The sequence below is a fragment of the Streptomyces sp. IMTB 2501 genome, assembly GCF_001953885.1.
Lineage (GTDB): Bacteria > Actinomycetota > Actinomycetes > Streptomycetales > Streptomycetaceae > Streptomyces.
Genome location: NZ_MQUS01000001.1, coordinates 279,399 through 394,741 on the forward strand (window position 1 = coordinate 279,399; position 115,343 = coordinate 394,741).

93 protein-coding genes and 13 pseudogenes (1 of these 106 only partly in view) are annotated in these 115,343 nt (G+C 69.9%); 59 read left to right on the plus strand and 47 right to left on the minus strand.

Annotation, left to right across the window (positions count from 1 at the left end):
* Window positions 1-183 precede the first annotated feature (183 nt).
* The gene (locus AV521_RS01400; protein WP_076083404.1) at window positions 184-723 is read left to right on the plus strand and encodes a phosphoribosyltransferase family protein; all 540 of its coding nucleotides are present in this window, start codon (window positions 184-186) and stop codon (window positions 721-723) included.
* A 361-nt stretch (window positions 724-1,084) separates the two neighbouring features.
* On the opposite strand, the gene AV521_RS01405 is transcribed toward AV521_RS01400, so the two are convergent.
* A complete protein-coding gene (locus AV521_RS01405) occupies window positions 1,085-2,053 on the minus strand; it encodes a YafY family protein (protein ID WP_076082373.1) in 969 nt (322 codons plus the stop codon).
* Between the two features lie 63 nt (window positions 2,054-2,116).
* On the opposite strand from AV521_RS01405, the gene AV521_RS01410 reads away from it, so the two are divergent.
* The 5 genes from AV521_RS01410 (at window position 2,117) to AV521_RS01430 (ending at window position 6,464) form a co-directional block, all read left to right on the plus strand.
* Window positions 2,117-3,262 (plus strand): epoxide hydrolase family protein, encoded by a 1,146-nt coding sequence (locus AV521_RS01410; RefSeq protein ID WP_076082375.1) that lies wholly within the window; start codon window positions 2,117-2,119, stop codon window positions 3,260-3,262.
* A 429-nt stretch (window positions 3,263-3,691) separates the two neighbouring features.
* A complete protein-coding gene (locus AV521_RS49015; protein WP_179022766.1) occupies window positions 3,692-3,859 on the plus strand; it encodes a hypothetical protein in 168 nt (55 codons plus the stop codon).
* A 66-nt stretch (window positions 3,860-3,925) separates the two neighbouring features.
* Complete coding sequence (locus AV521_RS01420; protein ID WP_076082376.1) at window positions 3,926-4,414, plus strand: GNAT family N-acetyltransferase; 489 nt, start codon at window positions 3,926-3,928, stop codon at window positions 4,412-4,414.
* 355 nt (window positions 4,415-4,769) lie between these two features.
* The gene (locus AV521_RS01425; protein WP_371916988.1) at window positions 4,770-5,975 is read left to right on the plus strand and encodes an MFS transporter; all 1,206 of its coding nucleotides are present in this window, start codon (window positions 4,770-4,772) and stop codon (window positions 5,973-5,975) included.
* A gap of 165 nt (window positions 5,976-6,140) precedes the next feature.
* The gene (locus AV521_RS01430) at window positions 6,141-6,464 is read left to right on the plus strand and encodes a TetR-like C-terminal domain-containing protein (protein WP_256725383.1); all 324 of its coding nucleotides are present in this window, start codon (window positions 6,141-6,143) and stop codon (window positions 6,462-6,464) included.
* Between the two features lie 312 nt (window positions 6,465-6,776).
* On the opposite strand, the gene ggt is transcribed toward AV521_RS01430, so the two are convergent.
* The 3 genes from ggt to AV521_RS01445 all read right to left on the minus strand — a co-directional run bounded on the left by ggt (window position 6,777) and on the right by AV521_RS01445 (window position 10,832).
* Complete coding sequence (gene ggt, locus AV521_RS01435; RefSeq protein WP_076082382.1) at window positions 6,777-8,630, minus strand: gamma-glutamyltransferase; 1,854 nt, start codon at window positions 8,628-8,630, stop codon at window positions 6,777-6,779.
* 680 nt (window positions 8,631-9,310) lie between these two features.
* Entirely contained in the window at window positions 9,311-10,222 is a 912-nt protein-coding gene (locus tag AV521_RS01440) for a GlxA family transcriptional regulator (RefSeq protein WP_076082384.1), read from the minus strand.
* A 10-nt stretch (window positions 10,223-10,232) separates the two neighbouring features.
* Window positions 10,233-10,832: an isochorismatase family protein gene (locus AV521_RS01445; protein ID WP_076082386.1), complete on the minus strand. Its 600-nt coding sequence runs from the start codon at window positions 10,830-10,832 to the stop codon at window positions 10,233-10,235.
* Window positions 10,833-11,237: 405 nt separating this feature from the next.
* On the opposite strand from AV521_RS01445, the gene AV521_RS52505 reads away from it, so the two are divergent.
* Window positions 11,238-11,540 (plus strand): inositol monophosphatase, encoded by a 303-nt coding sequence (locus tag AV521_RS52505; protein WP_371916993.1) that lies wholly within the window; start codon window positions 11,238-11,240, stop codon window positions 11,538-11,540.
* A 503-nt stretch (window positions 11,541-12,043) separates the two neighbouring features.
* Here AV521_RS52505 and AV521_RS01455 read toward each other — a convergent pair.
* Together AV521_RS01455 and AV521_RS01460 are read right to left on the minus strand one after the other, a co-directional pair.
* Window positions 12,044-12,703 carry an MSMEG_1061 family FMN-dependent PPOX-type flavoprotein gene (locus AV521_RS01455; RefSeq protein WP_076082388.1) on the minus strand — a complete coding sequence of 220 codons (660 nt, stop codon included), beginning with the start codon at window positions 12,701-12,703 and terminating at the stop codon, window positions 12,044-12,046.
* Window positions 12,704-13,228: 525 nt separating this feature from the next.
* Window positions 13,229-14,221 (minus strand): 4,5-dihydroxyphthalate decarboxylase, encoded by a 993-nt coding sequence (locus tag AV521_RS01460; protein WP_076082390.1) that lies wholly within the window; start codon window positions 14,219-14,221, stop codon window positions 13,229-13,231.
* Between the two features lie 111 nt (window positions 14,222-14,332).
* Between AV521_RS01460 and AV521_RS01465 the strand changes: the two genes are divergently transcribed.
* Window positions 14,333-14,965 (plus strand): TetR/AcrR family transcriptional regulator, encoded by a 633-nt coding sequence (locus tag AV521_RS01465; RefSeq protein ID WP_218639323.1) that lies wholly within the window; start codon window positions 14,333-14,335, stop codon window positions 14,963-14,965.
* A 117-nt stretch (window positions 14,966-15,082) separates the two neighbouring features.
* Here AV521_RS01465 and AV521_RS50315 read toward each other — a convergent pair.
* Window positions 15,083-15,562, minus strand: a pseudogene (locus tag AV521_RS50315) (IS5 family transposase); the annotation flags it as partial.
* A 286-nt stretch (window positions 15,563-15,848) separates the two neighbouring features.
* A pseudogene (locus AV521_RS50320) lies at window positions 15,849-15,947 on the minus strand (pirin family protein); the annotation flags it as partial.
* A gap of 204 nt (window positions 15,948-16,151) precedes the next feature.
* Here AV521_RS50320 and AV521_RS49025 point away from each other — a divergent pair.
* A complete protein-coding gene (locus AV521_RS49025; RefSeq protein WP_076082392.1) occupies window positions 16,152-16,577 on the plus strand; it encodes a hypothetical protein in 426 nt (141 codons plus the stop codon).
* 471 nt (window positions 16,578-17,048) lie between these two features.
* Here AV521_RS49025 and AV521_RS01485 read toward each other — a convergent pair whose 3' ends face one another.
* The 3 genes and pseudogenes from AV521_RS01485 to AV521_RS01490 all read right to left on the minus strand — a co-directional run bounded on the left by AV521_RS01485 (window position 17,049) and on the right by AV521_RS01490 (window position 18,982).
* Window positions 17,049-17,432 (minus strand): PPOX class F420-dependent oxidoreductase, encoded by a 384-nt coding sequence (locus AV521_RS01485; RefSeq protein ID WP_076083410.1) that lies wholly within the window; start codon window positions 17,430-17,432, stop codon window positions 17,049-17,051.
* 327 nt (window positions 17,433-17,759) lie between these two features.
* Window positions 17,760-17,933 (minus strand): annotated as a pseudogene (locus tag AV521_RS50040) (aldehyde dehydrogenase family protein); the annotation flags it as partial.
* 287 nt (window positions 17,934-18,220) lie between these two features.
* Entirely contained in the window at window positions 18,221-18,982 is a 762-nt protein-coding gene (locus AV521_RS01490) for an SDR family NAD(P)-dependent oxidoreductase (protein WP_076082394.1), read from the minus strand.
* A 121-nt stretch (window positions 18,983-19,103) separates the two neighbouring features.
* Here AV521_RS01490 and AV521_RS01495 point away from each other — a divergent pair, with 121 nt between their 5' ends.
* Entirely contained in the window at window positions 19,104-19,712 is a 609-nt protein-coding gene (locus tag AV521_RS01495; RefSeq protein ID WP_256725384.1) for a TetR/AcrR family transcriptional regulator, read from the plus strand.
* A 423-nt stretch (window positions 19,713-20,135) separates the two neighbouring features.
* The gene (locus AV521_RS50325; protein ID WP_256725385.1) at window positions 20,136-20,273 is read left to right on the plus strand and encodes a hypothetical protein; all 138 of its coding nucleotides are present in this window, start codon (window positions 20,136-20,138) and stop codon (window positions 20,271-20,273) included.
* Between the two features lie 219 nt (window positions 20,274-20,492).
* On the opposite strand, the gene AV521_RS01500 is transcribed toward AV521_RS50325, so the two are convergent.
* A complete protein-coding gene (locus tag AV521_RS01500; RefSeq protein ID WP_076082395.1) occupies window positions 20,493-23,336 on the minus strand; it encodes a glycoside hydrolase family 3 C-terminal domain-containing protein in 2,844 nt (947 codons plus the stop codon).
* Between the two features lie 323 nt (window positions 23,337-23,659).
* Between AV521_RS01500 and AV521_RS01505 the strand changes: the two genes are divergently transcribed.
* From AV521_RS01505 to AV521_RS46305, 5 genes and pseudogenes are all read left to right on the plus strand, one after another.
* Window positions 23,660-25,333: an extracellular solute-binding protein gene (locus AV521_RS01505; protein WP_076082397.1), complete on the plus strand. Its 1,674-nt coding sequence runs from the start codon at window positions 23,660-23,662 to the stop codon at window positions 25,331-25,333.
* Entirely contained in the window at window positions 25,333-26,394 is a 1,062-nt protein-coding gene (locus tag AV521_RS01510) for a sugar ABC transporter permease (RefSeq protein WP_076082399.1), read from the plus strand. Before AV521_RS01505 ends, AV521_RS01510 begins: the two co-directional genes overlap by 1 nt.
* A complete protein-coding gene (locus tag AV521_RS01515) occupies window positions 26,391-27,317 on the plus strand; it encodes a carbohydrate ABC transporter permease (protein WP_076082401.1) in 927 nt (308 codons plus the stop codon). The genes AV521_RS01510 and AV521_RS01515 overlap by 4 nt, the downstream gene beginning before the upstream one ends.
* A 164-nt stretch (window positions 27,318-27,481) precedes the next feature.
* Window positions 27,482-28,198: a hypothetical protein gene (locus AV521_RS01520; RefSeq protein ID WP_076082403.1), complete on the plus strand. Its 717-nt coding sequence runs from the start codon at window positions 27,482-27,484 to the stop codon at window positions 28,196-28,198.
* Window positions 28,199-28,391: 193 nt separating this feature from the next.
* Window positions 28,392-28,598: pseudogene (locus AV521_RS46305) on the plus strand (transposase family protein); the annotation flags it as partial.
* Between the two features lie 515 nt (window positions 28,599-29,113).
* Here AV521_RS46305 and AV521_RS01530 read toward each other — a convergent pair.
* On the minus strand, window positions 29,114-31,345 hold the full coding sequence (locus tag AV521_RS01530) for an alpha-L-fucosidase (RefSeq protein ID WP_076082407.1): 2,232 nt from the start codon (window positions 31,343-31,345) through the stop codon (window positions 29,114-29,116).
* A gap of 432 nt (window positions 31,346-31,777) precedes the next feature.
* Here AV521_RS01530 and AV521_RS01535 point away from each other — a divergent pair, with 432 nt between their 5' ends.
* The 16 genes and pseudogenes from AV521_RS01535 (at window position 31,778) to AV521_RS01615 (ending at window position 46,819) form a co-directional block, all read left to right on the plus strand.
* Complete coding sequence (locus AV521_RS01535; RefSeq protein WP_076082409.1) at window positions 31,778-32,836, plus strand: sugar ABC transporter substrate-binding protein; 1,059 nt, start codon at window positions 31,778-31,780, stop codon at window positions 32,834-32,836.
* A gap of 77 nt (window positions 32,837-32,913) precedes the next feature.
* Window positions 32,914-34,476: a sugar ABC transporter ATP-binding protein gene (locus AV521_RS01540; RefSeq protein WP_076082411.1), complete on the plus strand. Its 1,563-nt coding sequence runs from the start codon at window positions 32,914-32,916 to the stop codon at window positions 34,474-34,476.
* Window positions 34,477-34,480: 4 nt separating this feature from the next.
* Window positions 34,481-35,521: an ABC transporter permease gene (locus AV521_RS01545; protein ID WP_076083415.1), complete on the plus strand. Its 1,041-nt coding sequence runs from the start codon at window positions 34,481-34,483 to the stop codon at window positions 35,519-35,521.
* Between the two features lie 96 nt (window positions 35,522-35,617).
* Window positions 35,618-36,952, plus strand: a complete 1,335-nt coding sequence (locus tag AV521_RS01550; protein ID WP_076082413.1) for an L-fuconate dehydratase — start codon at window positions 35,618-35,620, stop codon at window positions 36,950-36,952.
* Window positions 36,945-37,847 (plus strand): amidohydrolase, encoded by a 903-nt coding sequence (locus AV521_RS01555; RefSeq protein ID WP_076082414.1) that lies wholly within the window; start codon window positions 36,945-36,947, stop codon window positions 37,845-37,847. Before AV521_RS01550 ends, AV521_RS01555 begins: the two co-directional genes overlap by 8 nt.
* Window positions 37,838-38,275, plus strand: a complete 438-nt coding sequence (locus AV521_RS01560) for an RbsD/FucU domain-containing protein (protein WP_076082416.1) — start codon at window positions 37,838-37,840, stop codon at window positions 38,273-38,275. The genes AV521_RS01555 and AV521_RS01560 overlap by 10 nt, the downstream gene beginning before the upstream one ends.
* Entirely contained in the window at window positions 38,272-39,315 is a 1,044-nt protein-coding gene (locus AV521_RS01565) for a zinc-binding dehydrogenase (protein WP_076082418.1), read from the plus strand. The genes AV521_RS01560 and AV521_RS01565 overlap by 4 nt, the downstream gene beginning before the upstream one ends.
* Window positions 39,312-40,073 carry an SDR family NAD(P)-dependent oxidoreductase gene (locus tag AV521_RS01570; RefSeq protein ID WP_076082420.1) on the plus strand — a complete coding sequence of 254 codons (762 nt, stop codon included), beginning with the start codon at window positions 39,312-39,314 and terminating at the stop codon, window positions 40,071-40,073. Before AV521_RS01565 ends, AV521_RS01570 begins: the two co-directional genes overlap by 4 nt.
* A pseudogene (locus AV521_RS01575) lies at window positions 40,058-40,607 on the plus strand (bifunctional 4-hydroxy-2-oxoglutarate aldolase/2-dehydro-3-deoxy-phosphogluconate aldolase); the annotation flags it as partial. The gene AV521_RS01570 and the pseudogene AV521_RS01575, both read left to right, overlap by 16 nt.
* An 89-nt stretch (window positions 40,608-40,696) precedes the next feature.
* The gene (locus AV521_RS01580) at window positions 40,697-41,734 is read left to right on the plus strand and encodes a sugar kinase (RefSeq protein ID WP_076082421.1); all 1,038 of its coding nucleotides are present in this window, start codon (window positions 40,697-40,699) and stop codon (window positions 41,732-41,734) included.
* A 37-nt stretch (window positions 41,735-41,771) separates the two neighbouring features.
* Entirely contained in the window at window positions 41,772-42,812 is a 1,041-nt protein-coding gene (locus tag AV521_RS01585; RefSeq protein WP_076082423.1) for an aldo/keto reductase, read from the plus strand.
* A pseudogene (locus AV521_RS01590) lies at window positions 42,775-43,012 on the plus strand (FadR/GntR family transcriptional regulator); the annotation flags it as partial. The gene AV521_RS01585 and the pseudogene AV521_RS01590, both read left to right, overlap by 38 nt.
* 19 nt (window positions 43,013-43,031) lie before the next feature.
* Window positions 43,032-43,964 (plus strand): annotated as a pseudogene (locus tag AV521_RS01595) (RICIN domain-containing protein); the annotation flags it as partial.
* 169 nt (window positions 43,965-44,133) lie between these two features.
* Entirely contained in the window at window positions 44,134-45,060 is a 927-nt protein-coding gene (locus AV521_RS49030; RefSeq protein ID WP_179022768.1) for a non-reducing end alpha-L-arabinofuranosidase family hydrolase, read from the plus strand.
* Entirely contained in the window at window positions 45,057-46,313 is a 1,257-nt protein-coding gene (locus tag AV521_RS01610) for an SLC13 family permease (RefSeq protein ID WP_076083418.1), read from the plus strand. Before AV521_RS49030 ends, AV521_RS01610 begins: the two co-directional genes overlap by 4 nt.
* A gap of 5 nt (window positions 46,314-46,318) precedes the next feature.
* On the plus strand, window positions 46,319-46,819 hold the full coding sequence (locus AV521_RS01615) for a universal stress protein (protein WP_076082425.1): 501 nt from the start codon (window positions 46,319-46,321) through the stop codon (window positions 46,817-46,819).
* A 66-nt stretch (window positions 46,820-46,885) separates the two neighbouring features.
* Here AV521_RS01615 and AV521_RS01620 read toward each other — a convergent pair whose 3' ends face one another.
* Both AV521_RS01620 and AV521_RS01625 read right to left on the minus strand, forming a co-directional pair.
* A complete protein-coding gene (locus tag AV521_RS01620) occupies window positions 46,886-47,644 on the minus strand; it encodes a FadR/GntR family transcriptional regulator (RefSeq protein ID WP_076082427.1) in 759 nt (252 codons plus the stop codon).
* 716 nt (window positions 47,645-48,360) lie between these two features.
* Window positions 48,361-48,816: pseudogene (locus AV521_RS01625) on the minus strand (expansin EXLX1 family cellulose-binding protein); the annotation flags it as partial.
* On the opposite strand from AV521_RS01625, the gene AV521_RS52195 reads away from it, so the two are divergent.
* The gene (locus AV521_RS52195) at window positions 48,782-49,210 is read left to right on the plus strand and encodes a glycoside hydrolase family 68 protein (protein ID WP_305965140.1); all 429 of its coding nucleotides are present in this window, start codon (window positions 48,782-48,784) and stop codon (window positions 49,208-49,210) included. The pseudogene AV521_RS01625 and the gene AV521_RS52195 overlap by 35 nt on opposite strands.
* On the opposite strand, the gene AV521_RS01635 is transcribed toward AV521_RS52195, so the two are convergent.
* From AV521_RS01635 to AV521_RS01645, 3 genes are all read right to left on the minus strand, one after another.
* Window positions 49,140-49,433, minus strand: coding sequence for a putative quinol monooxygenase (locus tag AV521_RS01635; protein ID WP_076082429.1), 294 nt, complete (start codon window positions 49,431-49,433; stop codon window positions 49,140-49,142). The two genes, AV521_RS52195 and AV521_RS01635, sit on opposite strands and share 71 nt — an antisense overlap.
* Window positions 49,434-49,448: 15 nt before the next feature.
* Window positions 49,449-52,010 carry a glycoside hydrolase family 32 protein gene (locus AV521_RS01640; RefSeq protein ID WP_076082431.1) on the minus strand — a complete coding sequence of 854 codons (2,562 nt, stop codon included), beginning with the start codon at window positions 52,008-52,010 and terminating at the stop codon, window positions 49,449-49,451.
* 222 nt (window positions 52,011-52,232) lie between these two features.
* Window positions 52,233-53,198, minus strand: coding sequence for a carbohydrate kinase (locus tag AV521_RS01645; protein ID WP_076082433.1), 966 nt, complete (start codon window positions 53,196-53,198; stop codon window positions 52,233-52,235).
* Window positions 53,199-53,422: 224 nt separating this feature from the next.
* Here AV521_RS01645 and AV521_RS01650 point away from each other — a divergent pair, with 224 nt between their 5' ends.
* The 4 genes from AV521_RS01650 (at window position 53,423) to AV521_RS01665 (ending at window position 57,504) form a co-directional block, all read left to right on the plus strand.
* Window positions 53,423-54,439: a sugar ABC transporter substrate-binding protein gene (locus AV521_RS01650; protein WP_076083420.1), complete on the plus strand. Its 1,017-nt coding sequence runs from the start codon at window positions 53,423-53,425 to the stop codon at window positions 54,437-54,439.
* A 130-nt stretch (window positions 54,440-54,569) separates the two neighbouring features.
* Entirely contained in the window at window positions 54,570-55,565 is a 996-nt protein-coding gene (locus AV521_RS01655) for an ABC transporter permease (RefSeq protein ID WP_076082435.1), read from the plus strand.
* The gene (locus AV521_RS01660; protein ID WP_076082437.1) at window positions 55,562-56,398 is read left to right on the plus strand and encodes an ATP-binding cassette domain-containing protein; all 837 of its coding nucleotides are present in this window, start codon (window positions 55,562-55,564) and stop codon (window positions 56,396-56,398) included. The genes AV521_RS01655 and AV521_RS01660 overlap by 4 nt, the downstream gene beginning before the upstream one ends.
* A 74-nt stretch (window positions 56,399-56,472) precedes the next feature.
* Window positions 56,473-57,504 (plus strand): LacI family DNA-binding transcriptional regulator, encoded by a 1,032-nt coding sequence (locus tag AV521_RS01665; RefSeq protein ID WP_076082439.1) that lies wholly within the window; start codon window positions 56,473-56,475, stop codon window positions 57,502-57,504.
* A gap of 211 nt (window positions 57,505-57,715) precedes the next feature.
* On the opposite strand, the gene AV521_RS01670 is transcribed toward AV521_RS01665, so the two are convergent.
* The 3 genes from AV521_RS01670 to AV521_RS50340 form a co-directional block, all read right to left on the minus strand.
* On the minus strand, window positions 57,716-59,137 hold the full coding sequence (locus AV521_RS01670) for an alginate lyase family protein (protein ID WP_076082441.1): 1,422 nt from the start codon (window positions 59,135-59,137) through the stop codon (window positions 57,716-57,718).
* A 114-nt stretch (window positions 59,138-59,251) separates the two neighbouring features.
* The gene (locus AV521_RS49035; RefSeq protein WP_179022770.1) at window positions 59,252-59,446 is read right to left on the minus strand and encodes a hypothetical protein; all 195 of its coding nucleotides are present in this window, start codon (window positions 59,444-59,446) and stop codon (window positions 59,252-59,254) included.
* A 278-nt stretch (window positions 59,447-59,724) separates the two neighbouring features.
* Window positions 59,725-60,453, minus strand: a complete 729-nt coding sequence (locus AV521_RS50340; protein WP_256725386.1) for a hypothetical protein — start codon at window positions 60,451-60,453, stop codon at window positions 59,725-59,727.
* Between the two features lie 319 nt (window positions 60,454-60,772).
* Between AV521_RS50340 and AV521_RS01685 the strand changes: the two genes are divergently transcribed.
* From AV521_RS01685 to AV521_RS01710, 6 genes are all read left to right on the plus strand, one after another.
* Window positions 60,773-61,819: a LacI family DNA-binding transcriptional regulator gene (locus AV521_RS01685; protein WP_076082444.1), complete on the plus strand. Its 1,047-nt coding sequence runs from the start codon at window positions 60,773-60,775 to the stop codon at window positions 61,817-61,819.
* A 140-nt stretch (window positions 61,820-61,959) separates the two neighbouring features.
* Entirely contained in the window at window positions 61,960-63,207 is a 1,248-nt protein-coding gene (locus AV521_RS01690) for an extracellular solute-binding protein (protein WP_076082446.1), read from the plus strand.
* Window positions 63,208-63,217: 10 nt separating this feature from the next.
* A complete protein-coding gene (locus AV521_RS01695; protein WP_076082447.1) occupies window positions 63,218-64,201 on the plus strand; it encodes a carbohydrate ABC transporter permease in 984 nt (327 codons plus the stop codon).
* On the plus strand, window positions 64,198-65,022 hold the full coding sequence (locus AV521_RS01700) for a carbohydrate ABC transporter permease (protein ID WP_076082449.1): 825 nt from the start codon (window positions 64,198-64,200) through the stop codon (window positions 65,020-65,022). Before AV521_RS01695 ends, AV521_RS01700 begins: the two co-directional genes overlap by 4 nt.
* A gap of 84 nt (window positions 65,023-65,106) precedes the next feature.
* The gene (locus AV521_RS01705) at window positions 65,107-66,843 is read left to right on the plus strand and encodes an amylo-alpha-1,6-glucosidase (RefSeq protein ID WP_076082450.1); all 1,737 of its coding nucleotides are present in this window, start codon (window positions 65,107-65,109) and stop codon (window positions 66,841-66,843) included.
* A 66-nt stretch (window positions 66,844-66,909) separates the two neighbouring features.
* Window positions 66,910-68,763 (plus strand): RICIN domain-containing protein, encoded by a 1,854-nt coding sequence (locus AV521_RS01710; protein WP_079249066.1) that lies wholly within the window; start codon window positions 66,910-66,912, stop codon window positions 68,761-68,763.
* Between the two features lie 27 nt (window positions 68,764-68,790).
* Here AV521_RS01710 and AV521_RS01720 read toward each other — a convergent pair.
* Window positions 68,791-69,503, minus strand: a pseudogene (locus AV521_RS01720) (alpha/beta fold hydrolase); the annotation flags it as partial.
* Between the two features lie 58 nt (window positions 69,504-69,561).
* Between AV521_RS01720 and AV521_RS47425 the strand changes: the two are divergent.
* Window positions 69,562-70,041 (plus strand): hypothetical protein, encoded by a 480-nt coding sequence (locus AV521_RS47425; protein WP_179022734.1) that lies wholly within the window; start codon window positions 69,562-69,564, stop codon window positions 70,039-70,041.
* 65 nt (window positions 70,042-70,106) lie between these two features.
* Here AV521_RS47425 and AV521_RS01730 read toward each other — a convergent pair whose 3' ends face one another.
* The 5 genes from AV521_RS01730 to AV521_RS01750 form a co-directional block, all read right to left on the minus strand.
* Complete coding sequence (locus AV521_RS01730; RefSeq protein ID WP_076082453.1) at window positions 70,107-72,038, minus strand: alpha-L-fucosidase; 1,932 nt, start codon at window positions 72,036-72,038, stop codon at window positions 70,107-70,109.
* Window positions 72,039-72,201: 163 nt separating this feature from the next.
* Window positions 72,202-73,947: a cellulase family glycosylhydrolase gene (locus AV521_RS01735; protein WP_076083426.1), complete on the minus strand. Its 1,746-nt coding sequence runs from the start codon at window positions 73,945-73,947 to the stop codon at window positions 72,202-72,204.
* A 50-nt stretch (window positions 73,948-73,997) separates the two neighbouring features.
* Window positions 73,998-75,497 (minus strand): glycoside hydrolase family 43 protein, encoded by a 1,500-nt coding sequence (locus tag AV521_RS01740; protein WP_076082454.1) that lies wholly within the window; start codon window positions 75,495-75,497, stop codon window positions 73,998-74,000.
* Window positions 75,498-75,614: 117 nt separating this feature from the next.
* Window positions 75,615-75,974 (minus strand): hypothetical protein, encoded by a 360-nt coding sequence (locus AV521_RS52200; RefSeq protein WP_305965129.1) that lies wholly within the window; start codon window positions 75,972-75,974, stop codon window positions 75,615-75,617.
* A gap of 962 nt (window positions 75,975-76,936) precedes the next feature.
* Window positions 76,937-78,922 carry a beta-galactosidase gene (locus tag AV521_RS01750; RefSeq protein ID WP_076082455.1) on the minus strand — a complete coding sequence of 662 codons (1,986 nt, stop codon included), beginning with the start codon at window positions 78,920-78,922 and terminating at the stop codon, window positions 76,937-76,939.
* A 576-nt stretch (window positions 78,923-79,498) separates the two neighbouring features.
* On the opposite strand from AV521_RS01750, the pseudogene AV521_RS01755 reads away from it, so the two are divergent.
* Window positions 79,499-80,639: pseudogene (locus AV521_RS01755) on the plus strand (glycoside hydrolase family 3 protein); the annotation flags it as partial.
* Entirely contained in the window at window positions 80,626-80,964 is a 339-nt protein-coding gene (locus AV521_RS50345) for a hypothetical protein (protein ID WP_256725428.1), read from the plus strand. The pseudogene AV521_RS01755 and the gene AV521_RS50345, both read left to right, overlap by 14 nt.
* Window positions 80,965-80,975: 11 nt before the next feature.
* On the opposite strand, the pseudogene AV521_RS01765 reads toward AV521_RS50345, so the two are convergent.
* The 3 genes and pseudogenes from AV521_RS01765 to AV521_RS01775 all read right to left on the minus strand — a co-directional run.
* A pseudogene (locus AV521_RS01765) lies at window positions 80,976-82,058 on the minus strand (arabinofuranosidase catalytic domain-containing protein); the annotation flags it as partial.
* Window positions 82,059-82,112: 54 nt separating this feature from the next.
* Window positions 82,113-83,042, minus strand: a complete 930-nt coding sequence (locus AV521_RS01770) for a PHB depolymerase family esterase (protein WP_107480781.1) — start codon at window positions 83,040-83,042, stop codon at window positions 82,113-82,115.
* A gap of 462 nt (window positions 83,043-83,504) precedes the next feature.
* Complete coding sequence (locus AV521_RS01775) at window positions 83,505-84,320, minus strand: AraC family transcriptional regulator (protein WP_076082456.1); 816 nt, start codon at window positions 84,318-84,320, stop codon at window positions 83,505-83,507.
* 71 nt (window positions 84,321-84,391) lie between these two features.
* Between AV521_RS01775 and AV521_RS01780 the strand changes: the two genes are divergently transcribed.
* Complete coding sequence (locus AV521_RS01780) at window positions 84,392-85,210, plus strand: phytanoyl-CoA dioxygenase family protein (protein ID WP_179022772.1); 819 nt, start codon at window positions 84,392-84,394, stop codon at window positions 85,208-85,210.
* On the plus strand, window positions 85,207-85,524 hold the full coding sequence (locus AV521_RS01785; protein ID WP_076082457.1) for a hypothetical protein: 318 nt from the start codon (window positions 85,207-85,209) through the stop codon (window positions 85,522-85,524). Before AV521_RS01780 ends, AV521_RS01785 begins: the two co-directional genes overlap by 4 nt.
* A 123-nt stretch (window positions 85,525-85,647) precedes the next feature.
* Here AV521_RS01785 and AV521_RS50350 read toward each other — a convergent pair.
* Both AV521_RS50350 and AV521_RS01795 read right to left on the minus strand, forming a co-directional pair.
* Window positions 85,648-85,953 (minus strand): annotated as a pseudogene (locus AV521_RS50350) (hypothetical protein); the annotation flags it as partial.
* 171 nt (window positions 85,954-86,124) lie between these two features.
* The gene (locus AV521_RS01795; RefSeq protein ID WP_076082458.1) at window positions 86,125-87,090 is read right to left on the minus strand and encodes a pirin family protein; all 966 of its coding nucleotides are present in this window, start codon (window positions 87,088-87,090) and stop codon (window positions 86,125-86,127) included.
* A 113-nt stretch (window positions 87,091-87,203) separates the two neighbouring features.
* Here AV521_RS01795 and AV521_RS01800 point away from each other — a divergent pair, with 113 nt between their 5' ends.
* Window positions 87,204-87,635, plus strand: a complete 432-nt coding sequence (locus AV521_RS01800) for a hypothetical protein (RefSeq protein ID WP_143658563.1) — start codon at window positions 87,204-87,206, stop codon at window positions 87,633-87,635.
* A 29-nt stretch (window positions 87,636-87,664) separates the two neighbouring features.
* On the opposite strand, the gene AV521_RS01805 is transcribed toward AV521_RS01800, so the two are convergent.
* From AV521_RS01805 to AV521_RS01820, 3 genes are all read right to left on the minus strand, one after another.
* Window positions 87,665-88,006, minus strand: coding sequence for a hypothetical protein (locus AV521_RS01805; RefSeq protein ID WP_076082461.1), 342 nt, complete (start codon window positions 88,004-88,006; stop codon window positions 87,665-87,667).
* Entirely contained in the window at window positions 88,003-88,704 is a 702-nt protein-coding gene (locus AV521_RS01810; RefSeq protein ID WP_076082462.1) for an RNA polymerase sigma factor, read from the minus strand. Before AV521_RS01810 ends, AV521_RS01805 begins: the two co-directional genes overlap by 4 nt.
* A gap of 1,989 nt (window positions 88,705-90,693) precedes the next feature.
* Window positions 90,694-92,034, minus strand: coding sequence for a glycoside hydrolase family 43 protein (locus AV521_RS01820; RefSeq protein ID WP_079249069.1), 1,341 nt, complete (start codon window positions 92,032-92,034; stop codon window positions 90,694-90,696).
* 260 nt (window positions 92,035-92,294) lie between these two features.
* Here AV521_RS01820 and AV521_RS01825 point away from each other — a divergent pair, with 260 nt between their 5' ends.
* Window positions 92,295-94,049 carry an ATP-binding protein gene (locus tag AV521_RS01825; protein WP_076082468.1) on the plus strand — a complete coding sequence of 585 codons (1,755 nt, stop codon included), beginning with the start codon at window positions 92,295-92,297 and terminating at the stop codon, window positions 94,047-94,049.
* A 270-nt stretch (window positions 94,050-94,319) separates the two neighbouring features.
* Here the strand turns inward: AV521_RS01825 and AV521_RS01830 are convergent, their stop codons facing one another.
* Together AV521_RS01830 and AV521_RS01840 are read right to left on the minus strand one after the other, a co-directional pair.
* Complete coding sequence (locus AV521_RS01830) at window positions 94,320-94,676, minus strand: hypothetical protein (protein WP_076082469.1); 357 nt, start codon at window positions 94,674-94,676, stop codon at window positions 94,320-94,322.
* A gap of 772 nt (window positions 94,677-95,448) precedes the next feature.
* Window positions 95,449-96,015 carry a GNAT family N-acetyltransferase gene (locus AV521_RS01840; RefSeq protein ID WP_076082471.1) on the minus strand — a complete coding sequence of 189 codons (567 nt, stop codon included), beginning with the start codon at window positions 96,013-96,015 and terminating at the stop codon, window positions 95,449-95,451.
* Window positions 96,016-96,229: 214 nt separating this feature from the next.
* Here AV521_RS01840 and AV521_RS01845 point away from each other — a divergent pair, with 214 nt between their 5' ends.
* A complete protein-coding gene (locus AV521_RS01845; RefSeq protein WP_076082472.1) occupies window positions 96,230-96,586 on the plus strand; it encodes a cupin domain-containing protein in 357 nt (118 codons plus the stop codon).
* A 76-nt stretch (window positions 96,587-96,662) separates the two neighbouring features.
* On the opposite strand, the gene AV521_RS01850 is transcribed toward AV521_RS01845, so the two are convergent.
* The 3 genes from AV521_RS01850 to AV521_RS01860 all read right to left on the minus strand — a co-directional run bounded on the left by AV521_RS01850 (window position 96,663) and on the right by AV521_RS01860 (window position 99,914).
* Window positions 96,663-97,637 (minus strand): D-cysteine desulfhydrase family protein, encoded by a 975-nt coding sequence (locus AV521_RS01850; protein ID WP_076082474.1) that lies wholly within the window; start codon window positions 97,635-97,637, stop codon window positions 96,663-96,665.
* Between the two features lie 67 nt (window positions 97,638-97,704).
* Complete coding sequence (locus AV521_RS01855) at window positions 97,705-99,060, minus strand: VWA domain-containing protein (RefSeq protein ID WP_076082475.1); 1,356 nt, start codon at window positions 99,058-99,060, stop codon at window positions 97,705-97,707.
* Window positions 99,057-99,914, minus strand: coding sequence for a MoxR family ATPase (locus tag AV521_RS01860; protein ID WP_076082477.1), 858 nt, complete (start codon window positions 99,912-99,914; stop codon window positions 99,057-99,059). Before AV521_RS01860 ends, AV521_RS01855 begins: the two co-directional genes overlap by 4 nt.
* A 157-nt stretch (window positions 99,915-100,071) precedes the next feature.
* Between AV521_RS01860 and AV521_RS01865 the strand changes: the two genes are divergently transcribed.
* From AV521_RS01865 to AV521_RS01880, 4 genes are all read left to right on the plus strand, one after another.
* Entirely contained in the window at window positions 100,072-100,644 is a 573-nt protein-coding gene (locus tag AV521_RS01865) for a TetR/AcrR family transcriptional regulator (protein WP_076082479.1), read from the plus strand.
* Window positions 100,645-100,713: 69 nt separating this feature from the next.
* Window positions 100,714-101,457 (plus strand): ABC transporter permease, encoded by a 744-nt coding sequence (locus tag AV521_RS01870; protein WP_079249070.1) that lies wholly within the window; start codon window positions 100,714-100,716, stop codon window positions 101,455-101,457.
* A complete protein-coding gene (locus AV521_RS01875) occupies window positions 101,454-102,125 on the plus strand; it encodes an ABC transporter permease (RefSeq protein ID WP_076082481.1) in 672 nt (223 codons plus the stop codon). Before AV521_RS01870 ends, AV521_RS01875 begins: the two co-directional genes overlap by 4 nt.
* Window positions 102,122-103,195, plus strand: coding sequence for an ABC transporter substrate-binding protein (locus AV521_RS01880; RefSeq protein WP_079249109.1), 1,074 nt, complete (start codon window positions 102,122-102,124; stop codon window positions 103,193-103,195). Before AV521_RS01875 ends, AV521_RS01880 begins: the two co-directional genes overlap by 4 nt.
* Before the next feature lie 24 nt (window positions 103,196-103,219).
* Here the strand turns inward: AV521_RS01880 and AV521_RS01885 are convergent, their stop codons facing one another.
* Complete coding sequence (locus AV521_RS01885; RefSeq protein ID WP_076082482.1) at window positions 103,220-104,374, minus strand: betaine/proline/choline family ABC transporter ATP-binding protein; 1,155 nt, start codon at window positions 104,372-104,374, stop codon at window positions 103,220-103,222.
* A 171-nt stretch (window positions 104,375-104,545) separates the two neighbouring features.
* Between AV521_RS01885 and AV521_RS01890 the strand changes: the two genes are divergently transcribed.
* Window positions 104,546-105,601 carry an esterase family protein gene (locus AV521_RS01890; RefSeq protein ID WP_076082484.1) on the plus strand — a complete coding sequence of 352 codons (1,056 nt, stop codon included), beginning with the start codon at window positions 104,546-104,548 and terminating at the stop codon, window positions 105,599-105,601.
* A 70-nt stretch (window positions 105,602-105,671) separates the two neighbouring features.
* On the opposite strand, the gene AV521_RS01895 is transcribed toward AV521_RS01890, so the two are convergent.
* The 6 genes from AV521_RS01895 to rhaI all read right to left on the minus strand — a co-directional run bounded on the left by AV521_RS01895 (window position 105,672) and on the right by rhaI (window position 113,365).
* Window positions 105,672-106,313, minus strand: a complete 642-nt coding sequence (locus AV521_RS01895; RefSeq protein WP_076082486.1) for a lactate utilization protein C — start codon at window positions 106,311-106,313, stop codon at window positions 105,672-105,674.
* Window positions 106,310-107,788: a LutB/LldF family L-lactate oxidation iron-sulfur protein gene (locus tag AV521_RS01900; RefSeq protein ID WP_076082487.1), complete on the minus strand. Its 1,479-nt coding sequence runs from the start codon at window positions 107,786-107,788 to the stop codon at window positions 106,310-106,312. Before AV521_RS01900 ends, AV521_RS01895 begins: the two co-directional genes overlap by 4 nt.
* Entirely contained in the window at window positions 107,785-108,540 is a 756-nt protein-coding gene (locus tag AV521_RS01905) for a (Fe-S)-binding protein (protein ID WP_076082489.1), read from the minus strand. Before AV521_RS01905 ends, AV521_RS01900 begins: the two co-directional genes overlap by 4 nt.
* 71 nt (window positions 108,541-108,611) lie before the next feature.
* A complete protein-coding gene (locus tag AV521_RS01910) occupies window positions 108,612-110,060 on the minus strand; it encodes a rhamnulokinase family protein (RefSeq protein WP_079249071.1) in 1,449 nt (482 codons plus the stop codon).
* The gene (locus tag AV521_RS01915) at window positions 110,057-112,096 is read right to left on the minus strand and encodes a bifunctional rhamnulose-1-phosphate aldolase/short-chain dehydrogenase (RefSeq protein WP_076082492.1); all 2,040 of its coding nucleotides are present in this window, start codon (window positions 112,094-112,096) and stop codon (window positions 110,057-110,059) included. Before AV521_RS01915 ends, AV521_RS01910 begins: the two co-directional genes overlap by 4 nt.
* Before the next feature lie 108 nt (window positions 112,097-112,204).
* The gene (rhaI, locus tag AV521_RS01920; RefSeq protein ID WP_076082494.1) at window positions 112,205-113,365 is read right to left on the minus strand and encodes an L-rhamnose isomerase; all 1,161 of its coding nucleotides are present in this window, start codon (window positions 113,363-113,365) and stop codon (window positions 112,205-112,207) included.
* 268 nt (window positions 113,366-113,633) lie between these two features.
* Between rhaI and AV521_RS01925 the strand changes: the two are divergent.
* The 3 genes and pseudogenes from AV521_RS01925 to AV521_RS01935 form a co-directional block, all read left to right on the plus strand.
* Window positions 113,634-114,302 (plus strand): annotated as a pseudogene (locus tag AV521_RS01925) (substrate-binding domain-containing protein); the annotation flags it as partial.
* Between the two features lie 17 nt (window positions 114,303-114,319).
* A complete protein-coding gene (locus AV521_RS01930; RefSeq protein ID WP_076083438.1) occupies window positions 114,320-114,640 on the plus strand; it encodes an L-rhamnose mutarotase in 321 nt (106 codons plus the stop codon).
* On the plus strand, window positions 114,637-115,343 hold the 5' portion of the coding sequence (locus AV521_RS01935; protein ID WP_076082495.1) for a BNR repeat-containing protein. 649 nt of this gene lie beyond the right edge of the window; only the first 707 of its 1,356 coding nucleotides appear in the window; the start codon lies at window positions 114,637-114,639; its stop codon lies off the right edge, out of view. The genes AV521_RS01930 and AV521_RS01935 overlap by 4 nt, the downstream gene beginning before the upstream one ends.

A 115,343-nucleotide genomic window follows, 5' to 3' on the forward strand; every position in this document is an offset into this window, starting at 1 on the left:
GGCCACGGCCCTCGCCGCGATTCCTCCCGATCACGGCGAGAAACCCGCGCTGATCCCGTTCTGCAACAGGCTTCAGGTTTAGTCTCGTTGGTCAGTCTCGGAGCCGTATCGCGTGGTCGGTCTGCGTTCCTGGAATGGAGATTCCGGTTGCTTGGACTGCTGTCCGTCCACAGACTCGCGATCATGATGTCCAAAGCACGCACCCTGGTTCTCGAACACTTCCGCTGGATCGACGGTCACGCTGACGTTTGGCGGATCTTCCGCGACTCCGCGGCGCTTGCCGCGGTGGTCCGTGGCTTGGCTGGGTCGTTCCGGGACGACGAGGTCTCGGCGGTCTGCGGCATCGAGTCGCGGGGATTCCTGCTCGGCGCGGCGGTGGCTGTGGAACTGGGCGTCGGCTTCGTTCCGGTACGCAAGCAGGAGGGGATCTTTCCCGGGGCAAAGATCACCCGGCGCAGCGACCCCGACTACCGGGGGCTGCGCCAGGAACTGCGCTTGCAGCGGACGAAGGTGGGCTCTGGAGAACGGGTGTTGCTGGTCGACGACTGGATCGAGACGGGTAGCCAGGCGGCAGCCGTGCGGTCGATGGTCGAGGAGTGCGGCGGCCACTGGGCCGGCTGCGCCGTCATCGTCGACCAGACCACCCCGGCTCTCGGCGCGGGTCTGGGCGTCCGCAGCATCGTCACCGCCGCCGAACTCCCCGCTTGGAACGGGCAGTCCTAGCACGTGTCTACCGTCCAGGACCTGTGGTTCCACCAGACCGACGACGTCGTGATCGAAACCGTCGGGAAACGAGACGAGCTGGTCGTCATACGTCGGCGGGTTGGAGATGCGGGCGGGCTTGGCCTTCGGCAACCTGGAACAAGGCTCAGGAGCTTGCGGACCAGGCAAAATCGAAACTCCCGGGCTCCGAGGACGAGGCAGCGGAGCGCGCCAGTGAGATGTTGGAACGGGCTGGGCGGCGGGAGCAGGATTCGTTGGACGACGTGCGGGATGGGTTCGACGCCCAGCCGAGGTGATCGGGTCCCGGCAGTTGCGGATCTGGTCGGTACCTGCCTTGGCGGGCCTGGCGGGTCTTTTCGCCTCAGGGGACAGGCGGTGTGGAGCGGGCATAGCGGTTCGCGAGTCGACGCAGATGGGTGACTAGTTCTGCGGGCTCGGTGACGTCGAAGTCGAAGTCGAGCATGCCCAGATGGACCGCGAGAGTCTGCACCGTGTCGGCGCCGGTGACCAGGACGCAGGTGCCTGCGTCGAGTGCTTCGACCGTGCCAACCGCGGGGTTGATCTGCTCGATCACCGCCGTCGCCGGGGCGTGGACGATCACCCGCGCGTGGTAGCGCCAGGCCGCGCCCGATACCCGTTGGGAGACGTAGGCCGCGGCGTCACCGCCGGGCAGTTCGCGCGGGGTGAAGCGCGGTCCGGTCGGGGTGCGGGGCTGGATCCGGTCGACCCGGAAGGCCCGCCAGTCCTCGCGCTCGACGTCCCATGCCACCAGGTACCAGCGACGTCCCCAGTTCACCGCCCGATACGGCTCCACGAGGCGGCGGGTGGGCGTGCCGGCGTGGTCCAGGTAGTCGAAGCGCAGCCGCTCCCGGTCGCGGCAAGCGGATACCAGAGTGGTCAGCACGTCCGCGGAGACGGTTGGGACCGGCCCGTCCGCCGGCACGGCCACGGTGTACGCCTGGAGTGTCCGCACCCGTCGGCGCAGCCGCGAGGGCAGTACTTGCTCCAGCTTGGCCAGCGCCTGCAGCGAGGTCTCCGTGGTGCCGGGGACGGCGCCCTGCGCAGCGGTGCGCAGGGCGACCGTCACCGCGACGGCTTCCTCGTCGTCGAGAAGCAGCGGGGGCATCGCTGCCCCGGCGCCCAGCCGGTAGCCGCCGGTGGCTCCGCGCGTGGCGTCCACTGGATAGCCGAGCTCGCGCAGTCGGTCGATGTCCTTGCGGATGGTACGGCCGCTCACCCCGAGGCGCTCGGCCAGTTCGGATCCCGGCCAGGCCCTCGGGGTCTGCAACAAGGAGAGCAGGCGCAGCAACCGTGCGGAGGTATCGAGCATGGGACCCAGCCTGTTGTGCCATTAGGCACGTACCGTGCCTATATTGAGAATACTGTCTTACCCATGGAGAGCAGCAGCAACACCGACGCCCGGATCCACCCGTTCCGCATCGATGTCCCGCAGGACGAACTCGATGACCTGCGGGAGCGACTGGCACGCACCCGCTGGGGCAGCGAGATCCCCGGCGCCGGCTGGAGCCGGGGTGTGCCCACCGCCTACCTCAAGGACCTGGCCGCGTACTGGGCCGACGGTTTCGACTGGCGCAAGGCGGAAGCGGAGCTCAATGAGTTCCCGCAGTTCACCACCGAGATCGACGGCCAGAACATCCACTTCCTGCACGTCCGTTCGCAGAACCCGGCGGCCGTGCCGTTGCTTCTGCTGCACGACTGGCCCTGCTCGTTCGTGCAGTTCGTCGCGGTCATCCAGCCGCTGGCGGAGGACTTCCACGTCATCGTGACCTCAACGCCCGGCACCGGCTTCTCCGGTCCGCTCGGTGAGGCTGGATGGAACACCGGCCGCATCGCAGGCGCGTTCGCCGAGCTGATGGGGCGGCTCGGCTACGGTGCCTACGGCGTCCAGGGAACGGGCGGCGGAGCCTGGATCGCCGCCGAGATGGGGCGCCAGGCACCCGACCGGGTCATCGGTGTTCACGTCAACGGCCTGGTCACCTTCCCTTCCGGGGATCCCGCCGAACTCGACGGGCTGACCGGTAGCGAGCAGGAGCGGCTGGCCCGGCTGGAGAACTTCCAGCAGGACGGCATGGGCTTCAACGTCATCCAGTCCACCCGCCCGCAGACCCTCTCCTACGGACTGCATGACTCCCCGGTCGGCCAACTCGCCTGGATCGCCGAGAAGTTCAAGGAATGGACGGACCCCGCCGCTGAGCTCCCTGAGGACGCCGTGGGCCGCGACCGCCTGCTGACCAACATCAGCGTCTACTGGTTCAGCGGCACGGCGGGCTCCTCGGCGAACCTGTACTACGAGACACGCCACGACCCGAACGCCTGGGCCCCGAAGGCGCGGGGCACCGTCCCGACCGGCGTGGCCGTCGCCCTGCACACCGACATCACCATCCGGCGCTTCGCCGAGCGGGAGCACAGCATCACCCACTGGACCGAGCTGGAACGCGGCGGCAACTTCCTCTCGCTGGAGCAGCCAGAGGCGTTCGTCACCGACGTCCGCGCCTTCTTCGGCGCGCTCCGAGGCTGACACCTGCGGTTGGCATCCCGAGAACGCCCGGGCAGCCCACGGCCTTGAAGCGCCAGGCCGCGGCTGCCCGGGCTGAACCACTCCGGGTTTTCCCCTGACCGACGGCAGCCTCGGATTCCTCAACTTCACCGCATAGCTGTGACATCGACAAGATCGCCTGAGGCGAGGGCGAATCGGGCCGGATCAGCCGAGATTCGGACCAGGCCGACTGAGATGGGGCGTCGGCGAAGTGTGGATCAGCGCCGTGCCGGGGGGCCTGTGTCATCGGACCTCATGCGCGTGCCACTGAAGTCCGTGTGATCGATTCGCGCCTGACTGGGAGCACCGGCCAGGGATGCAGACCTCCGTCCAGTGGGGCCCGGGACGGAGGCCTGCCTGCACATTCCCGTCGCCGGCAAGCCCGGACGCTCGCGCAGGCGACCAGACGCCGTGCTCGGCGACAAGGGATACGACAGCACCCCCCACCACCGCCAGCTGCGCAGACGCCGGATCCTACCGGTCATCTCCCGCAAGGGAGCCCCCAACATCAAGGACCTGGACAAGCGCTGTTATGCCGTCGAGCAGACCTTCTCACGTCTCAAGAAGACCCGGTCGTGATCGTCTTACGAACTCCGGCCCCGAAATCGATTGGTGAAGGCGGCACACCCCCGCTATAGAACTCTCATGACCTGGCATCTGGCCCCTGAAGCCTTCGACACAGCGGACGCGACCAGCCTGCGCCGCGACTACTACGACGAGGTCGCCAGCCGCTACTGGAAGCGGCCCGCGACCTTTGAGGAGATCGACCAAGGCCTGACCAACGACGGCGTGGAACTGCTCACGCCGCCCACGGGCCAGTTCGTCGTGAGCCGTTTCGACGGTGAGGCCGCCGCCTGCGGAGGGCTGCTGATGCTGGATTCCGAGCGCGCCGAGCTCACCCGCGTTTACCTGCGTCCCGCCTTCCGAGGCAAGAAGGGCGCCAGCCTCTTGCTGGAACTGCTCGAGAGCGAGGCACGCCTGCTCGGCGCCTCCCGGATGGTCCTCAACACCCGCCTCGACCTGGTCGAGGCCCGCTCACTGTACGTCCGCCACGGCTACCGCGAGATCCCCGCATACTGCACGGGTCTGTACGTCGAGATCTGCTACGGCAAGGATCTCGGCCGAACCGACTGACCAGCTCGCACCTTCCTGGACGCATCGTTTCCACTCAAAGCCAAGGCGATGGTGCCGCCCGCAGCTTGCCTGCACGGGCCCTCAGGACCGGGTTACCGGCTCTTAGGATGCGGAGAAGATCTTTCGGAATCGGTGGCCGAATCACGTCACCCTGAGAAGTCCTGTGCCGCGGCGGACTACGAGCCATAGCGACACCCGGCTTGAACACGTCGGTGAATCAGGGCACTTGAGGCCGAAATCGAATTGAGCTCCGAGTTCCCAGCTGAACGCCAACCGAGAATATTGCAGTGCCCCGAGACCCGTTCTCGTGCCAGGATGCGCCAGGTCTCGATGCCCGGACCCCGCGGAGATGCTCTTGCCCGGCGATCGCCGCCCCTTCGCCGCCGTGCTTGCCGCCAACGTCGTCTCCATCACCGGGAACGCGCTCACGGGGATGGGCGTGCCGTGGTTTGTGCTGCAGAGCACCGGGAGCGCCGCCAAGGCCGGGGTCGTTGCGTTCTGCACGATGCTGCCGGTTGTGCTGTCCGCGATGGTCGGCGGTCCGGTCATCGACCTGATCGGGCGGCGGCGGGTCGGCATCGCGTCTGACCTTCTGTGTGGAGCGACGGTCGCCGCGGTCCCGTTGCTGCAGTTTGCCGGGGTGCTGTGTTTCTGGATGCTGTGCGGGCTGATGGCTGTCACGGGGCTGTTCCATGCCCCGGGCGATTCTGCCCGCGGCGTGCTGTTGCCTACGCTCGCCGAGCGATCCGGGATGCCACTGACCCGAGCCGCAGGGTTGTACGACGGCGCCGCACGCTGTGCGGGGATGATCGGCTCGGCTGTCGGCGGTGTGCTCATCGCCTTTCTGGGTGCCGAGAACATCCTGCTCCTGGACGCCGGAACCTTCGCCGTGTCCGCCTCGCTTCTCGCGTTCGGGTTGCGTGGCCTCGCCGAGGCCCAGCCTCAGTTGCGGGCCAAGTCGGCGACGCCACACATCTACCGCCGCGAGCTGAGCGAGGGCTACCGCTGTGTACTCCGCACGCCGCTACTGCTCAGCGTCTGCCTCATGACCTTGGCCACCAGGGGCCTCGACCAGGGCTGGAGCGCCGTGCTCCTTCCGGTTCACGCACGCGACGAACTGGGCGGCCCCGCCGGCCTGGGTGTCCTGGAAGCGTTGTTCTCCGCCGGCGCGCTCACGGGGGCACTGGTCTATGGAGCGGTGGCCAGCCGCTTCCGGCGCTGGCCGGTGTTCACCATCGCGTTCCTCATAGTCGGCATGCCTCGCTTCGCGGTTGCCGCCTTCACCGACACCTTGCCCCCACTCAGTGCGACCACTGCCTCGGTCCTGACGATCACCCCGCTGGGCGGCCTCGCCGCGGGCTTCTTTGTCGACTCGGTGGGCCTGTTCACCACGATGCTCACCGTCGGCGGTGTGTACCTCCTCGTCACGCTCAGCCCGGTGATCTTCCCTGTGTGGAGGCAGATGGACGCCCCCAGCTCCTCCAGGCCCGGGGCGAAGTGCCCGACGCCGCGGGGCTCGGGGCCGGAGCTGGGGGCAGCCGGGCAGGACCAGATCACCTGAGACGACAAGCGAAGAGAAACAGAGCATCTGAGACGGCCAAACGCGGATCTGCCCCGCATCCGCACTGGCAGCACCTCTCTGGGGCCATGTCGGGGCTGACAGCACTGGAAGGCCGACCGGCCAGGTTGGCTCAGACGGACGTCGCCCTGGCCCGTGGGGGAGTCCATGAGGTCCCCGTCTTGTCTACGGCGACCCCGTGCCCGGCTACCAGGCCCCCGAGGGAGGCCCCACGCCCGGCACCTCTACCAGGACAGCGCCTTCGACTGGTCCGACTTCGACCCCGGGCTCCTCGACAAGGTGCGTCCTGCCTTCCCCGACTTGCCGCCCGCAGCCGTCGCCCTCGCCCTGCGCATCTGGGGGCACCTGCATGGACTGGTGTCACTGGAGGTCTACGGCCACATGCACACCCAGACCACCAGCCCCGAGAAGCTCTTCCAGGAGGAACTCGTCCAGCTCATACAGACGTTGGGCATCCCGCCTCGGCGTTGAGCGTCCCAAGCGCCGACACGCTCTTTGAACTGCGGAATTGGGCATGCCCGGACACGACCCCCGAGTTGGCCACTCTGAGCGCCGTGGCCGGGCCACTGTGCCGGCGCGCGTGTCAGCCCATACGTGCACCTGTCTCGACCGGCACTCAGCACTGTCAGAGCCCAGCCCGGCGGAAGTGCCGAAGGGCGGTGCACGTGCCTGTTGCCCGCCCGCGACCACAAGCGGATCAGCGGGCGCGCCGGTGTGCCTACGCCGGCCGGCGCGCCCGCCTCCGTCACCCGGGGGAGGAGGGTGACGGGTCCCGGTCCAGCTTCAGGAGGTCTCGTCGACCACCATCGCCGAGCCGCCGCCGCGACGCTTCGGTTCGGCCACCGCGGTGACCTGCCCGTGGGGTCCGAACTCCAACGCGGCGACCGCGCCGATCTCGGGTGACGGGGTGAAGGCAGGCGGGGCCAGAACGAAGTGTTCACCGAGGGCTTCGAGCGCGGGGCGCTCCGGCGAGTCGAGGAAGGCCGGTTCGGCCTCGGTCGTGGCGCGGTTGCGCTGCGAGATGCGCGGCGCCGCGACCGCTTCCGGCAGGGACATTCCGAGGTCGAGACGGTTCACGAGGGTCTGCAGCACCGTGGTGATGATGGTGGCGCCGCCCGGCGAGCCCACCGCGATCAGCGGCCTGCCGTCACGCATCACGATCGTCGGCGACATGCTGCTGCGCGGCCGCTTGCCCGGTCCCGGCAGGTTCGGGTCGGGCACGCCCGCAGTCAGCGGCGTGAAGTCGAAGTCCGTGAGCTCGTTGTTGAGCAGGAACCCGCGGCCGGGCACGGTGATCGCCGAGCCGCCGGTCTGCTCGATGGTCAGTGTGTACGAGACGACGTTGCCCCAGCGGTCGGAGGCCACCAGATGGGTGGTCGACGGCCCCTCGTACGGCTCCTGACTGCCGGTGCCCTGCGCGCAGCCCTGGCCGGGATGGCGCGGGTCGCCTGGGGCGAGTGGGCTGGTCAGTGACGTGCCGGGCTGGATCAGGCAGGCGCGCTCCTTGGCGTACTCCTTCGACAGCAGCTGATCGGTCGGCACGTCGGAGAACGCGGGGTCGCCCACCCAGCGGTTGCGGTCCGCGAACGCGATCCGGCTGGCCTCAAGGTAGTCGTGCAGCGCCTGCACCTTGTCGGAGGGCGACAGGTGGAAGTTCTCCAGGATGTTCAGCGCCTCGCCGACCGTGGTGCCACCGGACGACGACGGCGCCATGGAGTACACGTCCAGGCCGTGGTACGTCGTATGCGTCGGAGTGCGCGGCACCACCCGGTAGCCCGCGAGGTCGGCGGTCTCCATCAGCCCTGGGCGCACCTTGCGCGTGGAGCCCGCGGTCACCGGCGGGTTCTGGACGGTGCGCGCCACGTCGCGTCCGATGTCGCCGTGGTACACGGCGGCCACGCCGTCATGGGCGAGTTCCCGGTAGGTGCGGGCCAGGTCCGGGTTGCGGAAGCGAGTACCGACGACGGGCAGTTCGCCGCCTGGCAGGAACAGCTGGGCGGTCGAGGTGAAGTCCCGGAACCGCGCCTCGTTCATCTGGGTCTGGGCGCGGAACTGGTCGTTGACGACGAACCCGTCGTCCGCGATGCGGGTAGCCGGACGCAGGGCCTGGGCCAGCGGGATGGTGCCCCAGTCGTCCAGCGCCTTCTGCCAGGTCGCGGGGGTGCCCGGAACGCCCACGGACAGGCCGGAGTTGACGGCCTCATCGAATGGGATCGCCTTGCCCGTGGACGGGTCGGCGAACGAGTCGGACCGCATACGGGCCGGTCCGGTCTCCCGGCCGTCGATGGTGTGGACGGTCTTGGTGCGGGCGTCGTAGTAGACGAAGTAGCCGCCGCCCCCGATGCCTGCCGAGTACGGCTCGACGACGCCCAGCGCGGCGGCCGTGGCGACGGCCGCGTCCACGGCGTTGCCGCCGTGCTTCAGCACATTGATACCGGCCTGCGAGGCGTACGGGTTCACACTGGAAACGGCGCCCCCGCTGCCGACGGCGACGGCCTGTTTCGAGGGCGGCTGAAGCCCGGACGACGCCTCGTGATCCACTCCCGGGGGTGACGCGGCGGCAGCCTGGGGGAGGAGCAGGGGCAGGGTGAGCAGCGCGGCGGATGCGGCGGCCACCAGGACACGGCGGGCGGTCATGAAACCTCCGGTTCACCCCTCCGGAGAGGGGCGCGGACGAGGATCTTCCGGGGGGTGGTGGCCGAAATCCTCACCTCCGACGGGAAGTCCGGCAATGGTCTGAGGAAAGGTTTGCGGAAGATCTGAGGTTCCCGGCGAGTAGGTACTCGCTGGGAAGAACGCAGGTCATGCCCGGGCCGAAGCCGTGGCGAAGACCGGTCGTATCGTGAGCTGGCTGCGGGGGCTGCACGAGCCGGGCGGGGATCCGGCGTACGAGCGGTTCCCGCAACCTGGTTGGCGAGGCCGCGGTGTTGCGCGCAAAGCTGTGGCAGTACGTGCGCGGGCAGGCCGGCACCGGACAGCTGAAAGCGCGCAGAGCGGGCCCTGATGCTCGTGCAGGAGCGCAGCTTTCCCATTGCCCGGCAGATCGGCCGGCTGCTCCTGGAGCACCGCGACGGCATCGTCCTGGACAGGGGGCGACATACCGGCTCGGGCGAGATCGCCGAGACCATCGACGACGGCGACGACCGCGACGACCCGGCCCAGCGTGCACGGTTCCCCGGCTGGGCGGAGAGCTTCCTCCAAGCGGTCCACGGCCATGCCCGCCGACGACGCCGACGCGCTGGACAGCTACCTTCCCCTGCATGTCGCGGAGTTGACACGGAAGGTAGCGGCAGGGGCGCGGACTTCGCTGCTACTGGTCAGTGCTCGCGAGCTCGCAGGCGGCGCAGCATGCGGGGGTCCCCGAAGCCGACCGCGCGGGCGGCGGCATCGACCGTGGCGCCGTGGCTGATGAGGTGCTCGGCGCGTTCGAGACGGAGGGTTTGCTGATAGCGCAGGGGGGTGAGGCCGCCGGTGGCGCGGGTGAAGAGGCGGGTGAGGGTGCGCTCGCTCACGCCCACCGCCGTGGCCAGGGCGGGCAGGGGCAACGGTTGGTCGAAGCGGGCGTCGAGCAGGTCCTGGGCGTGGTGCACGGTGTCGTCGAGGTGGGATCGGTACCGGAGCATCGCGCTGGCCTGCGGTTCATGGCCGTTGCGCCGCGCGTAGACGACCATGTCCCGGGCCACCTGTGCGGCGACGGCGGGACCGTGCCGGGTGGCGACCAGGTGCAGGGCCAGGTCGATGCCGCTGGCGATGCCGGCTGAGGTGACCACTCGGTCGTCGGCGGTGTACAGGACATCGCGAACGACCATCGCCCTCGGGTAGCGGCGTGCGAGCTCGTCCTGCACATCGTGGTGGGTGGTGCAGCGGCGGCCGTCGAGCAGGCCGGCGCGGCCGAGCGCCTCGGCTCCGGCACAGACGCTGGCAATGGTCCCGCCCCTGGCGTGGTGGTCCCGGAGGGACTCCAGGGAGGCCGCGCCGATGGCGGGACCGCCGGTCAGGGTGGGCGCCCGCCAGCCGGGCACCACGATCAGGTCGTCGGGGCCGAGCTCGGGCCAGTCGAGCCGGGCCACCAGTGGCAGGCCCTGAGCGGTGGGGACCAGCGGCTGTTCGGCGATGTAGCTGAGGGTGTAGGGGTGCCCGAAGTCGGCGGCCGTGGAAAAGACCTGCGCGGGGCCTGCCAGGTCCAGCAGATGGAGTCCGGGCACCAGGAGGAAGGCGATGTGGCTCACGATCCGGTCATCATGCCCGAGGCCCGGCCGCGGCCTCCAGCTGCCCGACGGTGGTGATGGCCGCAAAGCGTCCGGCAAGGGCGTATTCGGTGCGCCTGATGATCTCCTCGGCGCTCAGGGTGCGGGGGTCCGACAGCAGTTCGGCGACGCTCTGGTCGGCGGGAGCGTCACGGTGCGGGATGGGGTTGGTCGCGGTGGCGTCGATGACGAAGGTGACCAGGTAGCCGAGGTCGCTTGCGACGCGGGTGGTGGTCTCGACGCACTGCTCGGTTCGGATACCGCAGACAGTGAGCTCGCGGATGCCGCGCTCTGTGAGGAGTTGCTGCAGGTTGGTGGTGGTGAAGGCGTTGTGCGAGGTCTTGTGGATCAGCGGTTCCGTGTCCCGGCGCTGCAACTCCTCCATCAGCCGGACGTGGCCGAGGGCGGGGTCGAAGACATCGCCGCTGCCGGGCTCGGAATGCAGCACCCACAGCACCAGGTCCCCGGCTTGGCGGGCGAGCCGGACCAGTCGGTCCACCTGGTCGGCGATCTTCGGGTTGGAGATGGTCTCCCACAGCGGGCGGGCGCGGAAGGATTCCTGTACGTCGATGACGATCAGTGCTCGGGTCATGCCCCCAAGCCTGACCGGCGGGGCCGGAGCGGCGACAGGCGTCATCGGGTCCCGGTACGGACCGATCCGGTCACAGCCGGAGCCATGCCCACTCGCCGTGGCTGTCCACCGACCGATATGGCCGGTTCATGCCACTCGGAGGGGGCACAGGCTGAGCCTGTGCCCCCTCGACTTCCTGCCAGCCTTGCGTGACGGCCTGTTCTCCTCCTACGTCGTTACCGCGCACACCCCGTCGATCGGCCCCACACCCATGACCAACGCGACGACCACCACGCCACCCCCGCGGGCGGCCGAACCGGCCACCGTGGCCGAGACCTCCTGCCGAGCCGCCGCCCGCTTCCTGCGCGAACAGGAACCCGCGCTTCGCCACCCACGCCAAAGGCCCCTTCGACTACGTCACCGCCGCTGACACCGCCGTGGACGAGCACCTGGTACGTCGTCGACCTCATCGACGGCACCGGCAACTTCGTCCGCGGGATCCCGCTCGCCCGCATCTCCGTCGGAGCCGCCCTGGATGGTGAGTTCGTCGCCGGATGCGTGTACGACCTTTTCCGCGAGGAGTCCTTCACGGGCGCCGCGGGCAGCCCCCGGAGGCACGGAGGTACGTCCGTCCCGCTGGGCACCCCCAGGCCGAACCCGCCGACCGATGACAGGCGGCAAGACCAGAGACTGCCCTCGCGGATGGGCCGGAACGGGCGGAGCCGGTGAGAACTACGCCCGCTGCTGCCTGCAGAACCTCAACGAAGGCCAGAATTTCCCGGTGCTGCCGACGCACACGGCAACCATCGACTGGACCGTCCTCCTCTCGACGAGCCTGGTCAACCGCACCCCCGACTACGCGACCGACCCCACCTACACCGTCGGCGAGCGCTTCAACATCCAGGCCCTGGTAGGCAACGACGGCTCCCAGGACCTACCGGCCCGCAGTGTCAACCTCACCTACGAGATCGTCCGCTGCGAACGGTTCAACGCCACCCCCATCAAGGCCGGACACAGCGGCGCCGGCACACCCACTGGTCACCCACCACGTCACCCTACGCCTCTGACCAGCTGGAACGCTGGCTGGCTTTGCTTGCAGTTCTGCCGTCAGCAGTGCGTTTGCCTTCCAGGCCGCAGGCTTCCTCTCCTGACGGGCTGCCCCGCGATTGATCTTGGGGCGTGCCGGCCGGGCGTTCGGCTGGCTGGTGGTTCAGCAGTCGCAGGTCGGCCCGTTACTCGTACCGGTACTTCAGCGAGTCCGCCTCCGCCTGCTCGATGTCGGCGATCGTCAGCTCCGGCATCCGCAGTTGGGCCAGCGTCACCTCGGCCGAGGCCGGCTGGGCGTCCGCCGACAGCCACTGCTCCGGCTTCCAGGCCGCGCTGCGCAGCAGGGACTTGGGGCAGTGCGGGTAGACCTCCTCGATCCCCAGCACCAGCGCACTGGCCGGCGGCTTGCCCACGGCGGTCAGCTGCGACAGCAGCTCCGGGCGGGTGGAGACGCAGGCCCGGCCGTTCACCCTGAGCGTCGTGGTGCGCCCCGGGATGACGAACAGCAGCCCGGCCCGTCCGGTGGCGACGACGTTCTGCAGGGTGTCCAGACGCTTGTTGCCGGTCGCGTCCGGTATCGCCACGGTCCGTGCGTCCAGGACGGCCACGAACCCGGCGGGGCCACCGCGCGGGGAGACGTCACAGTTGCCCTCGGCGTCCGCGCTGGCGACCAGGACCAGCGATGAGCAGCCGATCAACCGCCGGGTCTGCTCGGTGAGTTCGGTCATCTGCTTCCGCACGGCCGCGGCGCTGGGGGCTTCGTAGACCCGGCGCAGCGCCTCCTGGTCGGGCACGGCGTCGAGGCGGAGCGAGTCGAATGCACTGCCGGCAAAGGGTGTTGTCATGCCTCCGACCCTAGTCGGCCGACCTGCGATTGATCTTGGCCGGTGTGTGTGGACATGGAGACGGCCCCGCGAATTGTCTGATCCGTGAAGATCAAACAGGCCCGCACGGCAATGTCCCATCCGTCCTTCCGCGGGCTGTCGCGCCAACATTGGGGCGAGTTGGTCGCGGAATTCGCCCCGCGCCGGGTGGCGCGCTGTGAGTCCGGGCGTCATGGGTGACGTGAGGGCGACCGTCGGCGGGAGGCGGGGGCCGGGCCGAAGCACGAACTGGCCTTCACCGACCGGCTCCTGGTGGCACAGGCCCATCTGCGCATCGGTCTCTCCCGTGAGGCGTTGGGCGTGCTCTGCAAGATGGGGTCTTCCGCGAATGGCCGGGCGATCAGCTTGCACTTCGATGTGGAGTGGAGCGGGTGGTACCAGGGCCTGTTGCGAAAGTGCTGGGCATAGCCAATCGGCAGGTGGCCATGACGACGACCAGTCTCGCCTTCTCGGATCGGCAAGCCCGAAACGCCTTTGCCGCTCGACTCAGGTGTCGAGGAGTTCCGGCACGAAGATGTCCTCGCACGTCAGCCGGCGCTTCGACAGGCCCTGCTCGTGGTGGTAACGCAAGAAGGTGTCGATGGCCTTGCGGTTCGCGCCGATCCCGTAGGGCCACCAGTCGTCGCCGAGCAGCCGACGGTTCTCCTCGAACAGCGTGCTGAACCACGGCGTGATGACGCTCATGTGCTGCTTCGCGGCGTCGTCGAGGTACTTCCGCTCGGCGAGTTCCTTGGCTTCCGTGAAGGCGTCGTAGACGGCTCGCGTGAGGCTCCGCCGATGTGCCAGTTCCCTGCGGATCGCGACGATGTGCATCGGGGGGAAGATCCCGGTGCGGCGGTAGTAGTCGCGCTCCACGGCCTCGTAGTCGGGGAACAGGCGGGCGACCTTCGGGGAGCCGTCCAGCACCGCCTTCGGCACGTCGACGGAGATCAGCGCGTCGATCTCGCCGGATTCGAGCATGGCACCCAGGGTCTGGTCTTCCTCCGCGTGGCGCACGTCGACGCCGTCCGGGACGGGCTGCGAGATCCAGTCGAAGGCGGGGATGGGGTGGTTGGTGCCGCCGATCACCCAGCGGCACTGGCCGGGGGTCACGCCGTACTCGTCGGCCAGGATGCCCTTCGGCCAGATCCCGGCGTCGTGGCCGTAGAGAGCGAACTCGCCGACGGTCCTGCCGGCCAGGTCCTGCGGCTTCACGATCCCGCCGGCGGTGTTCACGAAGATCGCCGAGTGGCGGAAGTTGCGGTTCGGCAGGATCGGCAGCGCCAGGAACGGCGCGTCGTCGAGGTCGAAGGTGCGCAGGAAGTAGGTGAGACCGAGCTCGGCGAGGTCGTAGTGTCCCTCGACGGCGCGGCGGAAGATGTCCGACACGAGCGGTGCCGTCTCGAACCTCGCATCCACCCCGTCGACCGTGACCCGGCCGTCGAACAGTGCCTCGGTGTGTTCGTATGCGTAGACGCCGATGCTCAGCTTGGTGCTCATCAGTGGATCTCCTCCCCGGAAGTCCGCAGAGTGGCCCGCTTCCGTAAATGACCGTTCACTTTTAGGGTGTTCCCGGAACGGTAGAGCTGTCAAGATGAATGTTCATTCACGATGAAGGAGGCGACCATGCCGCGCATCACAGCCGGGCGCCGCGAGGCGAAGCGTGCGGAGATAGTCGCTGCGGCCCGTCGTTGCTTCGCCCGCGACGGGTTCCACCAGACCTCGATGCCGGACATCGCCGCGGAGGCAGGCGTCTCTGCCGGCGCGCCTTACCGCTACTTCACCGGCAAGGAGGACATCATCCTCGCTATCGCGGGCGACGCGTTCCGGCTGATCTTCGAGCCGGTTGAGCGGCTGGCCGAGAGCGCAGACGCCCCGTCCGTCGCGGAACTGGTGGCCGCCGCGCTCGACACGATCAGCGGCGAGACGGTGCAGGACGCGGCGGGGCACGAGGTCCCAGTGGAGGAACTGCTGCGCTGCGTCGTGCAGACGTGGGCGGAGGTGCTGCGCAACGATGAGGTTCGCGGCCCAGCCGCGGAGGGCTTCGAAAAGGTCCGCGCCACTATCGCCGACGCTCTGCGCCGCAGCCGGGCCGCGGGCACGGTGCCCGCCTCCATGGACCCAGACCGCGCAGCCCGCGCGGTGATGGGGCTGCTGCACGGATTCCTCCTCCAGCGCGTGGCCTTCGGTCTCACGGACACGGCCGACTTCGCAGACGACCTGCACGTCGGGCTGATCTTGTGATGGGCTATGACTGCGCCAAGGCGGCGCGACACCGGCATTACGGCGGACGGACACTGACGCATTGATCCCCGCGCCGCGCGCGTCGCGGTAGCTCACTGCAAAGTACAGGTGTGCTGGTCATAGCCACTCGTTGATGGCTGCGACCAGCGCGGTCGCGTAGTAGCGGGCGGCGAGTCCGTCGTACCGTGTGGCGACCGCGCGGTGGCGCTTGAGCCGGTTGCTCCCGCACTCCACGGCGTGCCGCTCCTTGTAATCGTCCTTGTCGAACTTCGGGGGGCGGCCGCCTCGGGAGCCGAGTTTCTGGCGGTTGCGGATCTGGTCAGCCTTCTCCGGGATGGTGCACTGCACGCCGCGTCGGCGCAGACAGGCGCGGTTCGCTCGGGACCCGTAGGCCCGGTCGGCGCGGACCTTGACCGGTCGGGTGCGCGGTCGGCCCGGTTTGGTCCGCGGCGCGCGGATGCCGTCCAGAACCGGCTGGAACCGGGGGCTGTCGTGCCGCTGGCCGGCAGTGATGAGCAGGGACAGGGGCTTCTGTCCCTGCTCGACCGCCAAGTGCAGATTGGTGGTCAACCCGCCGCGCGAGCGCCCGAGACCGTGGTCGTCAGGCTCGGTATCGACCCCTCCCGGAGGCTCTTTTTGGAGATCCCCCTTTTACGCGCCCCGGCGGCGTGCTGGTGGGCACGGGCGACAGTGGAGTCCACGCTCACATCCCACGTGATCAGGCCCTTTGCGTCAGCCTTGGCCCGTAGCTGCTCGAAGATCCGCTTCCAGGCGCCATCACGCTGCCACCGCCGGAACAAGTCGTAGGCCCGGTCCCACGGCCCGTACCGCTACGGAACGTCACGCCCGCGCGCCGGTTCGGGTCCGCCACCGTATGCCGTTGATCAGCCCCCTTCACTTCCCCAAATCCCGACCCGCTCATCCAGTCCTCGCAGGCCTGTTGGACATCGTCCTGCGTACGCCCGACGAAGTTCCACCACATATCACGGATTCGGCGGTTCTTCCGAGGTCAGGGGCATCGAAGACCCTCGGACGTCAGCAAAAGGTCAGCATTCGACGCCGAGGAGACAGCACCACATGGCGGCACGCGTGCTCGCCCGCGGAATGGGCACCTTTTTCAAGGACTGCGAGCATCCCGAGTCTCGTTGGTCGAAGTGCCCACACGAGTACAAGATCCGGTACCGCAATGCGGGGCAAGCAGACGGAGGAGTCCGGCTTCGGAACCCAGGGCAAGGCGATCGCGCGTTTGATGGAGGTCTACAACCAGAAGAAGGCGACGTCACGGTCCCAGTCGAAGGCGGAGCGCGTCCAGAAGTACGGGAGGATGCGCTTCGAGGAGTACGTCGAGGAGTGGAAGGCCGGCCAACGACACCTGGCCGCCTCGTCGCTACGGCACCTCGACTCGCTCCTGGAACATCATCTCTACCCGGCACTCGGCAGCCGGCGGATGAACTCCTTCGACCACAAGGTGGTCGACGGCTTCATCCGCACCATGGAACGCAACGGCGCCGGTGTGGCCCGGTCCTCCTCGACGCGCATCGGCTCGGTATCTTCTCCGACAACCCGTTGGATGGCGTCAAGCCGCCGCAGTACGACCCGGCTCGGCCGGTGATTCCGTCCCTCGAACAGCTTCGAGCGATATGAACCGCAGGGGACGACGCCTTCAGGCTGGTCGTCGACCTGATGAGTGGCTGCGGTCTGCGGAACGGCGAAGCGTTCGCGGCGAACGTGAACAACATCGTGGCTGATGACGTGTACCGGGTCACCGAGTAGGTGGTGCTGTCGACCCGTCAGTACGGGCCTCTCAAGCACAGGAAGGCGGGGGAGTACCGCGATGTGCCCCTGCCCGCTCGTATCAGGGAGATGATCGAGTGGTACGCCGAAAAGCGCGGCACGTTCGACGGCCAACTTTTGCGTCAGCCGACCGACCCTCGTGAGCCGTATCCGCATTGGGGGATGGGCAACCATTGGAAGCGAGTGGATGGGACACAAGAGCGCCGACGTACGTGACTGAAGTGCGGCACCCGACCTTCGAGCTCCTCGGCGAGCCTTACCGGGCGGGGAGCTGAGGGTACGTCACCCGCTACGAGGCGAGCCGCACACGGATGCCCAGAGTGCTGTCCCCTCCCCGGAGTCGGCTGTGGAGGATCATGAGGCGGCCGAGGATGCCGTACTTGCGGGCGATGAGGGAGCGGTAGCGGGCGCCGGTCGCCTCGTCGACGATCTCGGCGCTGGCCGGGACTTGGTCGCCCGTCGGGTTGCCGCGCAGGTCGCAGGGGCCGACGAGGATGTCGCTGCGGGCCCGGATCCGCTTGACCTTCCAGGAGTCGGCGGGGGTCCGCACGCCCAGCGTGTCACCGTCGCGCACCACCCACACCGGGGTGGCGACCGGGGTGCCGTTCTTGCGGTAGCTGGTGACCAGCATGTACTTGCCGGCGCCGAGCCGCTCCAGCAGCGTGTCGTCCATGATGCGCTTCTGCTCCTTGCTATTGCGTTCGAGGTCGTCGGCCTCTTGGGAGGCGTACGGCGATGTCAGTTCGGCGGCAGCGGTCATGATCTCGTCCTGAGAGAAGTGCGGATGCAGCTCGATTTGGTTGAGGATGGGCGTGGTGCTGCTCTCGTTGAGCAACTGGGCCCGGGTGCGGTGGGTGAAGTTGGAGACGCCGATGACCGATCGGCACCACCCACGAAGTCGCGCATGCGGGTGCGTTCTTCCGAGGGCTGCCGGACCGCGGCGCGCGCGTGAGGTCGCCAGGTGGAATGCGTGCGGCCGCCCTGAGGGGATGGTGCACCTCAGCGGGACGTCGAGGACGGCCTTGCGGTGGCTGAACGTCTCGATGGAGTAGCGGCCGTGGTAGTTGCCCCTGCCGCTTTCGCCGATGCCGCCTAAGGGAAGCGTCGGCACGGCGAGGTGGTGCATCGGCAGGCCGAAAATGAGGCCGCCCGAGGAGGTCTCGGCGGCGAGGCGGTGCGAGGAGGAAATCCAGGAGGGCGCAGGCGAGGAAGACTCCCGCTGGGCTGGGAATGCCGTACCGGAAACAGGGGAGCCCAGCCGATGTAGATGCCTGCCATGAAGCGCTGCAGGTTGTCCGTGTCCGCCGGACCTCCCTGCGCCTATTGCTGCAGGCCGTCTCCGCATGCGATGGCGGTGGCCGGCAGCAGGCAGACACGGACGATGGTGTTGGCTGCTGCGACAGGCGTGCCGACCGCCACCACGCCTCCTTGCTTGTCCCGGAGTGGACCCCGGGCTGGGGCTCAGGCCTGCTCGGTGGGGCGTACGAGCAGTTCGGCGACGGCCACGTGCCGGGGGCGGGTGACGATGTAGCCGACGGTGTCGGCGATGTCCTGGCTCTGCAGCCGTTCGATGTCGCCGAGTCCGGCGTTGAGGAGCTGCTGGACGGCGTCGGAGTTATGGGTGCGCAGTTCGGTGTCGACGCTGCCCGGTTCGACGATGGACACACGGACATGCTGCTTTGCCAGTTCCTGGCGCAGCGCCTCGCTGAAGCCGGTGACACCGAACTTGGTGGCGGTGTACACGGCCATCATGGCGTAGGCGTTGCGGCCGTTCAGCGAGCTGATGTTGACGATGTCGGCGACCCGGCGCGGCCCGTCGGCGGCGGCCTTGAGCAGGTGCGGGATGGCCGCGTGGCTGGTGTACATCAGACCCATCAGGTTGATGCCGACCATGCGCTGCCATTCGTTCAGGTCCGCGCCGGCGGTGGGGCCGAGCAGCATGAGGCCGGCGTTGTTGACCAGCGTGTCCACGCGGTCCAGGCCCTCGACAGTCCGCTCAACCGCTTCCGCGGCGGCCTCGGCGGTGGTGATGTCGGCGGGCACGACCAGGGCCTTGCCACCGGCGCTTGAGATCTCCGCAGCGAGGGCGATGAGCCGGTCCTCGCGCCGGCCGACCAGAGCCACGGACGCGCCCTCGCGGGCAAGTTCGAGGGCGGTGGCGTGGCCGATGCCGCTGGACGCGCCGGTGACCAGGGCGACGGTTCCTTCAAGACGACGAGTCATCGTTCAAACCTTTCGATGCGCGGCCAGGTTGCTCGGGCCGTACGGGATGGGGAGTGACGGCCCTGGCAGGCCGTATGGGGGTGGGAGCCACTCAGGGCCGGGCCACGGGCAGAATGGGGAAGTGAGTACTACTGGGCAGAAGACAACCGACCCCAAGCGTCAGGAGAACACGGTCGAAGGAGACCTGCCTCCTCGCGAACGCCTGGTCCGGGCCGCGTCGCGGCTGTTCTATTACGAAGGTGTACGCGCGATCGGCGTGGAGCGGCTGATCGCCGAGGCCGGGGTGACCAAGGCGACCTTCTACCGGCACTTCGCCTCCAAGGACGACCTGGTCGTGGCCTACCTGCTGACCAAGGACGCCTACTACAAGGAGGTGGCCGAACCACTGGCCGCCGCGCACCCGCCCGCGGAGGCGATCGACCTGATCTTCGAGGCGATCGCCGAGCACGCCCGCGAGCGCGGCTTCCGCGGATCGCCGTTCCTGAACGCGGCCGCCGAGTACCCGGACGCCGACCACCCGGTCCGTGGCCTGGTGACGACCCACCGGGACTGGATCCGCAACCTCTTCCAGGAACTGCTCACCCGGCTCGGCCACGCCGACCCGGAGTCGGCCGCCGGTGCGCTGCTGATGCTGTACGACGGCGCGATGGCCGCCGGCTACCTGGACGACACGACGGCCGCCCACAAGACCCTGCTGAACGCGGTCCGGCTGATCCGCTCGGGAGGCTGATCCCGTCGGAGCCGCATGAGGCAGCGGCTCTGCGCGGTGCCCCGGCTGGGCCGGGGCGCGGATTGGTTTCACGGAACCTTTCGATCTCTCTTCGACGTGCACCGGCGACCTACTGGTAGATCCCCGTCTGGAGGCAGCCCGGCCGGGAAGGCCGATATGGGCTTCCTCACGAGGGAGGAAGACCGGTCGTTCTACCAGTCGACGATAACTCCCTCGCCGTCCGCGCGCCAACCGATCGACGCGCTTGTGGGATCCCTCACGAGTTACTGCAGTCCCCAGGGTCTTTCTGGCTTGGCGGCCGAGTTGGCCGACTCCTTGATTCCTGGACCGGAAGAAAGGGGCCCCGGGTACCTGGCGCCCCCGGCTCGTGGTGGTCAACCTCGGCACCAACGACGTCTCGACCTCCGTCAACCCCGGTGAGCCGTGGACACCCGACAGCCTCGCGGAGACGACTCGGGCCTGGACTTCCTCGGCTGCGACTGGCATTACTCGGCCCAGGGCGACCGACGCATCGCCGACCGGCTCACCTCGTTCATCGCCGGTCTGTCGACAGGCTGGTGACGGCACTGATCACCCAAGAGCACCACAGGTCCGGCTACGGGACATCCGACCCCTGAAACGGTGCGGCCCGCCCCGGCGCTGGAGAAGGCCGAGTGCCGTCACGTTCGGGGCGTCGGACCATGTCGAACGCAGGCCCGAAGAAGCCGAGTCCGGCACCGAAGCCGTCCGGTGCCGGACTCCTGTGCGGCGGCTGCCGTGCACATGGGGTCGACGCGGACCTCAGACGGAGAAGGCGATGCGCGCGAGCCGCACCGGGCCACGCAGTCCGAGGCGGACGTCGTGCACACCGGCCGCCACGACGACGGGGGCGCTCACCGTGGCGTAGTCGCGGGGCCCGGCCGTACCCGGGGAGAGCGTGAGCACTGTCAGTACCGGACCGTCACCCAGCGAGAGTTCGACCGTACCCTCACCCGCGGCCTCCACCGTGATCCCGGTAGCCCCCTTTCCGAAGTCACAGTCGCAGAACAGCAGCTCGCCCCTCCGGCCGGCCACAGGGGCCACGGAGTCACCCGACGTCTTCGTGCGGTCCACGATCTCCGTGTCGCGCTGGTCGTCGAAGTCCGCCGCGTCCAGGCCGCCCGCCATGACCGGCCGGGGGAGGGACGGCTCGCCGTCGAGGTGAACGGTCCGGGTCAGGCGGATGTCCTCGCTGGACGCTCCGACGAGGATCTCGTAGCGGCCCGGTTCCACCCGCTGACGTCCCTGCGCCACGTCCCAGAACGCGAAGGCCGACATCGGCACCCGGAAAGCGACCTCCGTGACCTCGCCGGGCGCGAGCGTCACACGCTCGTGCGCGGCCAGTTCCCTGCGGGGCCGTGGCACCGACGGCTCCGTGGCCCGGGTGTAGAGCTGGGCGACCTCGTCCGCGGTGACGTCACCGGTGTTGCCGACCGTGAAGGACACGTGCAGTGTCCCGTCCTCGACGCGAGTGGTGAGGCCGTCGTAGGAGAAGGACGCGTACGACAGGCCGTGGCCGAACGGGAAGAGAGGCGTGCCCTCGAAGTAGAGGTACGTCTGGCGGCCGCCGATCACGTCGTAGTCGAGGAGGTCGGGCAGGTCGGCGTCGTCGGCGTACCAGGTCTGCGGGAGGCGGCCGGCGGGGGAGACGTCGCCGGCGAGGACGCGGGCCAGGGCGGTGCCGGCCGCCTGGCCGCCGTGGGACGTCCAGAGCATCGCCGGGAGGGACGTGTGGTCCAGGGCGTACGGATACGCCGACACCAGCGCCAGCACCGTGTTCGGGTTGGCCGTGCGGGCCGCGTGCAGGAGGCGCTCCTGCTGGGCGGGGAGGGCCAGGGTCGTACGGTCCTCGGTCTCGCGGCCGTTGATGTGCGGATCGTTACCCGCGACCACCAGGACCACGTCCGCCTGCGAGGCGATCCTCTCCACCGCGTCCTCGCCGCTTTCGACGACGACGACCTCGAAGATCTCACCGTTCCCGTCGGCAACCTTGAGGCCGTCGGGGGCGACAGAGATGTGGTGACCCGTTCCGATGTGCCGAAGAAGGTGCCCGTTCTCGTGCGGTTCCAGGCGGAACGTCTCCTGCACGACCCAGCCTCCGGGCTGGTCGGCGGAGGCGCGGACACGGCCGTCCTCGGCGACCGAGAGATAGCGGCCGTCGGGGGAGCGCAGGGTCAGCACGCCCTCGCCCCAGTCGACGAGCGCGAACTCCGTGCCGGTCGCGTCGGTGGTGAGCGGGGGCAGGTCCGTACGGCCCGCGAGCAGGGCGGGGTCGAGGGCGCCCTCGGCGCCGCGCACGTCGTCGGCTGCGTCCGCCTCGGGGACGTGCAGGAAGGTTCCGGCCGAGGTCTTCAGCAGGATCCGGTCCACGCCCTCCGCGAACTCCACACGCTCCGCGCCGAACCGCTCGTACAGGCCCTCCAACGGGGTCGAGCGGTGGATGAGCGTGCCGCTGTACCAGTCGAGCTTGCACTCGTCCGCGAGTACGCCGACCACGGCGAGCCGGGTGTCGGGTGCGAGCGGCAGCAGGCCGGCGCTGTTCTTGAGCAGGACGACCGCCTGCTCGGCGGCCTCCTGGGCGAGGGCGCGGTGGGCCGGGGTGTCGAAGTCCCTGGTGATCGCGTGCGGGTCGTACTCCGGGTCGAACTCGCCGAGCCGGAAGCGGACCGAGAGCTGGCGGCGGACCGCCGTGTCGATGTCCGACTCGGTCAGCAGGCCCTGTTCCAGGGCTCCTCGGACCCGTGCGGTGATCTTCGAGCTGTCCGTGCCGTGGTCGGTGAAGCTGTCGACGCCGGCCAGCAGCGCGGCGGCCGTCGCCTCCTCGTGGGTGTCGAAGTAGTGCTCGGAGTCGACCAGGTTGGAGGGCGCGCCCGCGTCCGAGCAGACGAGGAGGTCCTCGTCCGTCCAGGTGCGCAGGTGCTCGCGCAGGTACGGGGAGACGTGGTTGGGGCGGCCGTTGACCAGGTTGTACGCCGGCATCACGCCTGCCGTCGCGCCCGCCTCGACCGTCTCGCGGAAGGCCCGCAGGTCGTACTCGTGCAGCACGCGCGGGCGGACCGAGGAGGACGTGACGTCACGGGCCGTCTCGTTGTTGTGGGCCAGCCAGTGCTTGAGGACGGGCGCGGTGCGCCAGTACGTCGGGTGGTCGCCGCGCAGGCCACGGGTGTACGCGGTGGCGATGGCCGAGGTGAGCTTCGGGTCCTCGGAGTAGCCCTCCTCGTTTCGGCCCCACAGGGGGTGGCGCAGGAGGTTGACCGTGGGGGACCAGACGTTCAGGCCCACGCGGTCGTCGCGGGCGCGCATCGCGCGGGTCTCCTTGGAGACAGCCTCGCCGACCCGGCGTACGAGATGGGTGTTCCAGGTTGCGCCGAGACCGACGGCCTGCGGGAAGACGGTGGCCGGGCCCATCCAGGCCACGCCGTGCAGAGCCTCTTGGCCGGTGCGGAACGCGGCGATGCCGAGGCGCTCCACGGCCGGCGCGAACTGGTGCAGGAATCCCACCTTTTCGTCGAGCGTGAGCCGGGACAGAAGGTCGTCGATGCGCTTCGTGAAGGGCAGTTGCGGATCGCGGAAAGGTGGTGGCGTGTGCGGGGTGTGTACGGACACGTGGGGCTTCCTTGAGGTGACGCCGACAGATTATTCGAAGCGCTTCGATGCTCTTCAGACATCGGATGGGTGTCAAGAGATCAACGTCAATGCATCATGCAGGGCATACGTGGAGTGCCTTCCTGCACCTCGTATGAATCTTGGAACCGACCCTTGTGCGTCCATGGGAGTTCACTTAACCTCACAGCAACTTCGAAGCGCTTCGACTGTAAATCACGTCGTAGTAATGGGATGTCTGCTTTCAGCTCAGCCAGTTCCAGTCACGACACCGCAGCCGACGGCCCACCGCCGGGTGTCCAGGTGCGCCATGAAGGGTTGACGCAATGACGCCGAACGCCGACTCCTCCGGACTGAGCCGGAGAAGCTTTCTCGCCTCCACGGCGGTCGCCACCGCAGCGGTGGCCGGGGGAATGCCGCTGCTCACCGCCTGCGGTGGCTCGGACAACGGGTCGCAAGGCGGCACCACGTCGGGCAAGGCCGCCGACAAGCTGCTCCCGACTTACGTCGCCGGCACGGTCGCCAAGCCGGACCTTCCGTCGAAGAACGGTTCGTCGGCCGGCTACACCCGCAAGGTCGACCTCGCGGCCCTGGCCACCTCGGTCCCGCACAAGCTCGGCACCGGCGCTCCCTTCACGATCATGTCCCCCCTCTGGGGCACCCCGCCGAAGACCGGGTGCGCGTACTACAAGGCGGTCGACGCGGCGGCGGGTACCAAGGTCACCTGGCAGAACCAGGACGGCAACACCTACGCCCAGAAGCTCGGCGCCGTCCTCGCCTCCAGCTCCATGCCCGACATGGTGGTCTTGCCCAGCTGGTTGCTGGTCGGCCAGATCCCGAACGCGGTGGCCGCGAAGTTCATGGACCTCGGCCCCTACCTGGCGGGCGACAACGTCAAGAAGTACCCGAACCTGGCCGCGATCCCCTCCGACTCCTGGCGCATGTCCATCTTCGGCGGAGCGCTGCGCGGTATCCCGATGCCCACCGCCGCCGCGTCGTCCATCGTGCCCTACTACCGCAAGGACATCTTCGACAAGAAGGGCTACACGCTACCCAAGTCACCCGAGGAGTTCCTCAGCTGGGCCAAGGACGTCACCAGCGCCAAGGCCAAGGTGTACGCCTGCGGGGACATGACCTGGGTATCGGCGGGCATCTTCGGCGTCCGCCCCTCCGGGACGCTCGGCTGGAACATCGGGGACGACGGCAAGCTGACCTACCGCATCGAGCAGCCCGAGTACCTTGAGGCCCTGGAGTGGACTCGCAAGCTGTTCGACGCCGGCGTGGTCCATCCCGACGACAAGGCGCGCACCGGCGACGCGGGCCAGCGGTTCACCTCCGGGCAGATCCTGGTCTTCGCCAGCGACGCCTCGGCCTGGTACGTCAAAACCGCCGAACAGGCGAAGTCCAATCCGGACTTCAAGATCGAGGGCATGGACTACTTCGGCGCCGACGGCGGCAACCCGAAGCTGTGGGCGTCCTCGCCCGCCAGCATCTGGTCGCTGATCCGCAAGGGAGCCTCCAAAGAGACCGTGGAGAACGCGCTGGCCGCGGCCAACTTCGCGGCAGCGCCCTACGGCACCAAGGAGCGCATGCTCGTCGACTACGGCGTCGAGGGCACCCACTACACGGTCAAGGACGGCATCCCGGTCAAGAACGACCAGGGCAATTCCGAGGTGATCAACGCCTGGGTGATGCTGGCCGCCCCGGCTCCCTACTTCGCCCACCCGGACTTTCCCGATGTCGCCCGCAAGCAGGTCGAGTGGCAGCAGCGGATGGGTGCCTCCATGAAGAAGACGTCCACCTACGGCATGAACATCGTCGAGCCGACCCGCTACGCGAACCTGGCCAGCCAGTTCGAGCAGCTGGAGATCGACTTCGTGCGCGGCCACAAGAAGCTGTCCGATGTGCAGCAGGCCATCTCCACCTGGAGGTCCTCCGGTGGCGACAAGCTGCGCGACTGGTACAGGCAGCTCGTCGACAAGAACGGCAGCGGCAACTGATGTCCATGACGGCCGGTAGCAGGCCCGACGGGACCCGCCCCTCCGTGGCCGTCGAGGAACCGACGGCCGCGGTCGCCACCGCGGCGGCGAAGGACCGGGTGCCACGCAGGACGAGCAAGGCCGGCAAGGCGGGCAAGGTCCCGTGGCGGATCCGGCTGCGCCGCGACCGCGCGCTCCTCCTGATGACCTTGCCCGTCATCGTCCTGCTCCTCCTCTTCAACTACGTCCCCCTGCTCGGCAACGTCGTCGCCTTCCAGGACTACGACCCGTACGCCTCCAGCAACGGCATCACGGCGATCTTCCACAGCCCCTGGGCGGGCGTGGAGCAGTTCTCGCGGATGCTCGACGACCCGCTGTTCTGGAGCGCGGTGAAGAACACCATCATCCTGTTCGTGCTCCAACTGGTGCTGTTCTTCCCGGTACCGATCGTCCTCGCGCTGGTCATCAACAGCGTGATCCGGCCCCGGGTGCGGGCCGTGGCGCAGGCGATCATGTATCTGCCGCACTTCTTCTCGTGGGTCCTCGTGGTGACCGTGTTCCAGCAGATCCTCGGTGGCGCGGGCATCATCGCGCAGACCCTGGAGAAGCACGGATGGAGCGGCTTCGACCTGATGACCAACGCGGACGTCTTCAAGTATCTGGTCATCGGGCAGGCCGTGTGGAAGGACGCCGGCTGGGGGATCATCGTCTTCCTCGCGGCCCTGTCCGCCGTCAGCACCGACTTGTACGAGGCCGCCGCCATGGACGGCGCGGGGCGCTGGCGCCGTATGTGGCATGTCACGCTGCCCGCACTGCGCCCGGTGATCGCGCTGCTGCTGGTCCTGCGGGTGGGCGACGCGCTGAGCGTCGGATTCGAGCAGTTCCTGCTCCAGCGGGACGCGGTCGGTGCAAGGGCCGCCGAGGTCCTCGACACCTATGTGTGGAGCGTGGGTATCAAGTACGGCGACTTCAGCTACGCGGCCGCGGTCGGCCTCGTCAAGGGAGCCATCGGAGTGTGTCTCGTCCTGGGCGCGAACAAGGTCGCGCACCTGCTCGGCGAGCAGGGGGTGTACAAGAAATGAGCCTCAACACGCAGCTCATCCGCAGCCTCAAGGCTCCCGCCCGCCCCGTGTGGGAGGAGCCGCCGAGCAAGGCAGAACTCACCGCCAAGAGCGGCTTCCTCCTGCTCTGCTGCCTGGGGGTGCTCGGTCCGCTGTGGGTCGTGATCGTCACCAGCCTCTCTCCCAAACCCGTGATCGATCGGGTCGGCGGCCTCGTCGTGATTCCCCAGGGCATCACCTTCGTCAACTACACCGAACTGCTCGGCGGCGGCCAGGTCAGTCGGGCGATCATGGTCTCGGTCGGTGTCACGCTCTTCGGCACGCTGTTCTCGATGACGGTGTCGGTGCTGGCGGCCTACGGCCTGTCGCGGCAGGGGAGTCTGGGCCACCGGTTCTTCCTGATGACCATGATGGCGACGATGTTCTTCGGGGCCGGTCTCATTCCGACGTACCTTCTGGTGCAGACGCTGGGCCTCACCGACACGTATCCGTCGCTGGTCCTGCCGAGCGCGGTCAGTGTCTTCAACATCCTCGTCCTGCGGGCCTTCTTCATGGGGATCTCACCCGAACTCACCGAGTCCGCCCGCATCGACGGGGCCAGTGACCTGCGCATCCTGCTGACCATCATCATGCCGCTGTCGCGCGCGGTGCTGGCCGTCATCTCGCTGTTCTACGCGGTCGGTTACTGGAGTGCCTGGTTCAACGCCTCCATCTACCTCTCCGACCAGAACATGATGCCGCTGCAGAACGTGCTCATCCAACTGGTCCAGAAGAACACCGAGGCGCCGACCGGCCTCCAGCAGCAGGTCCGCACCGGACAACTCTCCTCGCTGGGGCTGCAGATGGCTGTCATGGTCCTCGCGCTGATCCCCGTCGCGGTTGCCTCCCCCTTCGTCCAGCGGCACTTCAAGAAGGGCATGCTCACCGGAGCCATCAAGGGCTGAGACCCCGGCGACCCCGTCCGGTGACCGGCGAGGTGCCCTGCACCCACCAGGACTTCTTCCGGCGACGCGGAGCTGGTCCCTCTCGTCGCCGGAGAGGACCACGTCCTCAGCAGGGGGCGTGGTGAGAACCCCCCACATCTCCCCCCACCCATGGAAGGGACACCATGGTGAAAAGCAGAACAGGCAAGATAACCATGGCGGTGCTCGCGCCGGCGATGGCGCTCGGTGCCACCGTCGGCCTCGCCTCCGCCCCCGCTTCGGCCGCAGTCTGGAACTCCTGCGACCAGTGGGCCAGCACCAGCCTGGACGGTTACAGGCTCTACAACAACATATGGGGCTCCGGTGCGGGCGGCCAGTGCATCTGGGCCAACTCCGGGACCGGCTGGGGCGTCTGGGCCGACCACCCCAACACCGGCGGCATCAAGTCCTACGCCAACTCGACGAAGTCGATCAACAAGTCGATCGACACCCTCAGCTGGCTCACCAGCAACTACGACGTCAGCGTCCCGTCGTCCGGCGCGTACAACACGTCGTACGACATCTGGGACAACGCCCACCAGTACGAGATCATGCTCTGGGTCAACCACACCGGGGCCGTTGGCCCGATAGGCAGCTGGCAGGCCAACGTCACGCTCGGCGGCCACAACTGGGACGTCTACAAGGGCACCAACGGGTCGAACCAGGTGTTCTCGTTCCTGCGGACGTCCAACTCCAACTCCGGCACCGTGGACGTCAAGCAGGTCCTCAACTGGATCGCCTACACCAAGGGCTGGATGCCCGGCAGTGAGATCATCGGCGACGTGCAGTTCGGCTATGAGATCACCTCGTCGTCCGGCGGACTCAACTTCAACACCAACAATCTGACCGTGAGCGGCGGCTGACCGGACATCAGGGCCGAGGTCGGTCCGTCTCCATCCTCAGGAGCGGTCGACCTCGGTCCTCCGACATCGAGAGCCAGCCGTGCCTTGGCGCCGCTGGTCAGGTGACGGTCCACGAAGCGCAACGAGCGAGGCCCCTGACCGGCGCTGCAAGCTCCGCCCGTCTTGCTGAAGGGCCTGCGCGAGGCCGATGTGGACGCTCGCCGAATGGGACCGGGTCGGCGACGGACGGGCCGACTACTCCCACAAGCGCCACCGGCAAGGGGTAAAACGTGCAGGTGGTCACCGATCGGGGCGGCCAGTTGCTGTGGCCCTCGCCCCGTTGCCGGGCAGCGCTCACGACCTGACCGCTGCCCGCACCCACCGGATCATCCGCATCTGCGAGCGCCAGGGCGTCCCCATTGAGACGGTCTGCCGAGAGGCGATGCTTCCGGCAGATCGCGCTGCGTTCGGGTGACGGGGGTCCGGCCCGTCGGGGGCCCGCTCGTCGGCGGAGTGAACATCGCGGGGCCCGCGATGGGATGGAGGTGCGGACCAAGGGCACGAGGCGTTCCGAATGAGCAGAGCGAGGCGCGCGCCCCGCGAGATCATCACGCACGGTGAGGTCGGCCTCGTGGCCCCGGACCACGGCCCGGTCGAGGACGAGCTCTGCCGCCAGGTCGACAGCGGCGCCGAGCGCGGGCGGACGGCAGCCCTCGGCCCGAAGAAGGTGCGCATCTCGTCGAAGACCGCGGCCGGTCCGCTGCCGGGTGGTGCCAAGAGGCTCGCTCGCCTTCGAGGTGTCCTCCGGGCAGCCGGTGCCCCGGAACTGGCAGTTGGTCCTGCACCCCCGGAGCGAGAAGATCGCCGCCACTCCGAGGATTCAGTTCGAACAGCTCGACATGGGCGGTGACCGCAGCGTACGGGCCGTCCCGAGGATCAGACGGACGTGAAGGACCACAGCAGGTTGGTGCTGCTGCCGTACGCCCACTGCTTGGTGACGGAGCCCGAGCCGACGTTGCCACCGCCGTCGAGGACCAGGCCGGTGGTGCGGTTGGCGATCGAGTAGGCGTCGCCACCCCGGGAAGTGATCTTCCACTGCTGGTTGGTACCGCCGTTCCAGGGAGCCTGTCGGGCCGGAGAGCCGTTGTCGGTGGCGCCCCAGCCGTCGGCGACCAAGCCGTTCGTCCGGTTGACCAGTCGGTAGTAGCCGCCGCCGACCGCCTCCGCCTGCCACTGCAGGTTGGAGCTGCCGTTCCACGTCCACTGCTTGAGGTCGGACCCGGACGCCACATCGCCGCCGCTGTCCAGGGCGAGTCCGTCGGTGGCGTTGGTGAGCCGGAAGTGAGCCGCCGGGTTGAACTGGACCCTCAGCGAGGCGATCTGGTCGTTGTTGCCGGTGACCCGCAGGTCGGGGTTCTCGGCGGTGAACGTCCAGGAGGTGCCGGTGAAGTCGTCCCCGGAGTAGCCGATGACCTGGTAGCCGGGAGCCGGCCGGAGGGAGGAGATGCTGCCCGCGCCCAGCCCGGCCGAGGTGAGGTCGGCCGTGGTGTAGTCACCGAGGGTGAGTACGGCCGAGTTGCCGCCGTAGTTGACGTCCGTCGAGGCGAGGGTGCCGGCGAGCGGCCGCAGGCCCGGGATCGTGCCGGAGAAGGCGAGCTTCAGGACGTAGGCGCCCGCGCTGTACGGGGCCGAGGAGGGCAGGGTGACCGTGAGGCCGGAGGAGTTCTGAACCGGCGTGGGCAGGTCGATGTAGGTGCTGGCGGTGGTGCCGAGGAGCTTCACCGAGGTCAGCGACGAGAGGTTGATCCGGTCCGGGCTGAGCGTCTTGATCGTCAGTGAGCTGCCCGGCCAGCCGAGGACGGTGGCGTACAGGACGGTGCCGGCCTTGTCGCGGGTGAAGCGGATGTCCTGCGGCGTGCCGGCGTGCGGGGTGGTGAACGCACCGCCGCCCATCTTCGTCGGGCCCTCTCCGTACGCCGTCCAGGCGCGGGTCGAATACACCGACTCGCCGAAGCGCTTCAGGTGGTCTCCGATACCGAGCAGGATGTCCTTCTGCGCCTGGGGGATGGTGCCGTCGGCCATCGGCGCGATGTTCAGCAGCATGTTGCCGTTCTTGCTGACCCGGTCGATGAACGAGTGCAGCATCTGCTGGACGGTGTAGTAGCCGATGCCCTGGGTGTAGCACCAGCTGCTGCTGGAGATGCTGTCGTCGGTCAGCCAGTACGGGGAGGCCAGGTCCCCCGGACCGCCGCGCTCGTAGTCGAAGACCTCGCCCTTGCTGTTCATGCCGTCCTTGTACGTGGCGACGACCTCTTTGCCCCAGCTGCCCGCCTGGTTGTAGTAGTACGCCAGGAAGTTCAGGCGCTGTGTCTCGTCCACGGCGTCCATCCTGAAGTCCTGCCACAGGATGTCGGGATGGGTACGGTCGATGACCTCCTTGAGCTTGTCGAACCAGAGCTGGTTCTCCGCGGCCGAGCCCAGCTGCCCGTAGAGCTTCTTGAGGCTGGGGTCCGTCTGGGCGGGGACGAACTCGTAGAAGCCGTTGAAGTGGTACGCGTGGTGCATGGCCACCAGCAGCTTGAGGCCCTTGGCGCGGATGGCCGTGGAGAAGAGCCGCAGCAGGTCGAGCCCCGGGCCCTTGTTCACCGAGTTCCACTCGTTGACCTGGCTGTCCCACATGGAGAAGCCGTCGTGGTGCTCGGCGACCGGGCCGGCGAACCTGGCGCCGGCGTCGACGAACAGCTGCACCCACTCGTCGGGGTCGAACTTCCCGCCAGCCGACTTCAGTTTCGGCGCGAACTTCACGAAGTCGCCCGCCAGGTCCTGTGCCCCGTTGATGAAGTCGTGGTACGGCCAGGCCGACGGCTGGCCGTACGTCGCGATGTGGTGTTGGTTGGCGTTGCTGCCCGCCTGGTACATGTTCCGCGGGTACCACTCGTTGTCGTAGGCGGGGACGCTGAAGACGCCCCAGTGGAAGTAGATCCCGAACTTCGCGTCCTGGAACCACTCCGGGGCCGGCGGGTGCTGGTCGACCGAGTTCCAGTCGGGCGTATACGTGCTGGGTGCGGCCTGGGCGGTGCCGGCATCGAACACGCCTCCGGCAACGGCCGCTGCGGCGACGCAGGTGGCACCGGCCAGGAAGTGGCGTCTGTTGATCGAACTCGACATGGAGACATCCCTGGTGCAGAAGGGGGAGGGGAATACAGGGCGTCGCTTGTTACGCATGAAGGTCGGCCATGTCTCCCCGGGATGTCAACCGGTGTGCAGGGATGAAAAGCGCTGAGTAGCAAGGGAGTTGGCTCTACTTGAGGCCAATCTGATGCGATTTGCGACTGTCCAGACATGGAATGTCTGTCAGGGGCTTCATGGCTCATTTGGATCAGCTAAACGCGAGGATTGATGGGATGGATCTGGCCTTCTGGGTGCCGGTCCGAAATCTCGGATGGGTCATGAGCTCGCATTATGATGCTTATTCGGCTGCGGGGTAGACAGGGCGGCAAGGGCGCACCTATAAACATCCCATCTCTTCCGGCACGGCGATACGCAGATGTCGTCGAGGCGAAACATCTCCCGCTACGGGACCGGCGCGAGGAAGCACCGATGAGAGTCAGAACCGCCCTCTGTTCAGCCGTCTCCGTCCTGTCCGCCCTGACGTTGCTCAGCGCCTGCAGCAGCGGCTCCGGCACCGGGTCCGGCGGCGCGCCGCTCGTCGGCGTCGACTACCCGCGTTCCGACACCGACTTCTGGAACTCCTACATCAAGTACACGCCCCAGTACGGCAAGCAGCTGGGCATGGACCTGAAGACGACCAACTCGCAGAACGACGTCGCCAAACTCACCGCCAACGCACAGACGTTCATCAGTCAGGGAGTCAAGGGGATCGTGATGGCCCCGCAGGACACTGCCGCCATCGCGCCCACCCTCGCGCAGCTGGAGGCGAAGAAGATCCCCGTCGTCACCGTCGACACCCGCCCCGACACCGGCAAGGTCTACATGGTCGTACGCGCCGACAACCGCGCCTATGGGGAGAAGGCCTGCCAGTACCTCGGCACAAAGCTCGGCGGCAAGGGCAAGGTCGTCATGCTTGAGGGCGACCTCTCCTCCATCAACGGCCGCGACCGCACCGAGGCGTTCAACGACTGTATGAAGAAGAACTACCCGGACATCAAGGTGTTCGGCGAGGCCACCAACTGGGACGGCGCGGTCGCCGCCCAGAAGCTGCAGACCGACCTGACGGCCAACCCGGACATCAAGGGCGTCTACATGGAGGCCAGCTTCGCGCTGTCCGGCACGCTGCAAGTTCTGAAGCAGAAAGGCCTGTTGGCGGGTCCGAAGGACAAGAAGCACGTGTTCGTCGTGTCCAACGACGGCATCCCCGAGGAGCTCCAGTCCATCGCCGAGGGCAAGATCGACGCCACGGTCTCGCAGCCGGCCGACCTCTACGCCAAGTACGCCCTGTACTACGTCAAGGCCGCGATCGACGGGAAGACGTTCAAGCCCGGCAAGACCGACCACGACAGCGCCATCATCCAGGTCCGCGACGGCGTGCTGGAGGACCAGCTCTCCGCCCCGCTCGTCACCGCCGACGGGGCCACCTACGGCGGCGTGCCCAGCGTCAAGAGCGACGACAAGGCGCTGTGGGGCAACAACCTCGGCTGATCCTCTGATTTCTCATCGGGACACAACGGTGATTCCACATCAGGAACGCAACGGCCCACGAAGACAAGGAGGTTGAGATGAGCGACGGGGAGCGAGCAGTCACCCCCGCGCCCGCCCGGGCGGACGGCCGGCGGTCCCCCTCGGGCCCGCCCGTCGTCGAGGCGGCGGGCATAGTCAAACGATTCGGTCCGACGGTGGCCCTGAACGGCGCCCGGATCACCATCCGGCCCGGGGAGACCCACGCGCTGGTCGGCCGCAACGGAGCCGGCAAGTCGACCCTGGTGTCGGTCCTCACCGGCCTTCAGGCCCCCGACGAGGGAACGGTGACCTTCGGCGGCGAGCCGGCCCCCCGGCCCAGCGACCGTGACGCCTGGCGGCAACGCGTGGCCTGCGTCTACCAGAAGTCGACCATCATCCCCGCACTGACCGTCGCCGAGAACCTCTTCCTGAACCGGCACGACCACGGACACAGCCGGCTCATCAGCTGGCAGGCCACCCGTCGCCGCGCACGGGACCTGCTGTCGGCCTGGTCGGTGGACGTCGACCCGCAGACCCCGGCCGGTGATCTGAGCGTCGAGCAGCGGCAGTTCGTCGAGATCGCCCGCGCGCTGTCCTTCGGGGCCCGGTTCATCATCCTCGACGAGCCGACCGCCCAACTCGACGGTGCGGCCATCAACCGCCTCTTCGACCGTATTCGCGACCTGCAACGCCAGGGCGTGACCTTTCTGTTCATCAGCCACCACCTCCAGGAGATCTACGAGATCTGCGACATGGTGACGGTGTTCCGAGACGCCCGGCACATCGTGACCGCACCGGTCGCGGACCTTCCCCGCGCCGACCTCGTCGCCGCCATGACCGGCGAGGCGGCGACCGACCGGCGCGAGGAACGCACGAGAGCCCTCGCCCCCGGTGCCACGGCCGCACTGAGCGTCCGTGCTCTGCGGGGCGACGCGTACGACGACGTCAGCTTCCAGATCGCGGCCGGCGAGATCGTCGGCCTCGCGGGGGCTGCCGGCAGCGGTCGTACCGAGGTCGCCGAGACCGTCGTAGGGCTTCGGGCGGCAGCGGCGGGCGAGGTGGAGATCGCCGGGAGGCGGCCCCGGCCGGGCAGCGTGCCCGCCGCGCTCGCCGCAGGTGCCGGGTTCGTCCCCCAGGACCGGCACCACCAGGGCTTCGTTCCCGACATGTCGATCGCGGACAACGCCACCCTGTCCGTTCCCCGCAGGCTCGGCCAGGGCGGGTTCCTCAGCCGCAGCCGCCGCGACCGGCTCGCCGAGGGCATGATCGAGAACCTCGCGATCAAGACTCCCGGTCCCGAACTGCCCGTCTCCGCACTGTCCGGAGGCAACCAGCAGAAGGTCGTCATGGCCCGCGCCCTCGCCGACGACCCCCGGCTGCTTGTTCTGATCAACCCGACCGCGGGCGTGGACGTGCGCTCCAAGGAGTTCCTCCTCGACAAGGTCGAGGAGACCGCGGCCACCGGAACCGGAGTGCTCATCGCCTCCGACGAACTCGACGACCTGCACATGTGCGACCGGGTCCTGGTGATGTTCCGGGGCCGTGTGACCTCAGAGATCGCCCGCGGCTGGCACGACCACGACCTCGTGGCCGCGATGGAAGGAGTGGACCTGCATGCCTGAAGTGATGCCTGAAACTACCCTCGCGGACACCGCCGCCAACGGCGCGGAGCCGGCGCCCGGGCGGACCGTGCTGCTCGGCGGCCGGATACCCCTGGCCTGGCTGCGCGACCTCGCGCTCGTCCCGGCCATCGTGGTCATCGCGATCGTCGGCCAGATCGTCAACCCGGTCTTCCTGCAGGCCGACAACCTCCTCAACGTCCTGCAGACCATGTCCGAGATGGCCCTGCTGGTCCTCGCGCAGACGATGATCCTGATCGTCAAGAAGATGGACCTGTCGCTTGAGTCCACCATGGGCCTCGCGCCCGGCGTCGCGGCCTGGCTGGTCGTGCCGGCCGGAGCGGGCCACGGACTCGGACTGCTCCCCGGCGCGTGGTCCGTTCCCGTGACCCTGGCCGTGGGCGCGGTCGTCGGCGTGATCAACGCCCTGCTGATCATCCGCTTCGGCCTCAACGGCTTCATCGTCACCCTCGGCATGCTGATCGTCCTGCGCGGTGTCCTCACCGGCATCTCCGGCGGCCAGACCTTCTTCCAGCTGCCGGAGTCGATGCTCTACCTCGGCACCGCCGAATGGTTCGGGATGCCCGCGTCCATCTGGGTCTGCCTGGTGCTGTTCGCCGTCGCGATCGTGGTGCTCGGCTGGACCAGCTTCGGCCGCTCGCTGTACGCCATCGGCGGCAACATCGACGCCGCGAAGGCGGCCGGCATCCGCACCGACCGGGTGCTGTGGATCGTCATCGTCACCGGCAGCGTCCTCGCCGCCCTCGCCGGACTGATGCTCTCCGGACGCCTCGCCTCGGTCGCCTCGGCGCAGGGCAACGGCTACATCTTCACCGTCTTCGCCGCCGCCGTCATCGGCGGGATCAGCCTGAACGGCGGCAAGGGCACCATGTTCGGGGCGTTCAGCGGCATCCTGCTGCTCTTCATGATCCAGAACGTGCTCACGCTGGCCGGTGTCCCCGCCCAGTGGATCGGTGCCCTCAACGGCCTGATCATCCTGGTCGCCCTGACCATCTCGCGGATCACCGGCGGCAAGGTCCAGGAGTGAATGCGGCGGCCGTCCAGGCCACCCGGCATCCTCCGCCGCACCCCCATCTCGCCGCAAGGGGCCGTATCGCCCCCGCACCTCACAGGAGTTGCCGCCATGTCATCCGCCCTGTCCGCTTCCGTGTCCGCTGCCCGTATCACCGCCCTGGACGTGCTGGACGTGCGGTTCCCGACGTCCGAGCACCTGGACGGGTCGGACGCGATGAACCCCGAACCCGACTACTCCGCCGCCTACGTCGTCCTGCGCACCGACGCCGGCGACGGCCTGGAGGGCCACGCCCTGGCCTTCACCACCGGCCGCGGCAACGACGTGCAGGCCGCCGCCATCACCGCCCTCGCCCCGTACGTGGTGGGCCTGTCGGTCGACGAAGTCTGCGCCGACCTCGGCACGTTCTCCCGCTCCCTCGTTCACGACCCGCAACTGCGCTGGCTGGGACCGGAGAAGGGTGCCATCCACATGGCCACCGGCGCGGTCGTGAACGCCGCCTGGGACCTGGCCGCCAAGCGGGCCGGCAAGCCCGTGTGGCGCTTCCTCGGCGAGATGCCACCCGAGGACCTGGTCGCGCAGGTCGACTTCCGCTGGCTGTCCGACGCCCTCAGCCCCGATGAGGCACTCCAGATCCTGAGCCGCGCCGAGCCCGGCCGCGAACAGCGCATCGGCCGCCTGCTCGACCAGGGCTACCCCGCCTACACCACCACCCCCGGCTGGCTCGGCTACTCCGACGAGAAGCTGGCCCGCCTGGCCCGTGAGGCCGTCGCCGACGGCTTCACCCAGATCAAGCTGAAGGTCGGCGCGTCCCTGGAGGACGACGTACGGCGCATGCGCACCGCCCGCGAGACGGTCGGCGACGGCATCCGCATCGCGGTGGACGCCAACCAGAGATGGGACGTCCAGGCCGCGATCGACTGGATGCACGCCCTGGCCCCCTACCAGCCGTACTGGATCGAGGAGCCCACCTCACCGGACGACATCCTCGGCCACGCCGCCGTGCGCAGGGCCGTCAGCCCCATCAAGGTCGCCACCGGCGAGCACATCGCCAACCGCGTCGTCTTCAAGCAGCTCCTCCAGGCCGGCGCGGTGGACATCGTGCAGATCGACTCCGCGCGGGTCGGGGGCGTCAACGAGAACATCGCGATCCTGCTGCTCGCCGCGAAGTTCGGCGTCCCGGTCTGTCCGCACGCGGGTGGCGTGGGCCTGTGCGAGATGGTGCAGCACCTGTCGATGTTCGACTACGTCGCGGTCTCCGGCACGACAGAGGACCGTGTCATCGAGTACGTCGACCACCTGCACGAGCACTTCGTCGACCCGGTGCGCATCGTCGACGGCCACTACCTGGCGCCGACACTGCCCGGGCTGAGCGCGCAGATGCACCCCGCGTCCCTCAAGGAGTACGCCTACCCCGACGGCCCCGTCTGGACCGCCCGTGTCTGAGGCCCAGGCCCTCGTCGACGCCCACCACCACGTCTGGGACCTGGACGTCCGGCCGCAGCCCTGGCTGGACGAGCCCGCGCACGAGCCGATCCGCCGCAGCTTCAGCTCGCACGCCTTGCGATCGTCCGCGACCCGGCCGATCGCCGGACGACGGCTGACGAGCACGGTGGTCGTCCAGTGCGTCGCGTCCGTGCCCGAGACGCGCGACCTCCTCGCCCTGGCCGACAGCGACCCGCTGATCGGCGCCGTGGTCGGCTGGGCGGACCTGACGTCCCCCGCGATCGGCGACGTACTCGACGACCTGCGGACCGGGCACGCGGGCCGGTACCTGCGGGCCCTGCGCCACCTCGTGCAGGGCGAGCCCGATCCGCACTGGCTCCAACGACCGGACGTGGAAAGGGGGTTGGCTGCGGTCGGGGCGCGCGGGCTCGGATACGACGTGCTGATCCGCAGCCACCAGCTCCCGCAGGCGATCCGTCTCGCGGAACGGCTCCCCGAGCTGCCGCTCGTCCTGGACCACGCCGGCAAACCACCGCTCGCCGGGCGGGACCTCACCGACTGGACCCGGCTGGTACGCGCACTGGCCAGGCATCCCCAGGTCCGCTGCAAGGTGTCGGGCCTGATCACGGAGGCCGACCACGAGAAGTGGACCATCGACGACATCCGCCCCGTGTGGGACGTCCTGCTCTCCGCCTTCGGTCCCCACCGGCTGATGTTCGGCTCCGACTGGCCGGTCTGCCTCCTCGCCGCCGGATGGAACCGGTGGGCCGCCACCGTCGAGGAACTCCTGGACGGCTGCTCCGGCACCGAGATCCACGCGATGCTCGCCGGCACCGCGACCGCCTTCTACCACCTGACCCCCGCCCCCACGAAGGAGGGGACACCGTGCTCCTGACGGAACTGCTGCACCCAGGGATCCTCGAATCGCTGGCCGGAGCCGGCCACGGATCGCGCGTCCTGCTCGCGGACGGCCACTACCCCGCGAGCACCGCCACCGGCGAGCGCGCCCGGACCGTCCACCTCAACCTGGCCCCCGGCCTGCTCGACGTCACCACCGTGCTCGACGTCCTGCTGCGCGCCCTGCCCGCCGAGGCGGCCCACGTCATGGTGCCGCCCGAGGGCGAACCGGAACCGCCCGCCAACGCCGAGTACCGCTCGATGCTGGCGCCCCTCCCGGTCGACACGCTCGGCCGCTTCGAGTTCTACGACGCCGCCCGCTCGCCCGACCTGGCGCTGACGATCGTCACCGCCGACACCCGTACCTACGCCAACCTGCTGCTGACCATCGGCGTCCGCGCTGAAGGGACCCTGACGACACGATGACCCTCGCCGTCCGCTACACATCCGCCCGCACCCTGGACACGGCTCCCGCGACCGGTGCGCCACCTGGTCCGGGAGAGGTGGAGCTGGCTCCCGCCTACGTCGGTATCTGCGGCACCGACCTGCACATCTTCCACGGCGACATGGACGCCCGGGTCCACACGCCCGCCGTTCTGGGGCACGAGATGTCCGGCCGGGTCGTGCGGGTCGGGCCGGGAGTGGAGGGCTGGCGGGCCGGCGACGCGGTCACCGTGATGCCACTGCGCTGGGACGGCACCTGCCCGGCCTGCCGCGCCGGGCATCAGCACATCTGCCAGCACCTGGACTTCATCGGCATCGACTCCCCGGGCGCGATGCAGCAGCGCTGGACGGTGCCCGCCGCCACCCTGATCCGGCTGCCGGACTCCCTCGCCCTGGACCGGGCCGCGCTCGTCGAGCCGACGGCGGTGGCCGTGCACGACGTGGGCCGGGCGAAGGTCGCCGAGGGCGAGAAGGCCGTGGTGGTCGGTGGCGGGCCGGTCGGTGTGCTGATCGCGCTGGTCGCACGGGCCGCGGGTGCCGAGGTGCGGGTGGTGGAGCCGAGCGCCCACCGTCGGCTGCTGGCCGAGCAGTTGGGGCTGACCGTCTGGGACCCGGCCGCGGACGACATCGGCGCCCTGGTCGACGCGTGGACGCGGGACGCGGGTGCGGATGTCGCCTTCGAGGTGTCCGGCGCGACGGGCGGCGTGGACACGGCCGTCGACGTGCTGGGCGTACGCGGCCGTCTCTGCCTCGTCGCCATCCACCCCCGCCCCCGCGAGGTGAACCTGCACCGGTTCTTCTGGCGCGAACTCACCCTGGTGGGCGCCCGGTTGTACGACCGTGGCGACTTCGAGAGCGCGGTGACCCTGGTCGCGGACGGCACGATCCCGGCCGAGCGCCTCATCAGCAAGGTCGTCCCCCTCACGCAGGCACCGGCCGCGTTCGAGGCCCTGGAGGGCGGCGGTGACGTGATGAAGATCCTCGTGGACTGCACCGACACCACCGAGGGAGCGGCCGCATGACCGCCTTCGACCTCACCGGGAGGCTCGCCGTCGTCACCGGGGCTCGGCGCGGTATCGGCCGGGCCATGGCCCGCGCGCTGGCCGAGGCCGGCGCGGACGTCATCGGGGTGAGCGCCGCGCTGGAGGAGTCCGGCAGCGCGGTGGAGAAGGACGTGCACGCCGCGGGCCGTTCCTTCGAGGCGATCCGGACCGACTTCGCCGACCCCGCCGCCGTACGAGCCCTGGGCGCGGACCTCGCCCGACGCGAGCGCCCGGTGGACATCCTGGTCAACAACGCGGGCACGATCCGCCGCGCTCCGGCCGCCGAACACACCGACGCAGACTGGGAGTTGGTGCTCCAGGTCAACCTCAACGCGCAGTTCGCGCTGACCCGGGCGGTCGGCGGTGCGATGGTGGCCCGCGGCGAAGGGAAGGTCATCTTCACGGCGTCGCTGCTGAGTTTCCAGGGCGGCATCACCGTGCCCGGATACACCGCAGCCAAGCACGGCATCGCCGGTCTGACCAAGGCGCTGGCCAACGAGTGGGCGCCGCACGGGGTGAACGTCAACGCCCTCGCGCCCGGCTACATCGCCACCGACAACACCCAGGCCCTGCGGGACGACCCGGTGCGCAGCAAGGCGATCCTGGACCGGATCCCGGCCGGCCGCTGGGGCGGCGGCGACGACCTGGCGGGCGCCACGGTCTTCCTCGCCTCGGACGCCGCCGCCTACGTCCACGGCGTCGTCCTGCCCGTCGACGGCGGATGGCTCGGCCGGTGAGCGTCCCCGACCCGGCCACCGCACTGGCCGGGGCCCGTCTCCTGCCCGTGCTGACCGTGCCGTCCACGGCCACCGCCGGCCCACTCGCCGACGCGCTCACCGCGGGCGGTGCCCGGTGTGCCGAGGTCACCTTCCGCACACCGGACGCCGAGCAGGTGCTCAAGACGATGGCCGCCCATGGCGGGCTCACCGTCGGCGCCGGCACGGTCCGCACGCCCGAGCAGGCGGAGCGGGCGGTGGCGGCCGGGGCCCGCTTCGTGGTGTCCCCCGGCTTCGACGGGGAGGTCGTGGCCAAGTGCCGCGAGCTGGGGGTGCCCGTGGTACCCGGCATCGCCACCGCCACCGAGCTGATGCGTGCCCTGAAGGCGGGCCTCGACACCGTCAAGCTCTTCCCCGCCGAGCCGCTCGGCGGCCCGCGGACGCTGCGGGCGCTCGCGGCCCTTCCCCGGGACGCGCTTCGTGCCGACCGGCGGGATCGACGCCTCCCGCCTGGCCGCCTACCTCGCCGACCCGGCGGTTCTCGCGGTCGGCGGCAGCTGGATGGCCACCGCCGCCCACCTGGAGCGAGGCGACTATGCGGAGATCCGCCGACTGACCGCCGAGGCGGTGGAGAGGAGCATGACGTGATCGACGTGGTGGCTCTCGGCGAGGTGATGCTGCGCTTCGACCCGGGCGAGGGACGGATCCGCACCGCCCGCTCCTTCCAGGTCTGGGAGGGCGGCGGCGAGTACAACGTGGTACGCGGACTGCGCCGCTGCTTCGGGCTGCGCACAGCCGTCGTGACCGCCCTCGCCGACAACGCGGTGGGCCGGCTCGTCGAGGACCTGATCCTCCAGGGCGGCGTCGACACCTCGCTGATCCGCTGGGTGCCCGACGACGGCATCGGCCGCACCGCCCGCAACGGCCTCAACTTCGTCGAACGCGGCTACGGCATCCGCGGCGCTCTGGGCGTCAGCGACCGCGCGCACACCGCCGTCTCCCAGCTGCGCAAGGGCGACGTGGACTGGGACGCGGTGTTCTCGTCCGGAGTGCGCTGGTTCCACACCGGCGGCATCTTCGCGGGCTTGTCCGACACCACGGTGGACGTCGCCGACGAGGCCATGGCCGCGGCCCGCCGCCACGGCGTCACCGTCTCCTACGACCCCAACCACCGCCCCAGCCTGTGGGCAGGCCGGGGCGGCGCCGACGCCGCCCGCGAGGCCGACCTGCGGCTCGCCCGGCACGCCGACGTCGTGGTGGGCACCCTGGGCCTGGCCGGGACGCACCCGGGACAGGCGCGCATCGGGGGCGACGAAGTGGCGGACGCCCTCGCCGAGTTGGCCGACCTGCTGCCCGCGGCGAAAGTACTGGCGACGACCCTGCGCGGCGTACCATCGGCCGGAGTCAACGACTGGTCCTCGGCCGCCTGGTCCGCCGAAACCGGCTTCGTCCCCGGCCCCCGGATGCCCGGCCTGCAGGTCCTGGACCGCATCGGCTCCGGCGACGCCTTCGCCGCCGGCCTGATCCACGGACTGCTCGACGACGCCGGCCTGGAGCGGGCCCTGGCCTACGGCACCGCCCACGGCGCGCTCACCATGACCACGCCCGGAGACGTCTCCATGGCCTCGCTCGCCGAGATCGAGGCGCTCATCGCGGGCGGGACGCCCCACGTCAGACGCTGACCGGCGCCCCCCATCGCCCGCATCCCAGGAGCACGTCTTGCACCAGCGGAAGATCCAGAACACGTCCGTCTCACTCACCGAGCTCGGCTTCGGGGCATCTGTGATCGGCAACCTCTACCACGTCACCCCGGCCGCCGACGCGACCGCCGCCGTCGATGCGGCATGGGAGGCCGGCCTGCGGTATTTCGACACCGCACCGCACTACGGCCTCGGCCTCTCCGAGCGCCGCCTGGGTGCCGCCCTCCAGGGGCGCCCGCGCGACGAGTACGTCATCTCCTCGAAGGTGGGCAGGCTGCTGGTGCCCAACGAGGAGCCACGTGGCGTCGACACCGAAGGCTTCGCCGTACGGGACGACCTGTGCCGGCAGTGGGACTTCAGCCGCGACGGCGTACTCCGCTCGATCGAGGACACACTGGAGCGCACCGGCCTGGACCGGCTGGACATCGTCTACCTGCACGATCCGGACGACCACTGGTGGCAGGCCGCCCGGGAGGCCATGCCCACGCTTGCCGAACTGCGGGACCAGGGTGTGATCGGAGCGATCGGCGCCGGCATGAACCAGTCGGCGATGCTCGCCCGCTTCCTGCGCGAGACGGCCGCCGACGTAGTGATGCTCGCCGGCCGCTACACGCTCCTGGACCAGTCGGCGCTGGACGACGTCCTGCCCGCCGCGCGGGAACTCGGCAAGAACGTCGTGGCGGTGGGCGTGTTCAACTCGGGACTGCTCTCCCGCGACCGGCCCGCCGAGGGCATGAAGTACGACTATCGGGACGCCCCGCCGACTCTGGTCGTCCGCGCCCGGGCGATCGCCGAGGTCTGCGAGGCGCACGGGACCAGCCTGCCCGCCGCCGCGATCGCCTTCCCGCACACCCATCCCAGTGTCATCAACGTCACCCTCGGCATGCGGACTGCGGAACAGGTCGGACGAAACGTGGAACTCCATGGTCAGCGCGTCCCGGACGGCCTCTGGGACGATCTGCGGGCGCAGGGGCTGATCAGGTCGGACGTCCTCGCGGGGCACGGTGGGGGAGGGATGTGCGATGTCTCTGACGGACAAGGCCATCGAGCAGATCCGTGAGCTGATCCGGACCGGTGCGCTGCCTCCAGGCTCGAAACTCCCACCGGAGGCGGACCTGGCCGCGCAGCTGGGCCTGTCCCGCAACCTTGCCCGCGAAGCGGTCAAGGCACTGGCCGTAGCGCGCGTCCTGGAGGTCAGGCGCGGCGACGGCACGTATGTGACCAGCCTGCAGCCGAGTCTGCTCTTGGAGGGGCTCGGCGGTGCGGTGGAGCTGCTGCACTGTTCAAGGACGACGACGGAACCGCGTACCAGGTCACCTCCGCGGCCGACAACGCCGACCTGCACATCTACAAGCTCACCGCCGACTACACCGGCTACGACAGCCTGGTCGCCAACCCCTGGCCGAACAACTACCCCGAGGCGCCCGCCCTGTTCAAGCGCGACGGCGTCTACTTCATGCTCACGTCCGGCACCAGCGGATGGAACCCCAACCAGCAGAGGTACGCCACCGCCACCAGCCTGGCCGGCCCCTGGACCGCCATGACCGAGATCGGCGACGCCACCACCTACGGCTCCCAGACGGCTTTCGTGCTGCCCGTGCAGGGAACCTCGGGCACCTCCTACCTCTACATGGGCGACCGCTGGGGCAACTCCATGGGCGGCACGGTCAACGACTCGCAGTACGTCTGGCTGCCGCTGACCTTCCCGACCAGGACCACCATGAACCTGCCGTGGTACCCGCAGGTCGCCATCGACACGGCCGCCGGCACGGTCACCGGAGTGGGCGGCGGTCCGTACTACCGCCTGGTCGCCCGGCACAGCGGCAAGTGCCTCGACATCACCGACAACTCCGCCGCAGACGGCGCGATCGCGCTGCAGTACTCCTGCAACGGTGGCCTCAACCAGCAGTGGCGGCTGCAGGACGCGGCCGACGGCTACGTCCGGGTGCTCGCCCAGCACAGCGGCAAGTGCCTGGACGTCGACGGGGGCTCCACCGCCGACGGTGCGTTCGTGAACCAGTACCACTGCACGACGGGCACCAACCAGCAGTGGCGGTTCGATGACCAGGGGGGCGGCTACTACCGCCTGGTCGCCCGGCACAGCGGCAAGTGCCTGGACGTCGCGAACGCTTCGACCGCCGATGGCGCCCGCCTCATCCAGTCGCCCTGCGGTGACGGCACCAACCAGCAGTTCCAGCGGCCCGCGGTGTGAGACGGGGCTGGACGTCGGCCAACGGTTCCAGCTGCAGCGTGCCCCGGCCCCGCCCGGGGCGCGTCCCCCCACAGCGGCGAGGCAGCCGCACGCAGTGAAGGAGACACAGATGACGGGCATGCGTACGGCATGCAGGGTCCCGTGGTGGCGACGCGGGAGGCGAACGGCCGTGCTCGCCGCGGTGACCGCCCTGATGGCAACGCTCCTGACCGGGTTGGGCGCCGCCGGGACGGCGCAGGCGGCCACGGTGGACACGAGCGCGTGGTACGTGCTGGTCAACCGGGGCAGTGGCAAGGCGCTCGACGTGGCGAACGCGAGCACGGCCGACGGGGCGAGTCTCTCGCAGTGGCCCCAGACCGGCGGTGCCAACCAGCGGTTCCAGTTCGTCGATTCGGGCGACGGCTACTACCGGCTCAAGGCGCAGCACTCGGGCAAGGTGCTGGATGTGCTCAACCACTCCACCGCCGATCATGCGGACATCGCGCGGTGGAGCGACGCGAACGGTGCCAACCAGCGGTTCCGGCTGGCGGACTCGTCGGACGGTTACGTCCGTCTGCTCAACCGCAACAGCGGCAAGGCCGTCGAGGTGGACAATGCCTCGACCGCGGACGGTGCCAAGGTCGTGCAGTTCACCGACTGGGGCGGGGCCAACCAGCAGTGGCAACTGGTCCGCGTCGGCAGCGGCAGCGGCGGCGCACTGCCGTCGACGTTCCGGTGGTCCTCCAGCGGCGTCCTGGCCGGTCCGAAGCGGGACGCACAACACAGCACCGTGGCCATCAAGGACTTCTCGGTGATCCGCAACAACGGCCAGTGGGTGGTCTACGCCTCGGCCGTGGGCCCGAACTACGGTTACGGGCTGGAGCAGTTCAGCTTCAGTGACTGGTCACAGGCGGCATCGGCACCAACCTCGTACCTGGACCAGGCGTTGCTCGCTGCGCACACAGTAGAAGGGTTCTTCCCCGGAGCCTCTCAGACAGGGGTACCGCTCAGCCCAGCTGCTCCGGGAACTCGTCCGACGCCGTCCGCTGCCCGGCAGGCGGCCCCGCCCTTGCCAGGTCGCGCGCGCGGTCGCGGGCAGGGGAAGATCGAGTGGTGAACTCATCTGTGGCGGAGGCCGTTTCCGTCGTACTGCTGCTGGGGGTGCTGGCGTGCGCCGTGGCTCGCCCGTTCGGGTGGCCGGAGGCGGTTGTCGCCGTCCCGGCTGCTGGCGTGGTGATCGCCACCGGGGCGCTCTCGCTGGGGCACGCCCGTGAGGAGGCGGAGCGGCTCGGGCCGGTGATCGGGTTCCTCGCGGCCGTCCTGGTCCTCGCCCAGCTGTGTGACGACGAGGGACTCTTCCACGCGTGCGGTGCGTGGATGGCCCGTAGCGCGGCGGGGCGCCCGCGCCGCCTGCTGGTGCAGGTGTTCGCAGCCGCTTCGGTGATCACTGCGGTCCTCAGCCTGGACGCCACGATCGTTTTGCTGACCCCGGTGGTGTTCGCCACCGCCGCCAGGCTCGGCGCCCGGCCGAAACCGCACGTCTACGCCTGCACCCACCTGTCGAACACCGCGTCGCTGCTGCTGCCGGTCTCCAACCTCACCAACCTGCTCGCGTTCGCCGCCAGCGGGCTGAGCTTCACGCGCTTCGCCGCCCTGATGGCCTTGCCCTGGCTGGTGGCCATCGCCACCGAGTACGTGGTCTTCCTCCGGTTCTTCGCCACCGACCTGGACGCGGGAGCCCAGGCCCCGCGCACCGCCGAGCAACGCGAACTGCCGGTGTTCACCCTGGTCACAGTGGCCTGCACGCTGGCCGGGTTCGTCCTCACCTCCATGGTGGACGTCAACCCCGCGTGGGCGGCCTTCGCCGGCGCACTCGTGCTCGCCGTGCGGGCTCTGGCCCAGCGCCGTACCACACCCACCGCCATCGTGCGAGCCGCCGCGGTGCCGTTCCTCGCCTTCGTCCTGGCCCTGGGACTGGTGGTCCGCGCGGTCGTCGACAACGGGCTGGCGGCGGGGCTGGGGCACCTGATTCCGGACGGTACCGGACTGGCGGCGTTGTTCGGCATCGCGGCCCTGGCCGCGGTGCTGGCCAATGTCATCAACAACCTGCCCGCCGTGCTGGTGCTGCTGCCGCTGACCGCCCCGTCCGGGCCGGGCGCGGTCCTAGCAGTCCTGCTGGGGGTGAACATCGGCCCGAACCTCACCTACGCCGGCTCCCTTGCCACGCTGCTGTGGCGGCGCATGGTGCACGAACACGACAGCGACGTCGAACTCGGCGAGTTCACCCGGCTCGGCGTGTTCACCGTGCCTGCCGCCCTGGGACTGTCGGTGGTGGCACTGTGGACCTCGCTCACCCTCATCGGAGGCTGACCGTCATGAGAGTCATCGCCTGGATCACCGAGGGCACCTGGCCCGCCGGCATCGACGCCGCCCGCGCCTACGCGCCCGACGACGCCGACATCGTGCTGCTCCACGTCACCGCGGCCGACGTCCCGGGCGCGGCGCACGGAGCCTTCGCCGGGCTGCTCGGCCGCGGCCATGGCGAACGCGACCCCGGCACGCAGGTGGAGCACCTGGCCGCCGCCTCCGCCGAGACATTCCTGGCCGAGGCCGCGCGGCGTCTGGGCCGCCCGTGCGCCCGCGTCGAGCGAACCGGCCGCGTCGAGCGGGAGGTCGTCGCCGCGGCCGAGGGCGCCGACCTGCTCATCCTCGCCCGCGACGGTGACCGCACCCATCTCGGGCCGCGCAGCCTCGGGCATGCCAGCCGTTTCATCGTCGACCACGCCCCGTGCCCCGTCCTGCTGGTGTGGCCCGAGCCCGCACCCGGCATCGACACCATCCCGGCACCGCCACCCCACCCGCCGCACCACCGATAGCGGCAGGCACCCGGCACCCACATGGCTTGGTGGTGTGTCCGCAGGGAGGCCGCCCCTGGGAGCTCCTCACCCCTCCCGGTGGCCTGCCTTCGCCGGAGCACCCCGTCGACGCCCCGCTGAACCGGTGACGGGTGACTCCGAGGAGTGCAGGTGTTCCCTCAGCCACTGCTCCGTGTTGTTGACGTGCAGGAGCGCGGCGGCCTGGCTCAGGAAGGCGTCGCGGGCGGAGAGGGCCGTGAAGATCGACTCGTGTTCGGCGAGCGTGCGGCCCGCGGCCTGGTCGTCGACCAGGCCCCGCCAGATCCGGGCACGCAGCGTGCGGCCCGATATGCCTTCGAGGAGCGTGAGCAGCGAGTCATTGCCCGTCGCGGAGATCACGGCCCGGTGGAAGGCCACGTCGTGGGCGTTGAGCTGCTCGACGTCGTCGCGGGCCTCGCGCATGGCGTCCAGATGGCGCTTGACCTCGGCCAGTTGGCCGTCGGAGATCCGGGTGGCCGCCAGCGCGGTGGCTGCCGGCTCCAGCAGCCTGCGAACCTCCATCAGGTCCAGCAGCGCGGCCGAGTCGCTCTGGAGGAGTTCCACGGCTCCGCCGAGGCCCTCGAACAGCAGGCTCGGCTCCAGACTGGTCACGTACGTTCCGTCGCCTCGCCGGACGTCCAGCACGCGTGCGACGGCCAGCGCCTTGACGGCCTCGCGGGCGAGGTTGCGGGACAGACCCAGCTGGGCTGCGAGGTCGGCCTCCGGCGGCAGCTTCGACCCCGGAGGCAACGCGCCGCTGCGGATCAGCTCACGGATGTGCTCGATGGCCTTGTCGGTCAAAGACACCGCGCACTCCTCCCGCGCCGGCCCGCGCCGGCACGTCCGCCCTGATCAGGCCCCGAGCGCGAAGGTCGGCCCACAGACCGTCGGGAACGTGCCGATGGTGAAGCTGCACGTTTCGTTCGACCTGTTCGAGGTTTCGCACGCCCAGGGTGACGTTGATGATACTGGGACGCGTGCCGGGGCAGGCCATGACCGCGGCGGGCGGCCTCGTCCCGTGTTCCCTCGGCGGGCCTGTCGTGCGAGAGCAGCCCGGAGTTCTGGAGGCCGTCGCGGAAAGGCGAGGCGCCTGGAGCCGATCAGCGGCCGCGAACCAGTCGAGGGCTTGGAACACGTGGGTCGCCGCACCGGCTGGAGGTGCCGTTCGTCCCACCCGACATGACCGCGTCCTCCCAGGCACGCATCAGTCGGCCGTGGCCTTCTCCCGTACCGCGGCAGCGGAGAGCGTTCTGTTCGGCCGCGGACGCACATCGCCGTCCGCACGGCGTGCGGGTCGCCGCCGTCGAGCAGTCCGAGTGCATCGCCCTGGTCGAAGATGACTTCCACGCCGCCCGTGTCAGCTCGCCATATGGGCGGTCGCCTGAATTCCGTAGAGGTCGGCGTAGCGCCCGCCGAGAGCGAGCAGTTCCTCGTGGGTGCCCTGTTCGGCCGGGCGGCCCCGGTCCAGTACCAGGGGCCGGGCTGTCGCCGGGATGATGGATCGGACGTGGGTGGCGGGACCAGTGGCGGGCGAACTGGACCTGGGTCGGTTGAACGACGTTCGGCCGTAGCGTGATCCCGCTGATGGCCAGCTGCTCTCCATAGATGTCCGTGAGTCTGATCGCGCTGCCGCATCCGCGGCCGTCGGCGCAAACGAAGTAGTTGTGGTCGGTACGGGGCAGCTGCCGCCAGCCGTTGCCGGTGCGGACCTCCAGCCGCGCGACCGGATCGCGGTGGCCGATCGCCTGGACAGCGCACCAGTAGGGGTTGGAGCCGGTCTTGTACCGGATGGAGATCGTGCCGGACGTGCTGGGGCTCAGCAGGCTCCAGGTGATCGGTATCCGGCCGACCTTGAGCGGAGCGAGTTCGGCGAAGGCCTGTTGACTGAGGTCGGGTTGCCCGGGAACACAGGACAAGGGGCATTCGTTGGTTATCCGCACCGTGATGGAGGCGCCGTTGGCCGCGCGGACGCGCACGTACTACACGGGCAACATCGGGCTGGCCACGGCCGACGGCCTGTCCGGCTGGGACGGCGTCTACGGCTTCGCGGGTCCGGCACTGCGCGGTGACTACCAGCCGCTCAGCGGAAGCGCGTTGGTCCTGGGCAACCCCGAGGACGCCCCGACGCAGCAGTACTCGTATTACGTGATGCCCAACGAACTGATGGAGAGCTTCATCGACACGGTCCCGACCGGCGACGGCGGGACCCGCTTCTGCCACATGAACCGTGGCCGGCCACGGCCCTCGCAGCGGTACGCGAGCGGTCGAGCCGCCTCGGTGACTCCGACGCGGGCCGATCACCTCAGGCCAGGGGGTCGAGGAAAGTCAGGACAGAGGCGTCCTCCTCGATCAGCGGAGCGAGGGCGGCGTTGAACGGGCCGCCGTACGGGGCCTTCAGATGCGCCTGGAACGCGTCCTTGTCGCGGTAGACCTCGAAGATCCAGAAGGCGCGCGGATTGGACTCCTTGGTGTACACGTCGAAGGAGAGGTTGCCGTCCTCGTCGCGTACCCTCTGCGCGTACTCCCGTATCAGACGGGCGATTTCGCCCTCCGCTCCCTCGCGGGCGGTGAACTCGGCGAGCAGGGTTTTCGTCACGGTCCTGTGTCCTTGTCAGTTGTTTGCGGAGCCGAGGTGCCAGACGACGGCCTTGTCGAGATTCACTGAGCCGTTCTCGGCGAAGACCCGCACTCCCCGGCTGTCGGGGTGGGGGAAGATCTGGTCGGTGATCACGGCCTCGCCGCTGCCGCCGAAGACCTCGACGGACGACCGGTCGACCAGGATCCGCAGCTTCACCTTGCCGTTCGTGGCCTTCAGCGGCGCGGTCTGGATGCCGGGGAAGGCGCTGCTGAAGTCGACGGTACCGGAGCGGGTGCGGTCGACGTACAGCTCCTGTGTGGTGGTGTCGTATCCGATGACGGTTTCCTCTCGCCCGGTGCCGGTGCGCACCTTCAGGCCGAAGCGTTCCGCGTCGTTCAGGGAGAACGTCGCCTCGATGTCGAGTGCCTTGCCCTCGGCCGCGGGGCCGATCAGGGGCTGTGAGGTGTTCGTGACGGTGACGCCGGCCGCCGTCGCCGCGGATCCCTCCCGCAGCGAGTTCAGGTTCGCCACCGGCTCGCTGGTCAGCCGGAGGCGGCCGTCGATGGTACGCAGGGCCATCTGGCGGGGGATGCTCTGCGCGCCACGCCAGGGCGAGGTGGGGATGGACGTCCCGTACTCCCAGTCGTTCATCCAGCCGATCATGTACCGCTTGTCGCCGGGCACGTTCTCCCAGGACACCGCCGCGTAGTAGTCCTTGCCGTAGTCGGCCCAGTCGGCGCGCTGTACGACGGACTTGGCGGGGGCGTCGGCGGTGGTGAACTGGTCGGCGAGGATGTGGCCCCAGCCGCCGGTGTTGCTGTCGACAATTTGGATCTGCGCCTTCTCGCCGGCGTAGGGACGCATGTCGAAGGAGGCCCAGTCCAGGCTCTCGCTGTTGGATCCAGTGGTGCTGCGGACGACCTTGCCGTCGACGAGCAGGTTGACGGACGTCTCCCGGGAGACCGGCTGGGCCTGGGTGTCGGACAGTGTGATCTGGTCGACGTTGATGTGGCCCCAGCTACCGGTGTTGTCGTCGACGATCCTGATCCGCGCCTTGTGGCCTGCGAGGTCGCGGACGTCCCAGGAGGCCCAGTTGAGTGCCTCGGCGTCCTGACCGGTGGCGCTGCGGACCACCTTGCCGTCGACGAGGAGTTCGACGGCGGTGGGGTTGTCGTAGCCGGCGGGGTGGTGGCCGCCGCCGACGAGGAAGTCGACGTAGTCCTTGTCGATGGTGAACTCGGGTGAGGTGAGGGTGCCGGTGGTGGAGTCGCCGTTGAGGTAGGTGTTGACCAGGCCGCTGCCGAGGAAGCCGGACACCTCCTGCTGGTCGGGGAGGGTGCCGGTGGCCGGTGCGGTGCCGAAGGCGTCGCCGGTGGTCGTCCACTCGCCGTAGGTGCCGCCCTCGAAGTCGGCGAGGACCGTGCCCGCGGGCGGCGGCCCCTGCTCCAGGACGGTTCCGGCCTCGTGCGGGTGCTTGCCGCCGCCGACCTTGAAGTTGAGGAACTTGCTGTCGACGGTGAAGGGAGGCGAGGTGAGGGTGCCGGTAGTGGCGTCGCCCGAGTGGAAGCTGTTGGCGAGGCCCTTTCCGTCGAAGCCGGTCACTGTGCTCTGGCCGTCCAGTGCCCCGGCCGCCGGACCGTCCCCGAACGCGGTGCCGGTGGTCGTCCAGGTGCCGTAGTCGGGTCCTTCGAAGCCCTGCACGACTTGGCCGGCGGGTGGGGTGTAGGTGTCGTTGTCGTCGGCGGTGAACTTCCTGCCGTCGAAGTCACCGATGAAGTACTGGGCGCCCGAACCGCCGGTGATCCCGCCGGGGTTGATGTTGACGACCAGGACCCACTTGATGTGCTTCTTGTCCCCGTCGACGGCGAGGGGGAACAGGTCCGGGCACTCCCACACACCGCCCGTCGCGCCGGCCGGCCCGAACTCGCTGAGCAGCTCCCAGTCCTTGAGATTCCTGGACGAGTAGAACCGCACCTTGTGCTCGGCGGACAGCGACACCGTCATCAGCCAGCTCCTGGTGGGGGCGTACCACTGGACCTTGGGGTCGCGGAAGTCCTTGGAGCCGATGTCGATGACGGGATTGCCCTGGTACTTGGTCCAGGTACGGCCGCGGTCGGTGCTGTAGGCGAGTGACTGGGCCTGCGTGCCGGTGGACTTGGAGTAGCTGGTGTAGATCGCCACCATGGGCGGGTTCTGCTTGCTGCCGAAGCCGGTGGTGTTGTTCCAGTCGACCACCGCGCTGCCGGAGAAGACCATTTCCCTGTCGTCGTACGACAGGGCGAGCGGCAGCTGCTTCCAGTGCACGAGGTCCGTGCTCACCGCGTGGCCCCAGGACATGTCGCCCCAGGTGTTGCCGTTGGGGTTGTACTGGTAGAAGAGGTGGTACTCGCCCTTGTAGTACACGAGGCCGTTGGGGTCGTTCATCCAGTTCCTCTCCGGGGTGAAGTGGAACTGGGGACGGTAGGTCTCGGTGTACGGCGGGGCGTCGGCCGCCAGGGCCTGGGGGGCGAACGGGGCTGCGGCCAGCGCGCAGACGGTCGCCACGGCCGTGATCGTCCGCACACGGGCATGCCGGAACACACGTCGAGAGCTCATCGGGTCTCCTGTGCCGCGGCCGTCCGCGCAGCGCAGAGCGCGACTCCGACACGGACGGACCGAAAGGTGGCGCCCCGGCCGGCGCCATCGTCCATGTCGCCGACCAAGGGTGTCATCGTTGACTTGTGTCATCGATGACATCGAGTGGCCCGATGATGAACGCAATCCGGTCAACGCGTCAACAGTTCGGGCGTGATTGCCCCCGCGCGGATCCCGGTCGCGTCAGATGCCGCCGACTGCCGTCAGCCGGTCCAGGTGGCTCTGCCAGGGCGGGTTGGGACCGGCGGCCGAGCAGGTCAGGGCCGCGACCCGAGCGGCGAACCGGCATGCCTGGGCCACCTCGCCGAGATCGAGACCGGTCAGCCGGCCGCCGAGGTGTCCGCGGGTGCCGAGGTGGTGCAGCAGGCCGGCGGTGAAGGAGTCCCCCGCCCCGACCGTGTCGACCACCTCTGTCGACACTGCCGGCACCTGCACCCGTTCACCGTCGAGGGAGACCAGTGCGCCGTCGGCCCCGCGCGTGATCACGACGAGCCGGGCTCCGGCAGCATGCCAGACGTCGCAAGCCCGCTCTGGTGAGCTTCCGGGCAGGAGCAGTTCGAGGTCGTCCTCGCTCAGCCGCAGTACGTCGGCGAGGGCGCACCAGTGCGCCAGGCGGGCGCGATAGACCTCGGGGTGCACCAGCAGCGGCCGTACGTTGGGGTCGATGCTGATGGTGGCCCGGGCAGAGGCCGCCGCCAGGAACTCCTCCACCACTGGCGCGCCGGGCTCGCGGACGAGCGCGAGGGAGCCGGTGTGCACGCAGGCGGTTCCGGACAGATCCACCCCTGCCAGTTCCTGCGCCGTCCACTGCCAGTCGGCCGTGTTCTGCGCATGGAAGGAGTACGCGGCCTGCCCCTGGGCGTCCAGCTCCGCCACGGCCAGCGTGCTGGGCTCGGCGGCTGCGACGGCGTACGACAGGTCCACCCCGGATTCCTCCAGGTGGGCCCGGAACAGCCGGCCGAACACGTCGCCGGACAGGCGTGCGAGGAAGCGGGCGGAGGTGCCGAGTCGGGCCAGGGACACGGCCGTGTTCGCAGGTCCGCCGCCGGGCAGCACCCGCAGGGCGAGTTCGTTCGAGGCGCTGACGGGTTCGGCGAAGGCGTCGGCGACGCACTCTCCCAGGACGGTTATCTGACGCGGGCTGCTCATGGGCGGCTCTTCTCTGCGAGCGTACGAACGAAAGCGGGCACGAAACAGGCAGCCGCCGGGCACGTTACGGACTTGTGTCCCGTACAGGGCATTGACGTTGCCGGGACGCGGAGTCCATCATCCTCGCCATGCAGTGTCAACGATGACATAAGTCAACGATGACATCTCCGGGACGGCATGCTCCGATGCCGACCGCGCCGCTCGTGATCCCGCAGGAGTCGTTCATGTCGCGCACCACTCGTCTGACCCCGTCCCTCCTCAGAGCCGCCGCCTGCACGGGTATCGCGGCCCTCACCCTGACGGCCTGCGGATCCGGCTCCGGATCGGGTTCCGCGGGCTCCGGCTCGGGCAGCGTCAAGGTCGGTCTGATCACCAAGACCGACACGAACCCGTTCTTCGTGAAGATGAAGGAGGGGGCGGAGAAGGCCGCCAAGGCGGACGGCGTCCAGCTGATGACCGCCGCGGGCAAGTTCGACGGGGACAACTCCGGTCAGGTCACCGCCATCGAGAACATGGTCGCCGCCGGCGTGAAGGGCATCCTGATCACGCCGAGTGACTCCAAGGCGATCGTGCCCGCGATCGCGAAGGCACGTGCCAAGGGTGTCCTGGTCATCGCCCTGGACACCCCGACCGAGCCGCAGAGCGCGGTCGACGCCCTCTTCGCCACGAACAACCTCACGGCCGGCCAGCTGATCGGGGAGTACGCCAAGGCCGCGATGAAGGGCAAGACGGCGAAGATAGCCGCCCTCGACCTCGCGCCCGGCGTCTCCGTCGGCGTCCAGCGGCACGACGGCTTCCTGAAGGGCTTCGGCGCCACCGACAAGGACGTCGTCTGCGCCCAGGACACAGGCGGCGACCAGGCCAAGGGCCAGACCGCGATGGAGAACTGCCTCCAGAAGTCGCCCGGCATCAACCTCGTCTACACCATCAACGAGCCGGCCGCCCTGGGCGCGTACACCGCGCTGAAGGCCAAGGGCCTGGAGAAGGACGTGCTGATCGTCTCCGTCGACGGCGGCTGCACCGGCACCCAGGCGGTCAAGGACGGCAAGATCGCCGCGACCTCGCAGCAGTACCCGCTGAAGATGGCCGCCGAGGGCGTCAAGGCCGTGGTGACGTACGCCAAGAACGGCAAGAAGGCGTCCGGTTACACCGACACCGGCGTCACCCTGATCACCGACAAGGCACAGACGGGCGTCACGTCCAAGGACACCGGCTACGGCCTGCAGAACTGCTGGGGCTGAGCCGCCCACGAGGACCGTACTTCCACCGCCTCTCCCCTCAGCAGGGCGGCTGTCCCGTACCTCCCCGACGAGGGACGGCCGCCCCCATGTCCTGACGACAAGGACATCTGTCTTCCGACAAGGACTTCGCATGACAGCCACGACGACGCCGTACGCCGAGCTCAAGGCACCGACCACGGCCCGCAGACTGCTCACGGCACCGACCACCGGCCCGCTGGTCGCTCTCCTTCTGGCCTGTGTCTTCTTCTCCCTGTCCACCGACCAGTTCCTCACCGGCGGGAACTTCTCCCTGATCGTGCAGCAGGTGATGGTCGTCGGCACACTCGCCATCGGCCAGACCCTGATCATCCTCACCGCCGGCATCGACCTGTCGTGCGGTGCCGTGATGGCGTTCGGCAGCATCATGATGGCCAAGATGGCGGCCGAGGGCACCCTTCCCCCGCTCCTCGCGATCGCGCTGGGTCTGGCCGTCTGCGGCGGCTTCGGCCTGCTCAACGGGCTGCTGGTGCAGAAGATCCCGCTGCCGCCGTTCATCGTGACCCTCGGCATGCTCAACGTCGCGTTCGCGCTGACCCACATCTATTCCAAGGAGCAGACGGTCACCAGCCTGCCCGGCCCGCTGACGGCACTCGGGCAGACCTTCCCGCTCGGGCACACCGACATCACCTACGGCTCGCTGGTCACCATCGCGCTGTTCCTCCTCCTCGCGTACGCGCTGAGCAGCACCGGTTGGGGCCGGCACGTCTACGCCCTGGGCAACAGCCAGGAGGCGGCGCGGCTGAACGGCATCCGCACCGCCCGCCTGACCATCGGCATCTACACCGTGGCCGGCCTGCTGTACGGCGTCGCAGCCCTGCTGCTCATCTCCCGCACCGGAGTCGGCGACCCACAGGCCGGGCAGACCGACAACCTCGACAGCATCACCGCCGTGGTCCTCGGCGGCACCAGCCTCTTCGGCGGCCGCGGCTCGGTGCTCGGCACGTTCATCGGCGTCCTCATCGTCGGCGTGTTCCGCAACGGCCTGCAGCTGATGGGCGTCGCCTCCATCTACCAGACCCTGATCACCGGCGTCCTGGTGATCCTCGCGGTGACCGTCGACCAGATCTCCCGGAAGAAGGCACGATGACCGCCACCACGCCCCCCACCCCTGTCCTGCAGGCCCGCGGCCTGGTCAAGCGCTACGGCCATGTCACCGCCATCGACGGCGCCGACTTCGACCTCCTGCCAGGCGAGGTCCTCGCCGTCATCGGCGACAACGGAGCCGGCAAGACCAGCCTCATCAAGGCCCTGACCGGCGCCTTGGTGCCGGACGCGGGCGAGATACGCCTGAACGGCGGGCCCATCACTTTCTCCGGTCCGCAGAGCGCCCGCGCCCATGGCATCGAGACGGTGTACCAGGACCTCGCGGTGGCCGCCTCCATGGACATCGCCTCGAACATGTTCCTCGGCCGGGAGCTGCGCCGCCCCGGTGTCCTCGGCAGTGTCTTCCGCATGCTCGACAAGAAGCGCATGCGCCAGGAGGCCGCCGAGCACATGGCCGACCTGAAGATCGGGCTGCGCTCGCTCACACAGGCGGTCGAGACACTCTCCGGCGGTCAACGGCAGGCCGTGGCGGTGGCCCGTTCCGTCGCCTGGGCCCGCAGCGTCGTCGTCATGGACGAGCCCACCGCCGCACTCGGCGTCAAGGAGTCCGGCCAGGTCCTCGACCTCATCCGCCGCGTCCGCGACAAGGGCATGCCCGTCGTGCTCATCAGCCACAACATGCCCCACGTCTTCGAGATCGCCGACCGCATCCACGTCCACCGGCTGGGCCGGCGCGCCGCCCTGATCAAGCCGTCCGACTACTCCATGGCCGAGGTCGTCGCCATCATGACCGGCGCACTCAGCGTCAACGAGGCCGGAGATACTGTCGTAGCGGACTCGGAGGCCGCGAAGGCCGCCGGAGTCCAGGCCACCTGACAACACGACTCAGCTCTCACATGTCCGGCCGAGGCCGCGGCCGGAACCGAGGGCTCACAGGAGACGGTTTCTCCATGGCAGCGAACCGCCGCCCCACCCTGGCCGACGTCGCCCGCGAGGTCGGCGTCAGCGCGAAGACGGTCTCCCGTGTCCTCAATGAGGACGGACCCGCCTCGGCGCAGACCAGGCAACAGGTACTCGCCGCAGTGGCCAAGCTCGGCTTCCAGCCGAACCTCATGGCACGCAACATCCGCGTCGGCGGACCCGACACCACCATCGGACTGGTCATCCCCGACCTCGCCAACCCCTTCTTCGGCGCCGTGGCGCGAGCCATCGAGGACACCGTCCGCGAACGGGGACTGACTCTGCTCATGGGCTCTTCCGCGGACGACCCCGACCGGGAACGCGCCCTGACGGACAAGTTCCTGGCCCGGCGCGTCAGCATCCTGATGATCGTGCCGTCCGTCGGCGCCGACCACTCCCACCTCAAGAACCACCGCGCAGCGGGACTGCCCGTGGTGTTCCTCGACCGTCCGGGAGTCGGCCTGTCCACGGACGGCATCGTCAGCTCCAACCGCGCGGGGGCCCATGACGGCGTCGCCCACCTGATCGCCCACGGCCACCGGCGCATCGGCTTCGTCGGCGACCTGCCCATGAAGCTGTACACCCGCCGCGAACGCCTGGCCGGATACCGTACGGCCCTGCAGGAGGCCGACCTGCCCTACGACCGTGCGCTGGTCACCAACGCCCACGATCAGCAGGGGGCAGCGGCCGCGACCTCCCAGCTACTCGGCCTGGCCGATCCGCCCACAGCCCTGTTCGCCGGAAACAACATCGTCGCGCTGGGCATTGTCGCCGAACTCGCCCGCAGCAAGCGGAAGGACATCGCCGTCGTCGCCTTCGACGACGTCCCGCTCGCCGAGGCACTCGAACCCGCCCTGACCGTCGTCGCCCAGGATCCCGAGGAAATCGGTCGGGTGGCTGCGGCCACCGCCCTGGCCCGCCTCGACGGCGACCGCTCCCGCGCGCGCCTCATCACCGTTCCCACCCGACTGATCGTCCGAGGATCGGGGGAGCACCCTGCGCCTGCACTGCAGGAGGCTTGATCCTCTAGGCGGACGCCGCCGCGGCATTGATCACCAAGGCGGCCCGGAACCGGCCCCTGGCCTGTGGTCAGAAGCCGTCCGACGAGGCACTGGCCGCGGTGCGGGTCACGGTCGAGCACGGCTCGCACGAACGAGGCGGGACCCGGGTGCCGCATGTGCGGCTGGGCCGGGTGCAGCGAGCAGCCCGGCCGGTCGCCGTCCAGCCGTCGGCTCACGCCTCGTCGCGCCTGGCGCGCTCGCGGCGGCGCAGCAGGAGCAGACCGCCCGCGACGGCGGTCACACCTGCGGCGGCGGACCACGCGGGCAGGTCGGAGGCACCGGTCGACGCCAGGTCCTTGCCCCGGCCGCGCTGCGCACTGGCGGAGGACGACGGCGCGGCGGACCCGGCACCCGAAGCGGCAGCGGGTGTGGGGGACGCCGTCGCCTTGGCCGCGCTCGTCCGGTCGCGGGTGAACACCAGTGTGCCGAAGCCGAGTTGGTCGTACCCTCCGCTGTTGGGCCCGTAGTCCCCGCCGCCACCCTCCGGAGCCGTCCTGGCCGCGATCCGTGTGACATTGGGGGCGTCCAGATCGCGGCGCCTGGTGTAGTGGTTGGCGATCACGGCCCAGATCGGGCGTGTCATGGCAGGATCCACGGCGGCGGCCTTGCTGACCGTCTCCGAGCCGGACCAGACGCCCGGCGCGCCCTTGCGCCGGGTGTTCGGCGTGTAGGGCACGGCTCCGCCCAGGCTCCACTTGGCCACGTACTCGGCGCCCTTGAGGAAGCGACTGTCGTCGTACCCGTACAGGTCGATGCCCTGGTTCCAGGCCATCTCGCAGATCGTGCCCATCAGGCCGACACCGAGCAGGGCGTGGCCCTGGTCGCGGCCCGCCTCGGCCCACTCGGCGAGCCCGTCGGAGTGCACCACGGGGATGGCGTTGCGGACCGAACCCATGCCCTCTCCGTGCTGGAAGTAGGAGACCGCCTGGTCGACGCCGGCGCGGTCGTCGCACAGGATGCCGACGGCGAGGACGCAGGCCATCGCGGCCAGGTCCCAGTTGGGCCAGTAGTTGGTGACATAGGCACCGTTGTGGTGGGTGAGGAAGTCGGAGCTGATCGGCAGGAACACGGTCCGCATCATTTTCTGGAAGCGGGCCAGCTCGAACCCGGGCCGATCGCGCACCAGTTCCGCGGCGTTGGCGAACTGGTAGCCCTGCAGGCCGGCCAGGAGGAACCGGTCCGCGGTGCCCTCCAGCCTGGTCAGGGTCGCCGACCAGGCGTTGAGGATGGCGACGGCGGTGTCCGCGTGTGCGGTGTCGCCGCTGACGTGCCAGCGCAGGGCGTTCTGGTAGGCGGCGTGGACGTCGTTGTAGAGGCCGGTGTAGTTCTGCGGCGTGCCCGATCCCCGGTACACGGTCGCGGCCGGGCGGGCTGTCCAGCTGCTCTGTGAGTGCCAGTTGGCGGTGAGCCTGGCGAACCCTGCCGTGTAGGGAGCGGCGCCCGCCTTGACCTTGGCCGCCATGCGGTCGAGGTCGGCCCGGGTGTGCAGCAGTCCCGGGTGCGCGAAGGCCGGGCCGGCCGCCTGCGCCCGGAGCGCGGGCGCGGCGGCGGTGACGGCGGCCGCGCCCGCGGCCGTACCGGCGATCTTCAGCATGCTGCGGCGGCTGATCTGCGCTCTCACGTCGGTGTCCTCAGATCTCGTCGGGTCGCCCGGTGCGGACGTTTTCGCAGAGGAGACGCTCCAGGGGGACACCGATAACAAAAAAGCTCAGGACGCGGCTGCAGCCTGATCGGTGGCCGGCTCGGAGAGAGTGCGCGGGCGGAGCTGGAGCGACTGCGGGCCGAGACCAGGGATCCTCCCGACCATCGCGTGGTCGTTGAAGCCGCGCATGCTGTCCAGCGCGGACCTGACCAGGGTCTCGGTCGTTTCACGGTCACCGCCGGCCCAGGCGTCGTGGCCCATGGCCATCAGTGCCTGAGCGCGACCCCACCGCTCCCCGCTCGCCCGGGCGGCGGCGGTGAACTGTGCGCCGGTGTGTGCCGCCTGGGGATCCCCGGGCCTTGCCCGCGCTGCTCCGCACCTGTTGACGGCCGCAAGGCGCACCCATATTGTGCGCCGAGGGTATCCGACCAGTCGACTGACGTTCGGTATTTCGACCAAAGGAAGCGCTTCGACTCCACTGGCGCCCATACCGGCGGCCGGGCACCGAGACCGCGTCAGGCGTTCGCGCTTTGCCGCACTCAGTCAAGGAGATACGGATGAAGGGCATGTGTATGACGTCCACGGCGCCGCATCGGAGGCGTAGGAGGCGAACCGAGCTCACCGCGGTGACCGCCCTGACGGCAGCGCTCCTGACCGGACGGGGCGCCGCCGGAGCGGCGCAGGCGGCGACCGCCGGTGCCAAGGTCGTGCGGTTCGGCACGCAGCCGTCGACGGGAGTGCCGGCACAGGTGCACACCGCAGGGCGGGTCAAAGACGCCGGGGACACGGTGCAGTAGCGAGAGCTGCCGGAGGGTCGGCGCGTTGCCGACCGTGCCTGCGATCTGCTCGGGGCCGAGCGCCGCGCCCAGGTCGAAGATCCGCTGCCAGGACGACTTGTCGCCGCCCCACTTCACGCGAACGGCGACCGCCAAGTCGCTTGCGGCGTCCGGGACTTCGCGGGGCAGCAGGATGTACGCACCGTCGGAGGCGGGCGCCCCGCCGGGCAGGGCCAGCGCCTTGCCGCCGTCCGCCCTCGCGACGGACCGGGCTGTGGAGGCGTTGACCAGGCTCGCCGTGAGGCCGTTGCCGGAACTGTCGGCGATCTCGCCGGAGGTGCGGTCTTCCTGGTCGAAGGTGTACCGGGCGGCGGGCTGGGGCACCTCGGGCGCCTGCGCGGGGACGGCCGGGGCGGCCGGCAGGCCCGCGCCGGGAGGCGGTGACACGGCGGCCGGTGCGCGGCACCGGGCGGATCCGTCAGCGGAATGCATGGATCGCGTCCTCAATCCTTCAGTACCGGCATACGTCGAACCGATAGATCGCCTAAGCCACCTCGTCGAACCGGTTCGGTGAAGCTAGCACCGGGCAACCCGGCCAGCAATCCCCTCGACGCGATCCACCGGCTCCGGCTCCGGCCCGGGATTGCGGGAATGCGGTCGGAGGTGTTGACAGGCCTTCGGGCGATTCCTACCTTCACTTCATGCGAACCGGTTCGACAAACCGGAGATCACTTCTTCACCGTTCCCAGCCTCAGGCGCCCGGCGCTGTGTTCCTCCCGGAGCAGCGAACCGGTTCGAGCAAGGAGTCCCCGTGAACATCGGTGAGATCGCCAAGCGGGCCGGTGTCTCGCGGAGCACCGTGTCGTACGCGCTGAGCGGCAAGCGCCCGGTGTCGGAGGAGACGCGCCGGAAGATCCAGCAGGTCGTCGACGAGCTGGGCTACCGGCCCAGCGCCAGTGCCCGCGCGCTGGCCAACGGCCGGACCAGCACGATCGGTCTGGTCTTCCCGCCGGCCGGGAACCACTACACGGGGATGCAGCTGGACTTCATCGGCAGTGTGGTGGAGGCCGCCGCGGCCTACGACTACGACGTGCTGCTGTCCCCGAGCGGAGTGGACAGCGACCGCTCCTTCCAGCGGCTGCTGGGCGAGCGACGGGTCGACGGCGCGATCCTGATGGAGATCAGGCTGGAGGACGACCGGGTCGATCACCTGGCCGCGCTGGACTTCCCCTCCGTCGCCATCGGCCGCACCGCCCATCCGGAGCGCGGCTGGTGGGTGGGCCTGGACCACACCGCGCTGGCGGCGGCGTGTGTGCACCACCTGGCGGATCTCGGCCATCGCCGGGTCGCCTTCGTCAACCGTCCCGAGCAGCTGCTGCGGGCCGGGTACGAGTCCGCGCACCGTGGCCTGGACGGCTTCACCAAGGCCGCGGCCGAGCGCGGGCTGACGGTGCGGACGTACTGCTGCGGGGACGACGCCGCGTCCGGCCAGGCATGCGTGGAGCAGATCCTGCGCGACGACCCGGCCACCACGGCCCTGGTCACGCTGAACGAAGCCGCTCTGGGCGGCCTCTACCGGGGGCTCGCCCGGGCGGGCCGCCATGTGCCGTGCGACTTCTCCGTCACCGGGGTGGTGGCCGGCCGGTGGGCGGAGACTGTGACCCCGCAGCTCACCGCGGCGGACGTACCGGCGGCGGAGATGGGCCGGCGAGCCGTCGACCTGCTGGTGGAGCGGCTCGGTCATCCCGACGCGCCGCCCCGGCACCATCTCCTCACGCCGCCGATCTCCCTGCGGGCCAGCACCGGGCCCGCGGGAGTCGCACCCACCGCGGACGCGGGGTCCGGTACGACGCCCTGACCGCACCCACTTAACCGTCTTCACCCCTCGTCACACCACCGGACGCTCGCACTGCTCAACGGTGCCGTTCGCCGTGCCCGTCTCTCCTCTTCAGCTCGCGCCCTCGGCATTGTCATGCCCAAAACAAAGGAATCCCTGCAATGAAGCACTCCTCCGGACAGCGTCGTCTGACCGCAGCAGCCCTCACAGCCCTGGCCGTGGCCGTCAGCGCCACCGCCTGTTCCTCCGGTTCGGGCACCACCGACGCCAAGGGTGCCGGCAGCGGCACGTACACCGTCTGGGACCCGTACCCGCAGTTCGACAAGGGCTCGGCCTGGGTGAAGTTGCTGGACCGGTGCGGCACCGGGGCCGGGGTGAAGATCAAGCGGACCGCCTTCGACACCAGCGACCTGGGCAACAAGACACTGCTGGCGGCGCAGCAGGGCAACTCGCCGGACGTGCTCGTCGTGGACAACCCGGTGGTGTCGACCCTGGCCGAGGCGGGCGTGCTCACCACGACCGACGACACCAAGCTGGACACCGCGAAGGCGGACCCCAACCTGCTCGCGGCCGGCCAGTCGGGCGGCAAGACGTACGGCACGCCGATCGGCGCCAACACCCTCGCCCTCTACTACAACAGGAAGGTGCTGAAGGAAGCCGGGGTGGACATTGCCTCGGTCAAGGACTGGACGTCGCTGACGGCGGCGCTGGCGAAGGTCAAGAAGGCGGGCAAGAAGGGCGTCACGTTCTCGGCGATCGGCACGGAGGAGGGAAGTTTCCAGTTCCTGCCGTGGTTCTGGGGCGCGGGTGCCAAGCTGACCGGGCTCGACTCAGCGCAGGCCGTGTCCGCCCTGTCGCTGTGGACGGACTGGCTGAAGCAGGGCTACGCCCCCAACTCGGTGCTCAACAACACCCAGACCACCAGCTGGCAGGAGTTCGCCGGCGGCGACTACGCCTTCGCGGAGAACGGCACCTGGCAGCTCGCCAACGCGAGGAAGGCCGGGCTCGACTACGGGGTGCTGCCCATCCCCGCGGCCACGGGAGGCAATGCGGCGGCCCCGACCGGCGGCGAGCTCGTCACCATCCCGGTCCAGGACGACACCGCCCGCTACACCACCTCCCGGAAGCTCACCACCTGCCTGACCAGCGCCCAGAACCTCTACGACACCGACACCACGCTGTCCTACGTGGCCCCCACCAGCGAGGTCCAGAACAAGCAGGTGGCGGCGAACGCCGAGCTGAAGCCATGGGTCGACGCGGTCAAGTCGGCCAAGGGGCGCACGAGCGACGGCCTGGGCACCAAGTACCCCAAGATCTCCGAGCAGATGTGGAAGGCCGTCCAGTCCGCCCTCAGCGGGTCCAAGTCGCCCAAGGACGCGCTCACTTCGGCGCAGGACGCGGTCAAGTGAGGTGGGACCGATGAAACAGACCACCCATCCGCCGGACCGCCGGTCCGCGCGCGTCCGGGACGGAGCGTCCATCGCCGCCCCGTCCCCGGCCCGCACCAGGACACGCCGCCGTCCGACCTCCCAGCAGTGGGCCGCCTGGGGATTCCTCGCCCCGGTGACCGTCTATCTCGCCCTCTTCTATGCCTATCCGCTGTACCGCAACCTCGATCTCAGCCTGCGCCATTACACCGTCCGCTCCTTCGTGCAGGGCAACGCACCCTTCACGGGCCTGAGGAACTATCAGACCGTCTTCGACGACCCCACCTTCACCCCGGCCCTGCTCCACACGGCCGTCTTCACCGCCGTGTGCCTGGTCTTCCAGTACGCCATCGGCCTGGCCCTCGCGGTCTTCTTCAACCAGCACTTCCGGCTGTCGGCCACCCTGCGCGCCCTGTTCCTGGTGCCCTGGCTGCTGCCGCTCATCGTGTCGGCCTCCACCTGGTCGTGGATGCTCAACAGCGACTCCGGCGTCGTCAACGCCCTGGTGAGCGCCGTCGGCATCGAGCCGGTGAACTGGCTGACCTCACCGTCCTGGTCGCTGACCTCGGTGATCATCGCGAACATCTGGATCGGTGTCCCGTTCAACCTGGTCGTCCTCTACAGCGGCCTGCAGTCCATCCCCGCGAACCTGTACGAGGCCGCCGCCCTCGACGGGGCGAACGCCTGGCAGCGTTTCTGGCGCGTCACCTTCCCGCTGCTGCGCCCGGTGTCCGCGATCACCCTGCTGCTCGGGCTGGTCTACACGCTCAAGGTCTTCGACATCATCTGGATCATGACCAAGGGCGGCCCGGCGGACTCGTCCACCACCTTCGCCACCTGGTCCTACCAGCTCGGTTTCGGCAACCTCCTGCCCGCCTTCGGCCCGGGCGCGGCCGTCGGCAACCTGCTCGTGGTCGCCGCCCTGGTCTTCGGCCTGGTCTACGTCCGGGTCCAGCGGAGGCAGGCGCTGTCATGAGCCGAAGCACCAGCCGTACGTGGTGGAAGACGACCGTCGGCGTCCTGCTGACCGCGATCATGCTCTTCCCGGTCTACTGGATGCTCAACGTGTCCTTGACCCGCGACCAGGACATGCGCAAGAGCCCGCCCGATCTGCTCCCTGTGCACGGCACCCTGGCCGGCTACCGCACCGTCCTCGACGAGCAGTTGCCCTACCTCGGCACCAGCCTCGTGATCGGCCTGGGCACCGTCGTCCTGACCGTGGTCCTGGCCGCGCCCGCCGGCTACGCCCTGGCCAAGCTGCGCCCACGCGGTGGCGGCATCCTGAGCTTCTTCCTGCTGGCCGCACAGATGATCCCCGGCATCATCATGGCGATGGGCTTCTACGCCATCTACCTCCAACTGGGTCTGCTCCAGTCCGTCCCCGGGCTGATCGTCGCCGACTCGACCCTGGCCGTCCCGTTCGCGGTCCTGATCTTCACGGCGTTCATGTCCGGCATTCCCGGTGAGCTGCTCCAGGCCGCGCAGGTGGACGGGGCGAGGGCCCTGCGCACCTTCTGGTCCGTGGTGCTGCCGATGAGCCGCAACGCCGTCGTCACGGTCTCCCTGTTCGCCTTCCTGTGGTCCTGGTCCGACTTCGTCTTCGCCAGCACCCTCGCGGGCGGCGGCGCCCACGAGCCGATCACGCTCGGCATCTACCACTACATCGGCAACAACAACCAGCAGTGGAACGCCATCATGGCGACCGCCGTCGTCGCCTCGCTGCCGACCGCCGTGATCCTCGTCCTCGCCCAGCGCCATGTCGCCGCCGGCGTGACCGCCGGCGCCGTCAAGGACTGAGAGTCCTCCCTCCCGTCACGACCGCTCCGGCCGCACGCACGCCAGTCGGCCGGTGCCCCCTGCCCGAGAAACGAGTGACGCATCATGACCGCCGCCCCGTCCGGCCCGGCCTTCTCCGTCCACGACATTCCGTTCAGCACATACGGATCCTGGTTCGACATCTCGCCCGTGGTGGCCGAGAAGACGTACGCCGAGGACCTCCACCTCGTCTCGCACCAGAACGGCATGCACGGCGTCCTGCGCCTGGTCCCGCTGGACCCGGCGACGGGCGAGCGGGCCGCGGCCCGCGTCGAGGCGACACCGGGCCTGCTCAGCTGGATCGGCGAGGGCGGCCAGGTCGACCTCGCCTACGAGTCGCCGGACACCGTACGGCTGCGGGGGAGCGGCCTGGGCATCAGCGTCTTCGCCGCCGTGCGGGCCCTGACCCCGTTCAGCGGAACGTACTTCTTCCACGACCCGGCAGCGAACGGGCACGTGTTCACCTCGTACGAGACCGGACGCCGTTACCGCGTCACCGTGCTGTCCGGCACCCTCGCCGCCCCGGCCGGTGCCCAGGCGCTGGGCAGCGGCGACCGCGGTCTCGCCATGACCACCGCGGTGGACGGGACCTGGGAGATGGCGATCGAGGAAATGGACACCTCTCGTCCGCCCTACGCGTCCTCGGCGCCTTTCGACGAGATCGTGGGGGCCGCGAAGAGAGGCTTCAGGGAATTCGTCGACGCCGTGGCCCCCTGGCGCTCGTCCGCCACCCCGGCCGCCGAGCTCGCCGTCTACGTCGTCTGGTCGGCGACCGTACGACCGACCGGCCTGGTCACCCGCCCCGCCGTGCTGATGTCCAAGCACTGGATGGACAAGGTCTGGAGCTGGGACCACTGCTTCAACGCCCTTGCCCTGGCGCCCGGTTGCCCCGAACTGGCCCTGGACCAGTTCGCCCTGCCCTTCGACCACCAGGACGACAGCGGCGCCCTGCCCGACTCGGTCACCCACTCCGAGGTGCTCTACAACTTCGTCAAGCCGCCCATCCACGGCTGGGCCTTCGGCCACCTGCGCCGCCGCCTGCCGACACCTCTCGGCCGGACCGAACTGGCAGAGGTGTACGGCAGGTTGGAGCGCTGGACCGATTTCTGGCTCACCGCACGGAGAGCCCCCGGCGCCGAACTGGCCCACTACCAGCATGGCAACGACAGCGGCTGGGACAACGCCACCACCTTCGACCCCGAGCGCGTGGTCGTCACCGCCGACCTGGCCGCCTTCCTCGTCCTCCAGCTGCGCGAACTCGCCGAGCTGGCAGCCGAGTTGGGAAGGGGGGACGAGGCGTGCCGGTGGACCCGGGCGGCCGAGGATTCCCAGACGGCACTGCTGGAGCAGCTATGGAGCGGGGACAGATTCGTCGCCCGAGGTGTCGCCGGCGGGGACACCTGGAGCAGTTCGAGCCTCCTGGACCTGATGCCCATCGTGCTGGGCGAGCACCTGCCCGGCGAGGTCGCCAGCGCCCTGGCCGACCACATCAAGGCTCATCTGACCCCGTACGGCCTCGCCACCGAACTGACCACCTCACCGCACTACCTCGCCGACGGCTACTGGCGCGGTCCGATCTGGGCCCCGGCCACCGTCCTCGTCGAGGACGGCCTGCGCCGCGCCGGCCACCACCGGCTGGCGGACGACATCAGCGCCCGCTTCCGCGCCCTGTGCGAGACCCACGGCTTCGCCGAGAACTTCGACGCCCTCACCGGCACGGGGCTGCGCGACCGCGCCTACACCTGGACCGCCAGCAGCTATCTCCTGCTGGCCGAAGCACACGCACACCGAGACGGCCGCTGACCGGCTGCCTCCCCCAATAGCCCCCGGACCGTCCGGGCCCCGCCACACCCATGCAGGAGCCGCACCATGAAATCGCCCCGGATACACCCCAGCCCCACCACCCGCGCCGGACGCCGAACGGTCCCCTCCGTCGCCGTCCTGCTGACCGCTCTGGCTGCGACCCTCGTGCCCGCAGCCCCGTCACAGGCCGCCGACACCGGCGTCACGGTGGACTTCGCGACAGCCGGAGGCGCACCCACCTACCGCGCCTCCGGCATGATCTACGGGATGACGCCGAACGGGTCACTGCCGCAGGACCACTTCTTCAAGGACATCAAGTGGCACTTCATGCGGGCCGGTGGCGCCCAGCTCAACAGCGGCGGCTACGGCACCAGCCTCGCCGACTACCAGACCCGCTGGAACGCCACGCTCGCCCAGTACAAGCGCACCGCGGCCCTCGGTGGCACCTTCGTGCTGCTCCCGCACGACCTGTGGGGCGCGGACAGCACCACCAGCCAGGGCTGGCCCGGCGACAACGGTGACTGGACGAAGTTCGACAACTTCGTCACGCAGCTGATCAACGACGTCAAAGCCAACCACATGACCGTCGAGTGGGATCTGTGGAACGAGCCCGACGGCAGGGGCTTCTGGGCTCCCTCGCAGAGCCAGTACCTGCAGATGTGGTCCCGCTTCTACGCCCGGGTGCGGGCGGCCTTCCCGGGCCAGCTCATCGTCGGCCCCAGCATGGCGGGCCAGCCGACCTCCTCCAACACCTGGTGGACCACCTACCTCACCTACGTCAAGGCCAACGACGTCGCCCCCGACATCTACAGCTGGCACGACGAACCCGCTGACCCCGTCCCGGGCGTCGCCAGTGCCAACACCACCCTCGCCGCGGCAGGCCTGACCAACACCCGCCCGTACCAGATCAACGAGTACGCGGCGCTCTCCCAGCAGAACCCCGGTGGTGGTGCTTGGTTCATCGGCCGTCTGGAGCGCGCCGGCGCCGACGGCCTGCGCGGCAACTGGGCCTCCGGCACGAACCTGCACGACTACGAGGCCAACCTGCTCACGAAGAACAGCTCCGGCCAGTACCTGCCGCTGGGCGAGTGGTTCATGTACCGCTACTACGGTTCACAGTCCGGCAACATCGTCAACCTCACTCCGGGCGCCGGCACCGACGGCCTCGCCACCAAGGACAACACCGCCAAGAACGCCAAGATCCTGCTCGGCAGCAACGGCAACACCGGTAATGTCACCGTCAACCTCACCGGCCTGAACACGACCTCGGTGGTGGAGGGCGGCAAGGTCCGCGCCGTCGTCCAGCGCGTCCCCTACAACGGCGGCGCCGCGGTGACCGGGCCGGAGACGATCTCCGACACCACCCTGACCGTCGGCAACAACGCGGCCTCGGTCAGCATCCCCTGGAGCAACGCCAAGGACGGCTACACCGTCACCCTGCTCCCGCCGTCCAACACCGCCGTCTCGACCGTCGCCGTCAGCCAGAACAGCGGCCAGTGCCTGGACGACACCAACCTGAGCACCGCCAATGGCACGCAGTACCAGCAGTACCACTGCGAGGGCGGCTACCAGCAGATGCTCGACCTCAACCCAGTGAGCGGAAAGACCAACACCTACACCGTGGTCAACGAGCTGAGCGGCAAGTGCCTGGACGTCTCCGGGGCGTCCACCGCCGACGGCGCCGTCGTCATCCAGTACACCTGCAGCGGCGCGGCCAACCAGCAGTTCACCCTCAACCCCGTCACCGCGCTCGGCAGCAACAAGGACTACCAACTCGTCGCCGTCCACAGCGGCAAGTGCGTCGACGTCAGCAACATCTCCACCGCTCCGGGAGCCCTCATCCACCAGTGGACCTGCGACCCGGCCAGCGCCCTCAGCACCAAGAAGAACCAGATCTGGCGACTCCCCGGCAAGTTCTGACGGCTGAAAACGGGTCCGCTACTGTAGTCAGTTCACGGACGCGAACGGGTCGAGGGCCTGGAGCACATGGTCGCGTGTCGTCGCGCTGCCCAGATGCCCCGCGCCTTCAACGACGACCAACTCGGAGCCAGGCCAGGCACGGTGGAGTCGGCGGTAGGCGCTGAAGGCGCCGCTCGTCTCACCGGACAGGACCCGCCCTCCCAGGCACACCAGTCGGTCGTGGCCTTCTCCCGTACAGCATCGTCGGGGTGCTCCATCAGGCGGGCGTGGGCCGCGACGACGTCTTCATCTCGTGACATGCCGTCAGCCCCCGCGAGGAAACGCTCCCACTGCTCGGGGAAGAACCGGCCGACGCCTCGGTAGAGCCAGTCGATCTCCGAAAGCCGGGCGGTGGTGACACCGGAGATGACGATCTCGCTCACCCGCTCCGGATGCCGTTCGGCCAAGGCCAGGATGAGCGTGGAGCCCCAGGAACCGCCGTGCAGCAGCCAGCGGTCGATGCCCAGGTGCTCCCTGAGCCGCTCCATGTCAGCGATCAGCTGGTGGGTGGTGTTGTGCCGCATGTCGGTCGCGGGGTCGCTCGCGTGGGGAGTGCTGCGGCCGCGGCCGCGCTGGTCGAAGAGGACGATCCGGTAGCGGTCCGGGGTGAAGTACCGGCGCACGCCCGTGCCGCACCCCGATCCCGGCTCGCCGTGGACGACGAGCCCGAGCTTGCCGTCCGGGTCGCCGCAGACCTCCCAGCGCCACGAGCAGGCTCCCGCACGCCTCGTGGCGGCGGCCGGGGTCTGGTACGACGAGGTGGGCAACCTTCCCGCTGAACTGCCTCTGCGCGCCGCGCCCGGAAGCCCGCTCGCGCTGCCTGAGGGCGGAACCGCGACACACGGGGTGGACGGACTGACGGTGGTCGACGCCGAGGTGCTCGCCGAGTACGAGCACCCGCACTTCGGCCGCTGGCCCGCGATCACCACCCGCCGCCACGGCGCGGGCCATGTCACCTGCGTCGGCACCGTACCCGGACGCGGCACCGCCCGCGCACTTGCCGAGTGGCTGTCGTCCGCACCCAGCAGCGGATGGGGCACCCTGCCCGCGTCCGTGACCGTGACGACCGGCAACTGCCCCGACGGGCGACGCGCGCACGTGGTGCACGACTGGAGCTGGCAGGAGGCCGCCGTCCGTGCACCCGGCGATCTGACCGACGTCCTCGACGGCAGCGTGATTCCCGTCGGCACATCGGTGGGCCTCGGCGCCTGGGACGTCCGGGTCTTCGTCACTTCCTGAGGCTTTCCCGGGAACCGGAGGCTTTGGTCTGTGTGGCCAAGCCCCCGGTTCCACGTGTCCAGCGCCTACGATCCCAGCTCGGCGGAGAAGGGCCGGTCGTAGACCTCGAAGTTGCGTATGGACGCCCATGCCCCGGAAGGCAACCCGGTGACCGTGACTCGCACATACCGCGCCCGGGTCCGGAACAGGGCGACCTGGACCTGACTGGTGCTGGTGGTGGCCGTGTTGTCGGCCAGCGTGCTCCACCTGCGGTTGTCGACGGAACCCTCAATTACGTAACGGTAGTTGGTCCTGTCCAGTTCCCAGGCGATGCGGGTGCCGGTCAGCGGCCGGGGCGAGCCGAGGTCGACCTTGAGCCAGTGGCCGGTGCCGCCGTCGTTCGCACACCACCGGGTCGCGGTGGAACCGTCCACCGCTCTCGCGGCGGTGTTGCCCTTCGAGGACTCCTCGCTGTCGGCCGTCGCCGTCCGGCCGACGGCGATGTCGGCCGGCTGCACGGACCGGTCCAGCGTGACGCCGATGACGCTGTCCTCGGGATGGGTGGTGCGGTCGATGCCGGTGATCGTCACCCGGCCGTCACCTTCGGCCGAGTACGCCAGGCCGGCACCGGTGCGCACATCGAAGGCCCGCACGATCCTGGCGTCACCGAGCGACGGGACGGTGAACGAGGTGCCGCTGTAGCCGGGCAGCAGGTGCACGAAGAACGTATCGTCCTTGTAGGTGAAGCCGTACTGGCCGTCGACCGGGTTCCACGGGCCGCCGCGGGTGCCGTAGACCGACCGGCCGTAGGACGTCATGAAGGTGCCGATCCGCCGCAGCAGCCCGGCCTGGGCGTCGGACACCGTGCCGTGCCGGTCCGGGCCGACGTTGACCATCACGGTCATGTTCCGCACCCAGCAGTTGACCAGGATGTCCATGGCGGAGCCGTAACTCATCACGGTGCCATCGGAGTTGTAGCCCCAGGTGCTGCCGACGCTGAACACCTTCTCGACGAGCCCGGTGCGGATCGCCCCGCTCGGGACGGAAGGGCCCTCGTCGCTGGCGTAGTCGCCTGTCCAGCCCGAGCGTGAGGTGGCGACGATCCCGGGCTGGTGCTTGCGCACCATGCCCATCAGCCCCAGCGGTCTGCCATCGTCGTCCGTCTCGCCGTAGACGGCGTCCACCGGCCACTCGTTGGCGGGGTCGCGGTACCGGCCGGGCTCCCAGAAGAACGCGCCGTCCGCGTCGCTGCCCTGCTCCGCCACCCAGCCGCCGTCCCACCACAGGTCGTCGATCGGGCCGTACCGGGTGACCAGCTCCTTGACCGACTGGTACACCTCGGTCTTCATGACTCGCGCGTTCTCCTTGTGCGCGGGATCGGTCGTGTAGTTCCAGGGGTTGGGCGCGCAGTGGGTGCCGCGGACGTCGTAGTAGCCGGGATAGCGCCAGTCGATCGGCGAGTAGTACAGGCCCACCTTCAGACCCGCCGCCCGCACCGCCGCGACGTAGTCCTTGACGAAGTCGCGGCCCAGCGGCGCCTGCCCGGAGTTCCAGCTGTTGGGGTGGTTCAGCGGCCACAGCGCGAAACCGTCGTGGTGTCGCGTGGTCAGCGTCACGTACCTCGCTCCGAAGTCCTTGGCCAGCCGCGCCCAGGCCTCCGGGTCGTAGGCGTCCGCGGTGAACTGCTCGTCGGTGGCGTCGGTGACGTATTTCCGGTAGTCCGCCGGCGTGATGGGGGCGCTGTGCATCCACCACTCGCCCTTGGCCGGGCCCGCGTACACGCCCCAGTGGATGAACATGCCCAGCTTGGCGTCCTGGAGCCACTGGATCGTGGAATCCGGCTGCTGCTCGACCCCCATGTCGGTCCTCGGGATCCGCAGGGCGGGCAGTGGCAGTGGCTGGGGTGCGGTGGGCGCTGCGTACACGGGTGCCGCCACCGTGGCGGAACCGACCGCGGTGGCCACCGTCATGGCCGCCATGGCGGCGAGTACCGATCTGCGTGAGGTGTGTTCCGGCAACGTGGACCCTCCTGTTCGATCGTTCTCCGAGACATTGGATGAATGACGAACGCCGGTGGCGTCTCTGTCGAGGCACGGCCGGCGCCCCTCAGCGCGCCGGGACGCGGGGTGTGCCCTGGTCACCCGGCACGGGAGCGGGCAACCAGGTCGGAGGGCCGGTCGGTCAGGACGCCGTGCCGGTCACCGAGCTCCCGGACTTCGTCACGTGGTACATGACGATGGCGCCGCTCCAGAAGTGGAACTTCAGCGTCACCGGCGCGTTGTCGTGCAGCGCCTTCAGGAAGTCGGACGTCAGGGTGATCCTGCCGCCCGCGTAGTCGGGCGAGAAGGACTGGTTGAACTGCTGGTACGGGGTCCAGTCGGCCGGGCCGGCGTTGCCGCCGTCGGCGTACGTGGCCTCCATGGTCGCCAGCACGTCACCGCGGTACTGCGTGGGAAGGGCGAACGAGCCGCTCGTGCCCTTGGTGCTCGACAGCACCGGGGTGTCGTAGGTGATGACGTCGATCTTCCAGGGCAGCCCGCGGGAGAACCGGGCCTGGAGCGTCGCGTTCACCCCGTACGCGCGATTGCCGGTCAGACGGGTCAGCGCGGTGGCCGTGAGGGTGAGCCGGTCGCCGGACACGGTGTAGTCCCGTCCCGCGACCAGCTTCTCGCTGCCCTGCCACAGACCCCGGAAGGTGGTGCCGTTCGGGTTCAGGGTGAGTGACTGGGCCGTGATCGGGGTCGACTTCGCCACGAAGACCTGGTCGGAGGAGGCGGTACCCGAGCGGGTGCTCCAGCTCGACTTGATCCAGGTGAACAGGGCGGGGTCACGCCACTTGAGGGTGGAGCGGTTCAGGTAGGAGAAGGGGTCCCACAGGGCGGTGGTGACCCCGGCGACCCGCGCCTGGTGTCCGAGCTGCTCCAGGTACTTCAGTCCCTCACCCCGCTCGATGGGGTCGGGGTGGTTGTAGTCGGGCCAGCTGAGCGTGCCGTACTCGCCGAGGTAGACCGGGATGCCCTTGGCGACGAACGTGTCGTGCATCCGGGTGAAGGCGTCGGTCAGGTCCTTCTGGGCGGTGGCGTCGTACCGGATGCCGCCCGCGACGTTCACGCTGAACGGGTACCAGCTGTAGTAGTGCACCGTGGCGACCAGGTTGCGGTCGTGCAGTGCCCCGATCGTGGCGGACAGGTCGTCCATGAGGTTCTGGGCGGGTGTACAGCCCTGCGTGGGCAGGACGAGCAGGCGGTTGGTGTTCCCGCCACCCGTGGAGCGGACGACCTTGTGGAAGGAGGTGTTCAGCTCGTTCAGGAACTGGGTCTTCTGCGCGGGCGTTGCGTTGTTGAACTGCGGTTCGTTGACGCTCTCGAAGAGCAGGGTGCGCGGCTCGTTCCGGAACGTGGTGGCGATCTGGGACCAGGAGGAGCCGAAGCGGGCGAGCACCTTGTCGTGGTTGGTGGCCATGTCAGCGATCCACTGCCACGAGTCGTGGTGGACATTGATCACGACGTACAGGCCGTCGGCCAGCGCCCAGTCGACCACCTGCTTGACGCGGTTCATGTACGTGGCGTCGATGGTGTAGGGCGCGGTGGCGGACTGGTGGTCGGTCCAGGTCACCGGGATGCGGACGCTGCGGAAGCCCTGAGCGCGGATGGTGTCGAACAGGGACTTGGTGACCGCGGGATTGCCCCAGGAGGTCTCGTCCGGGATGGCGTCCAGCGTGTTGCCCAGGTTCCAGCTGGGCTGCATGGCCGCCACGGCGTCCATGGCGGAGGCCGGAACCCTGACCTGGGTCCGCGCCGGGCCGTCGGCCGCCGCCATCGTGGTGCCGCTGGACAAGCCCACGATGGCGAGCAGCGTCAGCAGCAGGGCGGCCAGGCGCCCGGGGCCGCGGCTGCGGCGGTGTGCGGGGTGCCGTATGTCCTTCACCTGTCGTTCCTTTCGCTCGGGCGTCGGGTTGTTGGTGGTCGGATCGGTGGTCATGGTCTGAGGGGCTCGTATGTGAACCAGTCGAAGTGGACGGTGCCGGCCGCGGCGTACATGCCGATGACGCGGCCCGTGAAGCCGCCGGCGACCTCGGTCGACAGGTAGCGGCCGTCGAGGGCCGCGAGCGCGGTGAAGGTGCCGTCGGGCTGCTCGACGCCGAGGGAGACGACGTCGGGGCCGGTGCGGGCATCGTGCGGCGGCGGAGGGTCGGTGATCGTGAGGGCGAGGACCACCGGCCCGTCGGGTACGGGCTGTGCGGCCACGACCGTGCGCAGGGAGCCGACGCGCGCGATCACCCGCACTTCGCGGCCGGACGCCTCGATCGCGTAGTGGTGCCGCTCGTCCAGCCGCACGGCCAGGCCGCCGGTTCCGGCCGAGGGATCGAGCAGGGTCCGCGCGCGGCACGACAGGTGCTGCTGGCGCCGGCCGGTGAAGACGACGTCGGGTTCGTCGAGGTCGGCGCCCCGCGCGCGGAGCGTCAGCCATCCGGGGCGCTCCTTGGTGGTGCAGTGCTCGGCCGGGCGGTCCCGCACGGAGATCCACGACGGGCGCAGTTCGCTCAGGTCGAAGTCGTCCCTCGGCTCCTCGACGGGTCCAGGGACCAGAGGCCACGGGAGTTCCGGCAGGTCCAGGGCGACCTCGCCGACCACCGGCCAGCCGTCCACCCAGGTCACGGGCGCCAGGAAGGTCTCCCGGCCGAGCACGTGCCAGCCGGGCGTGCCGCCGCCCGGCCGTACCCCGAGCAGCACCATCCACCACGAGCCGTCGGGCGCCTGGACCAGATCGGCGTGCCCGGTGTTCTGCACGGGGTGGTCGGTGCTGCGGTGGGTGAGGATCGGGTTGGCCGGGCAGGGCTCGAACGGGCCGCTCGGTGTCGGACCGCGGGCGATCGCCACGCCGTGGCCCCGCTCGGTGCCCCCCACGGCGATGAGCAGGTACCAGTAGTCGCCTATCCGGTACAGGTGCGGCGCCTCCGGGGCTTTGTCACCTGGTGCGCCGGACCACAACTTCCGCGGTGTCCCGTACGTTTCCCCGGTGTGCGGGTCGATGCGTACCTGCGCGATCCCGGCGACGGTGCACCAGCAGGTGCCGTCCTCGTCCCAGGCCAGGTCGGGATCGATGCCGGGCACACCGGGGAGCCGGACGGGCTCCGACCACGGTCCGGCGGGGTCGGTGGCGGTGACGAGCAGGTTGCCGCCGCCTCCGCTCACGTTGGTGACGATCAGCCAGAAACGCTCGTCGTGGTGGCGCAGGGTGGGGGCGTAGATCCCGGCGGAGGACGGCACATCGGCCGCCAGACGCAGCTGACTCGGCCGGTCCAGGGCGTTGCCGATCTGCGTCCAGTGCACCAGGTCACGGCTGTGGAAGAGGGGTACGCCGGGGAAGTACTCGAAGCTGGAGCAGGCGAGGTAGTAGTCGTCGCCGACCCGGCAGATGCTGGGGTCGGGGTGGAAGCCGGGGATCACGGGGTTGGCGGGGCCGGTGTCAGACAAGCCACCAGGTCCTTTCGGTATACGGGATGTACGTGACTCAGCCGGATGTTCCGTCCGGAGGGGGCGCGTTGAGGCGGCTGAGCCGGAGCAGCACGGCGGCGGGCGCGGTGGGCAGGGTCACGGTGAGGTGGCCGGTGTCCGGGTGCCAGCTGGTGGTGACCTGGCTGGAGACCGGCAGAGCAGGTCCACGCGGACGTGTGTGCCGCGCAGGTGCGGAAGGCGGAGAGTCGCGGAGGGCTCGGTGCCGGGGCGGCGCCAGGCCGTGAGGTAGGTGGTGCCGCCGGTGCGCAGGGCCAGTGCGATCCAGGGGTCGTCCCAGGCGGGAAGGCCGAGGGGCCAGCAGGGCACGGCCTGTGCCAGGTCGGCGCGGACGGCCTTGTACACCGTCATCGCTTCGTGGACGAGGGCGCGTGCCTCGGGCCGCAGTTCGGACAGCCGGCCGGAGAGGTGGATACGGCCCAGGAGGGCGTTGGCCATCGTGAACGCGACCTCGTCGAGGGAGTCCTCCGGCTGCGGGTAGGCCCAGACGGCGCCCTGCTCGGGGGTGACGGCGGTGGGCGCCGAGGCCGCGATGGGCGCGTAGAGCCGGAGGTTCTGCTGGTCGCTGGTGGACTGCTGCGGTGCTGAAGGCCGCCCCGGGTGCCAGGGGGTGCCGCCAGCCGTGGTGGGTGTCGGTCGGCCCGGACAGTGCCGTGTACGCCGTGCCGTGGCGTTCGCCGCACTCCCAGCGCCAGTCGCCGTTGTGCTCGATCTGCCACACCCAGGCCGCCGGAGTGACGGTCCGTCAGACCGCCTATGGGCAGATGTCCGCAGCTGGACCAACTGCCCTGCCCGGTCAGGGCGAACCCTCCTCTGCCGTTGCCGAAGTGCACGCGTCCGCCCAGGACGGGCGAGGTCAGGCGCATCGGACGGCGCTGCCACCGGCATTCGGTGAGCCAGTCGTTGTCCGCCCACAGCAGGTCCGCGGCGTCGATGGCCGCCGGACTTGCCGCGGTCAGGCAGCCCACGACGTGAGAGCCGACCGACTCCAGGAACAGTGTCTCCCGTCCTTCGTCGCGCAGGGTCACCTCGCCGCGCACGACGGGCACACCGTCGGGTGAACGGTACGTCACGTCTGCGGCCAACACGGTCTCTGGATCGTGGAGTTGGACGGTCAGTGTGTGCGAGTCGCCCTCGCGCGCCGTGTGGTGGGACCGGTGGCGCAGCCGCCCACCGATCGTGGTGTCGACGAGGCGGTTGCCCGACCGGCCGCGGCCGTGCCCCGCGGCCGTCACCTCCACCAGGGGCAGGGAGGCATGGGGGTTCGCGTCACCGTCGGCGGGCGGCCCGAGGTACGTCAGGAGGGGGCTGCCGTTCTCATCGAGGGCGATCTGGAGCCGAAGGGCGTCGTGACCCCAGCGGATCGTGTGCTGTTCCTCGGTCATGGTGGCCTCTCGGAGTCAGGTCCTGCGCAGCACCGCGCAACCACCGGGGGGCAGCTCGTGGGCCGTGGCGCCGGTGAGCAGGTCGTGAGCGGGATCCGGCAGCGGCACGGTGTCCGCGCGGTGGTTGAGCAGGAACTGCCAGCGACGGCCGTCGGACGCGTGCCGGGTGACGGCTTCGACACCGTCCGGCAGCCCCGGCGACTCCGGCTCGGCACCGGCCTCTTGCAGGAGTCGGCCGACCAACGCGCCATGGTCGGCGTCGTCGAGGCGGGTGGAGACGTACCAGCCCTGTCCGGTTCCGAAGCGGTGCCGGGTCAGTGCCGGGCCGCCGGCGAGCATGCCGTGGGTGTAGGCGGCGAGCGTCTCGGCGCCCTCGGTGCGCAGGGACTCGCTCCATACCGATCCGTACGAGCCGTCCGACAGGGCGATCCGCTCATCCGTCCGCAGCGGGCGGTGCTCCTCGACACGGATGCCCAGGGCCTCGCGCAACGGCCCGGCGGGATAGCCGCCGAGCCGGGCGTGCATGCGGTCGTCGACGCATCCGTTCGCGTGCTGGACGAGGAGCGTCCCGCCGTCGGCGACGTAGCGGCGCAGGTTCTCGGCGCCCGCGTCGGACAGGAGGAACAGGGCCGGCGCGACGACGAGCGCGTAGCGGCTCAACTCGTGTTCGGGATGGGCGAAGTCGACCGTCACTCCGGTGTCCCACAACGCCCGGTGTGCCCGGCTCAGCTCCCCGTGGTAACCGAGGTCGGCGGAGGGTAGGCCGTCGACGCTCAGGGCCCACCAGGCGTCCGCGTCGTGCAGGACGGCCACGGACGCGTCGACCGTCGAACCCGCCAGCTCGCCGAGCCGGGAGACCGCCTGCCCGACCTGTGTGACCTCGCGGAAGATACGGCTGTCGGGGCCCGCGTGCGGGACCATCGCCGAGTGCCATGTCTCGGCACCGGCCCGGGACTGCCGCCACTGGAAGAAGAGGGCGCCCTCCGAACCGCGCGCGATGTGGCCGAGGGTGTGGCGCAGGATCTCCCCGGGCTCCTTGCCCAGCACCCGGTCGCTGTCGTAGACGGTGTTGGTGCCCTGTTCCATCAGCAGCCAGGGGCCACCGCCGCCCAGGGAGCGGACGCGGTCGGCATGGAAGGCGGCGTCGGCGGCGGCGTCCAGACCAGGCGACCCCGGGTAGTGATCGGAGGTGACCACGTCGAGTTCGCGGGCCAGGGCCCACAGGTCCACGTTCTGGTAGGCGGGCAGCATCAGGTTGGTCGTCACCGGCCGGTCGCTGTGCGCGCGGATCGCGTCGCGCTGCTCGCGGTAGGCGGCGACGGTCTCGTCGGACCAGAAACGGCGGAAGTCCAGGATCTGGCCCGGGTTCTTGTGCCACTGTGTCGCGCGTGGCGGCAGCACCTGTTCCCATGACGTGTAGCGCTGGCTCCAGAAGGCCGTTCCCCAGGTCTCGTTGAGGACGTCCAGTGAGCCGTGGCGGGCGCGCAGCCACCCCCGGAAGGCCGCCGCCGCGTGCTCGCAGTGGCAGAGGGTGGCGTACTCGTTGTGCACGTGCCACAGAGCGAGGGCCGGGTGGTCGCCGTACCGTTCGGCGAGGGCCGAGGCGATTTTGCGAGCCGCGTTCCGGTAGGCGGGTGCGGCCAGGCAGTAGGTGTCGCGGCTGCCGTGGGTGAGGCGGGTGCCGTCGGGTGCGACCGGCAGGGCGTCGGGGTGGGCGAGGGTGAACCAGGGAGGCGGGGAGGCCGTCGGTGTGGCGAGGTCGACGGCCACGCCGTTCGTGTGCAGGCGCTCCAGGCGGGCGTCGAGCCAGGCGAAGTCGTAGCGGCCCTCCTCCGGTTCGAGCAGGGCCCAGGAGAAGACGCCCACGGTGACCAGGTTGACCCCAGCCCGGCGCATGAGCGCGTCGTCCTCCTTCCAGACGGGCTCGTCCCACTGCTCCGGGTTGTAGTCCCCGCCGAAGGCGAGCCCTCCCAGGCGGCCGGTGATGCTGCGGGCGGTCATGGCTGTTCCTCCGGTACGGGAGTCGGGTGTGGTGTGCACTCACGGGTGGCCGGCACCAGCGCCAGGAGGCGGAGGCCGGTGGCTGTCGCGGCCGTGGTGGGGGAGCGGTCCCTGTCACGCGGTGGGGAGGGGCCAGCGGGACCGCTCCCGGTCTGAGGATGTGCCTTCGGCGCGGTACCGGTTCAGCCCTTGACGGCGCCGGTGCGCACGCCGGTGCCGCCGCGGGGGGGGGCACGTCCGTGATGCCCTTCGGGCAGGCCGGCCGCGCCACCATCAGACCCGCCTCCGTGTTCGTACGCGTGTGTCGCTGTCCGCCACCCCCGTGGGCGGACAGCGACGAAGCTTCTGCGGTTCAACGCCTGTGGCATGGTGGCGGCTCCTTCCCTGGGTATCGAAGCGCTTCACTTGACTCGCGAAGTTAACGGACATGTTTCGTGCGAAACAAGAGTGCGGACCTAGAAAGAGGTTCTCTTCGCAGGTCCATTGACAGTCCGTCATGACGAAGGAAGCGTCGATGCGCTTCGACATTCTGTCTTCAGTCTGACATCCACTCCCGCTTGTTGAGGGGTGTGCCTCGTGGGTTCTCCCTCTCTTTCCGCCACCGCCAGGCCGCCGTTCCGCGATCCCGCGCTTCCGCTCGGGAAGCGTGTCGACGACCTGCTGGACCGGCTCACCCTGGATGAGCGGCTCGCCATGCTGCACCAGTACGTCCCGGCCGTCCCACGCCTGGGCATCGCCTCGTTCCGCACCGGGACCGAGGCGTTGCACGGCGTGGCCTGGCTGGGGGTGGCGACCGTCTTTCCCCGGGCTGTGGGGCTGGGAGCCACATGGGACGAGGATCTGGTGCGCACCGTCGGCGAAGAGGTCTCGGTCGAGGCGCGCCTTTCACCGGCACCGGCCGACCGCGACGGGATCCGGCACCAACGGCCTGCAGATCTGGTCGCCCGTGGTGAACCTGCTGCGCAATCCGCGATGGGGGCGGGGCGAAGAGGGCTACCCCGAGGATCCGTTGCACACCGCGCGCCTCGGCACCGCGTACTGCCGGGGCCTGGCCGGCGACCACCCCGACTTCCTGCGCGCCGCCCCGGTGCTCAAGCACTTGCTCGCCCACAACAACGAGAACGACCGCTGTGTCGCCTCCTCCGGCCTGCGCCCCCGCGTGCTGCACGAGTACGACCTGGCCGCCTTCCGCCCGATCGTCGCCTCCGGCGCGGCCACCGGAGCGATGGCCGCCTACAACCTGGTCAACGGCCGCCCCTGCCACGTCAGTCCGCTCATCGAGGACGAACTGCGGCGCTGGGCAGGGCAGACGGGCCATGAACTGTTCGTGGTCAGCGACGAGGAAGCGCCCTGCGACCTGGTGGAGCAGGAGCACTACTTCGAGGACCACGCCTCCTCCCACGCCGCCGCGCTGAAAGCCGGCATCGCCAGCTTCACCGACCACCGCGAGGACAGCGCGACCGTGATCGGCCGGCTGCGCGAGGCGCTGGGGCGTGGACTGATCGAGGAGGAGGACGTGAACCGGGCGGTGCGCCGCCAGCTGCAACTCCGCTTCCCGCTGGGTGAGTTCGACCCCGATCTCGATCCGTACGCCGGCATCGGACCGGAGATGATCGACTGCCCCGAGCACCGCGCCCTGGCCGTGCGCGCCGCGACCGAGTCGGTGGTGCTGCTCAGGAACGACGGCCTACTGCCTCCGCTGGGTGCGCGAGCAGCACGGCTTCCACACCCTGCCGTTGCTGGCTCGCCCCGACTCCGTCATCCCCTTCGACGCCGACGACCAGCGCCCGGTCCCTGCCTGGGCGGACGATGTCGAGCTGAGGGTGCACGCCTTCGCGGACGGCGCTCGCCGCACGGTCGTGATCCCGTCCACCAACGGCCCCGGCGAGACGGCCCGCTTCGAGGTCCGCCGCGAGGGCGACCGCCTCAGCGTCACGACCGACAGCCCACACCCGTGGCGGCTGCGGACGGGTGGCCCCGACGGCACCCTGCACACCAACGCCTCGGGGCCCGCGACCACCGAGTTCCGTTACGAAGGGTGATCCTACTTTCCGTAGCCGGCGGCCGCGATGCCGGCCTGTACAGCGCCCTCGGTGGCGTCCGAGGGGTAGCCGGAGGTCATGACGCCTTCGTAGAAGGTTCCGGCTGAGCCGTGGCTGTTGTCGCCGCCGATGCCGAGGATGATGGCGCCTTCCTTCTTCATCGGGTTGTAGCCCGCGACATTGGGGCGGGTTCCGCTGTAGAAGGTCGACAGGCCGCCGGACTGGGCGTTGCCGCCGCGGATGGCCCAGTGGTTGGGCTCACCCTTGACGACAGCGGTCAGATAGCGGTGGCTGATGGAGGGATCGTTCGCGTTGTAGTGCTGGTTCACCCCGGAGAACAGGCCGTTTTCGAGGTCGGCCATGATCCAGGGACCGTTGCCCGATCCGTAGCCCCAGACCTTGATGTTCCCGAAGTAGATGGCTTCCATGGTGCCGTTGCCGTTGTCCCGGCTGTTGGTCTCGGCATTGCCGTAGTCGAAGCAGCAGCCGCCGTTGTAGTGGGTGCCGTCGAGTACGGCGTACATGCCCTCGGGCTGGTCGCCCTTGGCGACACCGTTGGTGTTGTTGTTGCGGTAGCCGGTACCCGGCGCGACGTAGACGCCGTAGGCCTTGTGGCCGCCGACTGTGGTCGGTGCGGCGGTGGCGTTGGCGAGGTTGTCGTACCCGCCCGCGGCCGGGCCGGAGAACCCGCCGGGGGGTGCCTGGGTGAGGCGGTTGCCGTGGCCGGACTGGTCGTAGATGACGGTGATGAGGCAGGTCGTGCCGGCGCAGAAGGAGTCCTGGGCGGCGGCGTTGGCGTATCCGCCGCGGCTGAGCACGCCGATGTCGCGGGTGGCGTTGTCGGAGGCGCGGCGGACCTGGTACAGGGGGCCGTTGTAGGAGCCGTACAGCGCGCGCGTCGTGCTGTGCGCCGCCACGCACGGGGTGCCGCCGGCGGCGTAGAGGTCGCACGGCAGCGAGGCGGCGGCCGGGGCGGCGGATGTCGCCGGGGCGGCGGGTGCGGTGCCGGTGAGCACGCCGACGCTGAGCACGGCGGCCGCTCCGGTGGCGAGCAATGCACGGTGCAGGGGCCGTATCCGCGGGCGGACGGTCATGAGTGAGCTCCTTCGATTGTGGGGGGTGTCTCACGTGCCGACGCTGTGCCGGATTCAGAACTGCGTGAAGAACTTCCAGATCTCGGCCGGTACCCAGGTCCGGGAGCCGCTGTCGCCGCCGGCTCCGTCCTGTGGCGCGGGGATGTGGCCCTCGTCGAAGGCGGCCCACTCGACCGGGTGTCCGGTGGAGCATCCCGAGTAGGTGGTGATGCGGTGCGTCAGGCTGCCCTGTGCGGGCTCGGGCGGGTTCTGGGGAGTGCAGCCGTTGTTCCTGACGAACCTGTCGCGCAGGGCACGTCCGCCAAAGACGCCGAGGACGTTGTCCCGGATGCCGTGTATGCCGAGGTAGGCCATGGGGCGGGTGCCGCCGTCGCAGCCGCTGAGCTGCCCGCCCGACTGGACCGCGACCGCACGGAAGACGGTTGCCCGGGCACATGCGAGCGCGTAGGACATGGCGGCTCCGTAGCTGAAGCCCACCGAGAAGACCCGCGAGGTGTCCACGCAGAGCGCGCCCTCGATCTGACCGACCATGGTGTCGACGAAGGTCAGGTCCTCGCCGCCGGTGTTGGCCCAGCCGTTGTCGAGTCCCTGCGGGGCGACGAAGATCGCGGTGTTGTTCGCCAGCCGCTGGAGGCCGTAGTAGGCCCAGGTCCCGTTCTCGACGGTGCGTCCCGTGGCCACATCGATGGCGGTGCCGCCCAGCCAGTGGAAGCCGAACACCAGCCGATAGGCGTGGTCCTGGTCGTAGTTGTCCGGCACCTTCAGGATGTAGCTGCGGCTCTTGTCGTTGATCCGGAGTGTATGGGTGCCGCTCGTCAGCGTGGGGGCCTTGCCGCACCCGGCGGCCGAGGCCGTGGCCCTGCTCGCCGCGAGGGAGGCGTCCTGTATGCCGTGGGCGCCGGTGCGCAGGGCTGTGCCGCCGCTGGCCATGACCAGGGCGAGAACCGTCGCGACCACGGCGGACCATAACGGGGGTTTGGGCATCACATCGCTCCGTCTTCTGTCGGATCCGGCTTACTACTTCTCCACGGGGAACCAGTAGTTCGGTATATCGAACCACGCTCGGAACTTCGGACTCTCCAGGATGATAGGAACCGCGCCGTAGACGTCAATGCCCGTCACTTGATTCACCGGAAGTGGGTGGTCGCCGAAGCGGTGGGCGGTCCTGACCCGAAGCCTCTCGCCCTTTGGCGTCAGGCAGGTGACTCATGCCGGAATGGCATTCCTGCTCGGGTCCATCGGGCGAGATGGCCCTCAGGCCGGTCGGGTCGTCACACCGACTCCGGCGACTCCGCGGCAGGCGGTTCGTAGACGGCGGCTGCTAGCAGCAGGGCCGCGGCCAGCGCGACCGTCCGACCATGGAACCTGCTCATGGACGAAGCGCTTCACGGCTGTGGGATGGATGGGGGCGGGGCGCGGCGATGCGCTTCGACAGATCTGGTCAGTTCACCCTACGGGCCGCTCAGATGATCGCCCGCGGGCGGACCTCGCTGTCTCGCGAACGGCTCGGGGCGACGCTCCCAGCTCCCGGCGGCAGGCCTTGTTGAAGGCCTGGAGGTCGGGGATTCCCACCGCGGCGGCGATCGCGGAGATGGAGAGGGTGGATTCGCGCAGCAGGTGACGGGCGCGTGCCAGGCGGCGCTGACGGATGTAGGCGACGACGGTCTCGCCGGTGGCCGCGCGGAAGAGCCGGGTGAGGTGGTTGTGGGAGATCCCGGCGGCGCGGGCCACCTCCGGGACGGTGAGGGGGTCGGTCAGCCGGGACTCGATGTACGAGATCGCGGCGGTGACGGCCTGGTGCGGGCCGTCCCGGGGGCCCTGCGGGGCCGGCGGGGTGAGGTGGCCGACGCGCCACAGGGCGGCCCAGACCTCGGCGGCGGCCCGGAGCGGGGCGCTCGGCCAGGCCGCGACGGCCTGGAGCATCAGGGCGGACAGCATGGGCAGCTCCGGGCCCGCGTCCTGCACGACGGGCACCGTGCGGAGCGCGCCGCCGGAGGACATGCGCAGGTGGGCGTACAGGTGCTCGGAGCGGCCCCGGTAGCGGTACCGGACGGTCGTGGCGGGCGGTATGAGGCTGACCCGGCCGGGTCGGATGACATGGGGCGTGCCGTCGACGGTGAGGTCGGCCTCGTACCGGTACAGGTGCAACTGCCACAGGTCGGGCAGGCGGAAGACGTCGGTGTGCCCGGCCGGGCCGTGGACGCCGACGCCGACGTTCGCCACGACCGGCGGCTCGTCCAGGCACACCACGGCCTCAAGCATGGTGAAAACCTACCAGTGGTGGTGAGCCGGACCCACGCGCCGGACGCCATGCCTTCCCTAGCGTGGTGCACATGACGACAACCAGCGAGCATCTGCTCAGCTCGGTGCGGATGGCGCACTTCGTCGCCCATGGGTCGCTGCGCCTGGACGCCGTGGTGCCTTCGCAGTTGAACGCCGAGGCCATGGAGGTGTTCGGCGCCGGAATCCCCCCGGTGCCGTACGGCACGCCGGTCACCGAGGCGTATCCCGAGGGGTCCTTCCTGCGCCGGCTCATCGATCTGCCGGAGGTGGCGGGCGCGTTGCACAGTCTCGTCGGCCCCGATCCGAACGTCGACCACCACTTCGTACACGTCCGGGAGCCGCACGAGGGCCGGGCGCAGCCGCTGCACGCGGACGCGATCATCGACGCACGGACCGACGCGTTCGACGTGCAGCTCATGTACTACCCGCAGGATGTGACGCTGGAGATGGGCGGCACGCTGAGCGTGCCCGGCAGTCATCTGCGGCGTACGAACGAGAGCGACACCGGCCGGTACCAGAACCTGCGCGGCCAGCACCGACTGGTCTGTCCGGCGGGCACCGTGGTGTTTCTGCACCACGGCCTCTGGCACGGTGGGCGGCGCAACGCCAGCGACACCCCACGTTACATGCTCAAGATCCGCTTCAACCCGACAGTACGGCAGCACCGGCTGTGGGACACCTCGGACCTGGCGGACCCGGGCGTGGCGTCGGAACTGAACACCGTCTTCCCCTGGTACGAGGGGGCGACCGGCCGTCTGGAGCTGTACAACCGCGTCCTGTTGTGGCGGGCGCTGACCGGCGACGCGGACTTCGACCTGGACCACTGGGTCACCCGCGTCTCGAACCGACCGCAGAAGGTGCCCGCATGACCGCGATCAACCCCGCCCCCGCCCCGGCCTCCTCGACCGTCCGCCAGCAACTTCTGGTGCTGTACCTGGGCACGTCCGCACTGGACTCCGACGTCATCGGCTGGGCACTCTACGACGGTACCGGCCGCACATGCCCTACCACGGGCGACAGCGACGAGCCTCCCTACGCGACGGGCGTGGCCGCCCTGTGCGACGGCTGGCGCCTGATCCAGGCGTCCCAGCTGATCCCGCCGTATCCGGGGCACGAGTACGACGTGTCGTTCCTGAAACACGAGTTCTTCTTCGAGAAGTTCGCGGACCTTCGCGACGTCTGACGGCCCCCGCGCGGTCGGTGTGCGGCCGAACTCGCGGGTTTCCGGCAGTGCCTCGCGACTGGTCGCCGTGCCTGCGGCAAGCGACCAGTCGAGCTGCTCGGCTACGTGACGACGGTGCGATCGGTGCCGTGAGAACTGGACCCCGGTCGGATGCACGACGTTCGGCCGCGGCGCGATCCCGGTGATGGTCAGCCGTTCACCGTAGATGTCCGTGATTCTGATCGCGCCGCTGCACCCGCTGCCGTCGGCGGAGAGGAAGTAGTCGTAGTTGGTACGCGGCAGTTGCTGCCGGCCATCCGCGGTGCGGACTTCGAGCGCGGCCACCGGATTCCGGTGTCCGATCGCCTGGATGCCGCACCAGTAGGGGCTGGAGCCGGTCTTGTACCGGATGGAGATGGTGCCGGCCGCACCGGGGCTCAGCAGGCTCCAGGCGGCTCCGCAGTGGGGTCACGCGGCAAGTCTGAGGAGATCGTGGGGGATGGGTCGGCGGGGGCGAGTGGTGCCTCCTCCTGGCATGCTGACTGTACGTCACTGAAGTCAGCAATGGGAGTGGCATTCTCTTCGTCTCGCCAGGCGCCTCGTGGCACGGAAAATGGCAGCTCAGCGCATCCGACCCCGTGGTTTCAGCGGCACCGGCGGCAGCTGCGGCGCAGGCAACGGATTCCCGTCGTACCCCTTCACCTCGCCGAATTTCGACCCGCTCATCCACTCCTCACGGGCCTGTTCGATCTCTTCTTGCGTGCGGGCCACGAAATTCCACCACATGATCAGCTCCTCCGCGAACGGCTCGCCGCCGAGCAGCATGATCCCGGCGTCCGACCCGGCGCGCAGCGGGAGTTCGGAGCGGCCGCAGCCGAGGTAGAGCATCGAGCCGGGGAGCACCGGTACGCCGTCCACGTGGACCTCGCCGGACATGGCCAGCACGCCGTACTCGAAGTCGGGCTGCAGCGGCAGCCGTACGTCGGTGCCCCGGGTGAGGGCGAGGTCGGCGCCGACGATCGGGGTGTATGTCGTACCGGGCGAAGCGGATCCGTCGAGGTCGCCGAGGATGACGGTGGCGGTGAGGCCCGGCGCGGTGACTGTGGGCAGGTCCGGGTGGTATTCGAACTTCGGCTCGGTGTGGCGGTGTTTGTCCGGCAGCGCGACCCACAGCTGGGCGCCGTGCAGGAAGCGGGCGTGCGGGCGCGGGCTCTCCTCGGAGTGGCTGATCGCGCGACCCGAGGTCATCAGGCCCAGCTGCCGGGGCCGGATGGTCTGCAGGCTGCCCGTCGAGTCCCGGTGCAGCACCTCGCCCTCGTGCAGCCAGCTGACCGTCTGCAGGCCGATGTGCGGATGCGGCGGGACCTGCATGCCGGGCTCGTCGGCGATGTCGTCGGGGCCGTAGTGGTCGACGAAGGCCCACGCGCCGATCATGCGGCGGCCGAGGTTGGGCAGCAGCCGGCGCACCTCGGTCGACTCGCCCAGCTTCACATGACGTGGGCTCAGCAGTTCGCGGACGGGCTCGGCGACGACGAATCCGCGGCCGCCGCAGACGCTGGGCACGGGCGCGCGGTCAAGGTTGCTCATACCGCCCAACTTAGCGGTGCGGAAGCCGGACCGGTGAGCACGGGAACCCGCATTTCCCTTGGGCAAGTCAATCAACTGACTTATATTCGGAGGGTGTGCCGACCGTGTCACCGGTGGAGGCCCGACCATGTCTCATGCGCATCCTCGGCCCGCCGAGGCCGGGGGTCGACGCGGCGCGTACGAACCTGGTTGTCGCGGTGCCGGCCTTCGGCGGTGGGATCGTGGTCTCGCTGATGCAGACCCTGGTCGCCGGCATCGGTGTCACCCGCGTCGAGGCCGAACTGCGGCCCGGCGCCCAGGTGCGCGGCTCCGTGCGTGGTGGGGGGCGGATCGCTCGGAGACTCCCGGGTGACCCTGCTGGACGCTGCGGGCAACGTCGTCGCCACAACCACCATCGCGACGACGGGGCGTACGCCTTCTCCGACGTGGACGGCGGCCCGTACATGCTCATCGCGGCCGGTTACCCGCCCCGGGCCCCCGGAGTGTCCGTGTACGGCACGGACGTCGAGCACCACGAGAGCGAACTCGCGTACCCGGGGGCATAGTTCGGGCCTTCTGCCCGACGAGGCCGGACTCAGGGTTGCGGCGCGCTCGGGGAGGGCTCCGCCGTGGACGGGCTCTCCGTGGTCGGTACCGGGGACGGTGTGCTGATCGTCGGGTGCGGGGGCCGAGCCGGCTCAGCCGGGCGGGACGGGCCGCCGCGTACGGCGAAGAACACCAGCGCGGCCACGGCGGCGAGTGCCAGCACGCCCACCACGGCCCGGCGCAACGCCACCCGGCGGGGCCGCACCGCATCCGTCGGCGGGCGCAGGGGCCGCAGGTCGGCCGCACCGACGGAGCGCGCCCGCGCGTCCAGCGAGGCCCGCAGCCGCTCCTCGACCAGCGTCCGGTCGACTCCCGTACCGCCTCCGCTCATCGCAACCCCTCCAGGCGTCGGCCGAGCGCGTCCAGGGCCCGGCTGGCCGTGGACTTGACGGCACCCCGCGACAGGCCGAGCGTCTCGGCGATCTCGGCCTCGCTCAGATGCGACCAGTAGCGCAGCACCAGCACCTCCCGCTGCCGCCGGGTCAGCGTGCGCAGGGCCGCCAGCACCTCCCGGTGGTCCTCATGCAGCAGCACGTCCTCCTCCGGGGCGGGCGCGTGCCCCTCGGCTGCGGGGGTGTGCGCCCGTACGGTCCGGCGCCGGCGCAGCACCGAGCGGGCCGCGTTGACCACGCTGGTCCGCAGATACGCCTCCGGGTCGTCGAGCGAGGCGAGCCGGTGACCGTGCCGACGGAACAGCGCGGTGAAGGCGTCCTGTACGACGTCCTCGGCCGTCGGCACATCGTCCACCAGCAGCACCGCCAGCCGGACCAGGGAGAGCCGGCGGTGGTGGTACAACTCCTCGATCCCGGGCGGATGTTCGGCTCCGGAGAGGGAGAGCGGGGCGGAGTCGGAGCCCGTACCGGGAGCTGCCGGATCGGAGGGTGTGTGCGTGCGGGCGAGGACGAGAACGCGGGCGCGGGCGCGGGTCCGCAGCGCACGTGTGATGCGCCGCCAGGGTGTGGGGCGCCGTGGGCTGCCGGCCGCCCGGTCCCGGGGCAGAACCGCCGCCGGTGGTGTCGCTGTCGTCATGGGTCTCCCGGAGCCGGGAGCGGGGCGCCGCCGAACGACGGCCCGCTTCCGGCCCCTGCCTCGATGGTGCTGCTCAGTGGTGCTGCGGAACCGGCGCCGGGGTGGCGGGGCCGTGGTGCGCGAGGTGCCCGGGCCGCACCGGCGCCGGCACGGGGCTCGGGGCGGCGTGTGCGGGGGACGACGGTACGGGGCTCGGGGCGGCGCACGTCGGGGCCGGGAGCGGCGCCGGAGTGGCCGGTACGGGCTGAGGTGTCGCCGTGCGGACCGGTGACGGCACCGGAGTCGGGGTTCCGGTGTGGACCGGGGAGGGGACGGGGGACGGGGTTGCGGTGTGGACCGGGGAGGGCACTGGGGTCGGGGTTGCGGTGTGGACCGGCGACGGCACGGGGGACGGGGTCGCGTGGCTGCCGCTCTGGGCCGCCTGGGCGGTCATGGTGCCGGCGACCGCCAGGGCCGCGCCCACGGCGGAGACCCCCAGGGCGGCACGGAGCCTTCGGGCACGGCTGGGGTGGGATGCACGGTGTGCGGACATGGGTTCCTTCGGTCGTTCGGGGTCGGACATCTGGTCGAAGTGGAGGCCTCCATCCCGACAGACGTCCGACCCCGCCCGAGGTTGCAGGCGACGACCGAAGAATTTTCCGCGCCTGCCGCGCCTGCCGCGCCCACCGTGCCTGCCGTGCCTGCCGCGCCGGCTGCTCCTGCCCGCGCCCGCCGCGCCTGCCGTGCCTGCCCGCGCTCGCCGCGCCTGCCCGTGCCCGACGTGCCTGCCACGCCCGCAGTGCCTGTCCCCGCCCGCTGCGCCTGCCCGCGTTCGCCGCGCCCGCCCGCGCCTGCCGTGCCTGCCGCGCCGGCTGCTCCTGCCCGCGCCCGCCGCGCCTGCCGTGCCTGCCCGCGCTCGCCGCGCCCGCCGTGCCTGTCCCCGCCGGCTGCGCCTGCCCGTGTTCGCCGCGCCTGCCCGTGCCCGACGTGCCTGCCACGCCCGCAGTGCCTGTCCCCGCCCGCTGCGCCTGCCCGCGTTCGCCACGCCCGCCCGCGCCTGCCGTGCCTGCCACGCTCGCCCGCGCCTGCCGTGCCCGCCGCGCCTGCCGTGCCTGCCCGCGCTCGCCGCGCCCGCCGTGCCTGTCCCCGCCGGCTGCGCCTGCCCGTGTTCGCCACGCCCGCCCGCGCCCACTGAGCCTGCCCCGCCCACCGTGCTTGCCCCCGCCCCGCCATACTTGCCTGCGCCGCCGTGCTTGCCCCCGCGCCGCCGTGCTTGCCCGCCCCGCCGCGCCTGCCGTGCTCGCCGTACCCCGCGCCCGCCCGCGCCCGCCGTGCCCGCGCACCCGCCGCCCCTCCCGGGCCGACTGCGTCGCCTGACGCGGGCGGCTTGCAGACGGACACCCTCCAACAGCCAACGGCGCACGGTCGAGGCGGAGACCTCGTAGGTGCCGCCCATGTCGGCAAGGCGCAGGTCATGGCGGAGCGCGGTGAGGACGACCAGAGCGATCTTCCCGGGCGGCAGTTTCCGCCGCCGTGAGCCGATCTCCTTCAGGTAGCCACGGATCAGGTCGGCGACCATGTCCAAGGATGCAGTGTGGTCAGCGGCAGGCGGCTCTGGTGGACAAGCCCGTCCGAGCCTCGACGGCAGTCCGAGTCGCTGGCTGGGAGTTCTTCGACATGGACACCCCAACACCCTGCGGGGGCCCACCGGTTACGCCATGATCTGGCCACGGTTGCCGGACCAGCCTGCAGGCGTCACGGCCTGCCGGGGTGCGGGTGTGGGTGCGGGTGCGGCCAAGGCCAAGGGAGTCGGGCCCTGTAACGCTGCGGTGATTGCGTCGCATGCGTTCCGCGAGTCCGCCGTCTTCGGCACGGTGTGTGGAACCGCAAGATCCTTCGAGCGGGCGTGCTCGCGCCGTTCGAGATCGACGTCCTGGAGTCCCGCGCCCCTCGATCTCCTCGCGGCCCGTGAGGTACTGTCCGAGTAACACGCGCTCTTCGCCCGATGCTTCAGTCGGCGTCGATGTAGGGCGTGTCGTCCGTGGTCCAGGTAAGCCGGTCCACGTACAGGGCCCTCGTCCTGAGATCGCCACCGTCACAGGTCCAGATACCGTGATAGGCGATGAAGTCGTCCTCTCCCTGGCTGAACACGGTGGCCCCGCCCGGCCCGGACAACTGGTCGGCACTCCCTGGTACACAACCGTCGCGAGGTTGCTCGGCGCCACTCGGTGCCGAGTTCTTGGGTGTGCCTTGCCCCGGGTGAGCCGGGCCGGTGCTCAGGTTCACGTCGGAGTCCAGCAGTTTGGTGCCCGACTTCTGATATCCGCCGGTGAGGCTCTTGCTTGTGGCATAGCCGGTGTAATAGCCGGGGTTGTTGTACCAGCCGGCGGAGTAGAACAACACGTAGTTCGTGCCGTGGTGTACCAGGAATGGTGCCTCCAGTTGGCCGTTCTCGGGGTCGTTGAAGGATGGATCGGCCTCCAGGATCTTGGTTGGTTCCCCGTCCCATTGCAGTCCCTGCCGTCCGAGGTCGACGAACTTGCGGAGGTAGATCTCACTCGGCACCCGCTGGTCCGGGTTGTCGCTTCGGACGGCCTCGACCTTGTACACGATGTAGCGGGAGCCGTCGGTGTCCACGAAGACGGCAGGGTCGATCACGCCTCGGCGTTGGCCGTCGGGGCCGTTCGGACCGCAGAACAGTTCGGTCGGCGCGGCATCGAAGTGAATGTCCGGGCCGACGTGGTCGGCGGTGGCCATGCCCACGCAGTGTCCCTCTCCGGCTCCGGTTCTGGGCAGCGCGGAATACAGCATCAGATACCCGCCGGCGGGGCGGGTGGAGACATCCGGCGCCCACACCTGCGGGGCCGCGCCCGCCTGACCCACCGGTGCGGTCCACGCCCCGGCATCGGGCAGCGCATCCGACCGAGCGCCGGAGTCATCGTGCAGGGGCTGCCACTCACCGGCAGGGTTCGTGGTCACCGACCTGGCCACGGGAACGCGGGTCGCGGCGGGTTCGGGCAGGTCCGTCTGTGACGAGAACGCGTACCACAGCCCATCCTCTCCCCTGACCACCCCTGGGTCGGCGAAGTCCTCCTCGATCTTCAACTTGCCGGTATCGGTCTTCGGCAGGCCCGGCGAGGCCATCGCCCCGCCGGTTCCTCCCGCTGGCACCACGAGCGTCATCGCGCCGATCAAGCCGGCGACGACTCCCCGCCGTAACGGTTTCACGTGCATGATCCCCACTCCTTCTCCCGTCCTGTGGCGGATGCCTGGAACCGGTCGCCTCACACCCTGAGGTATAGGACAGTTGGATTGTTCGGCGTCGACCACCGAACAATCGAACGACGGCATGCGTAACACCGTGTCGCACGGCGACCGCAGGGGGCGGACGCCGGCACGGAAGGGGGAGAGCTGTGCCTCGGCGCGAACGACCACTGGACCCTGGCGATGACGCGTTAACCCGCTTCGCGGCCGACCTGCGCACCCTGCGAGTGAAAGCGGGCAGCCCTCCGTACCGGGAACTGGGACGCCGAGCGCACTACTCCGCCGGAACTCTCTCCGACGCGGCGAGCGGGCGTCGCCTTCCCTCACTGCAGGTCACACTGGCGTACGTGCGCGCATGCGACGGCGAAACCGAGGAATGGGAACGGCGCTGGCACGCGCTCGCCGGCGAACTCGCCGCCCGATCGGCACCCGATCACGCACCGACCGATGACACACCTCCTCCCTACGTCGGACTGGCGGCCTTCCAACCCGAGGACGCCGAGCGGTTCTTCGGCCGGGAAACACTCACCCAGCAACTGCTGGACAAGGTGGCGGATCGGCGCTTCCTCGGCGTGTTCGGCGCCTCGGGCGTCGGTAAATCCTCACTGCTGCGGGCCGGACTCATCGCACAGCTACGCCGCAGCGCCGCCGAACCGCCGGTCATCGTGATGACCCCGGGCCCCCGTCCGATCGAGGAATGCGCCGTTCAGCTCTCCGGCCTGACCGGCCGGCCCGCAGCCTCGCTCCTCGCCGAACTCCGTGCCGACGCGGCCAACCTGCACCTTCGGGTACGCCAGGCGCTGGCCGACCGCCGCGCCACCGACCTCCTCCTCGTCATCGACCAATTCGAGGAGATCTTCACGCTCTGCCGCGACCCCCGGGAACGAGAGCTGTTCATCAACGCGCTGATCACCGCCACCCATGCACCGACCAGCCGGTCCCGGGTCGTCATCGGCATCCGGACGGACTTCTACAGCCAATGCGCCCCCTACCCGGAGCTGGCCGGCGCGCTGCAGGACGGGCAGATACTGGTCGGCCCGATGACCACGGACCAACTGCGCCGAGCCATCACCGAGCCTGCGGTACGCCTAGGTCATACCGTCGAAACATCCCTGCTGGTCACGCTCGTGGCCGACTCGGCCGGTGAAGCCTGCGTGCTGCCCCTGCTCTCGCACGCGCTGCTGGCAACCTGGCGACGCCGTCGCGGCAACACGCTCACCCTCGCCGGATACCAGGCAGCAGGCGGTATCCAGCACGCATTGGCACACACCGCCGAGACCGTCTACCAGGCTCTCACCGACGACGAACGAGACCTGGTCAAAGACCTCCTGATGCGGCTCGTCGCCCTCGCCGACGATCCCGGCGACGGCGAAGACACCAAGCGACGCATCAGCCGGGACGAACTCCCCGCCGATCCGCGTATCCGAAATGTGCTCGAACGATTTGCCGCGGCGCGACTGATCACACTCGACGGCGACAGCATCCAGATCACCCACGAAGCACTGATCCGCTGCTGGTCACGCCTGCGCGACTGGCTGACCACGAACCGGGAAAACCTGCATCTGCGTCGCCACCTCACCGAGGCCGCCGAGGACTGGGAAGCCCTCAACCGGGATCCCGGAGAGCTCTACCGGGGGAATCGGCTGGAACGCGTCCGGCAATTGGCCGTCGGCAATCCCGCCACACTCAGCCCGCGGGAGCAGGCGTTCGTCAACGCCAGCATCGCCGCCGAAACCGACCACCATGCCGAAATTCGCCGCCATACCCGCCGGAAACACCTGCTGTTCGCCATGCTGGCACTCGTTGTGGCAACGGGAACAGCCGTCATCACCATGTACCCCACGTCACAAGGAAGCGGCAATACTCCATGCTGGACGTCGTTCGACCCGGTCAATCCCGAGGGTGCGCCGATGGACCAGTATTACCGCAACTGCGAAAAAGCAGAAAGGAGGGTCGCCGCTGTGGATGAGGAAGACAAGTACCAGCACAAGACCGTCTTCGACCTGCAACCGGATGAAGTCGCCCACTGGCGCTGGAACAGCACCACCAAAGACCACCACTACACGACGGTATACGTGACGACACGCGGCAGCGGACGCTGATGTGATGTCAGGCAACCGTGGCCGAGGATCCGGTCTGCCGACGCACCGGCGCACTGGCAAGTGGCAGCCGGAGCCCCGTAGAACGGCACGAAGGTGAGCTCGGTGCCGTCGGCCGTCCAGGCCCGGATGACGCCACCTGTGCGTGCATCAGCGTTCGCCGGTGTCGTGACAGCCGGCTGCCGAACGACCTCGAACAACAACCTTGTTGACTCCGCCAAGACCCCTGTGGGTGCCGCTCCTTGCTCGGCAAGGAGCGGCACCCACACCGCGTCAGCAGTAGACGGTTGTGTAGTGGTGTCCCGGCGTGGTCCGCTCCCAGTACCACTTGCCGACCCAGCCGGCCTCGAGTGAAATGTGGTCGGGCTGCAGGTAGCCGTCCTCGACGTCCTCGGCACACACCGTTACATCACGGTTGGTGCAGTTGCGGTAGAACTGCCACATACCCGCACCCTCAGGGTTGGGCGGGTCGAACGACGTCCAGCACGGATAGTCGCTGAACGCCGCGGCTTTGGTGGGCGTCGCCGCAACAGCGGCATCCTGGGACGTGGATGCCGAGGCCGAAGCCGCGCCCATGACTCCCAGCGCCGCTATGACCGAGGCCATCACGGCCACTTTGGTCTTCAACACGTGATCCTTCCTCCTCCATCAGGCCGGCACCCGAACGCTCACGGGGCCGGATGTGATCTGGTGTAGTCGGAGAACGTTGTTCGGGGTCGACAGCGCGGGGGCGAACAACAACGTCCGAACAACCAGGCTCGGCCGGGGTCGGACAACGTCCGCCCGAGCGCGTCGATGTGATGCCACATGAACGGCCGTCGGGGAGCGGGTCGGGCGTGACGTCGTGGCGGGCCGGGATCGGCCGGGTCCGCGCGAGAAGGAAGCGAACCGGCTGGTCGGCCGGGAACGCACGGTAAAGGAACTCGGCTTCGCCGACCTGAAGAACTGGTCCTGACCCGCCGGACAGGCCCGAGCGGCCGGCGGACCGGTCAGCCGTCGAGGGGCCGGCCGCGCGGTACGAGGTCCCGCTGATCGCCTATGTTGAGGATCTGCCGATCGTTTGCTGCCACTGGCGGCACGTCTTCGGCCGGCGGCTGTTCCGCGCCGCCGTGACCGCGCCCGATCCGCGCGGTGTGCTCGTGGCGGAGGCCGCCGGCGCAGGGTTCGGCGTGCCGCCCTGCTATCTCTGCCAGGACCTGCTGGAGTCCGGCGCGCTCGTGGCTCTGCTGGAGCCGGAGGACCCGCCGATCAACACCGGCTTCCTGGACCGCTGCCTCGGCGTCCCGGACAACCGGACGTGGGGTGTGACAGCGCCTTTCTGCTCCGGGCGGAGCACACCTGGTAGTCGTGGAAGCTCGGAAACCGGTCACGCGGTGCCGACCCGCGCCCCTCCTCATCGCCCTCATGCACCTGCGGCCCGCGCGCTTCCCGTCCACTCCGGCGCCAGCACCGCCCAGATCTCCTCGTCGTGTCGCTCGCCCCGGTACGGGCAACTCTCCCGCAGGATCGCCTCCTTGCGCATGCCGAGCCGCCGGGCGACCGCGATGCTGGGCGCGTTCCCGGCCGACACCCACCACTCCACCCGGTGGATGCCCCGCTCCCGGATAGCCCAGTCGATCAGCAGGCGCGCGGCCCGCGTCACCAACCCCCGGCCCACGGCGTCCGGTTCCAGCCAGCAGCCCGCCTCCGCCGTACCCTGCGGGACATCCATCCGGCGCAGGATCACCGCCCCGACCAGCATGCCGTCGAGCCGTATCCCCCGGATGAGCCCCGCGTCGGCCGCCTCCTTCTCGGCGTACGCCGTCAGGAACGCCCGGGCGGCCGCCAGGTCGGTGACCACGTCGGGCAGCCCGTTGAACCGCCCGATGAACTCCCGGCCGCGATCCACATGGGCGAGGAACTCCTCGGACTGCCAGGGCTGGAGGGAGCACAGTTCGGCGCCGTCGGCACCGAGAGAGGTCGCGTACATGGTCACCTCGGGTGAGCGGATGGGACATCTGGTACGCCAGCCTACGATCCGCCTCTGACATCGATGTCTCCCGCCGAATGGCGGTGCACAGGCGCACGGCCGACGATGGACGCGTGGGGTACGGTCGCCGCCGCAGCGCCGGTGCCGTCCGAGGCCGCCGGGGGACGGTGGCCGGCCCCGGTCGCGGTGAGCGGCCGGAAGGGAGGACACCGTCATGCTGGAAGTGAAGACGGTCGAGAAGCCGGACGAACGGCGTGACTTCCCCCGAGGCCACCTCGAAGCCCTGCACCTGACCGGGCTGGACTTCGCCGTGGCCACCTTCGAACCCGGTTGGCGCTGGTCGGAGTCCGTCGGCCCGATCGCGGGCACCAAGAGCTGCATGGTCCACCACAACGGGTACATGGTGCGGGGACGGATGCATCTGATCATGGACGACGGTGGCGAGGCCGAGGTCGGCCCCGGCGATGTCTTCGTGTGCCCGCCCGGTCACGACGCCTGGGTGGTGGGAGACGAGCAGGCCGTGGTCTATGACTTCGCCGGGGGCATGGCGAAGGAATACGCGAAGGGCTGAAGGCGGTTTCCCCGTAACACCGGGTCGCACGGCGTGCGGCCCGGTGGCTTGTCCCGGGGCGGCACCGCGTCCTCCGTCACCCTTCGAACACGGCCGCCCCCTCCTCCGCGAACGCGACCGTGTCCGGGTGGCCGAACAGGCCGGGCAGGCCGCCGGTGTGGACGAACACCGTCTTCTCGCCCGGCCGGACCTCACCGTCGCGGACGGCCGCCTGGAGTCCGGCCAGGGCCCGGCCGGTGTAGATCGGGTCGAGTACGAGGCCCTCGGTGCGGGCGGCGAGCCGGAGCGCCTGCGTCACCGGGCCGGTCAGCGCCGCGTACCCGGCGCCCACCTGGTCCCGGCGCACCCGCAGCCCTTCGGCCGTGACCTGGTCCGTGGTGAGCGGTGCCGCGAACTCCGCCACGGCGGTCGCCGGATCGGCCAGGGCGCCCACGTCGACGCCGAGCACGGAACCGGCGCCCAGGGCGGCGACCAGCCCGGCCATGGTGCCGCCCGAGCCGAGCGCGACCACCACCGTCCGCAACTCGGGCAGCTGCTCGTCCAGTTCCTCGCCGCAGCGCACATAGCCTCGGGCGCCCAGCACGCCCGACCCGCCGAACGGGATCAGCGCGGGACGGGCGCCGCGGGCTCGCAGCCGTGCGCACACCTCGGCCGCCGCCGCGTCCAGCCCCGCCCGGTCCACGTCGCCCGCCCAGGCGAGCCGCGCCCCGAACAGCCCATCCAGCGCGAGGTTCCCGGACCGGGAGACGCCCGGCGAGCCGCGCAGCACGAGGACGGCGTCCAGGCCGACCCGGGCGGCCGCGGCGGCGGTCAGCCGGGCGTGGTTGCTCTGCGGGGCGCCCGTGGTCACGAGGGTGTCCGCGCCCTCGGCGAGGGCTGTGCCGACCGTCCACTCCAGCTTGCGGATCTTGTTGCCGCCGCCACCCAGACCGGTCAGGTCGTCCCGCTTGATCCACAGGTCCTCGGGCCCGAGCCCGAGCGCGGCGGCCAGCCGGGGCGCCGGTTCGACGGGGGTGGGGAAGGTGCCGAGCGGTACGGGGGAGTGGCTCATGACGTACGTCCTTCAGTGCCGATCAGGTGCCGATCCGGGGTGGATCGTGGTCGTTCGGACCAGTCGATCACACCGGCAGCAGGCGGGCGATCAGCGCGCTGAGCTGACGGGCCGTACGGCACTCGTGCATCTCGACCAGATCGGCGTAGGCGGGTGCGGCCGAGTCGCCGGTGCCCCACTGGGCACGCGGCTCCGGGTTCAGCCAGTACACGCGGCGGGCCCGCCGGGCGACCTCGCGTACGGCGGCCAGGTTCGGGTCGCTCATGTTCGTCCGGGCGTCCCCGAGGACGAACACCGTGGTGCGCGGTCCGACCGCATCTCCGTACCGCTCGGCGAACTCGCCCAGGGCGACGCCGTAGTCGCTGCTGCCGTGCCAGCCGGTGAGCGTGGCCTCCGCGCGGATGCGGGCGCCGAGCCCGTCGGGGTCGGCGCGCCCGTGGTCGAGCAGGCCGGTGACCTCGTCCAGCCGGTTGACGAAGGCGAACACGCGGATCTTGCTGAACTGGTCGTGCAGCGCCTGCACCAGCAGCATCGTGAAGTCCGAGAAGCCGGACACCGAGCCGGACACGTCGCAGAGCAGCACCAGTTCGGGGCGGACCGGGCGGCGTCGGCGCAGCACCGGCCGCATCGGCACCCCGCCGGTGGACAGCGAGGAGCGCAGCGTGCGGCGCAGGTCGACCGAGCCGCGCGCGGCCCGGCGCCGGCGCGCCGCCAGCCGGGTGGCCAGCTTGCGCGCGAGCGGCTGCACGGCCCGGCGCAGCTCGGCCAGTTGGTCCCGGCCCGCGAACAGGAAGTCCACCCGGTCGGCGGTCGGCCGGACACCGCGCCGGGCGATCTCGTCCCGCCCGCGCCGCTCGGCGACCCGGCGCCGCGCCTCCGCCCCGACCAGCCGCCGGAACTCCTCGATACGGCGCCGGATCTCGTCGTCCAGCAACCGGTCCGTGAACCCGGCACCGCTGCCGTCCCGGCCCCGGACATCCGCCCGCACCCGCGCCAACAGGGTCTGCGGACGCAGCCGTTCGAGCGTCTGGTACGCCGAGAAGCCGTCCGAGCCCGGTGAACTGCCGTATCCCCCCAGGCCGTCGACGGCTTCGGCAGCCAACCGGGCCATCAGGGCCTGGTCATTGCCGGCCAGAGCCTGGGCCAGCCGGTCGCGCAGCTCGTCCCGATCCTGGCCGGCGCCCTGCGGGCCGCCGACCGCCCGAGGGAGGAAGTACAGGTCGAAGACGGGGTCGAACACCGCCCGCTGTCCGGGGCCGTGCAGCAGCGTCGCGGCCAGGCCCTCGCGCAGCAGCTCCCGGTCCGCGAGCCCCAGCGCCTCCACCGCGCGGGCCGCGTCCACGCTCTCGCCGGTGCCGATCCGCAGGCCGTGTGCGCGCAGCGCCCCGACCAGCCCGGTGATCCGCTCGGCGACACCGGTCACAGCGCGTCCAGGTCGAGCTTCGCCGCCGCCTTCTGGATGTCGTCCTGATGCTTGAGGATCACCCCGAGGCTGTCCCGTACGACCGTCTCGTCCAGGGTGTCGGCGCCCAGCGCCAGCAGGGTGCGCGCCCAGTCGATGGTCTCGGCGACGGACGGCACCTTGCGCAGGTCCATCGCGCGCAGCGCCCCGACCACCCGGACCACCGACTCGGTCAGCGCGGCTCCGAGGCCCGGCACCTTCAGCCGTACGATCCGCCGTTCCAGCTCCTCCTCGGGGAAGCCGATGTGCAGGAACAGACAGCGTCGGCGCAGCGCCTCGGACAGCTCCCGGCCGGCGTTGGAGGTGAGGACGACGAACGGGCGGCGGGTCGCGATGACCGTGCCCAGCTCCGGGACCGTGATCTGGAAGTCGCTGAGCACCTCCAGCAGCAGTCCCTCCATCTCGACGTCGGCCTTGTCGGTCTCGTCGATCAGCAGCACGGTCGGCTCCGCACCGCGGATGGCGGTGAGCAGCGGGCGGGGGAGCAGGAACTCCTCGCTGAAGATGTCGGTGCGGGTCTCGTCCCAGCTCTCGTCGCGGCCGGCGCTGATCCGCAGCAGCTGCTTGGCGTGGTTCCACTCGTACAGCGCCCGGGACTCGTCCACGCCCTCATAGCACTGCAGCCGCACCAGCCGGGCCCCGGCCACCTGGGCGACGGCCTTGGCCAGCTCGGTCTTGCCGACCCCGGCGGGGCCCTCCACCAGCAGCGGCTTGCCCAGCCGGTCGGCGAGGAAGACGGTCGTGGCGACGGAGGGCGAGGCGAGGTAGCCGGTCGCGGCGAGGCGGGTGGAGACGTCGTCGACGGACGTGAACAACGGGGCCTCCGGCGGGTCGGGGACAGTGTCCGATCTCTCTCCTATCTAAGCGCTTGTTCAGCGACTCTGTCACGTGGATTCGGCGGAAGCGGCAGGGGCGCCGAGCGATATACACCGATCGGTTTCCTTTCATCCGTGCTCCGGTTAACCTCGCTCCATGGCCTCCACAGACAAGATGTCCCCGCGCGACCGGCTGCTCGACGCGGCGGCCCGGCTCTCCTACCGCGACGGCGTCTCCGTCGGCATCGAGGCGCTGTGCCGGGAGGCGGGCGTCTCCAAGCGGTCGATGTACCAGTTCTTCGACAGCAAGGACGCGATGCTGGCCGCGAGCCTGGAGCGGCGCATCCCCCGCTACGACGCCCAGCTCGCGCCCCCCGACCCGGAGGCCGCGACCCCGCGCGAGCGCATCCTGTACGTCTTCGAACGCCTGGAGCGGGCCTCCGCTGCCGCCGACTACCACGGCTGCCCCTACCTGGCCGTGCTGGTGGAGCTGAAGAACCCGGAGCACCCGGCGAGCGTGGTCGCCCGCGCGGTCAAGGACCGGCTGGCCGAGAGGTTCCGTGCCGACGCCGAGCGCGGCGGCGCCCGCGATCCCGAGCTGCTAGCCCGCCAGCTCGTGCTGGTCTTCGACGGCGCGAGCGCCCGGGCCGGTGCGAAGGTCGAGCACCTGGGCGACGGACTGGCCACGGCGACGGTGACGGCACTGCTGGACGCGGCAGGGATGCGGTAGCACCCCCACCGGCCCCATACGGGTCAGTACAACGCGCCGACCCGCTCGCCCGGCCGGTCCAATGAAACCGTGACCGCGCCCCCGGACGACTGCCTCGCGCGCAACGAATGGATCTGCGGCGCCTATCTGAGCACCCGCCGCCAGATCGTCCTCGACGCGGTCGTCCAGCACCTCCAGCTGACCGCCCTGTCGGTCCTCATCGGCCTGGTCATCGCGCTGCCGCTGGCGGTGCTGGCCCGCCGCTGGGGCTGGGCGGCCGGACCGGTCCTCGCCGTCACGACGATCCTCTACACCATCCCGTCCCTGGCGATGTTCTCCCTGCTCCTGCCGCTGTACGGCCTCTCGGCCACGCTCGTCGTCGCCGGGCTCGTGCTGTACTCGCTGACCCTGCTCGTCCGGAACATCCTCGCGGGCCTGCGCGCGGTCCCCGAGGAGACCCGGCAGGCCGCGCGCGGCCTCGGCTACGGCCCCGTCCGCCTGCTGCTCACCGTGGAACTGCCCCTCGCCCTGCCCGCCGCGATGGCCGGCCTGCGCATCGCCACGGTCTCGGCGGTCTCCCTGGTCACGGTCGGCGCGATCGTCGGCTTCGGCGGCCTCGGCAACCTCATCTACGCGGGCATGAACACCTACTTCAAGGCCCAGGTGCTCACCGCGTCCGTCCTGTGCGTGCTGATCGCCGTCGCCGCCGACCTGCTCCTGCTGGGTGTGCAGTGGCTGATCACGCCGTGGACGAGAGCGGGGCGGGCGCGTGTGTCTGCCCGGCGCACGCGGGTGCGCACGAGGGCCGCCGGGGCGAAGGCGGGCCGCGCATGAGCACGCTCACCGCGACCTGGCACTGGCTCACCGATCCCGCGCACTGGTCGGGCGCCGACGGCATCGGGCACCGGCTGCTCCAGCACCTCGCCCTCACCGCCGTCTGCCTGGTCATCAGCTGCGTGCTCGCGCTCCCGGTCGCCCTGGTCCTCGGCCACCTCGGAAAGGGCGGTGCGCTCGCCGTCAACATCTCCAACGTCGGCCGGGCCGTCCCCACCTTCGCCGTCCTCGTGCTGCTGCTCCTCACCCCGGTCGGGAAGTGGGGCGAGGGTCCCACGGTGGTGGCCCTGGTGCTGTTCGCCGTGCCCCCGCTGCTCACCAACGCCTACGTCGGCATGCGCGAGGTCGACCGCGGTGTCGTCCGGGCGGCCCGGGGCATGGGGATGACCGGGCGGCAGATGCTGCTGCGCGTGGAGCTGCCCCTCGCCCTGCCGATGGTCATGAACGGGGTGCGGATCGCCGCCGTCCAGCTCGTCGCCACCGCCACCATCGCCGCGCTCGCGGGCGGCGGCGGGCTCGGCCGGATCATCACCGCCGGCTTCAACCTCGCCAGCACGCCCCAGGTGGTCGCGGGCGCCCTGCTCGTCGCCGTGTTCGCGCTCGTCGTCGAGGCCGTCTTCGAGATCGCCGAGCGACTGGCACCAGTGTGGGCACGGAGCGGCCGATGACGGCTGGTACGGGTGGTGGCGTGGGGCGGTTGGTGACGGCTGGTACGGGTGGTGGCGTGGGGCGGTTGGTGACCGGCACCGGTGTGCGTGCGGGACGGCCGGTGACCGGCACCCGTGGCGACGTGGCGTGGGCCGTGAGAAGAGGCCTCCCGGCCCTCCTGTTCCTCGCCCTCGCGGCCTGCTCCACCGGTCCCTCCCTGGAGAACCGTGCCCAGGTCACCGCACCGCCCGGCGACAGCCATCACCTGACCATCGGCTCGGCCGGCTTCACCGAGAGCGACCTGCTCGCCCAGATGTACGCCCAGCTGCTGAACCAGGCCGGCTACAAGACCTCGATCCTCACCGTCGCCAACCGTGAGCTGTACGAACCGGCGCTGGAGTCCGGCCAGATCGACGTCGTGCCCGAGTACGCGGCCACCTTCGCCGACTGGCTGAACGCCAAGACCCACGGCGCCGACGCCAAGCCCGTCGGCTCCCCCGACCTCGAGGCGACGATGCGGGCCCTGCGCGCGCTCGCCACGCCCCGCGGGCTCACCGTCCTGCCGCCCGGCCGCGCCGTCGACCAGAACGCCTTCGCGGTCACCGCCGCCTACGCCCGCGAACACCACCTCAAGACCCTCGGCGACCTTGGCGCCGCGAAGCTGAAGGTACGGCTCGCGGCGGGCGACGAGTGCGTTCAACGACCTTACTGTGAACCGGGGTTGAAGAGGGTGTACGGCATCGACATCACCGGCATCGACCCCAAGGGCGTCGGCACCACCCAGGCCAAGCGGGCCGTGCAGAACGGGCAGGACCAGATGGTACTGACCACGACCACGGATGCCACGCTGGACCAGTTCGGACTCGTGCTCCTCGCCGACGACAGGCACCTGCAGAACGCCGACTACATCGTCCCGGTCGTCAACCGCTCCCGCGCGGGCAGCGAACGCGTGACGACGGCGCTGGGCAAGCTCAACGACAAACTGACAACGGCCGACCTGGCCACCATGAACGAGCAGGTCGACAGCTGGCGGCGGCTCGCCTCGGACGTCACCCGCGCCTATCTCAAGGACAAGGGCCTGCTGAAGTGACCAGGGCGGCCAAGGCGCCTCGTGTCAGGCGTCCGACACCGAGTCGAACGACACCTGCCCCCGCGCCACGCCCCGCGCGTCCGCGTCCACCGAGCGGCGCAGCGCCTCATGCAGCTTGGCCGGGGTGAGCACGCCGAGGAAGCGCGCGCCGTCCAGCACCGCGACCCACCCGGCGTCGTACTGGAGCATCACCCCGAACGCCTGCTTCAGCGGCGTACCCACCGGCACCCACGCGGTCATCCGGTGGGTCAGCTCCCCGACCGTGCCGCCGGCCGAAAGCTCGTCGATGCCGACCCAGCCGCGCAGATCGCCGTCCGCGTCGAGGACGACGGCCCACCGGGCGCGCTCGGCCCGCAGTCGCTCGACAGCTCGCTCGGCGGGCTCGTCCAGCCGGGCCACGGGCGGCTGTTCCAGGTCGTCCGGCTCGATCGTGGTGACCGACAGCCGCTTCAGTCCTCGGTCGGCGCCCACGAAGGAGGCGACGTACGGCGTCGCGGGCGCCCCGAGCACCGCGCCCGGTGTGTCGAACTGCTCGATGCGCCCCTGCCCGTACACGGCGATGCGGTCGCCGAGCCGGACGGCCTCCTCGATGTCGTGCGTGACCAGCAGCACCGTCTTGCGCACCGCGGCCTGCATCCGCAGGAACTCGTCCTGAAGCTGCTCGCGCACCACCGGGTCGACCGCGCCGAACGGCTCGTCCATCAGCAGCACCGGCGGGTCCGCCGCGAGCGCCCGCGCCACCCCGACCCGCTGCCGCTGCCCGCCGGACAGCTGCTCCGGATAGCGCGGCCCGTACGTCTTCGGGTCGAGCCCCACCAGATCCAGCAGCTCGGCGGCCCGCGCCCGCGCCTTCGCCCGCTTCCAGCCGAGCAGCGCGGGCACGGTCGCGGTGTTGTCCAGGACGGTGCGGTGCGGAAAGAGGCCGACCTGCTGGATGACGTACCCGATACGGCGGCGCAGCCGCACCGGGTCGACGGCGGCGATGTCCTCGTCCTCGACGAAGATCCGGCCGGAGGTAGGCTCGATCAGCCGGTTGACCATCATCATGGTCGTCGTCTTGCCGCAGCCGGACGGGCCGACGAGCGTGACCAGCTCGCCCTCGGCCACCTCGAAGGAAAGGTCGTCCACGGCCGTCGTACCGTCCGGATACCGCTTGGTGACCTGCTCGAACCGGATCATTCCCTCACGCTAGCGGGGCCCGCCGGAGCACGCTCGGCGACGAAGCGGAACGAGAGGGAACGGGGTGGCGCGAGGGGCCGTGGCCGGAACCGGCTTGGATCAACGCGCCTGACTGTGATTCCGTTGCAACCAGACATCATCACTCATCACGGACTTGCCGGAGGTTGACTCTTGAGCTTGACGGGAACGACGTTTTTCGTCCTGCTGATCGTGGCCACGGCCGTGTGCGTGATCGGGACGATGGTGCTGTGGTCGGTGGTCAGGGGACCCCGGCCGGTGCGCTGGGTGCAGCGGTTCGTGATGATCGGCCTGTGCCAGCTCAGCGCCATCTCGGTGGTCGCGACCTTGATCAACAACGACTACGGTCTCTACGCCTCCTGGGACGACCTCCTCGGCCGCAACAACGGAGCCGTGGCGATGCCCGGGCCCCCGGCGGACCGCGCCAAGTTCACCCACACCGAGACAGGGCTGCTGGACACGTACTTCCGCGGCCGGCATTCGGCCCTGTCCGGGCAGGTCATCGTCTGGACACCGCCGCAGTACAACGAGGCCCGGTACCGCCACACCCGCTTCCCGGTGGTGCTGCTCCTGCACGGAGTCCCCGGAGGCCCCGCCTCCTGGCTGGAGCACGGCGGTATGCCGGGGGACTTCGAGCAGCTGGTGAACGCGCGCACCAGCCATCCCTTCATCCTGGCCATGCCCACGGTCGACCCGGGCGGCATCGACACCGACTGCACCGACCAACGCAACCGGAAGGTGGCCACCTGGATGGCGGCCGACGTCCCGGAGCTGATCAGCAAGAAGTTCCGCACCCTGCCCGGAGCCAAGGGCTGGGGCGTGATGGGTTTCTCCACCGGGGGCTTCTGCGCGGCCCGGCTCCCGCTGGCCTATCCGAAGGTCTTCGCGGCCGGGGCGGCACTGGATCCCGATCCACTCACCGGCGATCAGGGCGTGATCGGCGACCCGGAGGTCCGCAAACTCACCAGCCCCACGTACATGGTGCGGCACACCACCGCCCCGGTCGGGCTGTTCCTGGCCACGTCCGCCCAGGACCGGCTCAGCCCGCCGCACTACATCGAGCAGTTCGCCCAGGCCGCGGCCGGCACCCCGGTCCGGACCCAGACCCTGGTGCTGCCCGCGGGCGGCCACAACTACAACACATGGACACGTCTGTACCCAGCCGCCTTCAGTTTCCTCAGCCGCGAAACATCCGCTCCCAAGGGGTGAGGTCAATTCCGCCTCCAGCAGGTGCTGGAGGCCCTCGACGCGGTGACACAGCGGCGTACGGCCCGGTTCGTCAGCCGAGCAGGATGACTTCCAGCTTCCGCGGGCCGTGCACGCCCTCGACCCGGTCCAGTTCGATGTCGCTGGTGGCCGACGGGCCCGAGATCCAGGTCAACGGACGGGCCGGGTCGAGGCGTTCGAGGGCCTGGGGGACCGAGGGGACCACCTGGTCCGGGACGCGGACGACGCAGATGTGATGGTCGGGAATGAGCGAGATCCGGCGGCGGCCCTGGCCGGGGGAGCCGTCCAGGACGATCGTGCCGGTCTCGGCGATCGCCACCGCACACCCCGTCACCACACTGTCCACCCGGTCCAGCCGGTGTGGTGTGCTCTCCGGCCGGTCGTCGATCCGCGTCACGTCCGCGGCGGACAGCCACTCGGGCGGGAGACCGGGCGGCACCAGTACCTCCCTGGAGCCGTGCCCGGCCAGCAGGCGCATGACCAGGTCCGGGACCTCCTCGGCGTTGCCGCGGTGCACGATCGCCCGGTAGTCCGCCAGGTTCTCCGCCAGCAGTTCCACCGTCTGCCCGGTCGTGCGGTGACCGTGCTCCCGCAGATAGTCGCGGTTCACGGCCTCCTCGTACGGCCGCTCGTCCGGTGTCACGTCGGCGAGCGCCCGCCGTACCCGGCCCAGGACCCTGTCCCTGCTGCTCACTTGGCGTCGTCCTTTCCACCGCGGGTGCGCTGCCACCAGTCCCGGAAGGGTTCCGCAGGTACGGGCGGCAGGTCCCGGGTGCCGCTCCACGCCTTTCCCGGGCCGGGCAGGGTACGGGGGTGGAGGCGGCGGGTGCGGGAGGCGAGGCGCTGGCCGGTGCGCAGGGCGCCGGGGTGGGTGAACGTCCAGCGTGCCGCGCGCATGGCCGCCCGTTCGGCCGCATGGCCCTTGGCCGGCTTCAGTATCACCTTGTTGCCCTGCCGTACCGCGGGACCGCCCTCCACGACCCGCTCGCGCAGATGGACCAGCACCTCGGGGATGTCGATGGCGACCGGGCACACCTCGTAGCAGGCGCCGCACAGACTCGACGCGTACGGCAGCGAGGCGTCGATCTCGCTCGCCGTGCCCCGGAGTTGGGGGCTGAGGATCGCGCCGATCGGGCCTGGGTAGACCGAGCCGTAGGCGTGCCCGCCGGCCCGTTCGTACACGGGGCAGACGTTGAGGCAGGCCGAGCAGCGGATGCAGCGCAGGGCCTGGCGGCCGACCTGGTCGGCGAGGGTGTCGGTGCGGCCGTTGTCGAGCAGCACCAGATGGAAGGTCCGCGGCCCGTCGTCGTCCGTCGTCCCGGTCCACATGCTCGTGTACGGGTTCATGCGCTCGGCGGTGGAGGAGCGGGGGAGCGTCTGGAGGAAGACCTCCAGGTCCCGCCAGGTCGGCACCACCTTCTCGATGCCCACGACCGAGATCAGCGTCTCCGGCAGGGTCAGACACATCCGGCCGTTGCCCTCGGACTCCACCACCACCAGCGTGCCGGTCTCGGCGACCATGAAGTTGGCGCCGGAGATGCCGACCCTGGCCCGCAGGAACTTCTCCCGCAGATGCAGCCGCGCGGCCTCGGCGAGTTCGGCGGGCGTGTCGGTGAGCCCCTCGGGGGCCGGCCGGCCCCACTCGCCCATCTCCGCGCGGAAGATGTCCCGGATCTCACCCCGGTTGCGATGGATCGCCGGCACCAGGATGTGCGAGGGCCGGTCCTTGCCCAACTGCACGATCAGCTCGGCGAGATCGGTCTCGTAGGCGCGGATGCCCTCGTCGAGAAGGGCCTCGTTGAGCCCGATCTCCTGCGTGGCCATCGACTTGACCTTGACGACCTCCGACTCACCGGTCTCCTGGACGAGCCGAGTGACGATTCGGTTGGCCTCGTCCGCGTCGGCGGCCCAGTGCACCGTTCCGCCCGCCGCCGTGACCGACTCCTCCAACTGCACGAGATAGCGGTCGAGATGGCACAGCGTGTGGTCCTTGATCCGGCGGCCCGCCTCACGCAGCGCCGGCCAGTCGTCCAACTCCGCCACCGCACGAGCCCGTTTGGCACGGATGGTGTGCGTGGCGTGCCGCAGATTGCCGCGCAGGACGGGATTGTGAACGGCATCGTGCGCGGCCTCGGGAAAGGCCGGCATGCCGACGAACGTTCCGCTCATGCCGCCGGTTCCTCCTCCGTGCTCGCCAGGATCTCCGCGATGTGCACCGGCCGCATGGTGGTACGCAGCCGGCTCATCGTGCCGCCGAGGTGCATCAGACACGAGTTGTCGGCCGCGCACAGCACCTGAGCACCCGTCGACTCGGCACTGCGCACCTTGTCCGCGCCCATCGCCGCCGACACCTCCGCGTTCTTCACCGCGAACGTGCCGCCGAACCCACAGCACTCCTCGGCACCCGGCAACTCGACCAGCTCCAGACCCTTGACGGCCCGGAGCAGCCGGAGCGGCCGGTCGCCGAGCCCGAGGGAGCGCAGGCCGTGGCAGGTCGGATGGTAGGTGACCTTGTGCGGGTAATGGGCGCCGACGTCCGTCACCCCGAGCACGTCCACCAGGAACTCCGTCAGCTCGTACGTCTTCGGCACCACCGGCGCCAGCGTCCGGGCCAGCGAGTCCCCGCGCCCTTCGGCGCGCGCCCGCTCACCCATCCGCGGATACAGCTCCCGCACCATCGCCCCGCAGGACCCGGACGGGGTCACGATCGCCTCGTAGCCGCCGAAGACATCGGAGAAGTGCCGGGCCAGCGGCTCGGCCTCGTGCCGGTAACCGGTGTTGTAGTGCGCCTGACCGCAGCAGCTCTGACCCAGCGGGAAGTCGACGTCGACACCCAGTCTGGTCAGCAGTTTCACCACGGCACGGCCGGTGTCCGGATAGAGCGTGTCGTTGACGCAGGTCAGGAACAGGGCGACACGCATCGCGGCTCCTCGGGATCGGTCATCGGACGAGTGCAGGGTAGTCGGCGGACATCGTCGAGGGGAGAGTGCCGCTACGGCGTGGCGATCCGCGCCGCGGCCTCCCGCCAGCGGGCGCCGTCGCCGCGGGGCGCGTACCGGGTCAAAGGCTGGGTGCGGGTGAGCAGCCGGCGCATCGCGGGCAGGTCGCCGACCAGCCCGTGGGTACGGGCCTGGACCAGGACGTTGCCGAGGGCCGCGGCCTCCGTCGCACCTGCCACCACGGGCAGCCCGCACGCGTCGGCGGTCAGCTGGCACAGCAGCGCGTTACGGGTGCCGCCCCCGACGACGTACACCACGTCCACCGGGTGGTCGGCCAGCCGTCCGGCGTCCTCGACGGCCCGCCGGTGGGCAAGGGCCAGCGAGTCCAGGATGCACCGGGTGACCTCCGCCCGTGTCACCGGCACCGGCTGCCCCGACGCCCGGCACGCCTCGGCGATCCGCTCCGGCATCCGCCCCGGCGCCAGGAACGTCACGTCCCCGGCGTCCACCACCGACCGCAGCGACGGCACGCCCCCGGCCTCGCGCAGCAGCAGCCCCAAGTCCGGCTCACCCCATGCCCGTTGGCACTCCTGGAGCAGCCACAGCCCCATGATGTTGCGCAGGTACCGGACCGTGCCGTCGAGCCCCAGCTCATTGGTGAAGTTCGCGGCCCGGCTCTCCTCGGTGAGCACCGGAGCGGTCAGCTCCAGCCCCGCCAGGGACCAGGTGCCGGTGCAGATGTAGGCGAAGCGCTCACCGGCCGCCGGGACGGCTGCCACCGCGGAAGCGGTGTCGTGCGAGCCGACCGCCGTCACCGGCACCGGACCGGTCAGCCCCGTCTCCTCCAGCACCTCCGGCCGCAGCACCCCGGCCGGATCGCCGGGCCGCCGCAGCGGCGCGAACAGCCCGAGGTCGACCCCGAGCCGCTCGGCGATCTCGTACGACCAGGTCCGTGTCCGCGGGTCGATCAGCTGGGTGGTGGAGGCGTTGGTCAGCTCGGTGCCCTGCTCGCCGGTCAGCCAGTACGACAGCAGATCCGGGATCATCAACAGCCGGTCGGCCTGGGCGAGTTGTGCGGTGGAGCGGGCGGACACGAGCTGGTACAGAGTGTTGAACGGCGCGTACTGGATGCCCGTCGCCGCATACAGCTCCCGGGCCGGCACGGTCGCCCACACCTTCTCCGCGACGCCCTCCGTGCGTGCGTCGCGATAGTGCACCGGGTTGCCCAGCAAGGCCCCGCCGGCGTCCAGCAGACCGTAGTCGACGGCCCAGCTGTCGATGCCGACGGAAGCCACCGGGCCGGCCGCCCGCAGCCCCTCCATCGCACCGCCGTACAGCGCGAGAATGTCCCAGCGCAGCCCTTCCGCGAGACGCACCGGTCGGTTCGGGAACCGGTGCGCCTCGCTCAGTTCCAGGGTGTCCGGGCCCACCCGGCCGACCATCACCCGCCCGCTGGACGCGCCCAGATCGACCGCCGCGTACGACCGCACGCCCTCGCTCATCGCAGGAACGCGGCCGCCACACCCGCGTCGACCGGGATGTGCAGCCCCGTGGTGTGCGTGAGGTCGCCGCCGGTGAGCGCGAAGACGGCGTTGGCCACATGCTCGGGCAGCACCTCCCGCTTCAGGAGCGTCCGCTGTGCGTAGAACTCACCCAGCTTCTCCTCCGGCACCCCGTACACCGCGGCCCGCTGCGCACCCCAGCCGCCCGCGAAGATTCCCGAGCCGCGCACCACACCGTCCGGATTGACCCCGTTGACCCGGATGCCGTTCTCACCCAACTCCGCTGCGAGCAGCCGTACTTGATGCGCCTGGTCCGCCTTGGCCGCGGAGTAGGCGATGTTGTCGGGCCCGGCGAACACGGCGTTCTTGGAAGCGATGTACACGACGTCGCCGCCCAGCCCCTGCGCGATCATCACCCGGGCCGCCTCCCGCGACACGAGGAAGGACCCGCGGGCCATGATGGCGTGCTGAAGGTCCCAGTCCTTCACGGATGTCTCCAGCAACGGCCTGGAGACGGAGATCCCGGCGTTGTTCACCACGAGGTCGACTCCGCCGAAGGCGAGTACGGCCGCCCGGAACGCGTCGGCGATCTGCTCCTCGTCGGTGACGTCCACGGTCACGGCGACGGCATGGTCCGGCACGCCCAGTTCCTCGGCGACGGCGGCGGCACTCTCGCCGTTCACATCGGCTACGACGACACAGGCGCCCTCGGCCACCAGCCGATGCGCGATCGCCTTCCCGATCCCGCTGCCGGCCCCCGTGACGAAGGCGACCCGCGTCGCCAGGGCCTTCGCCCTCGGCATCCGCCGCAGCTTGGCCTCCTCCAACGCCCAGTACTCGATGCGGAACTTCTCGGCCTCCTCGATCGGCGCATACGCCGAAACCGCTTCCGCGCCACGCATCACACGGATGGCGTTGGCATAGAACTCCCCGGCCACGCGCGCGGTCTGCTTGTCCTTGCCGAAGGAGAACATGCCGACCCCGGGGATCAGTACGATCGCCGGATCGGCACCGCGCATGGCGGGGGAGTCGGGCAACGCGTGCCGCGTGTAGTAGGCGGCGTACTCCTCCCGGTACGCGGCATGCAGCTCCTGGAGCCGGGCGACGGCCTCCACCAGTGGTGCGGACGGCGGCAGGTCCAGGACCAGCGGCCGTACCTTCGTACGCAGGAAGTGATCCGGACAGGAGGTGCCCAGGGCCGCCAGCCGTGGATGCCCGGCCCGGGAGACGAAGTCCAGCACCACGTCGGTGTCGTCGAAGTGCCCCACCTGGGGCTTGTCCCGGGAGGCAAGGGCCCGCACATACGGCGCGAGTGCCGCCGCCCGCTCCCTCCGCTCGGCCTCGGGCAGCGCTTCGTACCCCTCGACGACCGCCCCGAAGGGCTCCGGCCTGCCACGCCCGGCGATGAACTCCTCGGCGGTACGGATGATGTGCAGGGAGTTGCGCTCACACTCCTCGGAGCTGTCGCCCCAGGCGGTGATGCCGTGCCCGCCGAGGATGCAGCCGATGGCCTGCGGACGGGCGGCCTTGATGGCGGCGATGTCGAGCCCCAGCTGAAACCCGGGCCGCCGCCACGGCACCCACACCACACGGTCCCCGAAACACTCGGCGGTCAGCTTCTCCCCGTCGGCCGCACAGGCGAGCGCGATGCCGGAGTCGGGGTGAAGGTGGTCGACGTGGGGCGCGTCCACGAGCCCGTGCATGGCGGTGTCGATCGACGGCGCCGCCCCGCCCTTCCCATGCAGGCAGTAGTCGAACGCACCGACCATCTCGTCTTCGCGCGCGACCCCGGGATAGACCTCCACAAGCGCCCGCAGCCGGTCCAACCGCAACACCGCGAGCCCGGATTCGGCAAGGGTGCCGAGATCACCCCCGGACCCCTTGACCCACATGAGTTCGACGTCACCGCCGGTGACGGGATCGGTGCCGATGCCCTTCGCGGAGGCGTTTCCGCCGGCGTAGTTGGTGTTGCGGGGATCCGAGCCAAGGCGATGCGAACGAGCGAGTAGGGCGGCGGCTTCCGGCTGGGAGGTCATGCAGTTCAGTCCTTGTTCAGAAGAGGATGACTATCGAAGGGCCGCGGGGAACTGCGCGAGAAACCACAACGCTCCCGCACTCCGCAACGGCGCTTACCGGGCAGCTGCTTACGCCCCCCAACCCGCCTGCCTCCCCCCAACTCGCTCAGTGACGATCTTCCGAGCCCACCCGGACCGGGCATACGCACCCAACGGCTCGGGATCCAATCCCATCTCTTCTCGCACCTCACGGAGCAAGGGCCGCACGTCCGTGTCGTACGCGTCCATCAATACGGCGTTGGCGCCGAGCACATCACCGGCAGCCTGAGCCGAAGCCAACGCCCCCCTGTCAACGAGCAGCGCTTTCGCCGTGGCCTCCTGAACATTCGTCACCGACCGAATGATCGCCGGAATCTTCGCCTCGATGTTGTGACACTGATCGAGCATGAACGCGACCTCGGACGAGAAACCCCCACCCCGCACCACCTCACACATGATCCGGAACAACTGGAACGGATCAGCCGCGCCCACCATCAGGTCGTCGTCGGCGTAGAAACGGGAGTTGAAGTCGAACCCCCCGAGCCTTGCCGCCCGCAGCAACGTGGCCACGATGAACTCGATGTTGGTCCCCGGAGCGTGATGCCCGGTGTCGACGACCACCTGGGCCCGGTCACCGAGCTTGAGGCAGTGGGCGTAGGCGGTGCCCCAGTCCGGCACATCGGTCGTGTAGAACGCCGGCTCGAAGAGCTTGTACTCCAGCAGCATCCGCTGCCCCTCGCCGAGCCGCGCGTACACCTCGGCCAGTCCCTCCGCCAGCCGGTCCTGCCGTGCCCGGATGTCGTCCTGGCCGGGATAGTTCGTACCGTCGGCGAACCACAGCTTCAGATCCCGTGACCCGGTCGCGTCCATGATGTCGACGCACTCCAGCAGATGCCCGACCGCCTTGCGCCGTACCGCCGCGTCCGGATGGCAGATGCTGCCCAGTTTGTAGTCGTCGTCCTGGAAGGTGTTGGAGTTGATCGCGCCCAGCCTCAGCCCGCGCTCCTCGGCGTACTTGGCCAGCGCCGCATAGTCCTCGACCCGGTCCCAGGGGATGTGCAGCGCGACGGCCGGGGCCACGCCGGTGAACTCGTGCACCTTCGCCGCGTCCTGCAGCTTCTCCCACGGATCCCGCGGCACACCGGCCTGGGCGAACACCTTGAAGCGGGTCCCCGAGTTCCCGTAGGCCCACGACGGCGTCTCGACGGCCTGGGTCTTGAGCGCGGCCTTCACCGCGGCGAGGTCGGTCACGGCAGGACTCCTGGTGGTGTCGGCGGTAGCGACGTGTATGAAACGATTCAGAATCGCAAGCTAAGGGCGCCCGAAAGGGGTGTCAAGCGCTCCGGCCGACCCCGTTGCCCGTGACTGCGTCGCGACCTTCGTCCTTCGAGACTTTTTCGACACGGACCCATTGACGCGCCCCGGCCGTGGTGCCTACGGTCCCGGCAATTGGTTGAAACCTTTCACGGCGCGGTGGAGGCCCTAGGGCCGGTCCGCCGGTGTCGTCGAGGAGCCTGACATGACCCACCCGCCTGACACGGGGCCGGCGCCGGTGCTGGCGCTGAAGGGCGTCTCCAATGTCTCGCAGGCGTCCGTCGAGGATCTGGGCCGCACCGAAGTGCAGTTGCTCGCCAAACAGATCGGGTACAACGGCGAGATCGCGATTCTGTCGGCCGCGCAGACCGCGACCAACCAGAACACCTGGATCGGCTTCATGAAGGACGAGCTGAAGGATCCCGCATACAAGAACATCAAGCTCGTCAAGATCGCCTACGGCAACGACGACGCCCAGCAGTCCTTCCAGCAGACCCAGGGCCTGCTCCAGGAACACCCGGACCTGAAGGGGATCATCTCCCCGACCACCGTCGGCATCAAGGCCGCCGCCCAGTACCTGTCCGGCTCCAAGTGCAAGGGCAAGGTCCGGCTTACCGGTCTCGGCACGCCGAACGACATGCGCACATACGTCAAGAACGGCACCGTCGACGCCTTCGAGCTGTGGGACCCGGCGAAGCTCGGCGATCTGGCCGCCCGGACCACGGTGGCGCTGGCCTCGGGACAGATCACCGGCAAGGAGGGCGAGACCTTCACGGCCGGCGGGACGACGTACACCATCGGCAAGGGCGGTGTGATCACTCTCGGCAAGCCGACCGTATTCGACGCGAAGAACATCGGCCAGTTCAACTTCTAGCTGAGCAGGGGGTGTTGATGCAGCGCGTGTGCTTTCTGCTGAAGGTGCGGGCGGACCGCCTCGACGAGTACCGCGAGCGGCACACCGCCGTCTGGCCGGAGATGCTCGACGCCCTGAGGGCGACCGGCTGGCACAACTACTCGCTGTTCCTGCGCGAGGACGGCCTGCTCGTCGGCTGTCTGGAGACCGAGGACTTCGCCGCCGCCCGGGCCGGTAGGGAAGCCACCGAGGTCAACGCCCTTTGGCAGGCGGAGATGGCGCCGTTCTTCGAGTCCTTGGACGGCGCTAGGCCCGACGAGGTCATGAAGCCGCTCACGGAGGTGTTCCACCTGTCATGACCGCCGCCGGAAGCGGGCTCGCGGCCCCCGGGGTCACTCCTCTCGGCCGTACTCTCCTCGATCCCCGGGCCCTGTACTTCGTGTCGTACGACGGACTCGTCAACAACAACTCGTTCCAGAAGAACGGCCTGTTCACCCACCGGGGCCTGCAGTACGCGGCCTGGTACTCCGCCGACCGCAGCGCGACCCTCGCCCGCCGGACAGCGGGCGCGGCGCACTGGGCGACGCTGACCCTCGGCCACCGGCTCAAGAGCGACGACTCCCACAACGTGATCTCGATGGGCGTGTCACGGGCCGATGGCCGGCTGCACGTGGTCATGGACGCGCACAGCGACGGATTCTTCTACGCGAAGTCCGTCGCCGGACTCCTCGACGCCGAGTCCCCGTGGACGCCGGCCGCTTTCGCGCCTGTCCGCACCACGCTCGACGGACTCGCGCTCACCTCGCAGTTCACCTATCCGCAGTTCCTCTCCACCCCCGAGGGCGGGCTTCAGCTCAGTTACCGTGTGGGCGTCTCCGGGAACGGCCGCAACGCCCTTGCGGAGTACGACGGTTCGCGGTGGACGGCGCTGGGGGAGTGGAGCGGCTCGACGGGCACCTACACCAGCGCGCACGGATCCAGCACCGCCCGGAACATGTACCTGCACGGCATCGACTACGACGGCCATGGCCTGTTGCACGCGTTCTTCACCTGGCGCGAGCA

Excerpts from the sequence above, each read along its gene's own strand:
- AV521_RS01400 (WP_076083404.1), top strand. The coding sequence starts at position 184 with ATGATGTCCAAAGCACGCACCCTGGTTCTCGAACACTTCCGCTGGATC.
- AV521_RS01405 (WP_076082373.1), bottom strand. The coding sequence starts at position 2,053 with ATGCTCGATACCTCCGCACGGTTGCTGCGCCTGCTCTCCTTGTTGCAG.
- AV521_RS01410 (WP_076082375.1), top strand. The coding sequence starts at position 2,117 with ATGGAGAGCAGCAGCAACACCGACGCCCGGATCCACCCGTTCCGCATC.
- AV521_RS01420 (WP_076082376.1), top strand. The coding sequence starts at position 3,926 with ATGACCTGGCATCTGGCCCCTGAAGCCTTCGACACAGCGGACGCGACC.
- AV521_RS01430 (WP_256725383.1), top strand. The coding sequence starts at position 6,141 with ATGAGGTCCCCGTCTTGTCTACGGCGACCCCGTGCCCGGCTACCAGGC.
- ggt (WP_076082382.1), bottom strand. The coding sequence starts at position 8,630 with ATGACCGCCCGCCGTGTCCTGGTGGCCGCCGCATCCGCCGCGCTGCTC.
- AV521_RS01445 (WP_076082386.1), bottom strand. The coding sequence starts at position 10,832 with ATGACCCGAGCACTGATCGTCATCGACGTACAGGAATCCTTCCGCGCC.
- AV521_RS01455 (WP_076082388.1), bottom strand. The coding sequence starts at position 12,703 with ATGACAACACCCTTTGCCGGCAGTGCATTCGACTCGCTCCGCCTCGAC.
- AV521_RS01460 (WP_076082390.1), bottom strand. The coding sequence starts at position 14,221 with ATGAGCACCAAGCTGAGCATCGGCGTCTACGCATACGAACACACCGAG.
- AV521_RS01465 (WP_218639323.1), top strand. The coding sequence starts at position 14,333 with ATGAAGGAGGCGACCATGCCGCGCATCACAGCCGGGCGCCGCGAGGCG.
- AV521_RS49025 (WP_076082392.1), top strand. The coding sequence starts at position 16,152 with ATGCGGGGCAAGCAGACGGAGGAGTCCGGCTTCGGAACCCAGGGCAAG.
- AV521_RS01485 (WP_076083410.1), bottom strand. The coding sequence starts at position 17,432 with ATGGACGACACGCTGCTGGAGCGGCTCGGCGCCGGCAAGTACATGCTG.
- AV521_RS01490 (WP_076082394.1), bottom strand. The coding sequence starts at position 18,982 with ATGACTCGTCGTCTTGAAGGAACCGTCGCCCTGGTCACCGGCGCGTCC.
- AV521_RS01505 (WP_076082397.1), top strand. The coding sequence starts at position 23,660 with ATGACGCCGAACGCCGACTCCTCCGGACTGAGCCGGAGAAGCTTTCTC.
- AV521_RS01510 (WP_076082399.1), top strand. The coding sequence starts at position 25,333 with ATGTCCATGACGGCCGGTAGCAGGCCCGACGGGACCCGCCCCTCCGTG.
- AV521_RS01515 (WP_076082401.1), top strand. The coding sequence starts at position 26,391 with ATGAGCCTCAACACGCAGCTCATCCGCAGCCTCAAGGCTCCCGCCCGC.
- AV521_RS01520 (WP_076082403.1), top strand. The coding sequence starts at position 27,482 with ATGGTGAAAAGCAGAACAGGCAAGATAACCATGGCGGTGCTCGCGCCG.
- AV521_RS01530 (WP_076082407.1), bottom strand. The coding sequence starts at position 31,345 with ATGTCGAGTTCGATCAACAGACGCCACTTCCTGGCCGGTGCCACCTGC.
- AV521_RS01535 (WP_076082409.1), top strand. The coding sequence starts at position 31,778 with ATGAGAGTCAGAACCGCCCTCTGTTCAGCCGTCTCCGTCCTGTCCGCC.
- AV521_RS01540 (WP_076082411.1), top strand. The coding sequence starts at position 32,914 with ATGAGCGACGGGGAGCGAGCAGTCACCCCCGCGCCCGCCCGGGCGGAC.
- AV521_RS01545 (WP_076083415.1), top strand. The coding sequence starts at position 34,481 with ATGCCTGAAACTACCCTCGCGGACACCGCCGCCAACGGCGCGGAGCCG.
- AV521_RS01550 (WP_076082413.1), top strand. The coding sequence starts at position 35,618 with ATGTCATCCGCCCTGTCCGCTTCCGTGTCCGCTGCCCGTATCACCGCC.
- AV521_RS01565 (WP_076082418.1), top strand. The coding sequence starts at position 38,272 with ATGACCCTCGCCGTCCGCTACACATCCGCCCGCACCCTGGACACGGCT.
- AV521_RS01570 (WP_076082420.1), top strand. The coding sequence starts at position 39,312 with ATGACCGCCTTCGACCTCACCGGGAGGCTCGCCGTCGTCACCGGGGCT.
- AV521_RS01615 (WP_076082425.1), top strand. The coding sequence starts at position 46,319 with ATGAGAGTCATCGCCTGGATCACCGAGGGCACCTGGCCCGCCGGCATC.
- AV521_RS52195 (WP_305965140.1), top strand. The coding sequence starts at position 48,782 with ATGGAGGCGCCGTTGGCCGCGCGGACGCGCACGTACTACACGGGCAAC.
- AV521_RS01640 (WP_076082431.1), bottom strand. The coding sequence starts at position 52,010 with ATGAGCTCTCGACGTGTGTTCCGGCATGCCCGTGTGCGGACGATCACG.
- AV521_RS01645 (WP_076082433.1), bottom strand. The coding sequence starts at position 53,198 with ATGAGCAGCCCGCGTCAGATAACCGTCCTGGGAGAGTGCGTCGCCGAC.
- AV521_RS01650 (WP_076083420.1), top strand. The coding sequence starts at position 53,423 with ATGTCGCGCACCACTCGTCTGACCCCGTCCCTCCTCAGAGCCGCCGCC.
- AV521_RS01655 (WP_076082435.1), top strand. The coding sequence starts at position 54,570 with ATGACAGCCACGACGACGCCGTACGCCGAGCTCAAGGCACCGACCACG.
- AV521_RS01660 (WP_076082437.1), top strand. The coding sequence starts at position 55,562 with ATGACCGCCACCACGCCCCCCACCCCTGTCCTGCAGGCCCGCGGCCTG.
- AV521_RS01665 (WP_076082439.1), top strand. The coding sequence starts at position 56,473 with ATGGCAGCGAACCGCCGCCCCACCCTGGCCGACGTCGCCCGCGAGGTC.
- AV521_RS01670 (WP_076082441.1), bottom strand. The coding sequence starts at position 59,137 with ATGCTGAAGATCGCCGGTACGGCCGCGGGCGCGGCCGCCGTCACCGCC.
- AV521_RS49035 (WP_179022770.1), bottom strand. The coding sequence starts at position 59,446 with ATGGGCCACGACGCCTGGGCCGGCGGTGACCGTGAAACGACCGAGACC.
- AV521_RS50340 (WP_256725386.1), bottom strand. The coding sequence starts at position 60,453 with ATGCATTCCGCTGACGGATCCGCCCGGTGCCGCGCACCGGCCGCCGTG.
- AV521_RS01690 (WP_076082446.1), top strand. The coding sequence starts at position 61,960 with ATGAAGCACTCCTCCGGACAGCGTCGTCTGACCGCAGCAGCCCTCACA.
- AV521_RS01695 (WP_076082447.1), top strand. The coding sequence starts at position 63,218 with ATGAAACAGACCACCCATCCGCCGGACCGCCGGTCCGCGCGCGTCCGG.
- AV521_RS01700 (WP_076082449.1), top strand. The coding sequence starts at position 64,198 with ATGAGCCGAAGCACCAGCCGTACGTGGTGGAAGACGACCGTCGGCGTC.
- AV521_RS01705 (WP_076082450.1), top strand. The coding sequence starts at position 65,107 with ATGACCGCCGCCCCGTCCGGCCCGGCCTTCTCCGTCCACGACATTCCG.
- AV521_RS01710 (WP_079249066.1), top strand. The coding sequence starts at position 66,910 with ATGAAATCGCCCCGGATACACCCCAGCCCCACCACCCGCGCCGGACGC.
- AV521_RS52200 (WP_305965129.1), bottom strand. The coding sequence starts at position 75,974 with ATGGCCAACGCCCTCCTGGGCCGTATCCACCTCTCCGGCCGGCTGTCC.
- AV521_RS01750 (WP_076082455.1), bottom strand. The coding sequence starts at position 78,922 with ATGACCGCCCGCAGCATCACCGGCCGCCTGGGAGGGCTCGCCTTCGGC.
- AV521_RS01770 (WP_107480781.1), bottom strand. The coding sequence starts at position 83,042 with ATGCCCAAACCCCCGTTATGGTCCGCCGTGGTCGCGACGGTTCTCGCC.
- AV521_RS01775 (WP_076082456.1), bottom strand. The coding sequence starts at position 84,320 with ATGCTTGAGGCCGTGGTGTGCCTGGACGAGCCGCCGGTCGTGGCGAAC.
- AV521_RS01780 (WP_179022772.1), top strand. The coding sequence starts at position 84,392 with ATGACGACAACCAGCGAGCATCTGCTCAGCTCGGTGCGGATGGCGCAC.
- AV521_RS01785 (WP_076082457.1), top strand. The coding sequence starts at position 85,207 with ATGACCGCGATCAACCCCGCCCCCGCCCCGGCCTCCTCGACCGTCCGC.
- AV521_RS01795 (WP_076082458.1), bottom strand. The coding sequence starts at position 87,090 with ATGAGCAACCTTGACCGCGCGCCCGTGCCCAGCGTCTGCGGCGGCCGC.
- AV521_RS01805 (WP_076082461.1), bottom strand. The coding sequence starts at position 88,006 with ATGAGCGGAGGCGGTACGGGAGTCGACCGGACGCTGGTCGAGGAGCGG.
- AV521_RS01810 (WP_076082462.1), bottom strand. The coding sequence starts at position 88,704 with ATGACGACAGCGACACCACCGGCGGCGGTTCTGCCCCGGGACCGGGCG.
- AV521_RS01820 (WP_079249069.1), bottom strand. The coding sequence starts at position 92,034 with ATGCCGTCGTTCGATTGTTCGGTGGTCGACGCCGAACAATCCAACTGT.
- AV521_RS01840 (WP_076082471.1), bottom strand. The coding sequence starts at position 96,015 with ATGTACGCGACCTCTCTCGGTGCCGACGGCGCCGAACTGTGCTCCCTC.
- AV521_RS01845 (WP_076082472.1), top strand. The coding sequence starts at position 96,230 with ATGCTGGAAGTGAAGACGGTCGAGAAGCCGGACGAACGGCGTGACTTC.
- AV521_RS01850 (WP_076082474.1), bottom strand. The coding sequence starts at position 97,637 with ATGAGCCACTCCCCCGTACCGCTCGGCACCTTCCCCACCCCCGTCGAA.
- AV521_RS01865 (WP_076082479.1), top strand. The coding sequence starts at position 100,072 with ATGGCCTCCACAGACAAGATGTCCCCGCGCGACCGGCTGCTCGACGCG.
- AV521_RS01875 (WP_076082481.1), top strand. The coding sequence starts at position 101,454 with ATGAGCACGCTCACCGCGACCTGGCACTGGCTCACCGATCCCGCGCAC.
- AV521_RS01880 (WP_079249109.1), top strand. The coding sequence starts at position 102,122 with ATGACGGCTGGTACGGGTGGTGGCGTGGGGCGGTTGGTGACGGCTGGT.
- AV521_RS01885 (WP_076082482.1), bottom strand. The coding sequence starts at position 104,374 with ATGATCCGGTTCGAGCAGGTCACCAAGCGGTATCCGGACGGTACGACG.
- AV521_RS01900 (WP_076082487.1), bottom strand. The coding sequence starts at position 107,788 with ATGAGCGGAACGTTCGTCGGCATGCCGGCCTTTCCCGAGGCCGCGCAC.
- AV521_RS01905 (WP_076082489.1), bottom strand. The coding sequence starts at position 108,540 with ATGCGTGTCGCCCTGTTCCTGACCTGCGTCAACGACACGCTCTATCCG.
- AV521_RS01910 (WP_079249071.1), bottom strand. The coding sequence starts at position 110,060 with ATGAGCGAGGGCGTGCGGTCGTACGCGGCGGTCGATCTGGGCGCGTCC.
- AV521_RS01915 (WP_076082492.1), bottom strand. The coding sequence starts at position 112,096 with ATGACCTCCCAGCCGGAAGCCGCCGCCCTACTCGCTCGTTCGCATCGC.
- AV521_RS01930 (WP_076083438.1), top strand. The coding sequence starts at position 114,320 with ATGCAGCGCGTGTGCTTTCTGCTGAAGGTGCGGGCGGACCGCCTCGAC.